We start from the raw sequence: 111,678 nt of genomic DNA on the forward strand, positions 1-111,678 counted from the left end.
CCAAGGGAAGTCGAGTACCGAAGCAGATCGGGTACCCGCACAGGTTCGATCATGCGCGGGACTGTACCGCCGGACCCGCTCACTCCGGATTGGTGACGCGCGCCAGCACGATGCCCCCGAGAATCAGCGACAGCGCCAGCAGTCGTCCGGCGCTCATCGGATCCTTGTTGATCACGACACCGAGGCTGATCGCGCCGACCGCGCCGATTCCGGTGAAGACCGCATAGGCCGTACCGACCGGCAATGTCTGCATGGCACGCGACAGCAGGTACACCGCGACCGCGCCGAGTACGAAGCAGATGACGGTCGGGACGAGACGGGTGAAGTTCTCGGTCGGCTTGATGCTCTGCGACCAGATGATCTCCACCAGTCCCGCGATGCCGAGGATGATCCAGTTCATCAGTATTCCGATCCTTTCGGGCGACTGCGGGCAGTTGTCAGCGGCCGGCCGAATTGCGCGCGGATTCCAGTGCGGCCGAATAGGACTCGTCATGCTTGCCGCGCAGATGCGCGAGTGCCGGGTCCTGCCGCGAATTGGCGAGTTCCGCATTGACGAAGACGGTGTCGGTGACGGCGAAATGGCCCGCGAAGAAATCGCGCAGATAGCGCTCTTGATAGTCGAAGGCGGCCTTTGGGGCGCCGGGTGCGTACGACCCGCCGCGTGCGGAGACGACCACGAATCGCCTTTCGCCCAGAGACATTCGCGGAAAGGTCACCTGATCGAGCCAGGCCTTGAGCGCTGCCGGGATCGAGTAGTTGTACATCGGGGTGCCGATCAGAATCACATCGGCGGCCAGCAGCTCGGTCAGCAGCGGCTCCACTATCGCCCAGGCGGCGGCCTGTTCCGGTGTGCGGACCAGTTCGGCGAGGCGGTTCAGATCAGTGCTGGGTTGGGCGAGGACGGCATCGCATAGTTCCGTCCATGCCCCGTCGATGAAGGGCACCGGCTCGGCCGCCAGGTCGCGATAGATGTAGCCGCCCTCCGGATTCTCGGCGCGCCATGCCTCGGCGAATGCCGAACTCAGTTCCCGGCTGATGGAACGACGCCGTGCGCTGGCATCGAGGTGCAACAACGTGCTCATGATCTCTCCGATGAATCTAACTGGACACTATGTCCGTTTGAACGGTACAGATAACTGGACGCTCTGTCCACTTGCTTGGAAAGTCGAGTACAGTCGGGGCGATGAACAGCGATATGGACCTGCTCGGCGGGCATTCGGAACCCGCAGTGCCGACCGAGCGCGCGGACGCGGCCCGCAACCGGGCCAAGGTGCTCGCCGCGGCCGCCGAACTGTTCGCAATGCGGGATCCGCGCACCGTCACGATGGACGACATCGCCAAAGCGGCGGGGGTCGGTCGCGGCACGCTCTATCGCCGCTACCCGGATAAGAATTCGATCGCCGTCGCACTGCTCGACGAACACGAACGCGCACTGCAGGAGCAGTTGTTGCGCGGCGAACCACCGCTCGGTCCCGGCGCGCCACCAGGCGAACGGCTCGCCGCCTTCTATGCCGCCATGGTCGAATTATTGGACGGGCACGCGGATTTGGTGCTCGGTGCGGAGACCGGCGGCGCGCGGTTCGCCACCGGTGCGTACGGCTTCTGGTTCCTGCACGTCCGGTCGCTGTTGGTGGCCGGTGGCGTCGGGGAACCGGACGCCATGGCCGATTCGCTGCTCGCACCATTGGCCGCCGAGGTCTACCGGCATCAGCGGGCGCGCGGTCTCACTTCCGCGCAGATCGCGGCGGCGCTGGCCGAACTGGCCCATTCCGTGCTGTCCGAGCCCTGAATGCATCGAACCGCTGACGAACTGTTGTCCGCCAACGGTTTTCGGTGCCTGCGAGATCAGGCCATGTCGCGCCGCCGCACCAGCCACATCGTGCCCGCCGCGAAGAGCGCCACGTACGCCACCAGCGCGATGAGCGACTGAGTCCGCGACAGGATGTCGAGCACCCCCGGCGTCGACGACCCTTCGACGGTCCGCATCGCCCCGGCCATCGAACCCGCTGCCGTACCGGGCAGATGATCGGTGAGCACCTTGATCGGGCTGAAGATCGCCGCGACACCGCGCAGCAGATTCTCCACCACCAGTACCCATACCAGTCCGAGCCCAACGGCGAGTGCGGGACCGCGCGCGATCGCCCCGATCAGTGCGCCCGCCAGCGTCCACATCCCGAGAATCGTTGTGCCGGTGATGATTCCGTTCACCGCCTGGCCGAGGCCTGGCAGTGCGAGCGACTGTGATCGGGTTGTCGCGATAATCGAGGCGACCCCGATATCCGCCACGAACGCGACGCACACCAGCCCGATAACCGTGACCGCAAGGCTGATCAGCGCACCGCCGATGGCATTGGACCGCGACGGACCCTGGGTGAGCACGGTCTTCCAAGTGCCCCAGCCATATCCGCTACCGATGGTCAATGCGCCCAGAATCAGCATCAGCGCACCACCGAACATCGCCATGCCCTGGGTGAACACCTCTGGCACTGCGGCGGGCAACATCTGGTGCAGCAGAACGTCTTTGGGCACGCCGTTCGACATCGTCTTCATATCGCCGGAGGAGTAGGCGAGATAGTTGAACAGGTAGGAGAAGGTGAGATTCAGCAGAATCCAGGTGCCCAGGATGATCCAGAATGCGGGCCACTTACGCAGTCGCAGCATTTCCGCTCGCGTGCTCGCCATCAGGTCTTTCACCGTCGCGTTCATTTCACCGGCTCCAATTGGGTCATTTCGAAGAACACTTCTTCCAGGGACTTTTCATCGGTCCGCAGCTCCAGCAGATCCGCGCCGGATTCGACGACCGCTCGCGCGACCACCGGCGCGCTCTCCGCGCCGGCCTCGATCCGAATACCACCCGCGGTCAACATGGCCGAGCGCTCGCCGACCGCCCGGCGCACCGCCGGAAATGCCACCTCCAGCGGTTCGGCGCGCAGCAAAAGCGAAGACGCGCCGCGCAATTCGGTGACGGTGGATTCGGTGAGCAGTTGCCCGCCCGAGATCACCCCGACGCGATCGCAGATCTGCTGTACCTCGCTGAGCATGTGGCTGGACAACAGCACGGTATGACCGTCACCGGCGAGAGTTGTGATGAGCTCCCGCATTTCGGCCATCCCCTGCGGGTCGAGGCCATTGGTCGGCTCGTCCAGGATCAGCAGATCGGGACGGCCGAGCAGGGCCGCGCCGACGCCGAGGCGCTGCTTCATGCCGAGGGAGTAGGTGCGGAATTTGTCGTCGGCGCGACTGACGAGGCCGACGCGGTCGAGTGCGTCCTCCACGTCGGCTCGCGCTAGGCCGCGGTATTTCGCGAGTACCCGCAAGTTGTCGCGGCCACTGAGGTAGGGGTAGAAGCCCGGGCCCTCGATGAGGACGCCGATGCGGCGGACCACGGCCGGATCGCCCGGAGTATGTCCGAGCACGGTGGCGCAGCCCTCCGTCGGACGGATCAACCCGACCAGCATTCGCAGCGTGGTCGTCTTGCCCGCGCCGTTCGGACCGAGGAAGCCGTAGATCTCGCCGGGTGTGACATGCATATGCACGCGGTCGACGGCGGCGTGGGTGCCATAGCGTTTGGTCAGCCCTGCGGTGACCACGATGGAATCTGTCATGCCCCGAGAATCCGCCCCGACCAGGGATGGCACATCCGTCACACGGCGATGCTCGACGTACGTACCGCGGCCTACGAAGACCGTGACAGCGGACGGGACGACTGATTTCGCAAGCACGTGGGTGATCGCCCACTCCTGGCTGTCACCTCGACCGACGGCCCGCGACGCGACCGTCGAGGCACCCACGACCGGCAAATATTCGCGGGGCGGGCGAGCATACGTAGCGCGGCGGACGCCGTGGCCCGTCCGGGCTAATAGGCTGCAAGTGTGACAGCGCCAGGGGAATCGAAACGTGGCCCGGTCGTTCAGGACTGGGTGCTCGCGCTCGTCGTCGCGGCGATCCAGCTCGTCGGGGGACGCAATGCCAACCTGCGCCAGACCGGAGTGCACGCACTCGACGCATTCGGCTATGTGCTGTTGCTGATCGGACCGGTGGCGTTATTGCTACGCCGTTCCTACCCGCTGCCCGCGCTGCTCGTGACGATCGCGTCCTGCGCGGTGTACCTGCTGCGCGGCTATGGCTACGGCCCGATCTTCGTCTCGCTGGTGATCGCTTTCATCAGCGCCGCGATCGTCGGATCGCGCTGGTGGACATATCCACTCGCGCCGATCGGCTATCTCGCGCTGCTCTGGCCGCTGCCCGCGCTGGTCGGGCATCCGGCCGACCCGTGGCTGGCCTTCGGCATGATCGCCTGGCTGGGTGTGCTGGTCGCGATCGCGGAGGGGATCCGCCAGCGCCAGGCGGTGCTGGTGGCACGCAGGCAGCGGGCCGAGGCGGCACGCCGCGATGAGGAGGCGCAGCGCGAACGGCGGGCCAGCGAGGAACGGCTCGCGATCGCGCGCGAGCTGCACGATGTACTGGCACATAGTCTTTCGCTGATCAATGTGCAGTCCTCGGTGGCGCTGGAGCTCTTCGCCAAGAAGCCGGAACAGGCCGAATCGGCGCTCGCGGCAATCAAAACGGCGAGTAAGGATGCGTTGGCCGAGGTCCATACGTTGCTGCACTCGATCCGCAGTGGCAGCGCGGCCGAAGTGCGCGACTCGGAGGTCGAGCCGGAATTCGCGCGTGCACGTCCCGATTCCGAACGGGACCGAGATAATTCGGCTGCCCGCAGCGTCGAAGCCCCGCCGCCGGCTCCGCGGAGCCCGGCCCCGAGCATCGAGGACTTGGACGCACTGCTGCAGCGCACCCGTGCCGCCGGTCTCACGGTCGACACCCGCGTTATCGGCACCGCGCACAAACTGCCCAGCGTCGTCGATGTGGCGGCGGCCCGCATCATCCAGGAATCGCTGACCAATGTGGTCCGCCACGCGCCCGGCGCACCGGCCGCGGTGACCATCCGCTATGCCGCCGATTCGGTCGAGATCACCATCGACAACGCTCGCGCCACCGGCACACAATCGAAGTCCGGAGCCAGCGGCGGCAACGGCATTCTCGGCATGCGTGAGCGGGCACACGCCCTCGGCGGCCAGCTCATCGCGGGTCCGCGGCCCAGTGGCGGATTCCGCGTGGTGGCCCGGCTGCCGTCCCAGGTGGGGGCTCAGGAGGAGGTGCGATGAACGGCGGCGATTCGAGGGACGCGGGTGGGCCTGTCCGGGTATTGGTTGCCGACGACCAAGCCCTTGTGCGCGGCGGTTTCGTCGCTCTGCTCGATGCGCAGGACGGCATCGAGGTGGTGGGGGAGGCCGACAACGGCGAACAGGCCGTCCGCATGACCCGCAGCCTGACCCCCGACGTGGTCCTGATGGATATCAGAATGCCGGTCCTGGACGGCCTTGCCGCCACCAGGATGATCGCCGAGGATCCGAAACTCGCCGAGGTGAAGGTGGTCGTGCTGACCACCTTCGAACTCGACGAATACGTTTTCGAAGCAATGCGCGCCGGGGCAACGGGGTTCCTGGTCAAACACACCGAACCCGCCGATCTCGTCCGCGCCGTCCGAGTCGTCGCCGTGGGCGACGCCCTGCTCTCACCCGGCGTCACCCGCCGCCTCATCGCCGAATTCTCCGCCCATGCCAAACAACCCCCACCCGCCGCCTTCACCGAACTCACCGACCGCGAGCGCGAGGTCATGACCCTGGTAGCCGAGGGCCTCACCAATGCCGAAATCGGCGAACGCCTCTTCATGAGCCCCGCCACCGCCCGCACCCACGTCAGCCGCATCCTCATGAAACTGGACGCCCGAGACCGCACCCAACTCGTGGTCATGGCATACGAATCCGGCCTGGTCCGGCCCCGGTGGCAGTGAGTCTGTCGCTGTGCGAGATAGCCACTGGGTATGCGAGGCCACTAGCTGCGCCGGAAGTGGGGGCGCGCGGTCGGGTGGTACATGGCGGGGATGGCGACCAGGACGGCCAGGATGTGCCCGGTGCGGAAGGTTCCGGTGATCACCGCGGATGCGTTGAGGTTGTGGAACAGGTCGCCGATTTGCTCGGCGGACAACGTGGCTGCCAATGGTTCGATGATCAGCGAGGCCAGGCCGATGCCGCCGATGCCGAAGGTGAGCACCAGTCTGGCCCAGCGGGCACCGCGCGCCATTTGGCAGGCAACACCGAGAACCACCAGGTAGATGCCGCCGCGAATGGCCAGACCTGTTGCGAGCGAGCCGATATCGGCATTCGGGCGGTCCAATTGCACGGCGGTGTAGGTGATGGCCTCGCCGACGCCGCAGAGCAGCGCGACGACGAGGCCGGTGAATGCCACGGAAACCGAGCGCGGTGGGTCGGTTCGCGGCCGTACGGAAAAGGCAGTGCCGGTCATGCGACCGACACTGCCCTTCGCGGTCCGAACTCCGGATCAGCCTGCGGTAGCGGCTGTTTCTCGTACCGGAGTGCTATCGCGCGTGGCGAATTCGGTGAGCGCCGCGAAACCGAGGCCGAGGCAGGCCCACAGGGTGGCCGTTTCGCCGAGCGATGTCGCACGGAACTGCCACAGCAGGACGGCCGGGAAGTCGTCCTTCACCTCGTTCACACCGGGCAACAGGACGTACCCGAGTACGACGATGAGGACGAATGCCGCGACCGCGGCGATCAGCCGGACCGTACCGAGTTGCGCGGCAAGCAGTTTGTAGACGTAGAGCCCGATACCCACGGCAGCCAGTCCGAGTAGCACCGCCGCCAACCACAGCAGGGTGCGCTGGTTGATGGTGTCCGGTTCACCCACGGCGGGTGGGTTGGCCGGGTACTTGAAGAACGGCACCGCCACGATCGCGGTCCAGCCGGCCGATGCCAATCCCAGCGCGAGTTTCGGCCCCGACGAGATGGTGTACCGGCGTGCGAAATGCGCGACCGAAGCGAAGATCGCCCCGAGCGCGAGCCCGGCGAGTCCGAGCGCAAGGAACTGCCCGAACTTCTGTCCGGACCGACTGACCAGCGGCTCTTCCTCGTCACCGTGCGTATGCCCGGCTGGTTCCTCGGCGTGCTCGGCGGCCTGCTCCTTGGCGGTATTGGCCTCTTCGATGGAGATGGCGGCGTCGATCTTGGGTTCGCCGACGAAGTAGCCCACTGTCGCGGCCAGCAGACCGGCGATGAGGCCGGCCAGCAGGCCACGGAGCAGCAGGGTCTTGAGGGATCCGCCCAGGGGGACGGCAGCCGACGGGGTCGGGGTACTCAGTGGCACGGCACACCGAGCAGGTGACGTCCGTCGTGCATGAGCTCATGCAGGTACATCCCGCTGCGCGAGATGACGCCCTGGTCGAAGCCGACCAGGTACAGCGTGAGCAATGCGAGAAGAACGACGCCCACTGCGATGAGCAGCGTGCCGAGTGAATCAGTTGCCCGACTCGGTGAATGCGCGATAGCCATTCGAGTCCTCCTAGGGATGCGCGTCCCGTGAGTTGTTCTGTGCAAGGGCGCCGGTGTCTGGCTTTCCGGCACCAAGGACTCGGTGCAAGAACACAGTGGCGCGACCGCTCCGGATTTTCACCGAATTACCGCGTCACCCTCGCGTTTGTCATTTCGAACTGTGACATCTGTGCACGCCCGCCGTCAACACGGCGGGTAACTTGCCCAGGCCGGGCTGGGCGCGTCGCGCGTCGCGTCTGTCCAGCGTTTTCAGGAAGCGGACTTGGCCGCGACGTCCAGTACGACCTCGAATTCCAGCAGCGAGGCACCCGTCGAAACCGGCTTCTGCCGCTCGCCGGCGTGCGCCTCGCGCGCGGGTCCGTCCCGCCACGCCGCGAACGACTCCTCCGAATCCCACTGGGTGACAACGAAGTACCGGTTCTCCCCGGCCACCGGCCGCAGCAACTGGAAGCCGAGGAAGCCCGGCGAGCCCTCGACCGCGTGCGCGCGATGGGCGAATCGCTTCTCCAACTCGGGGCCCGCGCCCTCCGGAACCTCGATCGCATTGATCTTCACAACAGCCATGCGCTCGACAATACGTTCGCCGATGAACCCGGCTACCACGGAGCGGGTCTTACGAACACTCAGCGCGCAGGCGCTGCAAAATGTCACGGTGTTGTATGACCAAGGTGGAGCAGGGGTGCCGATCCTGCTGCTGCACGGACTGATGGGTAGTGCCCGCACCTGGCGCGATCACCTCGACTGGCTGCGCAAGTTCGGCCATGTCTACACCTTCGACGCCGCCGGTCACGGTCGTCCCGCGCCCGTGGAACTGACCACCGAGGCCTTCATCGACGACCTCGCCGCGGCCACCGCCGAAATTTCCGAACCCATGGTGGTCATCGGACATTCGATGGGCGGTCTGCACGGCTGGGTTTTCGCCGCGGGATATCCGGAGCGGGTGCGCGCGCTGGTGGTCGAGGATATCGCCCCCGACTTCCGTGGCCGCACCGCCGCGAACTGGGCGGCCATGATCGAGTCCTGGCCGCAGCCGTTTCCGGATGCGGATGCGGTGCTGGACTACTTCGGCCCGGTCGCCGGTCGCTACTTCCTCGACTCCTTCGAGCACGGCCCCGACGGCTACCGTCTGCACGGTTCGGTCGCCACCTTCCGCGATATCTCCGAGGAGTGGGGAACCCGCGACTTCTGGGCGCAATGGCGCGCGGTCGAAGCGCCCGTTCTCTTGATCGAGGGCGAATTCACCATCACCCCCGAGGGCCAGATGCGGCAGATGGCCGATGTCCACCCGGACGCTGGCTACGTCCGCATCCCGGGCGCGGGCCATCTGGTGCACGACGACCAACCCGAGCGCTACCGCACCGAGGTCGAGGCCTTTCTCCGGAAGGTCTTGAATCTTCCCGCATGAGGCTGTGTTCCGCCCCTCGGCGGTCAGGGCGAACGGCCCGTCGGTTTTATTCGACAAGGCCCTCGATGACGTCGCATGAGGCTGTTCCAGCTTCGCCGGCCAGCGCGAGCAGTCCGTAGTGGAGCGTCCGATCGGGGGCTTGTTCGATAAGGACTCGAAAACCCCGATTGTCTAGCCCTCGCCGGCCAGCGCGAACAACCCGTCGGAGGTTTGTTCGATGAGGCCGTCGAGCAGCAGCGAGTCCAAAGCGCGGTCGCGCTGGCCGGGATCGCGAGTCCAGGCCAGATCCAACCGGATTCGCTCGACCGGCCCGCTCGCGTCGCGTAACACGTCGAGCAGCCGACCGCGCGCCTGACGATCGGTGCCCTCGTACTTCTGCGTCTTCCGAACCACATCCGAGACCGGCCTGCCCGCCGAAACCCACGCGCATTGCGGCAGCGGGCAACGCGAGCAGTCGGGCGTGCGCGCCGTGCACACCGTCGCGCCGAGTTCCATCAGCGCGGCGGAAAATATTGCGGCATGGTCGATTCGGCGCGGCAGCAGGGCTTCGGTCTCGGGCAGATCGCGCGACGACGGATTACCGGCCTCCGCGCGCCCGTGCACCGCGCGCGCCACCACCCGGCGAACATTGGTGTCCACCACCGGAACTCGCTGTCCGTAGGCGAAACAGGCCACCGCCCGCGCGGTATACGCGCCGATACCCGGCAAACCGAGCAGCACATCCACATCGGTCGGCACCTCGTCGCCGTGTTCCTCGGCCAGCACCTTCGCGCATTCGTGCAGCCGCAACGCCCGCCGCGGATATCCGAGCTTGCCCCAGGCACGCAGCACCTCGGCCTGCGACGAGGCCGCCATGGCGGAGGGGACCGGCCAGCGCGCGACCCACTCCCGCCAGATCGGTTCGACCCGGACCACCGGCGTCTGCTGCAGCATGATCTCGCTCATCAGGATCTGCCAGGCGGTGACGTTTTTGCGTCGCCACGGCAGATCCCGCGCGGTCTCCCGGTACCAGTCCAGCAACGATTCGGCATCCACCCGGTTGGTACCCGTCGTGATCTTGGGTTTTCCGCCTGCATGCTGTTGCGCTGCGCCGCCCTTCGACACTGCCCTCACCGTTCCTATTGTCCCGCGGCCGGTCGATATTTGCCGAGCCGTAACGAACCGGACTCGCTGGTAACCATTGCGATGTGCACAATGGTCGGTATGCCGGATTCCAACCCGATCAGTGCCTGGAAATCCCTTCGCGAGGGCAATGCACGCTTCGTGAACGGCAACCTGCTGCATCCTAGTCAGGGCGCGGCCGACCGGGCCAAGCTCGTCAGTGGCCAGCACCCGCACGCAATCCTCTTCGGCTGCGGCGACTCCCGCGTGGCGGCCGAGCTGATTTTCGACCAGGGCCTCGGCGATATGTTCGTCGTGCGCACCGCGGGCCATGTCGTGGACAGCTCGGTGCTCGGCTCGATCGAGTACGGCGTGCAGGTCTTGAACGTGCCGCTGATTGTGGTGCTCGGGCACGACAGCTGCGGCGCGGTGAAGGCCACCATCGACGCGCTGGACGGTGGCGAAGTGCCCGGCGGATTCATCCGCAGTGTGGTCGAGCGGGTCACGCCGTCGATTCTGATCGGGCGCCGGGAAGGGCTGTCCACCGTCGACGAGATGGAGGCCAGGCATGTGGTGGAGACCAGCCGGCTGCTCATGCAGCGCTCGATGATCATTTCGCAGCGCGTTGCCACGGGTGAATGCGCGATCGCCTGCGTCACATACAAACTGGCCGAGGGCGAAGTCAAGTTGCAGCGGGTCGTCGGCAATATCGGTGAGCTGGTCTGATCCGGCCGAATCGAGACATCCAACGGTGGGAGCGGAATTTACCTGCCGTGCGCGGGTTTTCCGATCCGACACGCCGGGGTCCTGAGTCGCTGTACCGGATCGTGCCCTTACCGTTGACTCCGTGCTGGAACCGAATGGACCGCTGCCTCCGGAGATCTATTGGCGACGCCGCGCGCTCGCCGTAGGTGTCCTGGTCGTGGCGCTCGCACTGGTGATCTGGTTGGTATTGACGGTCACGCGCGGCGGCGATTCGCCCGGTACGACAAAAGCGGCCGCGACCAGTTCCGCGTCGGCGACGAATAAGCCCGCGGGCGCGTCCTCCTCGACGCCGCCGCCGACCACCGGCGAATCCAGCGCGAAGCCCACCGGCACTACCGCTGCGGCCGCGAGCGCCAGCCAGGTCGCCGCGGGTATCTGCCCGGATCAGTCGCTCGCGGTGAAGGTGACCGTCGAACAGCCGACCTACAAGACCGGTGAGAATCCGGTATTCGGCGTCGTGATCACCAATATCTCGTCCACGGCCTGTTCGCGCGATGTCGGCTCCGGACTGCAGCAGGTCTCGGTGACCAGCCTCGACGGCCAGCGCCGCCTATGGTCGAGCACCGACTGCTACCCGGACGGCGCCCCCGACGTCCGCACCCTGAACCGCGGCGAGCAGGCGGCCTTCATGGTCACCTGGTCGGGCTCGACCTCCCAACCCAACTGTGCGGGCGACCGCGTCCAGGTTCCACCCGGCGCGTACGCCGTTGTCGCCCAACTGGGCTCACTCCGCAGCGCCGCCGAACCCTTCAACATCGCCTGACAGGCTCAGAAGTCGGGGGCGGTTTCGGTGGCTGCGGTGCGCTGTTTACGGAGTCCGGCTAGGCGGATGGCCGACTTGACGTCGGTCACCTCGTGGATCTTCATGCCGCTCTTGGTGCGTGCCAAACCGGGTGGCACCAGCGCGGTGGTGAAACCGAGGCGTTCGGCCTCGGCGAGTCTGCGTTCCAGTCCGGTGACCCGGCGCACCTCGCCCGCCAGCCCGACCTCACCGAGGATGATCCAGCCGACCGGCAGCGCATGATCGCGCTCGGCACTCGCAATGGCAAGTGCCACAGCGAGATCCGCGGCCGGCTCCAGCAGGCGCATACCGCCGACGGTCGCGGCGTACACGTCGTGCTTGCCGAGGAACACCCGCCCCCGGCTCTGCAGTACGGCGAGCACCATGGCGACCCGGTTGTAGTCCAGCCCGCTCACCGCCCGCCGCGGATTCGGGATCTCGGTGTGCACGGTCAGACCCTGTACCTCGGCGACCAGCGGCCGTTTACCGTCCATCGCGACCGTGATCGCCGTACCCGACACCGAATCGGTGCGATGGTGCAGAAACAGCCCGGACGGATCGGTGACGCAGGAGATGCCGTCGTCGTGCAATTCGAAACAACCGACCTCGTCGGAGCTGCCGAAGCGGTTCTTGATGCCGCGCACCATGCGCAGTGTGGAGTTCTTGTCGCCCTCGAACTGCAGCACCACATCCACCAGATGTTCGAGCGTGCGCGGGCCCGCGACATTGCCGTCCTTTGTGACATGTCCGACCAGCAGCACCGCGATGCCGCTCGCCTTGGCCAGTGACGTGAGCGCCGCCGCGACCGCGCGCACCTGGGTGACGCCGCCGATGGTGCCGTCCACCTCCGGGACGAGCATGGTCTGCACCGAGTCGACCACCAGCAGTGTCGGACGCACCTGTTCGACATGGCCGAGCACGATCGACAGATCCGATTCCGCTGCGAGATATACCCTTTCGTGCACCGCATTGGTCCGGTCGGCGCGCAGCCGAACCTGTCCGGCCGATTCCTCGGCGGTGACATACAGCGACTTCTCGTCGCGCTGAGTGGCCCAACGATGGGCGACCTCCAACAGCAGCGTCGACTTGCCGACGCCGGGCTCACCCGAGAGCAGTACGACCGATCCGGGCACGATGCCCCCGCCCAGCACCCGGTCGAGTTCCTCGACCCCGGTCGGCCTGGCCTTGGTGACCTTCGAATCGATATGCGAGATGGGCGCGGCGGCGGTGCTCGGCAGCATGGCCTTGCGCCCGACCGGTGATGCCGCGGTGGCCGCCGATCCGGCTACCTCGTCGACGGTGCCCCAGGCGCCGCAGTCCGGGCATTTGCCCACCCACTTGGCGACCTCGTACCGGCATTCGGAGCATCGGAAGATCGACTTGGTCTTGGCCACAGGCGAACCCTACGTATCACCCCCGACAAGCGGGCTCGACAGATACGAAAACGGCTGCCGCGCGAATGCGCGACAGCCGTACGTTGCCCAAGGGGAGTCAGCGGATCAGTGTCCGCCCTTGTGCTCGCCCTCGGTCGCGGTGGTCTGGCCCTCGTGCCGTTCGGCGTCCGCACCGGCGTCGACCGGGACCTGCACGGTCACGGTGCCGTTCTGCTTGAAGTTGAACGTCACCGGGTAGGTGAGGCCGGGGATGATGTCCTTGGACAGCCCGGTGATCTCGATCAGACCCGGCTTCTTCTCCGGATCGACGGCGGTGGTCTTCTCGCCGGCCCCGGGCGTGGCGCTGGTGGTCGGCGCGGCGGAGCTGCTCGGCGTCGCACCGTGCTCGTCGGACTTGGCGGCGGTTGCGGTGGTGGGCGAGGTCGCCGCGACGACGGTCTGCTGCGGGGCGATCCGGAAGGCCGAGGCGCCTGCGGGCGGGGTGATCTTCACCGTGCCGAGGTCGGTGGTGATGCTGGTCAGCTCGTCGGTGACGGTCTCACCGTTGTTGACGACCGACAGCGCGATGATCGCCTTGCCGCCCTTGGTGTTGGTGTAGTCGGTGCCCGTGGCCGGGAAGACGATATGCACATTGCGCAGCGAGATCCGGTCGATGTCGGCGTGATTGCCGTTGACCGCGGCGACCTGGGTCGCGGTCTGCGAGATCTGGCCTGCACTACAGCCGGACAGCACGAGCGCTGCTCCGGCGGCGAGCACGGCAACCGAAACCATGCGACGACGCGCCCCTGTCGAGGCGGTCACAGCTTTCAGGGCAGTCACGGGTTGTCCCTCCATGTCGACCGGGCTCACTCCGCTAGGGAGAGTAATAACTAGGCAGCGTAGTAGTAGCCTCCGCAGCGCGGGCGTCGGGGCTGTGTCTAATTGCCGCGCCTGCGCCGCGAACTCCTCGCTCGCAAGACTCGCTCCGTTGTGGGTCCCCAGGGCTGGATGGTTCGGACACCCCATTGCTCGGCATCCGTTGGGTAACGGTTTTGCGCGGCGGCGGCGTAATGCCCGACACGCTGCTGGGTTCGCGGACCGTCCGGTGTGCTATCCGCGCCGGTCGATAACCTGTTCTGGCACAACGCAATGCACACCGCACCGGTTCTGTCAACCCCCGCGGTTGGCTCGTTGTGGCCCTGACCTGCACAGTTGATCGCGCCGTTACCGAGTCGCATGTTAAACTGTGAACATCGAAAGGGGCACGGGACACATGATTTTTAAGGTCGGAGACACCGTCGTTTACCCCCACCACGGAGCGGCGCTGATCGAAGCTATCGAGACTCGCACCATCAAGGGTGAGCAAAAAGAGTATCTGGTCCTGAAGGTCGCCCAAGGTGACCTGACTGTTCGCGTTCCCGCAGAGAACGCCGAATATGTCGGCGTGCGCGACGTCGTCGGCCAGGAGGGTCTCGACCGAGTCTTCCAGGTGCTGCGTGCGCCGCACACCGAAGAACCGACTAACTGGTCTCGCCGCTACAAGGCCAACCTGGAGAAGCTCGCCTCCGGCGATGTGAACAAGGTGGCCGAGGTCGTTCGCGACCTGTGGCGTCGGGAGCAGGACCGCGGTCTGTCTGCGGGTGAGAAGCGGATGTTGGCCAAGGCCCGTCAGATCCTCGTCGGTGAGCTCGCGCTCGCCGAGGGGACCGATGACGGCAAGGCCGAGACGCTCCTCGATGAGGTTCTCGCCGCGGCTTCCTGACCGTGAACGTTTCTAACAGCGACGGATCCGTCGTTGCGTTGGTGCCTGCCGCCGGCCGTGGCGTTCGTCTGGGTGAATCGACACCCAAGGCGTTCGTCACGGTCGGCGGCACACCTATGGTCCGGCTGGCCGTCGACGGCCTGATCACCTCCGGGGCGGTCGACCGGATCATCGTGATGGTCCCCACCGAACTCGTCGAGAGCGCCGTTGCCCTGCTGCCGCCCTCGGAGTCGGTGCGCGTGGTCATCGGCGGCGCCGAGCGCACCGATTCGGTGCGCTGCGGTATCGCCGCCGCCCCCGATGCCGCCCACTTCCTCGTGCACGACGCCGCCCGCGCATTGACCCCGCCCGAGCTGATCGCCCGGGTCGTCGCGGAACTGCGCGCCGGCGCCGAAGCCGTGGTGCCCGCATTGCCGGTGGTCGACACCATCAAATCCGTCGACGCGCGCGGCGAGGTCACCGGTACGCCCGACCGCGCCGGTCTGCGCGCCATTCAGACTCCGCAGGGTTTCGCCGCCGACTTGCTGCGCGCGGCCTACGCCGATGCGCGCCTGCAGGCCACCGACGACGCGGGTCTGGTCGAATTGCTCGGCACCCGGGTGCGCACCATTCCGGGCGACCCCATGGCTTTCAAGATCACCACCCGGCTCGACCTGCTGCTGGCAAATGCCGTGCTCGACGGTGCCCGGACGGTGGGTCTGTCATGAGTATGCGCGTCGGCATCGGCAGCGATGTCCATCCCATCGAAGCGGGCAGGCCGTGCTGGATGGCGGGTCTGCTCTTCGACGGCGACGACGGCTGCGCCGGACATTCCGACGGCGATGTCGCCGCGCACGCCCTGTGCGATGCGCTGCTTTCCGCCGCCGGACTCGGCGATGTCGGCGCGGTCTTCGGCACCGGACGGCCGGAATGGGCAGGCGTTTCCGGCGCGGCCATGCTCAAAGAAGTGCGAAGGCTCCTTGACGAGGCGGACTTCGAAATCGTCAACGCGGCGGTCCAGGTGATCGGCAATCGGCCGAAGATCGGACCGCGTCGCGCCGAGGCCCAAGAGGTGCTCGGCGAGCTGCTCGGCGCCCCGGTCTCGGTGTCGGGCACCACAACCGACGGCCTCGGGTTGACCGGTCGCGGCGAGGGCATTGCGGCAGTGGCTACCGCCCTGCTACAAGAGTGTCGCTGATCCAGCCTTCGCCGACCTGAGCCGCTCCGTGAACGGCCTTATCTACCAGCTAGGATCGACTTCCGTGACTCTGCGCCTTTTTGACACCGACACGCGGACCATGCGCGATTTCGCGCCACTGGTCCCCGGCCGTGCCTCGGTGTACCTCTGTGGCGCCACCGTGCAGGGGGAACCACATATCGGCCATGTGCGCAGCGGAGTCGCATTCGACGTACTACGGCGCTGGCTGCTCGCCCACGACTACGACGTGTGGTTCATCCGCAATGTCACCGATATCGAGGACAAGATCCTGACCAAGGCCGCCGAAGCGGGTCGGCCCTGGTGGGAGTGGGCGTCCACCTACGAGCGCGCCTTCGACAACGCCTACCAAACCCTCGGCGTACTGCCGCCCTCGGTGGAGCCACGCGCGACCGGCCACATCACCCAGATGATCGATCTGATGCAGCGGTTGATCGAGCGCGGGCACGCCTACGCCTCGGAGGGCAACGTCTACTTCGACGTGGTCAGCTATCCGGAATACGGCAGCCTGTCCGGACACCGACTCGATGACGTGCACCAGGGCGAGAGCGCCGGCGCGGGCAAGCGCGATCCGCGCGACTTCACACTGTGGAAGGCCGCCAAACCCGGCGAGCCGACCTGGCCGTCGCCGTGGGGTCCCGGTCGGCCCGGCTGGCATCTGGAATGCTCCGCGATGGCCGAGTTCTACCTTGGCTCCGAATTCGATATCCATTGCGGCGGAATGGATCTGGTCTTCCCGCACCACGAGAACGAGATCGCCCAGTCCAAGGCGGCCGGTGCCGGTTTCGCGCAGTACTGGCTGCACAACGGCTGGGTGACCATGGGCGGCGAGAAGATGTCCAAGTCGCTCGGCAATGTGTTGTCGGTGCCGAATGTGCTGAAAAAGGTTCGGGCCGTTGAACTTCGGTTCTACCTGGGCAGCGCGCACTACCGTTCGATGCTGGAGTACTCGGATAAGGCGCTCTACGATGCGGCGGCCTCATATCAGCGCATCGAGGCATTCGTGCATCGGGTGGCCGAGCGGGCCGGTGAGATCGCGGTCGGCAAGTGGACCGATGCGTTCGCCGAGGCGCTCGACGACGATCTTGCTATTCCGCGGGCCTTGGCCGAGGTGCACCGTGTTGTGCACGAGGGCAATAAGGCGCTGGAATCGGGTGCGATCGATGAGGCGGTCGAACTGGCCGGGCAGGTCCGGGCCATGCTGAATATCCTCGGCGTCTGCCCGTTCGACCCGCAGTGGTACAGCCCACAGGACAATTCCGTCGCGCTCGATGCCCTGGACGTCTTGGTGCGCGCCGAACTCGACCGCCGCCAGCAGGCGCGCGCCGCGAAGGACTGGGCCAGCGCCGACGCGGCGCGGGACCGGTTGCAGGCCGCCGGAATCGAAGTGACCGATACCGCACAGGGTCCGGAATGGTCGCTGGGTGCGGCACAGCATTCGCCGGGCGCGGTGCAGCGTGGAAAGGCGGAATGATGGCAGGTAATTCGCAGCGTCGAGGCGCGATTCGCAAGGGCGGCAGCAAAAAGGGCGCCGTCGTCGGCTCGGGTGGACAGCGTCGGCGCGGTCTGGAACCGCGCGGTGCGACCCCGCCCGCCGAGGCGCGCACCAAACATCCCGCCGCCAAGCGGGCGGCCGCCAAGGCGAAGGCCGCGGCTCAAGGTAGGCCGGGTCCGCGCGGTGGCGCTCGCCCGGCCGGACGCAAGAGCGACGACGGTCCGGAGATGGTGCTCGGCCGCAATCCGGTCATCGAATGTCTGCGCGCGGGTGTGCCCGCGACCGCGCTGTACGTCGCGGTGGGCACCGAGAACGACGACCGGCTCACCGAAAGTGTGAAGATTGCCGCAGATGCGGGCATTTCGATCCTCGAGGTGCCGCGCACCGATCTGGATCGGTTGAGTGCCAACGGACTGCATCAGGGTGTTGCGCTGCAGGTGCCGCCGTATCGGTACGCCCATCCGGATGATCTGGTTGCGCGGGTCCAGGATTCGGCCGAACCCGCGCTGCTGGTCGCGCTGGACAATATTTCCGATCCGCGCAATCTCGGTGCCGTGATCCGTTCGGTGGCCGCCTTCGGCGGCCAGGGTGTGCTGATTCCGCAGCGACGCAGCGCGAGCGTTACCGCGGTGGCCTGGCGGACCAGTGCCGGTGCCGCGGCCCGGCTTCCGGTCGCCCGCGCGACGAATCTCACTCGCACACTGAAGGATTGGGCTGGGCAGGGGTTCCAGATCGTCGGACTCGACGCGGGCGGTGACACCATCCTCGATGATTTCGACGGCAGCATTCCCACCGTGGTCGTGGTCGGCTCAGAGGGGAAGGGCCTGTCCCGGCTGGTTCGCGAGACCTGTGACTCGATCCTCGGCATCCCGATGGCGGGTCCGGTGGAATCGTTGAACGCTTCCGTGGCGGCGGGTGTCGTACTCTCCGAGATCGCGCGTCAGCGCCGGGCCTGAGCACCGGAAGTCGGTCGCTCGGGCAAATCGGCAGCCGGGGTTGAACCGCAAATCGACTCCGGCCCCGTAGAATTCGACTCGTGGTCATCCCGAACCAGGCTCCCCAGGAGACGATCGAGCATCCGCACGCGACGGCGGTGCTCGCGCTCGGTGCGGCGAGTCTGTTCTGCTGCGGTGTGCTGGGACCGGTGGCCTGGGCGCTCGGCAGACGCGCGCTCGACCAGATCGAGGAGTCCCACGGCGGTTACGGCGGCCGCGCCCAGGTGCTGGTCGGTTACATCCTCGGCGTTATCGGCACGATCCTCATGGTCTGCATGGCGATCGTTTTCCTGCTCATCTTGGCCGGCGGCCGCGCGTAACCCGAGCGGGTCAATCCAGGCTGGGCCGTTGCTTGTCGCCCTTGCTGTCCCAGGCCGGCCATTCCTCGCTGATGCTGCCGGTCCAATTGGGCTGGCGGCGATCCCGGAATGCCGCCATCGCTTCACCGCCGTCGATGCTCTTGCCGACGTGCTCGTTCAGATCGGTCTCCAGCTGACCGACCATGGCCGGGCTCATGCCGAGGCTCTCCCATAGCAGCCGCTTCGACAGGGCCACCGGCAGCGGCGCCGCACCGCTCGCGATGTCATGGGCGATGGCGAGTGCCGTCGGCAGCACCTCGCCCGCGGGCAGGCAACCATTGGCCAGGCCCATGGCCTTGGCCTCGTCGCCGTCGAAGGTGCGCCCGGTCAGCATGATGTCGGCGGCATTGGCCATGCCGACCAGCCGAGGCAGCGTCCAGTGCGCGTAGCCGTCCGCGAGCACCCCGCGCCGCACCTGATTGAGTCCGTAGACGGCGTCCTGTGCCATGTACCGCAAATCGCATTGCAGTGCGAGCGCGAGTCCGATGCCGACCGCATGCCCGTTAACCGCCGCGATCACCGGTTTGCGCACCCGCCACGGCGCCGGTTCGATGGTCGCGCTGACATCGCCGACCCGGTTGGACAGATCCGCACCCGCGCAGAACGCGGGTGCGGTACCGGTAATGACGACGGCGCGAATCGCATCCTCGACATCGCAACGCTGCAGTGCCGCACTCAATTCGGCGGCCATGGCCGGAGTGACGGCGTTCTGCTGTGCGGGTCTGTTGAGCGTGAGGACGGCGATGCCCGCTGAGACATCGACGAGCAGTTCCGAACTCATGTCACTGGATGGTAGTCGTGTTGTTGGCCGCGCGGGCGCGCCGCGAACGGGTCGCTCGTAAGACTCGCTCCGTGGTGGTCAGGGTCGCTGTGCGTGCCTGTTCGATTGCCATGTGCGCCCTCAGGCCCGCAACACGTGGCGGCCGATGGCGTACTTGTGCACCTCGGTCGGGCCGTCGTAAAGACGGAAGGCGCGCATGTCGCGGAAGATCATTTCGACGACCGTCTCATCGCTGATGCCGATGCCGCCGAGCACCTGTACGCAGCGGTCGGCGACCTTGAACAGCTCCTCGGAGACGTAGGCCTTCGCGATCGAGCTCTCGTGCCTGGCCTTCTCGCCCTGGTCCATCAGCCAGCATGCGTGCCAGATGGTGAGGCGGCACTGGTGCAGGGCGATCTCGTTATCGGCCAGCATGAACGAAACGCCCTCGTGGTCGCCGATCGGCTTGCCGAAGGCGGTGCGGGTCCTGGCGTATTCGACGGCGATGGACTGTGCGCGTTCGGCCGCGCCGAGCCAGCGCATGCAGTGCGTGAGCCGGGCCGGGGCCAGCCGCAGCTGGGCGTAGCGCAGCGCCTGACCGGACTCGCCGAGCAGCGCGTCCTTGGGCAGCACCAGATTCTCGAAGCGCACCACGCCGTGACCGCCGACGTAATTGCGGTCCATGGTGTTCATGGTTCGTTCGATGACGATGCCGGGCTGGTCGCCCTCGGTCAGGAACAGCGTCGGGCCCTCGGGCACATGCGGGTTCGGTGCGACGCGCGCCATGATGATCCAGGTCTTCGCGCCGTCCGCGCCGGTGATGAGCCATTTGCGCCCATTGATGGTGAAGTTCTCGCCGTCGAAGACGGCCTCGGTGGCCAGCTGATTCGGGTCCGAACCCGCGCCGTCCGGTTCGGTCATCGCGAAGACGGTGCGGCGGTGTCCGGCGACCGCGGGTGCGAGGTGACGCTCGACCTGTTCCGGGTTGGCGATCTTGGAGAGCAGGAACATGTTGCCCTCGTCGGGCGCGGCGCAGTTCATGGCGACCGGGCCGAGGGTGGACCAGCCCGCTGCCTCGTAGATCACGGCCTGCTCGATATGGGTGAGGCCGCGACCGCCGAGGGCTTCCGGGGCCTGCACGGTCAGCAGTTTTTCCGCGCGGGCCAGCTCGACGAGTTCCTGGCGCAGTTCGTCGGTGGGGCCGTGCGAGGTGAGTCGCGGATCGCGCTCGAAGGGGATGATCTTGTCGATGACGAACTGGCGGACCCGGTCGCGTTCGGCGGCGAGTTCGGCGGGAATCGTGAAGTCGATCATTGGTCACCATTCGTTCGATGGGGCGCGTGGGTCGAGCATACGAAACCGGGGCCATCCGACTGAAGGCGACTGCCATCAAAAGCAGTCTGTGGCTGGCTACAGCCTTGCTGACCTGCACTGATATCCGATATCACCGCGAGCCGACCAGGTGTCAGCGCGCTGTCAGCGCGGCGGGGGACCGTTCGGTCATTCGAGGAGCCACTCGACGAAAAACCGATGAGGAGAACCGCCATGATGACTGCCGCAGCCGTCGCCCAACTGCTGATCGCTCTCGCTTTCGTCAGCATTCCGCTGGTGCGCCACCGCTACGGAGCCGCCGCCCAAGCTGCCGCCGATGCCGAGCTGGCCCGTCAGGGTGTGCGCCCCGGCGTCCTCGCGGAGAACGGTATGCGGTTCGACGCAGGTGGCCACGAGACCTGGGCCCCCGTCGGGATCGCACTGGTGATGACCGCGCTGGCCGTGCTGAATCTCGCGGGCAACGATTGGAGCCGGACACTGTCGTGGGTCTTCCAGGTGCTGGTGCTGCTCGGCAATGTCGCGATCCTGTACAGCAACCTGACCGCCGCCAAGAGCGTCCAGGCCGCTTTCGCCCGCAAGGGTGACCCGGAACTGACCCGCATCGACGTCCAGCGCTTCCTCGACGTAGCCGAAGCCGCCTTTCCTCGCTGGGTGACCCCGTACCTGCAGAACCTGCGCCACGTCATCGTCTTCGGCGGTTCGATCGTGGTTCTGATCGCCCTGTGCACGGTCTGATCCGCCGCCAACCGGCCAGGTGCTCGCCAAGTGCGGGCACCTGGTTCGCGCGTTGCCATCCGCACTTTCCGCGTGCGCTATGCCCGGTAGTCCGTGCGCGCCACGCATGGCTGGCGGTTATTCCGTGCGTGGCGAGCAGCAAAAGCGCGGCACCGGCTCGGGGCAGTGTGCGGGAGTCAGCGGGCGCGGGCCGCCTGACGGCGTCGGGGACCGAGAAGACGACAGATCAGGTAGATCAGGAACGAGATAGTGGTGACGAAGGTGGAGACCGGAACGCCGGGCGCGAGCGACAAAATGATGCCGCCCACCGCCGCCGTTTCCGCGAACAACACTGCCAGCACTGTGGCGCGCACCGGATTCGCGGTCAGCTGCGCCGCCGCGGCCGCAGGCGTGATGAGCAGGGCGAGCACCAGCAGCGCGCCGACGATCTGCACACCGAAGGCCGCGGTAATGCCGAGCATGACCGCGAACACCACCGAAAGCGCCCGCACCGGAACCCCGCGGGCGAGTGCGACTTCGGGATCCGAACTCGCGAAAAGCAGCGGCCGGTACACCACCGCGAGTACGGTGAGCACCAAAACGGTGCAGGTCAGCAACAGTGCCAGCCCGTTGTAGCCGACGCTGACCACCTGACCGGTCAGCAGCGAGAATTTCGATCCGGCGCGTTCGGGACCGAGCCACAGGAACAGCACCGAGAGCCCGAGTCCGAATGACAGCACCACCGCGATCACCGAATCGCGTTCTCTGGCTTTGGTACCGAGCAGACCGAACAGCACCGCCGCCACCACCGAGCCGACGATCGCGCCCAGCCCGACCCCGATTCCGGCGAGCAGCGCGGCAGCCGCACCGGTCAGCGAGAGTTCGCTGGTGCCGTGTACCGCGAACGACATCTGCCTGCTGATGATCAGTGGACCGATCACACCGGCAAGCAGTCCGAGCAGCGCGGCCGCGAATACCGCCTGCTGCACGAAGGAATACGAGAGCAGGTCCGCCGTGGTGGTGAAGTCGAACATCTTCGAGACGACATCGGAGAGCTTGTCGTTCACGAACGGACCCCGGCCGATTCGGGCAGTTCATCGGAAAGCGTTGCGCAGTGCTGGGCACCGGCCGCACCGAGCGCGTCCATGGTGTCGCCGGTGCCGACGACGACCAGCCGCCCGCGCACCCGCAGCACATCGACCTCGGTCTGGTACAGCTCCGAGAGCACCGCCGAGGTCATCACCTCGTCCGGAGTGCCGATCCGGAACTTCCCGTCGACCAGATACAGCACCCGATCCACCAGCGGCAGAATGGGATTGATCTCGTGCGTCACGAAAAGCACTGCGGTGTCGTGGGTTCGCCTGCGTCGATCGATCAGTTCCGAAACCAACCGCTGATTCGCCAGATCGAGGCTCAGCAGCGGTTCATCGCAGAGCAGCACCTTGGGATCGCCGACCAACGCCTGTGCGACCCGCAGCCGCTGCTGTTCGCCGCCGGACATGGATTCCAGTGGCGCATAAGCGAATTTCTCCGCGCCCACATCGGCGATGGCCGCACGGACCTTGCGCTTGCGCTCGGCACGGCGCCGCAGTCCGAGGCCCCAGCGGTGCCCGTCGACGCCTAGTCCGACCAGATCGACCCCGCGCAGCTGCACACCGGCATCGATCGTCTTCTGTTGCGGCACATAGCCGATATCGGGATTGCCTGCCCGTGCGGGCCCACCCGCGATATCGGCGGTGCCGGAGCTGAGCGCGAGCTGACCGAGCAGCACCTTCAGCAGCGAGGTCTTCCCGGATCCGTTCGGCCCGAGAACCGCGACGAATTCACCAGGCGCGATCTCGAGATCCAACCCGTGCCAAAGCTTGCGTTCGCCGAATGACAAGCTGGCGGAATCGAGTTTTACGGCGGCTGAGCGGGTATCGGGCCGCCGCTCCACCTTGTCGGTGTCTTCGGTGGTCAGCGTGGCTCCCATAGGCCCACCTGTCACCCGGTCACTACCCCTCATCGGATCGCTGCGCGATGCTGTCATAATCTCGATCAGGCCAGCGCCGCGGCCAGGGCCTGGGCGTTCTTGGTCTGCCACTGAATGAAATCCACACCGTCGGGCAGCGTTTCGGTCACCTCGACAATGGGTAGGCCATTCGACTGCGCGAGCGCCCGCAAATCCTTGGTGATCTTGTCCTCGGTCTGAATGTTGTAGATCAGCGCGCGAACCTTCTTACCGGTCAGCAGATCCTGGGTGGCGGCGACGGCGGCGGGCGCCGGATCGGTCTCCTGCTCGATCGCCTCCTGGAATTCGTGCGGGGTCAGATCCTGGGTTCCGGCGGCGACCAGCAGGTAGTGCGCCAGCGGTTCGGTCTGCAGCACCGGGGTCTTCGGGTGCTCGCCCGCGATCTTGGTGGCGACGGCGGTGATCGCGGTGAGCTGGCTCTTGAATGCGGCGGCGCGGTCGGCGTACGCGGCGGCGTGGGCGGAGTCGATCTCGCCGAGGGTGCTCGCGATCTGGTCGGCGACCGTGCTCACCGTGCCGATGTCGTAGAAGACGTGCTCGTTCTCGTCGCTCTTGTCGGTGCGGGATTCGAATGCGTCGACGGTGCGCTTGTCCTTGCCCTGGATCGCCTTCTCGATGAACTCGTCGTAGCCGCCGCCATTGAACACGACCAGATCCGCATCGCTGATCTTGGCCGATTCGACGGCCGAGGTCTCGTGCGAATGCGGATCGGCGGCGGGGTCGGTGATCAGCGCGGTCACCGCGGCATCCGGGCCCGCGATGGTTGCCGCGATATTGCCCCAGACATTGGTGGACGCGACGACGCTCGGCTTATCCGAATCCTTCGAACTCCCGCATGCGGTGAGCGCCACAGCAGTGGCTACCCCCACGGCGATACCGGCGAATCTGATGGCAATCCGTGTGTTCACGCGCGGGGTACTCCTGGTAATGCGGCGGATCTGAGCGAGCTCTAGATCATAATGGAAATCGTTACCATTTGAACTGTAGCAGTAGGCCCGGTTCGGCACGAGTCGATGTTCGCCGCGTCACTTCGACGCCGGATACCGGCCGGGCCCGCGAACCGATCGGTTCGCGGGCCCGGAACTGGGTGGCGGTCGGCTCAGACGAACGCTTCCACCGGCTTACCCAACAGCTGTGCACAACGCAGCAGGCCGAGATGGCTGTATGCCTGTGGATGGTTGCCGAGTGAGCGTTCGGCGACCGGGTCGTACTCCTCGCTGAGCAGACCAGTCGGTCCGGCGACATCGACCAACTGCGCGAACAGCGCCTCGGCATCCGAGCGCTTACCGATCAGCAGATACGCCTCGACCAACCAGGCCGCGCACAGGTGGAAGCCGCCCTCTCCGCCGGGCAGGCCGTCGTCGTGGTGGTACCGGTACACCGTCGAGCCGCTGCGCAGCTCCGCCTCGGTGGCGACGACCGTCGCCGCGAAACGCGGATCCGACGGGTCGATCAGTCCGCTGAGGCCGATGTGCAGGGTGGCCGCGTCCAGATCGGTGCCGTCGTAGGCGGCGGTGTAGGACTGGACGTCGTCGTTCCAGCCCTTGGACTTCACCTCGTCGGCGATGGTGTCGCGCAACGTGATCCAGAGCGGATCGATCTGACGCTGGAACCGCTGTGCGAGGGTGATCGCCCGGTCCACGGTCAGCCAGCCCATCACCTTCGAGTACACGTGGTGGCGCGGGTTGCCGCGGATCTCCCAGATGCCGTGGTCGGGTTCCTGCCAGCGCCGCTGCACCGCGGAGACCATGGCGTGCACCAGTTCCCAGTCGGCGTCCGGCAGCGACTTGCCCGGGTCGGTCAGCCCCTTCGCCTCGCGACCGTGCGCCAGCGATGCGATGAGATCGACGATCGGACCGAAAACATCCAGCTGCACTTGCATATTCGCGGCGTTGCCGACGCGGACCGGACGTGAACCCGCATAGCCGGGCAGCTGATCGATCGATGCCTCGGGCGGCAGGGTTTCGCCGTAGAGCGTGTACAGCGGGTGCAGGCGTTCCGGACCGGGCAGCGTCTCCAGGACCCGGTGCACCCAGCCGAGGAACTCCTCGGCCTCGGTCAGCGAGCCGAGTGAAACCAGCGCCTGTGCGGTCAGTGAGGCATCGCGCAGCCAGCAGTAGCGGTAGTCCCAGTTGCGTACGCCGCCAATGTCTTCCGGCAGCGAAGTAGTGGCGGCGGCCAGGATCGAACCCGACGGCGCGTGCACCAGTCCGCGCAGCGTGAGAGCCGAACGCTTCATCAGATCCGGTTTCAACGGCGGCAGTTGCAATTTGGCCGCCCACTTGGACCAGTAGTCCTCGGCGTCCCTGCGCCGCTCCGGTTCGCTGACCATGGCGGGCGCGAGATCCTGCGTGCCGCAGCGCATTTCCAGCACGATCGGGCCGCGGGACGGATCGACGACGGCGCGCGCGGAGCTGTGCATACCGTCGGAATGGATCTGCCAGTGCACACCGGGGGAGCGCAGCACCATCGGATCATTGGTGCCGACTACGCGCAGTCCGTTCGATTCGATTTCGATGCTGACCGGTACCTGGCCGAATTCCGGTCGGGGCGCGAAGGTTACGACGGCCTTCGCATCGCCGGTGATCACCCGGGTCAGGTCGGTGCGGGTGGGGGCCACATCGTGCGGCAGGTAGTCCACCACTTGCAGCTTGGCCCAGCGGGTTTCGACGGTCATGGTGCCGTCGATGTAGCGCTGCGACAGCGGCAGGCCGGGACGTTCCGGCTCGATGGTGAAATGTCCGGCCTGCGGTCCGCCGAGCAGATGGGCGAAGACCGCGGCCGAATCGGGCTCGGGGTGGCAGAACCAGGTGACGGTGGCGTCGGGTGTGAGCAGCGCCACCGAGCGCGGACTGGCCAGCATGCTCAGCCGCTCGATGCGCGGCGCGCTCGCCCCCGCCAACCAGGTGCGCCGTTCCTCGAGCAGGAAGGCCAGCGCCCAGGACACCGCCTCGGTGGTATCCACGCGGTATTTGGCCAGGCTCTCGCCGTCGCCGACCTTGATGCCGACATCCGGTCCGGACAGCATGCGGAAGGCCTTCTCGTCGGTGACATCGTCGCCGAAGAACACCGCGGCCGACGCGCCCTCCTGATGCCGGACGGTATCGAGCGCGACGCCCTTATCCGTCTGGATCACCGCGAGCTCGATAACCGATTTACCCTCGGTCACCTGCACGCCGACCCAGCAGGCCGCACCCTGGCGCACCGCCTTGAGTGCGCGCAGCCCGATTTCCGGACTCGCATTGCGCACATGCAGTGCGACGCTGGCCGGTTTGATCTCGACGCTGGCGCCGGGATTTTCCGCGGCGATCTGCGTCAGACTGGTCTGGACTTCGACCAGCAGTTGTTTGGCGTCATTGTCGATGGCGTGCACGAAACCCACATCGAATTCCGAACCATGACTACCGATAAGTTGCACCTCGACCGGAAGTCGCGACAATGCCGCGAGATCTCGCAGGGCACGGCCGGAGATCACGGCGGCGGTCGTTCCGGTGAGACCGGCAAGCGCTCGTAGCGCGCTTACCGATTCCCGATGTGGAAAAGCTTTCGCCGGGTCGGACACGATGGGTGCGATCGTCCCGTCGTAGTCCGATGCGACCAAAAGCCGTGGCACGCGCGCGACCGTCGACAGTGCACGGCGAAGTTCCAGTGGCAGATCCTGTGCGCTCACGCATCCAACCTAGTGATCGGAGGAGTTTTTTCCGGGGCACGCGTGACAATACTGTGTTGAATTTGCCGCACCGAAGCGCGCCGCGTGGCGTGCGCAGCGCTGGATTTGCAGCGCCTGCGGCGCTGCGTGTTCGCGGCCCCCTGGCGGCTTGCAGGATGTGAGCGAAATTACGGCGTACCGCGAACCTTCCGTCGCCAAATTTGCGCGGTATGTGCTGGTTGTCGGCTGGTTGGATGGCCAGCTGCTGATCTTGTCGAGCGGCCCGCGCGCAATCGCTAGCTGTTGCCGCCGTTGTCGCCGAGCAGCAGATCCACGGTGAGTTCCAGTCGCTCGGTCACATCGGTGGCCGAGGCGCGTCTGGTCAGCCAGGCGACCAGATTCGACAACCAGACATCGCTGATGACCCGCGCGATCGCCAACTGGCGTTCGGTGGGCTCGCCGTCATTCATGGCCCTGGCGAATACCCGGTCCATCACCTTGCCGACCCGGTCGACCTCCGCGGCGGCCGAGGCGTCGGCGAACATGAACGCGCGCGTCATCGCCTCGGTGAGCAAGGGGTCGCGCTGCATCATTCGGGTGATCTGGGTCAGCAGCAGGTGCATGCGCTCGTTCGGCGTCTGGCCGGCAAGTGGTTTGCGTTTGCCCTCGATCTGCTCGAATTCCCGCGACAGCGCGGAAACGAGCAGATGCACCTTGGACGGGAAATACCGGTACAGCGTGCCGACCGCGACATCGGCGCGTTCGGCCACCGCACGCATCTGCACCGCGTCGTAACCACCCTTGGAGGCCAGTGCGAGCGTCGCGTCCAGAATTCGCTTACGCCGTTCCCGCTGCGCGGCCGAGCTGAGCTCGTCCTCGCTCAGCGTCGTGACCGTCGCGGTGGCCGATGCTTGCCCGGCCGCATTCGAATCGGCTGGCTGCGATCGGGAGGGACTGGCCATTGATGAGAGTCCTTTCCTGCATTCCGGCAACGGGCATCGGTCGTCTCTTGACTTCCGCCCAGCTAGGATATTAGAACATGTTCTAGGTGTGGGAGTCACGCCGGAAAGGCGGTACGGACTGTGACCATCGCCACCACTGACGAGCATAAAGCCGTTCAGGAGTCGATGCGTGGATGGGCCGGATCGGTACGTCCTATTGCAACAATGCGGGACGAGCCGACGGACTTCTGGCGCGCATATTGGCCGGGGTTGGCGGACTTCGGAATTTTCCGGGTTGCCATTGCCGAAGCCGCAGGCGGCCACGGTGGATCGGTCGCCGACCTGGCGGTATTGGTCGAGCAGGCGGCGCACGATCTGGTCGGTGGGCCGGTGCTGTCCACCGCATTGGCGAACCTGGTCACCGCGGGCGCGCTCGCCGAGGATATGCCGTGCGGTGTTGCGCTCGACTTCGTTGTCGAGGGGGACGTGGTCAGCGTACCGGTCGCATCCGATGAGTTGTTGCTCACGGGTATCTGGGAATCGGTGCTCGGCGCTGCATCGGGTACTTCGGTGCTGTTGCCGGTGCAGACGCCGGATGGGTTGCGCTGGTGCATGATCGGGCCCGATGCCGAGGGGCTGCGCATCGAGGCGCTGGCACCCGCTGACCCGAGTACGCCACTGGCGCGTGTGTACTGCGCCGAGGTGCGAGTGCCTGCGGACCGGGTGTTCGAGTCGCCGCATGCGGTGGAAGATCTTCTCGCGGTACTGGTTTCGGCCGAGCTCGCCGGTGTGGCGGGCTGGTGCCTGGAGACCGCCGTCGAATACGCCAAGGTGCGTGAGCAATTCGGGCGCAAGATCGGCTCTTTCCAAGCGCTCAAACACATTTGCGCGTGGATGCTCTGCCGGGCGGAGCTGATCCGTTCCGTCGCGGCCGATGCCGCGGCCGCGGTCGACGAGGGCGGTGCGGAACTGCCCATCGCGGCCGCCATCGCCGCCGCGATATCGCTGGACGCCGCGGTCGAGACCGCCAAGGACTGCATTCAGGTGCTCGGTGGCATCGGTTTCACCTGGGAGCACGACGCGCACTTCTACCTGCGCCGGGCCACCGCACTGCGGCAGTTGCTCGGCGGATCGGCGCGCTGGCGGGCCAGGGTCACCGAGCTGACCCGGGCTGGGCAGCGACGGACCACCGGTGCGGACCGGGTCTTCGCCGCCGATGGGGTGGAGGTCGATGACAGCAATCTGAACGAGCTGGCCGCCGAGGTGGCCGCGATCGCCGCGCTGCCTGCCGATCAACGGCGCAATGCGCTGGTCGACGCCGGGCTCGCCATGCCGCACTGGCCCGCACCGTACGGGCGCGGCGCGAATCCCATGACGGGCCTGGTGATTTCGGAGGAGCTGCGGCGCGCGGGCCTGGAGTCGCCGGATCTGACGATCGGCGGCTGGGCCATTCCGACCCTGCTGCAGCACGGCACCCAGGAGCAGATCGACCGCTTCGCGTGGCCGACGCTGCGCGGCGAGGTGGTCTGGTGTCAGCTGTTCAGTGAGCCGGAGGCCGGTTCGGATCTGGCCGCGCTGCGCACCACCGCCAAGAAGGTCGACGGCGGTTGGGTGCTGCGCGGACAGAAGGTGTGGACGTCGCTGGGTGATCGGGCGAACTGGGCGATCTGCCTGGCCCGCACCGATCCGGACGCACCGAAGCACCGCGGTATCAGCTACTTCCTCGTCGATATGCGCAGCGCTGGGCTCGAGGTGCGTCCGCTGGTGCAGATCACCGGGGAGGCACGGTTCAGCGAGGTCTTCCTCGACGATGTGTTCGTGCCCGACGACGGTCTGGTCGGCGCGCTGAACAACGGCTGGAAGATCGCTCGCTCGACCCTGTCGACCGAACGAGTCGCCATGGGCGGCAGCGGGATCGGGCCGGTGCTGGAGGAGCTCATCGCCAAACTGCCGGCCACCGGGCCGGGGGCGGAGCTATTGAACGATCGGCTCGGCGGCTTCGTCGCCGATGCGATCGCTGGACTGTTGCTGGAACAGCGTGCCGCGGTTCGGATGCTGGCGGGCGGTGATCCGGGAGCGCAGAGCAGTGTGCGCAAGCTCGTCGGTGTCCGGCACCGCCAGGCAGTGGCCGAATTTGCGGTGGAAACGGCAGGTCCAACCGGTGCGCAGGACTCAGAGGTGGTAAAAGAGTTCCTGCTCACGCGCTGTTTGTCGATTGCTGGTGGGACCGAGCAGATTCTGTTGACCGTGGCCGGTGAGCGAATCCTCGGACTGCCTCGCGACACCGACAGCTAGTCGACCAACCAACTGGGAGTAAAGCGTGGACTTCACCCGGGACGAGGGCCAGGATGCCGTGGCCGAGGTCGTCGTGAGTTTGCTGGAGCGTGAACCGGCACGCGATATCGAGCTGTGGCCGAGTCTGATCGAGACCGGACTGCTCTCGCTCGCGCTGCCGGAGCGGTTCGGTGGTGACGGTATGGGCTTGGCGGAGGTCTCGGTCCTGTTGACCGAACTGGCCGCCGAGGCGGTGGCCGTGCCCGCCCTGCCGACCCTCGGCTTCGGCCTGCTGCCGCTGCTGGCCGGATTGCCGGACAGCGTCGCCGAGCGGGTCTATTCGGAGGTCGCCGAGGGCGCGGTGCTCACCGCCGCGCTCAGCGAGCGCGCGAATCCGTTCGTGGTCAAGCCGGAGACCACCGCGGTTTCCGATGGGGACACCGTGCGCATCACCGGTCACAAGGTGGCGGTGCCGTATGCGGAGCAGGCGCGCTGGCTCTTGATTCCGACGAATTCCGGTATCGCACTGGTTGATTCGGATTCGGCGGGGCTCACCCTGACGCCGTCACCGGCTTCCGGCGGGATTCCGGAATGTTCGGTGCGCCTGGACCAGGTCGAGATTCCGGCCGAGCAACTGCTGCCCGGCGGTATCGGTGAACTGCACCGGTTGGCCATCGCCTCGATCGGTGCGACGGCGGACGGACTGCTCAAAGGTGCACTCCTGCTCACCGCCGAGCACCTGCGAACCCGGCGGCAGTTCAATCGGCCGCTCGCCGAATTCCAGGCCGTCGCACAGCAGATCGCCGATGTTTACGTCGTCTCGCGGACCTTGCACGCCGCCGCCGTTTCGGCGAACTGGGCGCTGGCACAGTCTGATTCGACACGGCCGCATCAGGAGCGCATCGATGACGACCTCGATGTGCTCGCCTACACCGTGGCCGCCGAACTGCCCGCCGCCATGCAGAAATGTCATCACCTGCACGGTGGCCTCGGGGTCGATGTGACCCACCCGATGCACCGCTACTTCTCGCAGGCCAAGGACATCGCCCGCTGGCTCGGCGGCGAATCGTTCCGACTCGATCGATTGGGGGCCAGATGTTCATCGATCTGACCGCGGAGCAGCGCAAGCTGCGCGATGAATTGCGGGCGTACTTCGCCGATCTCGTGACTCCCGAGGAGGAGGCCGAGATGGCGATCAACCGCCACGGTGACGCCTACCGTGCGGTGGTGCGCCGGATGGGTGCGGACGGTTGGCTCGGTGTCGGTTGGCCGAAGGAGTTCGGCGGCCAGGGTTTCGGGCCGATGGAACAGCAGATCTTCTTCAATGAGGCGGTGCGCGCGGATGTTCCGCTGCCGCTGGTCACCTTGTTGACGGTCGGGCCGACGCTGCAGAGTTTCGGCACCGACGCGCAGAAGGCGAAGTTCCTGCCCGGAATCCTTTCCGGCGATATCCATTTCGCGATCGGCTACTCCGAACCGGAGGCGGGCACCGACCTCGCCGCGCTGCGCACGAGTGCGGTGCGCGAGGGATCCGGCGATTGGATCGTCAACGGGCAGAAGATCTTCACCACCGGTGCGCATGAGGCGGACTATGTCTGGCTGGCCTGCCGCACCGGCTCGGTCGAGTCACGGCACCGTGGCATCACGATCCTGATCGTGGATACCACCGATCCCGGCTACTCCTGGACGCCGATCATCACCTGCGATGGCGCGCACCACACCAACGCCACGTATTTCGACAATGTCCGGGTGCCCGCCGACATGCTGGTGGGCGAGGAGAACAAGGGGTGGCGACTGATCACCACCCAGCTCAACCACGAGCGCGTGAGCCTCGGCCCGTCCGGCAAGATCGAACAGCTCTACGACCGGGCGCGCGAATGGGCCCAGTCGCGCGGTGTGCTCGCCGAGGCGGATGTGCGCCGTTCGCTCGGTCGCATCCACGCCATGGCGCGGCTCAACGAACTGTTGAACTGGCAGGTCGCCGCGACCGTCGACGGTGACCAGGCCACCGTCATCGCCGATGCCTCGGCAACCAAGGTGTATTCCACCGAATCGCTGCAGGAGGCGGGCCGGTTGGCCGAGGAGATCGTCGGGCATTACGGCGATCCGGCCGATCCGGACACCGCCGAACTGCTGACCTGGCTGGACCGCAGAACCAAACAGAATCTGGTGGTGACCTTCGGCGGCGGCGTCAACGAGGTGATGCGCGAACTGGTCGCCTCCTCCGGGCTGAAACTGCCTCGGGTACCTCGATGAATCCGCGCCGATGCGCGGTACGCCACGACGACAAGGAGCCGCGCGTGCCGGAAACCATGACTCCGGAAGCGATTACCGAAGCCGCCGAGAAGATCATCGCGGCGGGTGATTGCGCGCCACGCCTCGGGCGTGACCCGGTGAACCAGCCGATGATCAACAACTGGGTGGAGGCGCTCGGGGATCGGAACCCGATCTACGTCGACGAGGAAGCCGCGCGCGCCGCCGGACATCCCGGCACGGTGGCGCCGCCCGCCATGATCCAGGTCTGGACCATGCTCGGGCTCAATGGTTCCCGCGCGGCGGACGATCCTACGAACCAGGTCATCGAGCTGCTGGACAGCGCGGGCTTCACCTCGGTGGTCGCGACCGACTGCCAGCAGACCTACCACCGATACCTGAATGTCGGTGAGCAAGTGGCGGTGACCAGCAGGCTGTGCGATATCCGCGGCCCGAAGCGGACCGCGCTCGGTGCGGGGTGGTTCATCACCTTCCAGATCAGCTGGCAGGTGGGCGACGAGGTGGTCGCCGAAATGCTCTGGCGGCTGCTGAAATTCGCGCCCGGCAGTGTTGTTTCGAACGACCTGCAAGCGGTCGCCAGCACCGGTACTGCACCGAAAGCGCCCGCGGGCGAACGGGTCAAACCGCTGGTCTCCTGGGATACCGAATTCTTCTGGGAGGGCACCAAGGCCGGGGAGCTGCGGATCCAGCGGCTGCCGGACGGCACGCTGCGGCATCCGCCGATTCCGGCACTGTGGCAGGACAAGTCGGAGCAGACCGACTATGTCGTCGCCTCCGGGCGCGGTGCGGTGTTCAGTTATGTCGTGCATCACGCGCCGAAAGTGCCCGGGCGGCAATTGCCTTTCGTGGTCGCGCTGGTCGAATTGGAGGAGGGTGTGCGGATGCTCGGTGAGCTGCGCGGCGTTGATCCGGCCGATGTCAAGATCGGCCTGCCGGTGCAGGTGGAGTTCGAGAAACTCGACGACGAGGCCGTGCTGCCGGTTTGGCGGGTGATCGCATGACCTACGTCGAGCCGGCCACGATCGAGGTCGGCACCGCGCTGCCCGAGTTGGTCATTACCGCCGATCCGACATTCGTAATCAGTACGGCCCTGGCCACCAGGGACTTTCAGGATGTGCACCACGACAGGGACAAGGCCGTCGCCCGTGGTTCCAAGGACATTTTCGTCAATATCCTCACCGATACCGGGCTGGTGCAGCGCTTCGTCACCGACTGGGCCGGACCGCGCGCCATCGTCAAATCGGTCGCGCTGCGCCTGGGGGTACCGCTGTACGCCGGTGACACCCTGACACTTTCCGGCACCGTCTCCGCGATCCACGGCGAAGACATCCATATCGATGTCGTCGGCCGCGACAGCCTCGGTGACCACATCACGGCGAAAGCCGTTATCGCACTGCGGAGGCCATGATGACCGCTGACAGCACCACCGGGATTTCCGGCCGCGCCGCCATTGTCGGCATCGGCGCCACCGACTTCTCGAAGGACTCCGGCCGCAGCGAATTGCGTTTGGCCGCCGAGGCGGTCACGGCGGCGCTCGCCGACGCGGGCCTCACCCCCGCCGATGTGGACGGCCTGACCACCTTCACCATGGATACCAACACCCAGGCGGCCGTGGCACGTGCAGTCGGTATCCCGCAGCTGAAGTTCTTCAGCCACATCGGATATGGCGGCGGTGCGGCCTGCGCCACCATTCAGCAGGCCGCCATGGCGGTCGCCACCGGCGTCGCCGATGTGGTTGTCGCCTACCGTGCCTTCAACGAGCGTTCGGTATCGCGCTTCGGCCAGTTCTCCACCGCGCTGGCCACCGCGCCGACTTCCTCGGGCATCGATGCGGGCTGGTCCTATCCACAGGGGTTGGGGACACCGGCCGCGCAGGTGGCCATGGTCGCCCGCAGGTATATGCACGTCTACGGCGCGACGAGCGCGGACTTCGGCCGCGTCGCCGTCGCCGACCGCAAACACGCCGCGGTGAACCCGGCCGCCTTCTTCTACGGCAAGCCGATCACCCTGGACGAGCACCAGAATTCGCGCTGGATCGCCGAACCGCTGCATCTGCTCGACTGCTGCCAGGAGTCCGACGGTGGTGTCGCGATCGTGGTCACCAGCGTCGAGCGGGCCCGGGATCTGCCGCAGCGTCCGGCCGTAATCGCCGCTGCCGCACAGGGTTCCGGTGCCGACCAATATGTCATGACCAGCTACTACCGTGACGCCCTCACGGGCCTGCCGGAGATGGGTCTGGTCGGCGATCAGCTCTGGGAGCAGAGTGGTTTGCGTCCGGAGGATATGCAGGCAGCCATCCTCTACGACCACTTCACTCCGTTCGTCCTCATGCAACTGGAGGAACTCGGCTTCTGCGGACGCGGCGAGGCAAAGGATTTCATTGCCGACGGCGCCATCGAAGTCGGTGGCCGCCTGCCGCTCAATACCCACGGCGGACAGCTGGGCGAGGCCTATATCCACGGCATGAACGGGATTGCCGAGGCGGTGCGACAGATCCGCGGCACCTCCGTCAACCCGGTGGCGAACCTGGAGAACATCCTGGTTACCGCAGGCACGGGAGTCCCGACCTCAGGGCTGGTGCTCAGCGCGAACTGACGACTTCGGCATTCGCCGAGATCCGTCCGCCGCATGCCCTGGTTGGTTATGTGGAGCGGTGCAGCACGGGAGGAGTCTGATGACCGAGCGTCATCTTGTCGACGTGCATATTCTGCTCGTCCGCGACGGTGAGCTGTTGCTCAGCAGGCGGCGCAGTGCGGACGAGTTCGATGGGCTGTGGCATCTACCCGCGGGGAAGTTGGAGTCCGGCGAGTCCGCGACCGCTGCTGCCGCGCGTGAGGCGGGGGAGGAGATCGGGGTTGTCATCGACCCGGCGGATCTGCGGCTGATTCATACCGCGCACGTGATCGGCTCCGGGCGGGAAGCCCGGCTCGGGCTGTTCTTCCATGCGCTGCGCTGGGCGGGTGCGCCGGTGAATCGGGAGCCGGATAAAAGCTATGGGTTGCAATGGTTTTCGCTCGACGCACTGCCGGAAGAGTCACTGATCCGCTATTCCGCTGCCGGAATCCGCGGGTTCACGACGGGCACGCCTTATAGCGAGTGGGGCTGGGTGAGATAGCGGGACAGCACGGCCGCGAGTTGGTCGATGCTGTCCCGGGTACCTGCCGGAAGATGCGCCCGCGCGCCCGCGAATCTATCGAAGACCGCGCCTTCGACCACCGCGATGAAGTCGGCGGCGGCGCCATCGGGATCGGGAAAACCCAAGGTGTGGAATAGTTCTCGCGCCCGCTCGGTCGAGAACAGGCTGTGTGTCAGCCGTTGGTGCAATTCCGGGTCGCCGAGCAGATCGATGATCAGCGCATGCCGGACGATCAGGTGATTGCGGCGGTCGAGGAGTAGCCGGTCGAGCCAGCCGGCAATGGCCTTCGCGATGTTATCGGGCTCGAGCGATGGCGGCGGAGCGAGCTCGGCGAAGTCGTCGCGGGAGCGGGTGGTGATCCGGTCCGCGATCGCCTCGATGAGCGCGCGTTTGGTGCGGAAGTAATAGGAGGCCGACCCGCCGGGCAGCTCGAGAGCGGTATCGAGGGCGCGGTGGGTGAGCGCTCGAATGCCCTGGGTGGCTATCACATCGATGGCGGCATCGACGAGTGCCGCGCGTCGGTCGGTTGTGGACATCATCACCTTCGCTGGCGGCCGCGTCTCCTGATCCTCTACAACTGTAGAGGATCAGGAGGGTCTCATGGAAGACAACATCACACTGGATGCCGACCAACTCCGGGCGCGCGCGTGCTTGCTCGGGCTGCTCGACCGGCACGGCAGGCCGATGAAGCGGCACCGCGGCAGCTACCTGCACGGCAGACCCGGTCGCGGCAAAACCATGTTGATGGACGACTTCTTCGCAGGCATAACCTCGAACCGCAAGCGCCGCTTCCACTTCCACAACTTCTTCGCCCAATTGCACACCGCGGCACACGAATCGGGCGCCATCGACAAGGCCATCGACAACCTGCTCGGTCATGCCGAACTGGTTTGCTTCGACGAATTCCACGTGCACGATATCGGCGACGCCATGCTGATCGCCCGCATGCTCGACGCTCTATTCGCCCGCCACATCGTCTTGGTGGTGACCTCGAATTACCCGCCGGAGCAGCTGCTGCCCAACCCGTTGTTCCACGACCGCTTCCTGCCGACCATCGCGCGCATCCGCGCGCATCTGGATGTCGTCTCGGTCGACGGCCCACTCGACTACCGAACCCGCGCCGCGCACAGCGGTATGGGCTTCGCCTCCGGCTGTTACCGCATCGACGATGCGAGAGAAGCCGGCACCGCAGAGGTTGTTGTCGCGGGTGCCCGCGAGATCCACGCCGACGCCATCGATGGCTCCGCCATCACTTTCGATTTCGCCGCCCTGTGCGGCACCGCCACTGCCGCCTCGGACTACGTCGAACTGGCACACCGCTTTCGCCGATGGACCTTGCGCAACGTCCCACCCTTGCGCGAGGCCCCGCCCGACTGGGCGATGCGCTTCGTCAATCTGGTCGACGTGCTCTACGACGCCGATCTCGAACTCACCCTCGAGGCGCGCACCGCACTATCCGACCTGGTGGCCGACGTTCCCGCCGTCCCTGATCTGGCACGGACCGCAAGCCGCCTGAGTGAACTCCGTCAGCCCGATCCGTCGTGCTCCGCTAGCTGCGTACCCACGTGAATGCACTGCCGGTTACGGATAAAAAGGAGCCGATCCTAAGTATTCGATTCACTCCCGAGCGGACCACTCGGCATGTAACTATGTGCCTGTTCAGAGCTGTACTCAGATGTGGTGGTAGCAAGTGGCCAGGGCGGGAGCGCCGATATCGCGCGTGATCGTGCTGATCACGCTACTGGCGTGTGCCGCGATCGCATTGCGCGGCCACATTCCCGGGGCCCATGATTCCGGCGATCACCGCACGGTGCCATCGGCTATTTCAGTGGTATTGATGCCGGTACTGCTCACGGTATCGGTGGTGATCCTGATCGCCGGGGTGATAGCCAGCCAGCATCGACTGCCGCTGGCCATGCCGGAGGTGGATCGTGATTCCGAGCGCGGACATGGACTGCTCGGCCGTACCGGCCTACTGGTGCTGGCCGCGCTGGCGGTCGTTTCCTTGATCGTCGCGGCGGCGTCGGCGGTCTTCTTCGTCGGATTCGGCCGCGAGGGCGAGCCGACGCCGTCATCGGGGCCGCGCGGTACCGCCACCCACACCCCGCAGGAGGCGGTCACCGCCCCCGCGACCCCCGACAGCGCGCCCACCCAGCACCTCACGGGGACCGCACTACTGGTGGCCATGGTCGCTGCCGCCGTGCTGGTCGGCGGGGCATTGATCGGGCTGATCGTGGTCGCGGTGGCGGGGCAGCGTAAGCCGCCTGTGGCGCCGGTCCCGGTACCCCCGGCCGCGCCGACGGTCGCGGGTTCGCTCGCCAGGGCGGCCGAGATGGGTCTGGCCGCCATGAATGTGCCCGGTCAGGATCCGCGCGAGGCCATCATCGCCTGTTACGTCGCAATGGAACGCGGGCTGTCCTTCGATCGCGCGGCCGCGCCGCTGGCTTCGGATACCCCGATGGAGGTGCTGGCCCGCGCATTCGAGCGCGGCGCACTACACGACGCGTCGGCAAGGGAATTGGTCGCGCTCTTCGAGGAGGCCAGGTTCAGTCCGCATTCGATGCTGGAGTGGCAGCGGATGCGGGCCGAACAACTGCTGCGTATCGTGCTGGCCGATCTGCAAGGGGAGATGGTATGAACCGCGCGATCGTGATCGGTGCGCTGATCCTCATCGTGCTGATCGAGCTGATCACCCTCGGCAAGGCCCGCGGCGCGTTGCTCATTGCCGCCGGAGTTCCGGTGGCGCTGGCCATGATTCAGCTCATCTGGTCGTTGACCGGCCGTTCGGCCATCAAAACCGATGCCGGATCCGACGATATCGACAACGGTCCCGCCGAAATGCTGCGGCACTGGCATGCCAGAGCGGAGATGCTCGCCGACCGCGCGGAGGGCACCAGGGCCGACTGGGATCGGCATCTGCGTCCGCTGCTGGCCAAGGAATTCGAGTTGTCCACCGGTTTGCGGGTCGCCAAGAACCGCAAGGCGACCGAGGCCGCCGGAATCTTGCAATTCGGCCCGGAGCTGTGGCGCTGGGTCGATCCGGCCAACTCGGCACTGCGGGATCAGACGACTCCCGCACCGGGGCGGGCCGCGCTGGACGAAATCCTGCGCTGCCTGCAAAAGATGTAACCGACCCGGCATGAGCGGTCAGGCCCGGAGGAGGCAGCTTGCGTAACCATGTAGGGCCCCGGTCATGCCAAATTCAATACAGCATGAGCGGTCAGGCCCGGAGGAGGCAGCTTGCGTAACCATGTAGGGCCCCGGTCATGCCAAATCGAATACCGCCGTAGGAGAATGGGTTTGAGGCAAGTGCGAGTAGACATATGACGATGCCGATGGACACGACCATCCAGCGCAGCGAGGCGGTGCTCCGGGAACTTTCCCGGGTGATCGTCGGCAAGCGGGATGAGTTGCAGCTGATCATGATCGCCGTACTTGCCGGCGGTCACATCCTGATCGAGGATCTGCCCGGCCTCGGCAAGACGCTCATCGCCAGGTCCTTCGCCGCCGCGCTCGGCCTGGACTTCACCCGCGTGCAATTCACGCCCGATCTGCTCCCCGCCGACCTGCTCGGCTCCACCATCTACGACATGTCGACGGGCCGGTTCAATTTCCGGCGCGGACCGGTCTTCACCAATGTGCTGCTGGCCGACGAGATCAACCGCACCCCACCGAAGACCCAGGCCGCGCTGCTGGAGGCGATGGCCGAGGGCCAGGTCAGCATCGACGGCGAAACCTTCCAGCTGCCCCAGCCTTTCATCGTGCTCGCCACCGATAACCCGATCGAGTACGAGGGCACCTATCCGCTGCCGGAGGCGCAGCTGGACCGATTCGCCATGCAGCTGCGACTGGGCTATCTGTCGGAGAACGACGAACGCCAGATGATCCGCCGCCGCTTGGAGCGCGGTTCGGCGACACCACAGGTGGTGCAGGTGGTGGATGCGAACGGCCTGTTGGAGATGCGCCAGTCCGTCGAATTCGTCACGGTGCATCCGGATGTGGTCAGCTATGTGGTCGCGCTGGCCGGTGCGACGCGTGCGCATCCGCAGGTCGAGGTGGGTGCGAGTCCGCGCGCCGAACTCGATCTGGTGCAGATGTCGCGGGCCCGTGCGCTGCTGCTCGGGCGCGACTATGTGATTCCGGAAGACGTCAAGGCGCTCGCCGTTCCGGCCATGGCGCACCGGATCACCTTGCGTCCCGAGATGTGGGTGCGCCGGATCCGTGGCGAGGACGTGATCACCGAATTGCTGCGCCGTCTGCCGGTTCCGCGCGCGTCGGTGACATGATCCGGCGGGAAAGGGCATGACCCAGCCGGATTCCACCGCCCCCGTCATCCAAGGGATCGCGGCGGCCAATGCCGCGGCGGCGCGACCGCCGACCAGGGACGAGCCGATGGCGGGCGGGGCGCGGCATCGGGATATGACTGCCGCCGTCGAGGCCGAATTGCGCTGGCGTCCAGCGCCGTTGGTATTCATGCTGGCGGTGAGCGCGGCGGTGGCGCTGCTACTCGCGGTGGTGCTCGGTCGCTGGCAACTGGTTGTCTTCGCGGCTCCGCTGCTCGGTGTGCTGGCCACCGCGCCGTGGCAGCAGTCCAGGACTCGGATCCAGGTGGATGGCGGCGGCACGCTGCGGTGTTTCGAGACCGAGGAGATCGTGACGCCGATCGGCGCCTTCGTAGAATCGGGTCACGCCTTGCTTCGGTTGAAACCGGAGAAGTTCGCGGGACTCGGGATCGACATCGAGGAGGCGATCGATTCCGGGACGGCGCCCGCCGGGCTGCGGTTGGCTCTGACGGCGGACCGCTGGGGTCGCTATCCGCTGTCGGTGCGGGTAACCGCGCTGAGCCCGGCGGGACTGTCCGTGGCCTCCGCGGTGCTGCCCGCGGGGCAACTGTTCGTCTACCCGATCACCGACCCACAGCGGATGAAGTTGCCGCGCACCGAACTTCCCGAACGGCTCGGCACTCACCTGACCCGCAAGCACGGTCCCGGTGTGGAGTACGCCGATATCCGCGCGTACGCGCCCGGCGATCAGCTCCGCATCGTGAACTGGCCGGTGAGTGCGCGGCGCGGGCGACTATATGTCACCGAGCGGCTGACCAACCGATCCGCGGATGTGGTTGTGCTGGTGGATACTTCGCAGCAGGCTCCGGGCCCGGCCACCGATTCGCTCGAGCTGTCGGTGCGCGGTGCGGCGCAGGTGGTGCAATCGACGCTGCAGGCCGGTGATCGCACCGCGGTGGTCTGCCTCGGCCAGTCCCCGCGCTGGCTGCGCCCGGATATCGGGCGGCGGCAGTTCTATCGGATCGTGGATACCGTGCTCGATGTCGGCGATGAGCACATTCCGACCACGGGCACCTTGGCCCCGCATGCGGCCGTGCCACTCGGCGCGATCATCGTCGCTTTCACCACACTGCTGGACACCCAGTTCGCGCTCGCGCTGATCGATCTGCGCAAGCGTGGACATGTGGTGGTGGTCGTGGATGTCCTGCGCGGCACACCTTTTCACGAACATCTCGATCCGACGCTGGCGCGGATGTGGAATCTGGAGCGCGCCTCGATGTATCGGGATATGGGAACCGTCGGCGTCGATATCGTGGCCTGGACCGAAGACGCCCGGCTGGATCAGGTCATGCGACTGATCCCGGACCATCGCCGAACCGTAAGGGTGCGCCGATGATTCGATTCCTCGCCATTCTGTCCGGGGTCCTGCTGGTGACCTCGGTGACCTTGATGACGCCATGGGCCGGTATTCCGGCGGCGGCGCTGGTGGTGGCGGGCTGGTGGTTCCGGCTGCCCGCGGTCGGCGCGGTGCTCCTCGCGATCGGGGTGCTCGCCGTGGCTGATACGGGTGTATTGGCCGCCGCCGCAGCGGGTTTGGTGGCTACGACTTATCTGCTGAATACCGCGACGGTGTCCGCGCCGGTCGGCGTCGTCCCGACCACGGTTCCGTCCGTCACCGGCGCGGTGGCATTCGCCACTGTTGCTGTCGGCGCGGCGCTGCTCCCGTTGCGCTTGGCCTGGGTCCCGATCGCCGCCCCGATCCTGGTGATCCTGCTGTACGCCTTGGTCATTCAGGGCGTCGCAATCAAACGGGCACGCAACGACGAGACCGCGACCGCGCCCAGTTGACGCCCAGGCCTCCCTTTTGTCCCGAAAATGTACTGGTGGAGGTGTGCTCTCGGCGTTTGCCTCCACTAGTACATCGTGATCAGACGTCCAGTGCTCAGGTGAAGCGCAGGATTACGTCGGCGAGGACGGGGGCGTCGGCGCGGTCGGCGACGGTGGCGCTGATGATGAGTTCGGCGTCGGTGCGCCAGATTCGGGTGCGGATGGTTTCGCCTGGGTAGAGGACGCCGGCGAAGCGGGCGCGGAAGCCGGTGACGCGGCTCGCGTCCGAATCGAGCACGGTGTCGGTGGCGGTTTTGCAGACGATGCCGTAGGTGCACAGTCCGTGCAGGATCGGGGCGGGGAAGCCTGCGGCGCGGGCGAATTCGGGATCGGAATGCAGGGGGTTGCGGTCGCCGCACATGCGGTAGAGCAGGGCCTGCTGGGGGAGGGTCGCGGTGGTGACGTCGAAATCCGGGGCGCGGTCGGGGAGTTCGGCCTTGGTGCTGGGGCCGCGTTCGCCGCCGAAGCCGCCCTCACCCTTGGCGAAGATGGATGAGCGTGCGGTCCACAGCGGTGCGCCGTCGGAACCGGTGATCGTATGCTCTTGCACCACGACGGCGGCGGAGCCTTTGTCCCAGAGTTCGGTGATGCGCCTGGTGATCGTCGCCTTGCCCGCGGCCGGAATCGGGCGGTGCACTTCGATCTCCTGGTGGCCGTGCACGACGTTCGCCAGATCGATATCGATGCCGGGGAACTGCACCTTCGGTGGCTCGGTCTCGTGGAAGGTAGGTGCCACGGTCGCGAAGGTCGGCAGCACCTGCGGGTCGCGGTCGTCGACGTAGCGCAGTTCGGCGGGATCCGTCCAGCGTGCGCCAGCCCCGAGGCCCAGGTGGTACAGCTGCACTTCGGATGGCGTCCAAGTGAACTCCCCGCTCGGAAGTTCCGCGCCGAGCGCGATTTTCGGGTCGATGGGCATCGAGTTCTCCTTGTGAATGCTTGTGGACAGATCGCCCGCGCCATGCAGGCGACCTGTCCTGGGCGTATCCCAGCGATCCGAGGCCCCATGTGGCAATTGCCTCGGATCGATCGTGCGGCGGCCGGGCCGCGGCGGGCAAGGTGGCGTCCGCTCCGTGAGACGCCACGGCCGCCTACGCCTCGGCGACGGCCTCGGCCGACTGCTGCTTCTTGCGCTCGGCGATATCCAATACCGCCAGGTAGCCGAAAGTGATCGCGGGGCCGATGGTCGCGCCGGGGCCGGCGTACGTGTGACCCATCACGGGGGTCGCGCTATTGCCGGAGGCGTACAGGCCCTCGATCACCGTGCCGTCCTCGCGCAGGACCCGCCCGGCGGTGTCGGCGACCAGCCCGCCCTTGGTGCCGAGGTCGCCCGGCACGATCTTGGCCGCGTAGAACGGACCCTGCACGAGCCCGGCCAGGCATGGGTTCGGCTTCACGGTCGGATCGCCGTAGTACCGGTCGTAGTGGCTGTTGCCGCGACCGAAATCCTCGTCCTCACCGGTCTCGGCGAATTTGTTGAACCGCTCGACGGTCGAGGTCAGATTCTCGGCGGGCACGCCGATCTCGGTGGCCAACTCCGCGAGGCTGTCGGCCTTGACAATCAGGTCGTTTTCCATCCAGCGGGACGGAAACCGCTGACCAGGCTGCAGTCCGGCGAAGATGTAGCGGTTCCGGTAGCGCTGGTCGAACACCAGCCATGCGGGGATGTTCTCGCCCGGACCCTCACCCTGCCCGTATTCGCCGCCGTACATGGTGTGCACAGCCTCGACGTAAGGAGCGGACTCATTTCCGAATCGCTTACCGTCGGCGTTGACCATGATGGTGCCGGGCAGATTCCGCTCGGCCAGCGCGAACCACGGCTTTCCGCCCTTGAAGATGGTCGGCCCCCACCAGGAATCCTCCATGAAGTCGACCGCGCCGCCGGCTTCCATGCCCGCATTGATGCCGTCGCCGGTATTGGCGGCCGCGCCCGTGGTCCACTCGGTGGTGATGGGCTGGCGCTGGTACTTGGTGCGCATTTCGGCGTTGTGCTCGAATCCGCCGCTGCCGAGTACCACACCGTATTTGGCGGTGAACCGCACGGTCTCGCCGTTGTGCTCGGCCTCGACGCCGGTGACCACGCCGTTCTCCACGACAAGTTTGGTCAGCGCGGTGTTCAGCAGCAGCGGCACATTCGCGTCGATGAGTCCTTTGCGCATGGCGGCGATGATCGCCTGCCCCATGCCGAGGATGTGCTTGCCGGTCCACTTGGCGAAGTAGGTGCGGGCGCCGACCCGCATGGCCCGCATGATGCCCTTGGGATGGCGACGGATCAGGTTGAGCCGGACGAAGTCGGCCTGCATGACGACGACATTGAGTGGGGCCTTGGCATACGGCGGCTCGAGGTTGAACCGCTCGTCACCGAGGATCTTGGCGTTGAACGGCGCGGGCTCGCACGAGCGGCCCTGGCCCAGGCCGCCCGGGGCCTCCGGGTAGTAGTCGGAGTAGCCGGGCACCCACTTCATCTTCAGCGGGGTGTGGTCGAGGACGAAGTCGAAGGCCTCCGCACCGCGGTCGATGTAGGTGTCGATCCGGTCCTTGGGCACCACGTCGCCGATGATGCTGTGCAGGTAGGTGCGGGCGTCCTCGCGATCATCGGGACGTCCGGAGGCCTTCAGTGCCTTGTTGCCTGGGATCCACACGCCACCGCCGGAGCGTGCGGTCGACCCGCCGTAGTGCGCGGCTTTCTCAATGATCACCGCGCTGAGCCCGTGGTGGGCAGCTGCGAGGGCGGCGGTCATTCCGGCAGCACCGCTGCCGACCACCACCACATCGTAGCTGTGCGGATCATCAACCGGATCAGTCATGTAGAACACGTTATAGAATGGGACCGCATTTGGTCTATGTTGAGTGGCAGAAGACGCGCTCGACGTTCCATTCGTCGAGAAAACTTGTTTCAGTTTCTGACCGGAGTGATGTACATGGGCGGTGTTGTTTCGAGCGACCTGCAAGCAGTCGCTAGCGGCGAATGGGACCTGACCGCCGACGTCGTCGTCGTCGGCTACGGCGCGGCCGGGGCCGCGGCCGCGTTGGAAGCGACCGAGGCGGGTGCACAGGTGCTGGTGCTGGAACGTTTCGCCGGTGGCGGGGCGTCGGCGTTGTCGGGCGGCATCATCTACGCGGGCGGTGGCACCTCGGTGCAGCACGAGGCCGGGGTGCGCGATACGCCGGAGCAGATGCTGGCCTATCTCGAGCGTGAGGTCGGCACGGCGGTCACGCCCGAGACACTGCGGCGGTTCGTGGACGAGAGTCCGGAGCTGATCGAATGGCTGAAGGGGCACGGTGTGCCGTTCGAGGCATCGCTGTGTCCGTACAAGACGTCGTATCCGAATGACAGCTACTACCTCTACTACTCCGGTAGTGAGGTTTCCGGTTACGGCCGCGAGGTCGCGACGCCCGCGCAGCGCGGACACCGGGTCAAGGGCAAGGGCACGTCCGGGAAGAAGCTCACCGGCCCGCTGGCCGCCTCGGCGTCGCGACGCGGGGTTCGGGTGGAAACCCTCACGCAGGCAACGCGATTGATCACCGATGACAACGGCACCGTGATCGGCGTCGAATGCGAGTCACTGCGCGACGCCCCCGGGCAGGTCCGGGATCGCTACACCCGAATGGCGAAAATCGCCGCTAAGCCGGGTATTTACTATCCGCCGCTGCGCAAGGCGATGGAGCGTCAGCTCGCGAAGCTCGATCGCAGGTACCGCACGAGAATTCGGATTCGGGCCCGTCGCGGTGTGGTACTCAGCGCGGGCGGATTCATCGCGAATCGGGAGATGCTGCGCGAGTACGGGCCGCAATACCGCGGCGGACTCGCGCTCGGCACCAGCGGTGACGACGGCAGCGGAATCCGGATGGCCGAGCAGGTCGGTGCGGCGACGGATCGGATGGGCAATATCTCCGCGTGGCGATTCATCTTGCCGCCCAGTGCATTTACCGGTTCGGTGCTGGTCGATGCGGAAGGACGCCGGGTCATCGATGAGACTCGCTACGGTGCCGCGGTCGGCCACGCACTGATCACCGAACACGGCGGTAAGGGTTGGCTGCTCGCCGACGACGGACTCATGCGCACCGCGATCGCACAGATTCGGACGCAGTCGGCCTGGTTCCAGCGCGGACAGTTCGAGGCCATGCGACGCAATGCCGTGCGCGGCGCGACTCTGGATGCCGTTGCGGCGAAGGCCGGTATCAATGCGGACGGGTTGCGCGCCACCGTCGCCGAGCACAATGCCGCGATCGCGAACGGTGCGCCCGATCCGGTCGGCAAGCCCGCCGAATTCACCAAGACGGTGGGGGCCGGGCCGTTCTGGTTGTTGGATGTGGGGATCAAACCGAGCGTCGTCAATCCGTGCCCGATGCTCACCCTCGGCGGAGTCGTCGTCGACGAGGACACCGGTGCGGTGAAATCCACTGCCGGAACCGATATTCCCGGCCTGTACGCGGCCGGCCGGACCGCGGTCGGTATCTGCTCGGACTCCTACGTCAGTGGATTGTCCCTGGCCGACTGCATTTTCTCCGGTCGGCGTGCGGGCCGATTCGCGGCAGGTGCCGAAGTGCTTTCGCGGGCAGCGGTGCCCGAAGCGACAACAGTGGAAGGAAACTAGCGTGCTGTCCGACGCGGTACGAATCGAATTGGCCGATGAACTCGAGGCCGCCGAACGCGATCGGGTCGGCATCGACCCGCTCATCGCCAGGCATCCCGATATCGATGTCGTCGACGCCTACGAGATCCAGCTGATCAATATCCGGCGCAAACTCGACAACGGGGCGAAGGTGGTCGGGCACAAGGTCGGACTTTCGTCGCTGGCCATGCAGCAGATGATGGGTGTGGACGAACCCGATTACGGTCATCTGCTCGCGGATATGGAGGTCTTCGAGGATGTTCCGGTCGAGACCTCGCGCTATCTGATTCCGCGAGTCGAGGTCGAGGTCGGATTCGTGCTCGGCGCGGATCTGCCCGGCGAAGAATGCACCGAGGCCGATGTGCTCGCCACGACGGTCGCCTACGCGCCGTCCATAGAGCTGATCGATTCGCGGATCAAGGACTGGAAGATCGGGCTGGCCGACACCATTTCCGATAACGCGTCCTCGGCCGGTTTCGTACTCGGTGCGGCACGGGTTGCGCCGAAAGACCTGGATATCAAGGCCATTGACGCCGTGCTCACCCGAAATGGTGAGGTGGTCGCGCAGGGGCGCAGCGATGCGGTGCTCGGCGATCCGGTGATCGCGGTGGCCTGGCTGGCGCGCAAGGTCGCCAGTTTCGGCGTGCGGTTGAAGGCGGGCGACATTGTGCTGCCCGGTTCTTGCACCCGTGCCATCGATGCCCGCGTGGGCGATTCGTTCCACGCCGAGTTCGCCGGACTCGGTTCTGTCCGTTTGCAATTCAAATAGGAGGCTTGCCGTGTCCGAAACGGGGACCGTCACCGCCGCGATCGTCGGATCCGGCAATATCAGCACCGATCTGCTGTACAAACTGCTTCGCTCCACCACGGTGGAACCGAAGTGGATGATCGGAATCGACCCGGACAGCGAGGGTTTGAAGCGCGCCCGCGGGCTCGGGCTGGAAACCTCGCACGAGGGCGTGGACTGGTTGCTCGCGCAGTCGGAACTGCCGGATCTGGTATTCGAGGCGACCTCGGCATATGTGCATCGGGCGGCCGCTCCGAAATACGCCGAGGCCGGAATTCGCGCGATAGACCTCACGCCGGCCGCGGTCGGGCCCGCCGTGGTGCCGCCGGTGAATCTGGTCGGCGCGAATCTCGACGCGCCGAACGTCAACATGATCACCTGCGGTGGTCAGGCCACCATTCCGATCGTCGCGGCGGTATCGCGGGTGGTGCCGGTGGCCTACGCCGAAATCGTCGCCTCGGTGTCGTCGGTGTCCGCCGGACCGGGCACCCGCGCCAATATCGATGAGTTCACCAAGACCACCTCGCGTGGTGTGGAGACCATCGGCGGTGCGCAGCGCGGCAAGGCCATCATCATTCTGAACCCGGCCGAACCGCCGATGATCATGCGCGACACCATTTTCTGTGCGATTCCCGAGGATGCCGATACCGATGCGATCGCGGATTCCATCCACCGGATGGTCGCCGATATCCAGAAGTACGTGCCCGGTTACCGACTGCTGAACGAGCCGCAATTCGACCCGCCCTCGGTGGTTTCCGGTGGGATGGCGAAGGTTTCGGTGTTCGTAGAGGTCGAGGGCGCGGGCGATTTCCTGCCGCCCTACGCGGGCAACCTCGACATCATGACCGCGGCCGCCACCCAGGTCGGCGAGGTCATGGCGTCCCAGATTCTGTCGGCCCGGGTGTAAAGGAGCTCAACCATGGCATATTCCGCAGAACTCGACATCCGCGTCACCGACACGTCACTGCGTGACGGTTCGCACCACAAGCGCCATCAGTTCACCGCCGACGATGTGCGCAATATCGTGACCGCGCTGGACAGCGCCGGTGTGCCGGTCATCGAGGTGACGCACGGCGACGGCCTCGGCGGCTCGTCGTTCAACTACGGCTTCTCGCACACCCCCGAGCAGGAGCTGGTCAAGATTGCCGCGGAGACGGCGAAGCAGGCCAAGATCGCGGTGCTCATGCTGCCCGGCGTCGGCGTCAAAGAGGACATCAAGATCTCCCAGGACAACGGTGCGTCGATCTGCCGCATCGCCACGCACTGCACCGAGGCGGACGTATCGATCCAGCACTTCGGTCTCGCGCGGGAGCTGGGACTGGAAACCGTCGGCTTCCTGATGATGTCGCACACCCAGCCGCCGGAGGCGCTGGCCAAGCAGGCGCGCATCATGGCCGATGCCGGATGCCAGTGCGTCTACGTGGTGGACTCCGCGGGTGCGCTTGTGCTCGAACAGGTTTCGGACCGAGTGGCGGCGCTGGTCGCCGAACTCGGTGACGACGCCCAGGTCGGCTTCCACGGGCACGAGAATCTGGATCTGGCGGTTGCCAACTCGATCTATGCGGTTCGTGCGGGTGCGAAGCAAATCGACGGCAGCGCACGGCGATTCGGCGCGGGTGCGGGCAATACGCCCGTCGAGGCGTTCGTCGGTGTCTGCGACAAGCTCGGTATCAAGACCGGCATCGATTTCTTCGCGATCGCCGATGCGGCCGAAGATGTGGTGCGGCCCGTCATGCCGCAGGAATGCCTGCTGGACCGCCAGTCTCTGATGATGGGCTATGCGGGTGTGTACTCCAGCTTCCTGAAGCATGCCGAGCGTCAGGCCGAGCGCTATGGCGTTTCGGCGGCCGAAATGCTGGTGCGTGCGGGTAAGCGCAAGTTGGTCGGTGGACAGGAAGACCAGCTGATCGACATCGCGCTGGAGCTCCAGCGTGAGGCCTCCGTCTCCGCCTGACCCCTGGACCGCAAGGCCGCGTACCACCCAGGTGCGCGGCCTTTGCACGACGGTGTCGCAGAGCTGGTGAGCGCCTCGCATAGGTCGCAGCTTGTGTGCGGCGCCCACCGGATGTGCGCGAGCCACCGGCCGCGGTGAATCCGGAACAGGGCAGCCGCGAAATGGCGGTGCCGCGGGGGTGTCGCGTACGCAATGTGCACCTCGCACAGGCTTTTGACGTGGGTGCGGTGCCCAATGGATATGCGCGAGCCACCGGCAGGTGAATATTGGAGTTCGGGGGTCGCGGATAGTGGGGGCATCGGCGATCATGAATTGTGATCTGTCCGCATTGCAATGCGAACCTGTTGCGCAAGGAGCGCGGCGGTCGGCGCTGTTCGACGTGTAAGCGGGAATTCGCGCTCGAACCGAAGGAAAGTCCGCTCGGGCTGCACGACATCCGGTTGCGCAAGCTGGCCGAGCGGCTCGGCGACGGGCGTGGGCTGCGGTACACGTCATTGCAACTCTGGTACGCGGCCGGGCGCAAGAAGGTTTCGGACCCACTGCGCGCGTTCCAGCGGGCGCGCTTCGGACTCGGGTCGGCCATAGTGATGCTCGCCATCTTCCTGATGGTGCTGCGCGTGGCATCGCCGGCGGTGGTGATCCCCTTCGGCGTATTGATTTTGGTGCTGGCCACCGTCGGAATCGGCGCGGCAAAGCCCTGGTTCCTGAGCCGCGCCACAGTTCGAATGCCGGGCTTGTACAGCAACTTTCGTCGCGATGTGGTCGGTCGGTGGATATCGGTTTACGGCGGCCCGCCGCCGGGATCGGTCGACGAGGGGCAGGTGTGGCCACCGGCTTTGGCCCGGCCGCGCTTCGCGGTGCTGTGCCCGGATCGCAGCGTGCTCGCCTGCCTTGCCGCCAACAATGTGTCGCAGACCTGGTCCATGGCGTTGTCCGACCGCATCGATCAGATACCGCCTGATGTGCCGGTGATCGTGCTGCACGATGCCAGCATGCCGGGGATTGCGATGGCAGGGAAGGCCCGCGTCGCACTCGGGAGCCGGGCCGTGGTTGTCGGCCTTTCGCCGCGCGCGGTATTGGCCAATGCGTCGACGCTGCGTTTGCGGGATCCGCGCCCGCAACCGCAGGACACCGAATTCCTACATGGGGAACCGTTGTCGGCCGCGGAGATCGAATGGCTCTGCGAGGGGTGGTGGTCGCCGATCGCCGCGATTCCACCCGCGAAGCTGCTCATGGTGCTGGAACGGGCGGTCGAGCGGATCGAGGATGCGTCCGATCCGGATCGCCGCGCCGCCCGCGAGGTAGGTTTCCTCACGTGGCCGACCCGGTGAAGCAGCACATGCTCGATCGGCTGCTCCGCATCGCGGCCGCCCGCGCGGCCGCCCCGAGCGGCATCCGATTCACCGAGCGTCAGCTCTATTACGAGCTCTGCCGCGTACTCACGCCGACGCATCGAGCGCCGCGCCGGTTCGCCTGCACGGTCCCAGCGCCGCTGAGCTACCACACATTCCGCGCCGCTCTCGACCGCCTGGAGATGCCGGGGCTACTGACACTCGCCCCACCCCGAACCAACCGCGCCGGACTCCACACCCCCGAGCCCGACCTCTTCGACTACGGCCTCCCGCGGCTGCTCGTCTGTGAATCGGACGCAATCGCACAAATGCTGCGCGCCAACGGATTACCGATGGAATCCGCTTGCCCGGTACTCAGCGCATCCGAACTACCCCTCGACCCGGGCATCGCCGAAATGCTCTCCCGAGTCGACGGCACCATCTATCTCCTGCACGACGCGAGCCCGCACGGCCTCACCTTCCCGACACGGTTGGCGGACCTGACCGAGATCCCGGACAGCGTGCGAGTCGTCCCCTTGGGCTTGCGTCCGCGGCAAGCAGGCGCACTGCACCTGACCCACCTTCGCGGCCCGGTGCCGCGTGCTCAGGTCGCGCAGCTGGACCCGTGGGAATGCGCGTGGCTGCGGCGCGGCCGGTTCGTCGAGGTCGAAGCGGTGCGCCCGGCATCACTGCTACGCACCGTGCACCGTCTGGTCCGCGAGGTTCGCCCGACCCGCACCGGCCTGCCCGCGCTGCGCCGCGCCCGGACCACGGGCTTTCTGACCTGGCCCGCCGCATGAGGTCGCTCGGTGCCGTGTGGCAGCCGCGTGGATCGAGCCGTGCTGTGCCCGGAATACGGGCTCGGCCCGCTGCATGAAAGGGAATTGCTGTGCCGGAGCATCGGCAGATTACGTATACCGATGAGTTGCTTGCTGACGGGTCGGTGCATCGGCGGTATGCCGATGGGCGTCAGGAGTGGCGGACCCGTGGTGCACAGGGAGTGGTCTCCTGGCGCGATGATCGGGGTAACTCGGGGACCGATGAGGGGCTCGGGCCGAAGATCGTGAAGCGCACGTACCACAACGGATCCGTGGTTTATGGCCGGGAGGCGGGGTTCGGGCGGACGCTCTGGGGTGATGGAGCACTGACTGTCAATCGGTCTTCGTTCGGTGGTCGGCTCGGCGGCATTCTGGCTGCGGTGGCGGGCGGTGCGCTGCTCGGCGCGCTGGTCATGCCGCCGAGTGCGATGAGTGCCGAGGAAGAGGAGGAGTTGCGCCGCCAGGCGGCCGCGCAGTCGTCCGGTTCCAGCGACGGGGGCGGCGACTACGGCGGTTGGGACGATGACGGCGGAGATGACGGCGGCGATTTCGGCTGAGGATGACTATGGCTCGTTGGTGTGCTTTCTCGACGCCGGAGGACCCGGCCGGTCAGGTACGGTCGGTCGGCGGCAACCCGGTGTCGGTGACCGGTTGTCATGCATTGGGATTGCTCGATGGCCCAGGCTTCGCGGCGGGCCCTTTCGAGATGCCGGGCGATGCCGCTCGGCCGTCGGACCGTGTGCTGACTGCGGTCGGTGAGGTCACGCTGTTCAACGCGGTTCAATTGCGCGCGCGACTCGGTGCGGACGCGCCGCCGCCGGACTGCGCCGACGGTGAGCTGCTGCTGCACTGCTACGCCCGCTTCGGACTCGACGGTATCGCCGCCGCCGACGGCATGTTCGCACTCGCCATCGTCGACGGGGACGATCTGGTGTTGATCCGCGATCACGTCGGCACCCGCACACTCTTCTACGCACGTGCGGACAATGGCTGGGCCGCATCCACATCGCTACGCGCGGTGCACCGGTGGCCCGCACTGCGAACCGGTTTACATCTACCCGCGGTCCGCTCCTTCCTGACCTTCGCCTACCTGCCGGGACGCGAGACACTGCTGCGTGGCATCAACGAGGTTCTGCCGGGCCGCTGTGTGCGTCTGCACCGTGACGGCTCGATGACCGAGAAAACCTATTGGGAGCCAATAGAAGTCGAGGACAGTCGAGCGGCGGCCGACCACGCACTCGAACTCCGCGAACTGCTCGAGGACGCGGTCGCCCGGCGACTGCCCGCCGGGGAACCGGTCGGGGTGCTGCTCTCCGGCGGCATCGACAGCAGTCTGGTCACCGCCCTCGCCGCCAAACTGCACGATCAGCGCGTGCACTCGTATTCCATCAGCTTCGGCGGGACCACCCCGAACGAACTCGCCTACTCCGGACTCGTCGCCACCCACTGCAATACCGAGCATCGGGTGCTCACGGTGCCCGGTGAAACGGTCGCGTCGCGACTGGCCGAGACGGTATCGCTGCTCGACTGCCCGGTCGGCGATCCACTCACCGTGCCCAACCTGATGCTCGCGGAAGCCGTTGCCGCAGAGGGTATTCGGGTGGTTCTCAACGGCGAGGGCGGTGATCCGGTCTTCGGTGGCCCCAAGAATCTGCCGATGCTGATCTTCGAATTGTCCCGCGACGACCCGTCTTCGGACGCGAGAGCGCTCGCCTATCTGGACAGCTACCGCAAGTGCTACAGCGACCTGCCGGTGCTACTGACCCCCGATGCCCTGGCCGCGCTGGCAGACGCGCCACCGCTGACCGATCTGATCGCGCCCTATCTGCGCCAGGACCGGATGACCGGCCTGCTCAACCAATTGTTGCACACCAACTTGCGCACCAAGGGCGCGCACCACATCCTCACGAAGGTCGAACGACTCACCGCAGCAAGCGGTTTGGAGGGTCGCGCGCCGTTGTTCGATCGCGCGGTCATCGACCACGCCTTCCGCGTACCAGGCCGATACAAGCTCGCCGGTACCAGCGAAAAGTGGATCCTCAAACAGGCTGTGCGCGATCTACTTCCGGCGACGATCGTGGACCGCCCGAAGAGCGGTATGCGAGTCCCGGTGCAGCAGTGGCTGTCCGGACCACTGCGCGAGCTCGGACACGATCTGCTGCTCGGCTCGTCCGCACGTGCGCGCGGCCTGTTCCGCGAGGACACCATCCGCTCGTGGCTGCGCGGCGACGGTGCCCTGTTGCCGCGGCAGGGCGGCAAGTTGTGGCTGGTGCTGTCGTTGGAGCTGTGGTTGCGGTCCTTCGAAGTCGGGCCGTGAGCGAGTGACCCGAAGAAACAGCGCGTCCGCGGCGGACCCGAGCGCGGCGTGAGCAGCATTCGTACGTTCGAGCAGCACCGAGGAGCCGCATGACCGATCCCCGAATCAAGCAGCACGCGGACGATGAGAACGAGATCCACGACCTGGCCGAATTCGTCGACACGGGAAGCAATGTCGTTACGCCCGTCGCGCAATTTCCGCCGGAGGTCGCCGCGGTGGTCGTCCAGGCCTTCGCCCAGATAGTCCGGAACGCGAAGGCAAGCCGCGCCGCGACCGTACCCGACGCGGATGGCATCACCCGGTCCCAGACCTTCGAAGAGGGCGACGTCTACATGATCGAGTCGCCCTTCGACGGCTTCTTCGCCGACCGCTACATCATGGATTTCTACAATGCCGAGGAGCGCGGGATCTGCTCGCGCATGCATCTGCACACCGGCCTGCGCTTCGTCCGCATGATGACCGGTCCGGACACGCACATCCGGGTGAGCAGCCTCTCGCCGTTCCGCGTCACCGCCGTCGAAGGCGTTACGCCCTTCGCGCCCAACCAATTCGAGGACGATCTACCCGACACCCCGCCCGGTCTGCACCGCACCAGATACAACCTGATCGTCCCGCCGTGCTCCTTCGTCGATATGCAGATCCCGCGCGGCGTGAGCCATCAGTTCAATGCCATCGGCCCACACGCCGTCATCGACTCGGTCCATCCGGAAGAGTCCATCGAAGTCTTCCGCGAACAGATGTCCGGCTTCAAGATGATGGCCCAGACCGTCTTCCTGGCAGAGCAATTGCCGGACGCGGCTTCCTGTACGCCGCTCACGTAACGACTCAGCGCCGGGCGACTCCGGTTGGTCCCGCAGAAACGCGCACAGTGAAGCCGGCCGTTGCCGGATGCCCTCATGTGAACGGCGCAGGGCACGTTCGATGGCGTTACAGATGGACACCTCATGCGGCGCTCGCATATCCAGCGGTCACCGCACATAGGGCGCAACCTATGTGCCGTGGCCATTCGATGTGCGACAGCCAATTCGGGCGGGAAACGCCGTTTTAATTCGGTTGCGGTCGCGTGGGGGCGCGGATAGCTTGGCCCCACCGCGGCGCAGTTGCTCTGGTGGTATGGGCAACCTGACTTTCATTCAGGGACCACGTCGGTTCGATTCCGATCTGCGTCACACCCGTTTGGCTCAATGGTGGAGAGCGCCTCTCTGATACAGAGGAGATGGGAGTTCAATTCTCTCAACGGGTATCGCTCTGATTCTCGATCAGAACAACGCGGGTTCGATTCCCGTCGAGGTCGCGATGCGCCTGTAGCTCAGCTGGTAGAGCTGCGGACTTTTAATCCGAAGGTCGTAGGTTCGAGCGCACGCCCGGAAAGTCATGCGGACCGGCGTCCGTCACCGTCTTGAAAACGGCTGGTCCCATGCGAATGGGATGGGGATCGACACCTCGGCTTTCCACTACCCGCTCAGTTCCGCGCGCGCATACCGTCCATCGTCACGTCGAGCATGTGATCGGCGGCCTCGGGGACCGTCTCGCAGGCGACTCCGATGCCGTGGCCGAACCTGAGCAGATCGCGTGGTTCGATATCGCGACGGATATCGCCGGAATCCTGTGCCGCATGCAGCAGCGCCGCCGCCGCATCGGTGATCATCGACCGACATAGGGTGAAGGTCGGTGAGCCCTTGTCCATACCGGCCTTCATGGTGGTCGCGAGGCTGCGATTGTCCATCACCCACTGCACCTGCTCGCGCAACCATGTTTCGAAAGCCTCGGCAGCCGAATGGGTTTCGAGCAGTTCGTGAGCGCGGGCGCTCAATTGTTCGATGCTGGAACGGTATACAGCTTCGATCAGTACCTCGCGGCTCGGAAAGTGCCGGTAGAGCGTGCCGATGCCGACCCCGGCGCGGCGGGCGATCTCTTCCAGCGGGGCGTCGGGGCCCTGTTCGGCGAATGCCTCCTGAGCGGACGTGATGATCCGCTCGTAGTTGCGCCGGGCATCCGCGCGCATCGGCCGTCCCGTCGACGGTGCTGCCATATTCCCTCCACTGGAAAACGGAAGGACCCTCCAGATAGGCTTGCGTAACTGGAGGAACCCTCCATATGATAGCTCTATCGGAAGCGGAGGCTCCCTCCGCTTGAGTCCCATTCGATGGAGCGTTCTTTGTCCACCACCATGTCCGCGGACACCCGTGTGCCCGCAATCTCCAGTGCCGGTCGGCTCGGATCCGGCATTGTGCTGGTCACGCTGCTGACCTGCCAATTGATGATCATCCTCGACATCACCGTGATGAATGTCGCGCTGCCGCGCATCCGCACCGACCTGCACTTCAGCGCGACCAACCTGTCCTGGGTGATGAACGCCTACACCCTGGTCTTCGGCGGTCTACTGCTGCTCGGCGGCCGCGCCGGTGATCTGTTCGGCCGTCGCAACCTGTTCATCGCCGGTACCGCACTGTTCACCCTGGCCTCACTGGCTGGCGGGCTGGCGCCATCGGCCACCTGGTTGCTCGTCGCCCGTGTCGTGCAGGGCATCGGCGGGGCCATGGCCGGTCCAAGCACCCTCGCGCTGCTGACCACCACATTCAGTGAACCCAAGGCCCGGATGCGGGTGCTCGCATTGTTTTCCGGCATGTCCAGTGCGGGCTTCGCGATCGGTCTGATCGTCGGCGGCCTGCTGACCGAATGGCTGACCTGGCGCTCCGCGCTGTTCATCAATGTGCCCTTCGGAATGGCCGTGGTAGCACTCGCGCTGCGGTATCTGCCGGATGGCGCGCGCCAGCCTGCCCGCCTCGACCTGCCCGGTGCGGTCACCGCGACCGGCGGCGTCGCCGCGCTGGTCTACGGCTTCATCAGCGCCGCATCGCACGGCTGGAGCGATGCGGGCACCGATATCTGGTTGGCTGTCGGCGCAGTATTGATCGCCGCCTTCCTGGCCATCGAGGCGCGCACGGCCCAGCCCCTGCTGCCGCTGCGACTGTTCGTCGATCGCAATCGCGCCGCGGCATACGCAAATATGTTCCTCGGGCCGATGGCCGGTATGTCGATGTTCTTCTTCCTCACCCAGTACCTGCAGGAAGTGCGCGGATTGAGCGCGCTGGCAACGGGTTTCGCCTTCATGCCGACCGCGCTGATGATGTTCACCATGATCCGGCTGATCCCGCGGCTGCTACCGCGCTTCGGTCCGAAACCGGTGACGGTAATCGGCACGCTGCTGATGGCGGCCGGTTTGGTGCTGCTGACCCGGCTGACGGTCGACACCGCCTACTTCCCGATGCTGTTCATCGCCATGATCCTGATGGGAAGCGGTATCGGCCTCGCCTTTTCACCGCTCAATGTGATCATCATGTCGAGCGTTGCGCCGACCGAAGCCGGTGCCGCGGGCGGCGCGCTGCAGACCCTGCAGCAGACCGGCGCCTCCCTCGGCCTCGCCATTCTGGTCACCATCTTCGGCACCGCCGCCCGCGATGCCGGAGGCTCGGCACACCACGCCCTGGTCAGCGGCATCACCACCGCCTTCGCCGGCGCCGTGGTCATCGCCGCGCTGACCTTCGTCGTCGCTCTCACCTTCCGCAGCACGCGTCCTGCGGAGTGAATATGGCCCCGCCCAGGTGATTCCGGGCGGGGCCAATTCTCAGAGCCAGGTGTCCAGCGTTGTCGTGGTGAGGAAATGCTCCAGATCGTGCCGCCAGGGGGCCGGCACGGTCTTGTCCGGTTCGATGGCGGTGTACTGGCCGCGGTAGAACAACAGCGGCCTGCCGGAGCTGGTCGATTCCGACAGGGCCAGCACCCGGCCGATCACGATGTAGTGATCGCCGCCGTCGACGACGCTGTCCACCTTGCACTGGATGGTGGCCAAGGCGTCGTCCAGGAGCGGGAGCTCCAGTTCCGAGGTATGCCACTTGGTTTCGGCGAACTTATCGGGTTCGCGGGAACCGAAGCGGGCACACAGTTGCTGCTGTTCCTCGGCGAGGACGTTCACACAGAAGCCGCCGGACTGTTCGATGGCCGCCCAGGACCGGGAGGTCTTGGTCGGGCAGAACAGCACGAGGGGCGGGTCCAGTGACAGGGCGGCGAAGGATTGGCAGGCGAACCCGATCGGGGCGCCGTCGGCATCGAAGGTGGTGATCACCGTGATGCCGGTGCAGAACTGCCCCAATACATTTCGGAACTGTCGCCCGTCGATCGCCGGATACTCGTCGGTCGTCATCGTCTCCCCGCTCGCCCTGTCGATCATTACTGCTGCCGCTGTCCAACCGTGAAGTCGTGACCCCACAGGCTGACCGCGGTGGATTCGCGTGCGATCCAGTCGGCGTCGTCGACTTCCAAACCTTCACAACCGAATTCGACGTCGAAGCCGCCCGGTGTCTTCATATAGAACGACAGCATCTTGTCGTTGACGTGCCGGCCCAGCGTCGCCGACATCTTCACCTTCTTGCGCAGTGCGCGATCCAGGCAGAGCCCGACATCGTCGGAGCCCTCCACCTCGAGCATCAGATGCACGATGCCGCTCGGGGTCGGCATGGGCAGGAAGGCCAGCGAGTGGTGGCGCGGGTTGCAGCCGAAGAAGCGCAGCCAGGCCGGTTCGCCATCGGCGGGCCGCCCGACCATCTGCGGAGGCAGCCGCATCGAATCGCGCAGCCGGAAGCCGAGCACATCGCGGTAGAAGGTCAGCGCGGCCGCATCGTCGGAGGTGCTGAGCACCACATGGCCGAGTCCCTGTTCGCCCGTGACGAATCGGTGTCCGTAGGGGCTGACCACGCGCCGATGTTCCAGTGCCGCACCGTGAAACGCCTCGAGGGTATTGCCCGAGGGATCCTCGAACGAGATCAGCTCGTAGACCCGGCGATCGGCCTTCTCCTGCGCGGTGCCCTCCTTGAACGGCACCCCGGCCGCATCCAGCCGGCCCCGAATATCCTGCAGCTCAGCGGCATTGGCGGTCTCCCAGCCGGAGACCTGCAGCTGATCCTTCTCGCCCGGCGAGATGACGAGCCGAGCCGGGAAGTCGTCCATGCGCAGATACAGCGCCTCGGGGTTGCTGCCCTTGCCCTCGACCATGCCGAGCACCTTGAGCCCGTATTCGCGCCAGGCCGCCATATCGGTGGCCTCGATGCGCAGATACGCCAGTGATCGAATGCCCATCACTTCTCCTTCACACCGGCAAGGAAATCCGTTGCCAGCCGGTTGAATTCGTCGAACTTCTCCAGCTGGGCCCAGTGCCCGCAACCGCCGAAGACGTGCAGCTGCACCCGTGGAATCATCTTCGTCGCGACCAGCGCGCCGTCGAGTGGATTCACCCGATCTTCCCGGCCCCAGATGAGCAGCACCGGCTGGCGCAGCTTATAGGCGTCGCGCCAGATCATGCCCTGCTCGAAATCGGCTCCGGCGAAGGACTTTCCCATCGCCCTGGTCGCGGCCAGCGCCTCGGGCGTGCTCGCCGAGGCGAAGCGCTCATCGATCAGCTCGTCGGTGATCAGCGACTGATCGAAGACCATGATCCGCAGGAATGCCTCCAGGTTTTCCCTGGTCGGCTCGTAAATGAACTTCGCGAGGTTCTTCACGCCCTCGGTCGGATCCGGTGCGAACAGGTTGACGCTCAACCCGCCCGGACCCATCAGCACCAGCTTGCCCGCCCGATCCGGGTAGTCCAGCGCGAATCGCACCGCGGTACCACCGCCGAGTGAATTGCCCAGCAGATGCACGCGTCCGGTGATCTCCAGCGCGTCGAGCAGATCCTTCAGCGCGGAGGCGCTGTGGGCGAAGTACTGCGGGTGCTCGGTCGGCTTGTCCGAGAGCCCGAATCCCGGCTGATCCACCGCGAGCACGTGGAACTCGCGGGCCAGGACCGGGATGTTGCGGGCGAAGTTCGACCACGACGAGGCGCCGGGCCCGCCGCCGTGCAACAGCACGATCGTCGGGCCGTTGCCGACTCCGGCCTCGTGATAGTGCAGGCGCAGATCGGGCCGCGCCTGCGCGTATCGCGAGGTCGATTCGAAGGTGAGTTCGGTTGTCGCCGTCACGGCTAGACCATGCCGTCGGTAACCGGAAGCCCGAATTCGTGCGTGCCGTACATGACATAGGCGCGTTCGGGATCATTGGCGGCGTGCACCCGACCGGCGTGCGCATCGCGCCAGAAGCGTTGCAGTGGTGTGCCGTTCGCGAGTGCGGTGGCGCCGGAGGCTTCGAAGAGCTTGTCGATGGAGGCAATCGCCCGGCCGGTCGCGCGCACCTGGTCGCGGCGTGCTCGCACTCGCAGATCGAACGGAATCTCCTTGCCCGCCACCAGCAGTGCGTATTCGTCGGCGACGTTGCCCGACAGTTGACGCCATGCGGCATCGATATCGCTGGAGGCCTCGGCGACCCGCACCTTGGTGAACGGATCTTCCTTGGCCTTCTCGCCTGCATAGGCCGCGCGCACCCGCTTGCCCTGGTGCTCGACGTGGGCGGCATACGCGCCGTACGCCATACCGACGATCGGTGCGGAGATGGTCGTTGGATGGATTGTGCCCCAGGGCATCCTGTACACCGGATCGGTGTTCTGCGCCAGGCCGGGGGACTTCAGCTCACTCATCGCGCGGAAGCTCAGGAACCGATGCTTCGGCACGAAAACATCCTCCACCACAACGGTATTGGAGCCGGTGCCGCGCAAGCCGACCACATTCCACACATCATCGATGCGATAGTCGGTGCGCGGGATCAGGAAGCTGCCGAAGTCGACCGGTTTGCCGTCCTTGATCACCGGACCGCCGAGTACCGCCCAGGTGGCGTGATCCGAGCCCGAGGACCAGGCCCACGCGCCGTTGACGATGTAGCCGCCGTCGACGACCGTGCCCGCGCCCATCGGGGCGTACGACGAGGAGATCCGGACCTCGTTGTCCTCGCCCCACACATCTTCCTGCGCCTGCTGGTCGAACAATGCGAGGTGCCAGTTGTGCACGCCGACGATGCCCGCCACCCAGCCGGTGGAGCCGCATGCGCTGGCGAGCTTGCGAACCGTGTCGTAGAACACGACCGGATCTGCCGCATGGCCGCCCCACTGCTTGGGCTGCAGCAGGCGGAAGAAGCCGGTCTCCTGCAGTGCCTTCATCGATTCGTCGGGGATGCGCCGCAGGTCCTCGGCTTCCTGTGCGCGCTCGCGCAGCGTCGGCAACAGTGCCTCGACCCGTTCGGTCACTTCTTGCGTCATCGCGGGACCCGCTCCTGCCTGGTCGGATTGGTAACCGGTACTCATTTGCCTCTGAGACTAGAACAGGTTCTTATTTCTGTCGAGAACGGGTGACCATAAGGGGCATTCGTCACCGATTCGCAGGTGGTCGACGGAATCGCTGGCGTGGAACGCGACATTTTTGTAACGTGTTCTAGTACAAAAGGAGGAGGAATCGCGATGGCAGTTACCCCACCGCCGCCGAGCGACGGGCCCGGAGGTGGCAGCGTGCGTACCCCCGGAGGGACCCGGGAGGCGGCAAATCCGACACCGCGCAGCGGTGCGAAGGGAAGGGGGACGGTAGGAGGCGCAGCCGACGGGGTGGGTAAGCCCCGTGAGCTCGATGTGGGCTCCGCGCCCACCCGATACGCGCGGGGATGGCATTGCCTCGGGCTGGCGAAGTCGTTCCGCGACGGCAAGCCGCACGCGGTCGAGGTGTTCGGAACCAAGCTCGTCGTCTGGGTCGACAGCAATGACGAACTCCGGGTGCTGGACGCCTACTGCAGGCATATGGGTGGCGACCTGACCATGGGCGAGGTCAAGGACGGTGATATCGCCTGCCCGTTCCACGACTGGCGCTGGTCCGGCACGAGTGGCAAATGCACCGCGATTCCCTATGCGCGGCGCGTGCCGCCGCTGGCGCGGACCCGCAAGTGGACCACGCTCGAGCGCAATGGTCAGCTGTTCGTCTGGCACGACGTCGAGGGCAGCCAGCCGCCGCCGGAGGTGACCATTCCGCATATCGTCGGGCCCTATACCGACGCGGATGGCAATCCGAGCGAAGAGCTCGACAGCGGGTGGACCGAATGGACCTGGAACTCGCTGCTGATCGAGGGCGCGAACTGCCGCGAGATCATCGACAACGTGGTGGATATGGCCCACTTCTTCTATATCCACTTCGCCTTCCCGACGTACTTCAAGAATGTCTTCGAGGGGCATATCGCCACCCAGTTCCTGGAGACCAAGGGGCGTCCCGACATCGGCATGGCCTCCAAGTACGGCGGCGACACCCTGCTCAAGTCGGAGGCGTCGTACTTCGGGCCCTCTTACATGATCAACCCGCTGGTCAATATCTACAGCGGATACGAGGTCAAGAGCGTCCTGATCAACTGCCACTACCCGGTGACGCAGGATTCGTTCGTGCTGCAGTGGGGCGTCTCGCTGGAGAAGCCGAAGGGCGTCGACGGTGAGATGGCCGACAAGCTGGCCGCGAAGATGACCGAGGGCATCAGCGTCGGGTTCCTGCAGGATGTCGAGATCTGGAAGCACAAGTCCAAGGTCGAGAATCCGCTGCTCTGCGAGGAGGACGGTCCGGTCTACCAGTTGCGCCGGTGGTACGACCAGTTCTATGTGGATCTGGCCGATGTCACCGACAAGATGACCCAGCGCTTCGAATTCGAGGTGGATACCACCAAGGCGAACGAGGCGTGGGAGGCCGAGGTCGCCGAGAACCTGCGGCGCAAGCGAGAAACGGAAGCGGAAGCAGGCGTCTGATGGCGGCAACCTGGGCGAAAGCACCCGACTTCGCCGACGAACCGGCGCGGCGGGCCGCGGTGCAGGCCCAGACCGTGGTCGACAAGCAGCGCTATCTGGAAGAGGGGCTGACGCCGCTGCGGTGTCAGTCATGCCAGAGCGAGGTGCTGGTGCGCAAGAGTTCGTCGCACCAGACCTCGGTGCAGTGGACCGAGAATCCGGCCGCGCGCTGCCCGGTTTTCGCCAGGCTCAGCGCACAGGGCTACGGGCCGGGACGTCCGGAAACCTGTGCGCAACTGGAGAAGACGATCAAATGGGCCGTCGACGAGGGTGTGCTCGTGGTTCACGAGTAGCACCGAATCGCGGGTGTGCCGCCGGCCGGATCAGTCGAGGCGGAAATCCGCGAAGTCGAACCCCGGCGCGACTATGCAGCTGACCAGCACATACTCATCATCCGCGGGTCGCGCGGCCTGACTGACCCCGCCGGGCACCACCGCCTGCAACACCTGCCCGTGCTCGACATCGGGTCCGAGGACAACCTCCTCGCCCCCGATGTCGAGCGCCAGCGCCCCACCCCGATGCCACAACCACACCTCATCCGATCGCACCGTATGCGGCGCCGACTTCTCACCGGGCAGCAACAAGAAGTAGATCGCGGTAGCGCTCGCTCGCGGCCCCGGATACCCCTCCGGCGTGAATTCCACCGCACTACGCCAGGTTTGCCGATACCACCCACCCTCCGGATGCGGCTCCAAATCCAGTGCGACAGCCAGCGCCGGTCGGTCATTACTCATGCCCCGACTATGCCCGATCGACGGTTTTCTGGGGGCCCAGCCACTGATGCGGCTGACCGGTCACTGCGTAGGCCCGATCATCGACGGGTTCCCAGCCGAACAGCACCCATATGTCGTCGACGGTCTCAGAAGAGGGTGGGTTCGCCGAAGCCGGGGGTGCGTTCGATTTCCAGGAGGCGTTGTTTGGTGGTGATGCCGCCGGGGGCGGAAAAGCCGGTGAGGGCATGGTCGGCGGCCAGGACTCGGTGGCAGGGGATGATCAGGGGGATCGGGTTGCGGCCGAGGGCCTGTCCGACGGCTTGGGCCGCGCCGGGCGCGCCGATACGGTCGGCGACCTGGCCGTAGCTGAGGGTGTGGCCGGGATCGATGGCACGGGTCACTTCGTAGACGGCGCGGTGGAATTCCGGAATTCCACTGGTGCTCACGGGAATCCAGCGCAGATCGTCGAGTTCGCCGACGAGGTGGGCCTGGATGCGGGCAATGGCTTCGGCGATCGGGCCGGTGGGGTTCGCCTCCGGAATTTCCTCGGCGTCCGGAATTCGGCTGCTGCGACGCGTGATCCGGGTCCGCGTCGCAGCGGGGCTCGCCTCGGGCAGTCCGAATCGGAATACGCGGTCGTCGGCCCAGGCGATCGCGCAGGTGCCGATCGCGGTTTCGAACAGCGCCGACCCGGTGACCGGGCGAGCGGAAGCACTCATACGCTCAGTGTGCACGCCGGGTCCGACATCTTCGGGCAGACCAGTCCAGTTCTCAGAAACTGGCCTGGATGCCACCGACGGTCGGCTTCACCGCTGCGCAACTCGGGTTCGAGATCCGGCGCTGCGCGGTCCGCTGGGTATGTGTGAGGGCCGAAGCGTCCGGATCCGGCACGTCGTTGCGGCCGTAGATTGCGGTGAGATCCGCGTATTGGCGCTGGTTTTCGTAGTAGGAAGGCGACCAGTCGGTCAATGGTCCCGGCGCGTGGAACCGTTCGAGGCGGAAAACCTCGCTCGGGCGCCGCGGGGCGAACCGGTGCACGAGATAGGCGAAGGCGGCGATGACGAGCAGGGTGGCGAGGGCGGTCATAGAAGCAAGAATGCGCGCACTGGCCTTGTCATTGAATATCCACTTCGCTAATACTGGACTTTATGTCGACGAGAGTTATCGGTGCCGCCAGCCTTGCCCGTGATCTGGGGAGTTGGCGCAGTGCGGACGAGAACGGCGAACCAGGGGAGCGCCGGTCGACGCGCCCGGCCTATCTGGCTCTCGCCGAGGGCATCCGCCTGCTCATCCACGACGGCCGCGCACCGCTCGGCGTCGCACTGCCCAGTGAGCGCGACCTCGCCACCACGCTCGGCGTCAGTCGCACGACCATCACCTCCACCTACAGCCTGCTGCGCGAACACGGCTACCTGATCAGTCGGCAGGGTTCGCGCAGTACCGTCGCCCTGCCGCGCGACGTGCAGCACGACGGCACCAAACCGGCCCGCAGCATCCTGGCGATGATGGCGCAACCGGAACTGCCGACCATCGATATGACCTACGCCGCGATGGCCGCGCCCATGGAGATGCAGGAGGCGTACTCAGTTGCGCTGCAAGGCCTTCCGGCCTACCTCGGCACGCACGGTATGGATCCGGTCGGTGTGCTCGCGCTGCGCGAGGCACTGGCCCGCCGCTACACCGAACGCGGCTTGCCCACCGAACCGGACCAGATCCTGGTCACCCTGGGCGCCCAGCACGGCCTGCGCCTGCTGCTCAATGTGCTCACCGCGCCGGCGGCCCGGGTGCTCATCGACCACCCGACCTATCCGAATGCCATCGAGGCGATCCGCGATGTCGGCGCCCGCCCCGTGCCGGTGCCGCTGCGCCCCGAAACCCCGGAATCCGGCTGGGATCTCGACGGAATCCGCAGTGCCGCAAGGCAAACCGCGGCCACCCTGGCCTACCTGGTGCCGGACTTCAACAACCCGACCGGCCTGCTGCTCGACGCCGACGGTCGCGCCGAACTGACCGCCATCGCCCGCGAGACCCGGATGACCGTGGTGATCGACGAGTCGATGGTGGACCTGAGCCTGACCGACCGGACCGCGCCCCCGCCGGTCGCGGCCTTCGCCAAGGGCAGCGAGATCATCACCATCGGCTCGGCCTCGAAATCCTTCTGGGGTGGTCTGCGCGTCGGCTGGATCCGCACCAACCAGTCGCTGATCACCAAACTGCTCGGCATCCGCTCCACCGTCGACCTCGGCACGCCCGTCATGGACCAGTTGGCAACCATCCACCTGCTGGAGAATGCCGAGACCATCCTCACTCGCCGTCGCGATCAACTCCGCGCCCAGCGTGCGGCCCTGCTCGCCACGCTCGGCGAGGAGCTTCCGGACTGGCGCACGATCGTCGGCGACGGCGGCATGTCGGTCTGGGCGCAGCTACCGGCGCCGGTCTCGACGGCACTGGCCGCCACCGCCCCCAACCACGGTGTATTGCTCGCCGCCGGACCGAGATTCGGTGTTCAGGGCGCCTTCGAACGCTTCATCCGGCTGCCCTTCACCCACCCCGAACCCGAACTCCGTTTGGCGGTGAAGTCCATCGCCACCGCCTACGAAGCCCTCACCCCCCGCGCCGCCGACCCCCTCCAACCCCTCACCTGCTACTGACCGGGTAGTGCACTATCGAGGGTATGGATCTCATTTCGGGACCGCGTGTCCCCGATAGTGTTGACGGCTTCCGTGAGTTGGCGGGCGCGCGGTTGGGCGGATTTCCGCATACGGAGGTTGCCGACGCACCGGGTCTTCGCCGGGCGGCGGTGTTGCTGTGCGTGGTGGCAATAGACGGTCCGCCGTCGGTGATGGTCATCAAACGCGCGTATCGCGGGCGCAATGCCGGGCAATGGGCGCTGCCGGGTGGGCGGGTCGACGACGGGGAAACCGTTGAGCAGGCGGCGATACGTGAATTGCGCGAGGAACTCGGACTGACCGCGAGCCCGGCCGATCTGCTCGGCAGGCTCGACGACTTTCCCGCCGCATCGGGTTTCGTCATCACGCCGATCGTGGCCGCTCTCGCCGACGTGTCCGAGTTGCGGCCCAGTCCGGACGAGGTCCACTCGGTCCATCAAGTGGATCTCGCCCGGCTGGCCGCCGACGATGTCCCGCACTGGGTGCATCCGAACGAGGCGGTGCGACAACAGGATCTGCGGCCCGATGCCCCTGCGGTCCCCTACGACGGCCCCGGTCTACTGCAGATGCGCCTCGCTGAGAACATGACCATCCACGCACCGACCGGTGCCATGCTCTGGCAGTTCCGTGAAGTCATCCTGCTCGGCCGAGACCCCGACGCCGCCCGGATCGCGCATTTCGCCCAGCCGGAATGGACGCGGAACTAGCTCAGCAGGCCATGATTATCAGTCCACCCAAACGGATTCGATCGGCGTCGCTTCGCTGGGCGGCGGGGTGGGCGTACCGGCAGGGGTGCGCGAGAAGCGCGGAGCCGGCGCGTGCTGGACGACACCGTCGATCTCGATCAACCCGGTGCGCGCGGCAATGTGTGGATTCTGTTCTGCCTCGGTGAAAGTCAGCACCGGTGTCGTGCACGCGTCGGTGCCGTCGAAGATCGCGGCCCACTCGTCCCGTGTCTTGGTCTTGAACTTCTCCGTGAACAGCTTCTTCAGCTGATCCTGACCATTCGGATCGAGCTGCATCGGCAGGCCCTCGGGGTCGATTTCCAAGCCCTGCAACAGTTCCGCGTAGAACTGCGGCTCGATCGCCCCGACGGCCATGTACTTGCCGTCCGAGGTCTCGTACGTGTCGTAGAACGACATACCGGTATCGAGCAGGTTGGTGCCGCGCTCGTCCGACCACAGGCCCATGCCGCGCATGCCCCAGATCATGTGTGAAAGGGCAAGCGCCCCATCGATCATCGCCGAATCGATGACCTGCCCCTTACCGGAATTCTGCCGCTCCACAAGGGCCGCGAGAATGCCGAATACCAGGAACATCGAGCCGCCACCGAAGTCGCCGACCATATTCAGCGGCGGCACCGGCCGCTCGCCCTTGCGGCCGATGGCGTGCAGCACACCGGTCAGCGAAATGTAGTTGATGTCGTGTCCGGCGCGCTCGGCCAGCGGACCGTCCTGACCCCAGCCGGTCATCCGGCCGTAGACCAACCGCGGATTGCGTGCGAGCACCGCATCCGGGCCGAGGCCCATGCGCTCGGTGACGCCGGGCCGGAAGCCCTCGATCAGCACATCGGCCTTCTCGGCGAGTGCGAGCACCTTCTCGATATCCGCCGGATCCTTCAGATCGGCCTCGACGATGGTGCGCCCGCGCCACTGCGGCCGCTCCATGAAACCGGGCAGCATACCGGGCCGCTGTACCCGCACCACATCGGCGCCGAGGTCGGCCAGCAGCAGCGCTGCATGCGGACCGGGGCCGATGCCGGCCAGTTCGATGACCTTGATGCCCGCGAGCGGGCCCTGTTCGGCGGTGGATGGTGTGCTCACGCCCTACCTCGGTTCGTCGTTGATCCAGCGCTCCCGGGGGCGACCCGAGGCTGTATTGACAGTATGACAATAACGCCGAAGCTATATGCGAGACGGGTTCGCGAGCCCTAGGGCGGAGTTGAGTCGATAAGCCCCGCCGCGGCCGTGGAATACCGCCATCGGCAGCGCGCCCAGCAAGGCCGCACCGATTCCCGCGTAGACATGCGATGGCAGCTCGGCCCAGTATCCGATGACGGCCGCGAGTGCGAGTCCGAATGTGCCCGCCACGGCATTGCGCAGCGGATCGTTACCCCACACATTCGGAAATTGTTCGCCGATCATGCCTTTGACGAAATGCGGGACCGCATTCGCGCCGAACAGTCCGGCCAGTGCCGACAACAGAATCGTTTGCCACATGACGAGCCACCTTCTTTTCAGTCAACGGTTGTAGACCGAAAGCTAGCACGGTGCTCTGCTTCGGTCAACGCTCGTAGACTGAGCCCATGAATTCTCGCCCTCTCAGCCGCGCCGAGCAACGGCAGAGCACACAATCCCGGATCCTGGATGCGGCCCGGCGGTTGTTCGCAGAGGCCGGCTACGACCGGGCCACGATTCGCGCGATCGCCGCCGAGGCGCAGACCGATCCCGGACTGGTGATGCGCTATTTCGGGTCGAAAGACAACCTCTTCGCCCAGGCTTCGGGTTTCGAACAGGAAGACCTGGTGACCGGTACCCCCGAAGAGGCGGCCGGCCAACTGCTCGCGGCCCTCGAAACCAAGCTCGCCCAGCAGCCCACCGACGCGCTCGCCGCGATCCGGTCCATGTTCACCCACCCCGACGCCGCCGCCGAAGTGCAACTCGCCATGGTGTCCCGGCAGCGGCAAGCCGCCGAGCACTTGGCCGACGACGATGCGGACCTGCGCGCCGGGCTCATCGGCGCGATCACTATCGGCACCGTCATCGGCCGGCATTTGCTCCAGCTCGACGGACTGCGTGACGCCCCGCCCGAGCGAATCACCGCACTGCTGCGCCGAGCCTTCCTCGACATCGCCTGCGGCCCGACGGCCTAACCCTCGAATCCGAGCTGACCAGGTCGGACACCGTGTCAGCGGACGTGTCAGGTCGGTGTCAGGTCAGTATCAGGCCGGCCGATGACAGTCGTCGCATGACAACTTCAGCGATCGCGGCTTCCGGGCTGCGAAAGGCCTACGGGGACAAGGTCGTCCTCGATGGCATTGATTTGAATATCGGTGCGGGAACGATCTTTTCGCTGCTCGGTCCGAATGGGGCGGGCAAGACGACGACAGTGAACGTCCTGACCACGCTGTTGAAGGCCGATGCGGGCACGGCGCAGGTCGCCGGGCACGATATCGCGTCCGAGACCAAGGCGGTGCGCGCGGCGATCGGGGTCACCGGCCAGTTCGCGGCGGTGGATGATCTGCTGACGGGGGAAGAGAACCTCCAGCTGATGGCGGATCTGCACCGTCTGCGGGGCCGCGAGGCCGAGCGGGCGGTCACCGAGCTGCTGGAACGATTCGATCTGGTGGAGTCGGCGCGAAAGCGGGCAGCGACCTATTCCGGCGGTATGCGCCGGAAGCTGGATCTGGCGATGACGCTGGTCACCAGGCCGGAAATCGTTTTCCTGGACGAGCCGACCACAGGGCTGGATCCGCGTAGCCGTCGCACGATGTGGGAAATCGTGCGGGATTTGACGGCCGATGGTGTGACCATCTTCCTCACCACCCAATACCTCGAGGAAGCCGATCAGCTGGCCGACCGGATCGCGGTGCTCGACCAGGGTCGGATAGTCGCCGAGGGCACTCCCGACGATCTCAAGCGCCGGGTACCGGGCAGCCACATCCGGCTCCGGTTCCGCACTGTCACGGAACTGGATGCGGCGGCGGGCATCCTGCCCGGCTCCACCCGCGACGACGAGGCTCTGACCTTGCGGGTGCCGGGCGACGGCGGCACGAAATCATTGCGCCACCTGCTGGATCGGCTCGCCGAAATCGCGATCGAGGCCGAGGAGGTCTCCGTCCACACCCCCGACCTCGATGATGTCTTCCTTTCCCTGACCGGTCACGCGACCACGGAGGCCAACGCACAATGAGCACCATTACCGCACCGCTGGCCGATTCGACGATCATGCTGCGGCGCAACTTCAAACACATCGCCCGGACCCCGGTCACGGTATTCAACGCGGCTCTGATGCCGGTCGTGATGATGTTGATCTTCGTTTACGTGTTCGGCAGTGCCTTCGACGTCGGCGAACACTACATCGATTACGCGACACCGGGCATGATCCTGCTGGCCATCAGCTACGGATTGTCGGGCACCGCGGTATCGGTGAGCTCCGACATGGCGAAGGGCATCATCAACCGGTTCAAGGTCATGGATGTCTCCCGTAGCGCCGTACTGACCGGTCACGTCGTGGCCACGATACTGACCAATGCGGTAGCCATCACGGCCGTTATCGGTGTGGCCTTCGCGCTGGGGTTCCGGCCGCCCGCGACCGCGCTCGACTGGCTCGGCGCGATCGGCATCATGGCGGCGACGTCCTTCGCGGCGTCCTGGCTCACGGTCGCGTTGGGCATGGCTGCGAAAACTCCGGAATCCGCGGGCATGGGCGTGGTGCCGCTGATCATGCTGCCCTTTGTGAGCAGCGCGGTCGTGCCTGCCGACAAGATGGGACAGGGCGTGCGGCAGTTCGCGCAGTATCAGCCCTTCACGCCGATCATCGAAGCATTGCGTGGATTTCTCGACGGTCACCCGTCGGGCGGCTACACGGCGGCGGCGCTGGCCTGGTGTGCCGGGTTCGCCATCGTCGGATACCTGTGGTCACGTGCCACGTTCAACAAGCGAGCGTAGTCGCGACCAGTTCACGCCAGTCCGCCTGTGCCCCCTCGGTCATCGCCTCGGTGAAGCGCGCTTCACCGAGGCGATGTCGTGCTGTCTGCTCGATGCGGGCCGCATCCGGTTGGGAACGATCGGGCAGTCCGCGTACTCCGGCACTCGCCGCGAGCAGGCGGGCGGCCTGCTCGATGTGGTCGGCACGCAGCGCCAGATCCGCGATTCCGACGAGTACCTGGGCGATGAGGGGCGCGTATCCCGCCTCGGACGCCGCCTCGAAGGCCGCTGCGTATTCTTCGCGGGCTTCGTCGAGACCGTCGGCGAGGTAGCCGAGCAGGTTGTGTGTCACCGCCCTGATCTGCGCCTGCTGCGCATCGCTGCCCAGCGCGGTTGTCGCGACGTCGATCTGCCGGTATGTCTGCTCGGTGTCGCCGCTCCACCGGGCCAGTTCCGCCTGCTCCAGCGCCAGAACAGCCAGTGTGTTCGGCCAGGCGGACTGATCCGCGCACCGCTGCGCCTCGGCCATGGCCGCCGCGCTCGCCTGCGTATCACCAAGTAGCCAGTGCAGCTGCGCCTGCCGCGACCGCATTCGGACGACATCGTCGATCGTGCCCACCTCGGTGACCACCGCGATCGCCTGATCGAAATACCCACAGGCAGTGGCGAATTCGCCGCGCACGGCGATTCGATCCGCCAGCTCGGTCAGCGCGAACGAAATCCCCCAGCGCTCGCCGATGGCCCGGAACTCGGCCAGCGCGGTCTCGAGATACTCGTCCGCCTCCCGCCCGTCCTGGCCGAGCACGATCCGCATCCTGCCGAGGAGCAGCCGGGCCAACGCACGCACCCAGGGGTCGTCATGGGCGAGCAGCGGTTCGAACGCGGACAGATACTGGTCCGGCCCCTGCAGCATGTGTTCCAGCGCTGCGGTGAACGCCAGCAGGGGGTAGCGGGACCGACTGCGCAGGCTGAACCGGTATGCCTTGTGGATCAATTCGTCCACCTGGCGCTCGTCATTGGGTCCGGAGGACATGAAGTGCACGATCAGCCCGTACACGATGGCCAGGGACTCATCGTCCACCTCGCCGGGCAGATCGGCGGCCGCGGTGATCAGCTCCATGCCCTCGGCCTTGTGCCCGCTGAGCCACCAATACCAGCCCGCTGCCGCCGCGAGCCGCATCGCTGCGGCCGCGTCCCCGGCCGCGAGCGCGCCACGCATCGCGACGGCGATGTTGTCGTGCTCGGCCTCGAGGGTGGCGAGCCACTCCAGTTGGTCGGCGCGGCGCAGGTGCGGCTCCGCGCTCGCGGCGAGTTCGGTGACGTACGAAAGATGTTCTCGGCGTACAAGTTCCGATTCCCCCGACGCCGCGAGCCGCTCCCGGGCGTACTGCTTGATCGTGTCGAGCATTCGATAGCGCAGCCCGCCGGGCGAGCCGGCGGGCGGAGCACTGTCCTGCACGGAGAGCAGCAGTGATTTCTCGGTCAGCGCGGTCAGCAGCTCCAGTACCTCCCACCGCTCGACCGCCGTGTTTTTCCCGCCCACCTGCCCTTCGGGCCCGCTCCCCGTGTTCTTCCCGCCCTGCCCTTCGGGCCCGCCGCCAGTGTCCGCGCAGACCTGTTCGGCCGCTTCCAAACTCGCGCCACCGGAGAACACCGCGAGCCTGCGCAGTACCATCCGTTCGGCGTCGGTGAGCAGCTCCCAGCTCCAGTCGACCACCGCTCGCAACGTCCGGTGCTGCGGGATCGCGGTACGGCTGCCGCCGGTCAGCAGGCGGAACCGGTCGTCGAGGCGGTTGGCGAGCTGATCGAGGGACATGGTGCGCAGTCTGGCCGCGGCCAGCTCGATCGCCAGCGGTATCCCGTCGAGCGCACGGCAGACGCGCGCCATGGTCGACAATGTGCGGGCATCGGCCGCGAGATCCTTGTGCACCGCACCGGCCCGGTCCCGCAACAGCTGAACGGCGGAGGAGGATTCGATTTCGCCGGGGTCCGCGTCCTCGGCGGGCAACGCCAGCGGCACGACCTGCCATAACGCCTCGCCCGTGATGCCGAGCGGTTCCCTGCTCGTCGCGAGGATCCGCAGCCGCTGACATTCCCCGAGCAGCCGGTGGGCGAATGCCGCCGCGGCGTCGATCACGTGTTCACAGTTGTCCAGGATCAACAACGTCTCGCGCTCGCGCAGCGCCGCGATGAGTCGATCCAGCGGTTCCGCATTCGGTGCGGCGCCGAGCAGCGCATCCCGCAGCCCGAGTGCGGCGATCGCCGATTGCGCGATGTTTTTCCCGCCCCCCTGCCCTTCGGGCCCGCCCCCTTTGTCACCGCTCGTGCCGACGGACGCCAGTTCGACCAGCCAGGCCCCGTCCGGCAGGTCGTCGAGCAGGGTCCGTGCGGTTTCCAGGGCCAGCCTGGTCTTCCCGGAGCCACCGGGGCCGGTCACCGTGGTGAGCCGATGTGCCGCAATGAGTTCGCGCACCGCGGCAATGTCCCCGTTCTTGCCGACGAAGCTGGTCAACTCGGCCCGCAGGTTCGTCTTGCGGTCGTTGTCCTTGGCTCCGATTTCGCCGCGCAGCAGCGCAACGTGCAGTGCGGAGAGTTCCGGTGCGGGATCCACGCCCAGCGTGTCGGCGAGTGCTTCCCTGGCATGTTGGTACACGACCAGTGCTTCGGCACCACGACCCGCGGCGACCAATGCCCGCATCAGCGCGGCGACGAGCCGTTCCCGCACCGGATGCCGGGCCACCAGCTCGGTCAGCTCGGCGACCAGCTCCGCACCCCGGCCGAGACGGATCTCCGCTTCGTACAGATCTTCCGTTGCGGCCAGGCGCAGCCCCTCGAGCCGGGTGATCACCGCGTCGGCGGCTGCACTGTCCTGCACACCGATGTCCTGCAGTAGTGGACCGCGCCACAGGTCGAGGGCCTCGCGCAGCAGCTCGGCCTGTTGCGCGTCGGCACCGCCGCGGGCCCGGTCGAGAAGCTTTTCGAACCGCACGGCGTCGACAGCGTCGGATGCCACCGCCAGCCGGTATCCGCCCGTCTGCACGTCGAGCGACCCGTCCGGCAGCACCCTCCGCAGCCGGGAGACCAGTGCCTGCAAGGCGTTCGCCGCGTCGGAGGGCGGCTGTTCACCCCAAATCCAATCGACCAGCGTGGCTTTCGGGACCGCGCGGCCGGGTTCGAGTGCAAGGGCGATCAACAGCGCCCGCAACCGGGTGCCCGGTACCTCGATCAATCCGCCGTCGTCTAGTCGGATTTCGAGCGGTCCAAGCATTCCGATCTGCACCCGGACCATTTTGCCGTGAACGAGAGATCAGCGCGGGCCGCCCCTCGGGTAACGACGCTTCGATGGCGGAACACGCTGCGGGGCAGGCGATTCGCTGCCGCCGATCGCGCGAAATGCGGCCTTGTCGCGCGTGGACCGGTGCCGGTCCGTCCCTCCTTGTCGGCTGTGACCAGGCCGAACACCGTGTCAGTGCGCATGTCAGATCGGTGTCAGGTCGATGTCAGCGGGGCTCGCGACAGTGTGCATGTCAACAAACACCGGCTGGGTCCGCTGACCCGGCCCACACACCACGCAGGAGTAACAGCCATGACTACGTTCCAGACCCCGGAACCGATCGTCGTCACCGTCGAGGTCCTCTCCGGCAACGTCACGGTCATCGCCTCCGACCGCACCGACACCATCGTCGCGGTCCGGCCGGCCGATGCGTCCAAGAAGGGTGACGTGCGCGCCGCCGAGCAGACCATGGTCGATTTCGTCGCGGGCACCCTGACCGTGAAAACGCCGAAGGATTGGCGGACCTACACACCGTTCGGCGGCAATCCGTCGATCGATGTGACCATGGAGGTACCCACCGGCTCCCGGCTCGAGGGCGCCGCCGGTGTGGGCCGATTGCTTGGCACCGGCGAACTCGGCCAGTGCGATCTGGAGATCGCCGCTGGCGACATCATCGTCGAGCGCCCGCTCGGTTCGGTGACCGCGAAGGCCGCCAAGGGCAATATCCGCATCGGCGAAGCATCGCGCGGCGTGCTCCGGCTGGAAACCGCCATGGGCGAGCTGGAGGTAGGCATCCATCCGGGCTGCGCGGCCCGGCTGGAAACCAACGCCCAGTACGGCACCGTGCAGAACCAGATGCAACCGGTCGGCCGGACGGAGCACAACGAGGACACCGTCCAGGTCTATGCGCGAAACTCGTACGGCAACATCATCATTCGGCACGCTATCACCGCCTAGTGCCCCGGCCCGGCGAAAGTGTTCATGTGAATAGTTCAGCGACTTCGGCCTCTGGACCGCGGAAGGCATACGGGGACAAGGCGATCCCCGATGGCATCGAGCCGCGCACCGACGCGCTGATCTACGGCGCGCCCTCCTTCCCGGTCACTTGGAACAAGGGATAACCAATGGAACTCGAAGTGGACCGGGAGCGCTGCATCGGCGCAGGCATGTGCGTGCTGACCGCCCCTGGAGTGTTCGACCAGGACGCCGCGGACGGCCGGGTGGTGCCGCTGGACCGCACACCCGCGCCCGAGCGGGAAGCGGCTGTCCGCGAGGCCGCCGAAGTGTGCCCATCCGGCGCGATCAGCCTCGTCTCCCGCGATTAGCGCCCCTGCTTCCCAACTTTTCTCTACTACCTGATCAGGAAAACCCAATGAGTGAAACGGTTCCCGTCCCCCACGGCCTGCCCATGGAACGCAACGCGGGCCCATTCGACCCGCCTCGCGAAATCACCCGGCTGCGCGAGGCTCGCCCGGTCAGTCCCCTCGTCTTCCCCGACGGTCACGAGGGCTGGTTGGTCACCGGCTACGAGGAGGTCCGCCAGCTCATGGCCGACACCCGATTCAGCTCCCGCCAGGACATCGGCATTGTCCACGTGCCGTACGAGACCCCCGGCATGCCGGTCGCTACCGAACCTTCCCCGCAGATTCCGGGCTTGTTCGTCGCCATGGACCCGCCGGCCCATACCCGGTTGCGGCGCAAGCTCACCGGCGCCTTCACCGTCAAGCGCATGAAGCAGCTCGAAGCGCACATCATCGACATCGTCGAGCGGCAGCTGGACGAGATGGCAGGCCTGACCCCGCCGGTCGACCTGGTCAAGGCGTTCGCGCTGCCGGTGCCCTCGCTGGTGATCTGCGAACTGCTCGGTGTTCCCTACGAGGACCGGGACACCTTCCAGGTCAACTCCGCCAAGTTCCTGGTCAAGGACCAGGCGCTCGACGAGAAGATGGCCGCGTACGGGGCGATGACCATGTACCTGGCCGGACTTGTCACGCGCAAACGCGCCGAACCCGGCGAGGACATCCTGTCGGACCTGGCCCGCGATGACGACCTCACCATCGAGGAGCTGACCGGCATCGCCTTCCTGCTGCTGCTCGCGGGGCACGAAACCACCGCCAATATGCTGGGACTCGGCACCTTCGCGCTGTTGGAGCACCCCGAGCAGCTGGCCGAACTGCGCGCCGACCCGGAGTTGGTGCCCGACGCGGTCGAGGAGCTCATGCGCTACCTGTCCGTTGCCGATATCTTCTACCGCTACGCCACGCAGGACATCGAACTCGGCGGCCGAACGATCGGCAAGGGATCGACCGTAGTTATCTCGCTGTTGGCCGCCAACCGCGACGCCCGGCGCTTCCACAACCCCGACACCCTGGACATCCACCGCAGGGCGCGCGGTCTGGTCGCCTTCGGCCACGGCATCCACCAATGCCTCGGCCAGCAGTTGGCCCGCATCGAAATGCGCGCCGGTTTCGACGGACTGCTGCGTCGTCTCCCGACCCTCGAACTCGCCATCCCCGCCGAGGAGGTGAAGCTGAGGACCGACATGAATATCTACGGCGTCCACGAACTGCCGGTCACCTGGTGACCTTGCCCCGGAAGTGGCTCGAGTCCGTCGGGGGTGTACAGACGTACCGCTCGAACCGCGGCGGCGACCGCTACCAGCGGAGGTATGCGGTGGCCGTAGCCGCCGTCCGCCGACCACGCGAGGCCGAGTCCCGAAACGGGGGGTAGGGGCCATACGGCTCGGCCGACGTGGAGCACCGCCCCGCAGTGTTGGAGGTACTCGATGGCCCGGTCGGCTTTGCTGATGCCGGTGACGAGCCGGATTTGGCGCCCGACCGGACCACCGATGGCGATGGTGGGTCCCGATAGGCCGTTGTCCTGGAAGAACAACTCCACCCCGATTCGCAGTGGGGCGGGTAGCTCGATTCCGGCCCGTTCCGCTCCGAACGTCACCACGAGCGTGTCGTCGGTGTGGCTGATCGACCAATCGAACCGGTTGGCCATGGCGGCGGGTTCGGCGGCGGCCGTGGATGTCATCGGATTCTTCGGTGGCGCAATCAGTGTGTACTCCCTTTTCGAGCATCGACAGTGTTCGGGGAACGCACATATGCCCAGACGTCGTTGGTGGGATGCCATATCGTTACGCCGGCCGATCGGTTGGGGGAGGGCATCGGGCATTCGTTTTGCCCAAGGTCTGCTGTCTGGGGTCCAGGTTTTGTTCGGGCCGATGTCGTGGACCGGAGGACCGGTTTCGGCTGGGGTCTTCGAGATCGAGCAAAAGGTAGCCACGAACCAATCGCTTGGCTTGTAGCGAATATCTAGCTATCAGACGGGCTGTTGGAGAAAATTTAATTAAGATCGATCCGGTAAATCTGTGAACAGGGCGTATCTCACGGCTAGAGTCCATGGCTATGACCGATGTGCAAGTAGACGGCGGGTATGCCTTTTCGCGTGATATGTGGGCAACTGAACGGTTATGGCTGTCACGGTCCGTGCGGACCATCCTCGTCGGACTCGCCGGCCAACTGAGCGGGCTCGGACCACAGGCCTGGACTCGCTATGAAGACGGTGAGCTGGAATTCGTGCAGGCGCGTGAGTTCCAACTGGCCCTGCTGCGAGTGCACAGTGTGCTCGCGAACGAGATCGACGCCGGGATGTTGGAAGCTGCCGCGGCCGCCCTCGACCATACGGCTGGGCTGGGCGACGTCGCCTCCGTCACGGGCCTGGACCGGGCGCATACCTATCAGCGCTGGGGCACCCTCACCGCGGTCGGTGAACGTATTGCGCTCATCATCTCGCAGCCGTGGCCGGATGCCGGGCCGTCTGCCATCCGGTCTCCCGACGCGCTGTACGAGCGAGATCGGCGATGGTGGCGGGTGAGCAGCGCCGCGAGACGCAACGCCCATTACGCCATCGTTGTCGTCGACCGACTGGTCCAGCGGGTATACGCGATCGATCCGGACGGTTGGCAACCGGATTCCACCGGAACACGGTGGGAGTTCCGAGCACTCGGTTCCGAACCGCTATCGCAGATCCACGTGGACCGTGCATACCGGAAGGGCCACCTACCGGTCCGATTGGGCGACCCGTATCCCGCCCGGCTGGATCGCGCGTGCGTCCCCAGCTACTTCTCGGATGGGCACGATGGCGACTGACGCGCCTACAGCGATGCCATCCCCCGTTTCGAGCTGATCGAGGCCTTTCCCAACCTCTTCGGTACCGAACCCAATTGGCTCGGGACCGGAATGCCCTGCAATGAAACGACGATCGGGATGCGCGGGCACATCTCGCATGCCTGATCCATGAAATAGAAAAGGACATTTCGTGATCGAAACCTCGCGCATCGCGGCGATCGGTATCGCATGCGTTGCAGCAATCGCCCCGGTAACCGCTCACGCGGAAGCATCCGCCGAACATGACATCGAGTACAAGGTCACCTCGGTGGAACGTGTCGTGACAACCACGCTATCGGGAGGGACCTTCGTACTCGACCACGATCACAGCTCGTTCACGATTCGCGATGAGAGCGGCGCACCCGTGCTGGTCGTGCCAACGCGAATCACCGTGGGCGACAAGGTGCTCACAGTCGACTCCGCACTCAGCAAAGACGCGAAGGAGCTGCGGTTGACGCCCGGTGAGCTGCGACCCGCCGCCACGCCGGTCGCATCGCCCGTCGAGAACCAGGCTGCGATGGCGGAGTTCTCGACCCGATTGGGGCTCGCCGCCACGCTCGGCACATTCGTCGGCACCGTGATCGGCCTGGTCGCCGGGGGCGTTACCGGCTGCATTGTGGGTTTGCCGCTGTTCGCGGTCGGCTGCATACCCGCCGCGATCGCCGGTGCGGGGATCGGCGGCATTCTGGGGACAATTGTTGCCGGGGGACCGGTCCTGATGCTTTCGGCCGTGGAGCTGATCAACACGCTCAACGCGCCCGACGGTACGACTAAATGGGCGCAGAACTCTTCTCTGAAACCTGCGAATTAGGTGATCAGCAATGCGGCGCGAATGAGCGCGCCGCATCCCCGATCGCGGCGGCCGGCGCCGGAAACCACCCACCGGCCAGCCGACGCCACACCGGCGTCACCACACAGCCTCATACATCTAGCTCAGCGCATGGTCCAGATCGCTCAGCAAATCCTCGACATCCTCCAGCCCAACCGAGATGCGGACGACACCGTCGGACAGGCCGATGGTGGCGCGGCCTTCGGGGCCCATGGCGCGGTGGGTTGTGGTGGCGGGGTGGGTGATGAGGGTTTTGGAATCGCCGAGGTTGTTGGAGATATCGATGATGCGCAGGCGGTTGAGGACCTCGAAGGCCCGCTTCTTGGCCTCGGCCTCCGGCGCGTTCAGTTCGAAGGTGACCACGGTGCCGCCGCCGCTCATCTGGCTGGTCGCCAGGTCGTACTGCGGATGCGATTCCAGGTACGGATAGCGCACCCACGAGACGGATTTGTTGCCCTCGAGGAAGCGGGCGATGCGCAGCGCGGATTCGGTCGAGTGACGCACGCGCAGCGGCATCGTCTCCAAACCCTTGAGCAGGGTCCATGCGTTGAACGGGCTCAGCGCCGGACCGGTATGGCGCATAAGGTTTTTCACCGGACCGTCGATGTAGTCCTGGGCGCCGAGGATCGCACCACCGAGCACCCGGCCTTGACCATCGATGTGCTTGGTGCCCGAATACACCAGCACATCCGCACCGAGTTCGAAACCGCGCTGCAGCAGCGGCGTGGCGAAGACGTTGTCCAGTACCACTTTCGCGCCCGCGGCATGCGCGAGTTCGGTCACCCGGCGCACGTCGACCAGGGTCTGCATCGGATTGGCCGGTGTCTCGAAGAACACGGCCTGGGTCGGCACCGAAAGCGCCTGCTCCCACTGATCCAGATCATCGCCGTCGACGAAGACCGTCTCCACCCCCCAGCGCGGCAGAATCTCGTTGCAGACCACGAAGCACGAGCCGAACAGGCTGCGCGCGGCGACAAGTCGATCGCCCGCGCCCAAAAGCGCACCGAGCGAGGTGAATACGGCCGACATGCCGCTCGCGGTAGCGAAACATGCTTCGGCGCCGTCGATCAGGCGCAGCCGCTCCTCGAACATGGCGACCGTGGGGTTGCCGTAGCGGGAGTAGACGAAATGCTCGATATCGCCGGTGAACGCGGCCTCGGCCGCCTCGGCGCTCTCATAGACGAAACCGGACGACAGGTACAGCGCCTCCGCGGTTTCCTCGAATCCCGAGCGGCGCAGGCCACCGCGCACGCCGAGCGTCGCGGGACCGACGCCTTCGGGCAGCGGCTTGTCGAACGAACCGCCGGTGATCATGACTGCCGCCAGGGCAGGCCGATGGCGCGCCAGCCGGAGCCACCGCGATGTCCGAGCTCATCGATCGGGCCTTCGAAGCCCTCCAGCACATTGAACGACGGGGCGATGCCGGCCCCGGTCGCGGCGACCGCCGCACCGATGGAACGCTGTCCGGAGCGACAGAGGAAAACGACGGGCGCAGCCGGATCACGACCCTCCAGCGCCTTGGTCAGCTGCTCGACGAACTCACCGTTGCGGGCGCCATTGCTGTCTACCCATTCGATCAGCACCGTCGGCCGTTCGATCGAGGTCGTATCCGGCACACCGACGAAACGCCATTCGGCCTCGGTGCGCACGTCTACCAAGACAGCTTCGGGATTGTCCTGCAGCAACTCCCACGCCTGCTGTGGGGTGATGTCACCGGCATATGTCATGTGATCCTCCTGTGAATCCACGCTTGCCGCACCTGGGTTTCGGTACACGGCCAGGTCGTCACCCGGAGCACCCCACCGCGGAGGAGGGTTGCCGACCAGCCAGCCGGGGCTTGGCGCTGGTACTCATGACCTGAAAATGAGATTGCCTGGGTAGGGGCCGCCATGTCAAACCCCATTTCGCACCGCGCACAAGGAATCAACCGCAGACGATCCACCGGTCTTGGGAGCGGGTCAGATTCCAGGTTGCCGGGGTCTCCCGGCCCTCGACCGCGATGGTCACCGTCGCCTTGGCCTTATCGCCGTCGACCATCGCATTCTCAATCTTGGTCACCTTGATCGACTTTCCGGCCGCGGCCCCGCCGAACTGACCAGCGAGCGGCGTCTTGCTCTCGTCGAAGCCCGGACAGGCCACGCCCGGCGGCGGCGTGTTGTCGGTGGTGGCGCGGGCCTCCGCGTAGCGCTGCACCGCGGCCGCGATCTTGTCCGATTCTGTGACATTTTTCTCAGCGGGCGAAAGCACCGCACCGAGCACGATCGCGACCAGCACGACAGCGGCGAAGACGGCCGCCGCGATGAACGGCGCGATGGAGCGACGATCGGTCTGATCGACCTCGATTACGGGTTCTTCATCGGTGCCCTGCTGCTCTGTCATGGGTCGATCATCCCTGGTGGACGGCGGTATCCGGCATTCGGCCCCGGAACCTGCGCCGCGCGGATTTGATAGATGTGCGCAGAGCGGGTAGTCACGGTAGGTGGGCCGGGGCAGCAAACGCCCGGTGTACGCACCGCCGCAGGGGGCGCGCTGTGCCACCGATAGAATCGCGAGACTGCGGCGTGGCTGTCATAGCCGAGATGGCCGCCTGTTCGCATCAGCAGATGCGATCGAGAGGGTGCGTCAAGTTAGCCTAAGCTAAGACTGACGCCGTTAATGTTTTCGACCATAAGGGTGCGCGTAAAAGATGACCGAACAGAGTGCTGAGTCGACTAGCGGTGCGCACGGGCCCTCCGTGGTTACGCAAGCTGCCTCCTCCAGGCCTGACGCGCACACCGCGGGGCCTCGCCCGCTTCGCATCGCGATCGTGGGCGCGGGACCGGCCGGAATCTATGCCGCCGACGCGTTGATGAAGTCCGATGCCGAGGTGAGCATCGACCTGTACGAGCGCATGCCCGCGCCGTTCGGGTTGATCCGCTACGGCGTCGCGCCGGACCATCCGCGCATCAAGGGCATCATCACCGCCCTGCACAAGGTGCTGGACAAGCCGCAGGTTCGCCTGCTCGGCAATATCGACTACGGCACCGACATCACCCTCGACGATCTGCGCACGTTCTATGACGCGGTGATCTTCTCCACCGGCGCCAACGCCGACCGCGCGCTGCCCATCCCCGGCATCGACCTGGACGGCAGCTACGGCGCCGCGGACTTCGTCTCCTGGTACGACGGCCATCCGGACGTGCCGCGCACCTGGCCGCTGGAGGCGGAGAAGGTCGCGGTCCTCGGTGTCGGCAATGTCGCACTCGACGTGGCGCGGGTGCTGGCCAAGACCGGCGACGAACTGCTGCCGACCGAGATCCCGCCGAACGTCTACAACGGTCTGCAGGCCAATAAGGCCGTCGAGGTGCACGTCTTCGGCCGCCGCGGCCCGGCGCAGGCCAAGTTCACCCCGCTCGAGCTGCGCGAACTCGATCATTCCCCGACCATCGAGGTCATCGTCGATCCCGAGGACATCGACTACGATGAGGGCTCGGAGGCCGCGCGCCGGCACTCCAAGCAGGTCGACATGATCGCCAACACCCTCGAGCAGTGGGCCATCCGCGATGTCGGTAACCGCCCGCACAAGCTGTTCCTGCACTTCTTCGAATCCCCGGCCGAAATCCTCGGCGAGGACGGCAAGGTCGCGGGCCTGCGCACCGAGCGCACCCAGCTCGACGGCACCGGCAATGTCAAGGGCACCGGCGTGTTCAAGGACTGGGACGTCCAGGCCGTCTACCGCGCCGTGGGCTACCTGTCGCAGAACCTGACCAACCTGCCGTTCGACGATCAGGCCGGTGTCGTTCCGAACGAGGCCGGACGCGTCCTGGCCGACGAGGACGCCGACGGTGCGGACCGCTATCTGCCCGCCACCTACGTCACCGGCTGGATCAAGCGCGGTCCGGTCGGCCTCATCGGCCACACCAAGGGCGACGCCAACGAGACCGTTGCCTGCCTGCTCGACGACAGCGTGAATTTCACCCCGGCCGCGAAGCCGGACCTGGATGCGGTCACCGAATTCCTGGAGAGCAAGGGCATCCCGTTCACCACCTGGCAGGGCTGGTACCGCCTCGACGCGCACGAGCGTGCCCTCGGCGAGCCGGAGGGCCGTGAGCGCGTCAAGGTCGTCGAGCGCGAGGACATGCTGCGCGCCAGCGAGCCGCACAAGGTCTAGTGCGAACGCCACAGGGGGTGACGCTCACCTCCTGTGGTTCTCGACAATCCGACACGGCTGCGGCAGCACAAAATCTGTCGGGTCTGCCGCAGCGGAAATTCCGTCTCTGAGGCATTCTGTACAAGTGTTCGATGCCCATCTCCACATCTTCGACCCGCGGTTCCCGCTGGCCGAGAACGAGGGCTACCTGCCCGACCCGTTCACCATCGCCGATTATCGAAAGCGTATGTCGCGCTTCGATGTCAGCGGCGGCGCCGTGGTCAGCGGATCCTTCCAAGGCACCGACCAGACCTATCTGAAAGCGGCGCTGGCCGAGCTCGGCGCGGGGTGGGTCGGCGTCACCGCGCTGGACCCCGACGCCACCGACGAAGAGATCATCGAACTCGACCGGATCGGCGTGCGTGCGCTGCGGTTCAACGTCAAACGCGCGGCCCCGGATATCACCGCGATGACGCTGCAGGCATTGCGCGCGCACGACCTCGTCGGCTGGCATGTCGAGGTGTATATCGACGGCAACATGCTCACCTCGATGCAGCCGGTGATCTCGAAGCTGCCGGTTTTCTCCATCGACCATCTCGGCATGTCCGAGGAGGGTCTACCCTATCTGCTGGATCTGGTGGATCGCGGGGCGCGGGTGAAGGCGACCGGCTTCGGTCGGGTGCATATGAAAGTGGCCGATACGTTGCGCCGGATCCACGCGGTCAATCCCGAGGCGCTGATGTTCGGCAGCGATCTGCCCGGCACCCGCGCGGGGCGACCGTTCCGGGATTCCGATGTCGATCTGATCTGCGATGTAGTGGGCACTGATATGTTCAAGGTGCTGGAAGACAATGCGCGGGCGTTCTATCGACTGCCCGCCCGCGAGCGGGCGATCCAGGCCGATCCGACGCCGACCCTGCCGATCCACCGCACCGAGCAGCCGACCCTGCCGCTGCGGCGCGATGAACTACCGAAACTCGAACCGGCCGATACGATTCCGTTCCACGCCATCGAGTGAGTGCGACTCAGCTCACGATGGCACCGATGACCCACACCCCGGTCGCCAGCAGCGCACCGAAGAGTTCGATGAGCATCGACAGACCCACACCCTTGAGCGCGTGAACCGTTGCCTGCCAAGCGGGTTGGTTGTCGCGGAGTCGCTGTAGCTCCGAAAGGTATACGCCCAGAACGAATCCCACGAACAACCCGACCACCGGGATGATGAAGAAGCCGACGATGCCGAAGATCGCGCCGATGAACAGCGCGCGATTGGATACGCCCGCATCCTTCATCTTCCGGCCCGGCCAGGTGTATTTGATGACGCCGGACAGCACCAAGAACGCTGTGCTGATTGCGAATACGATCCACGCCGTCGCGCCCCCGGTCATGAACGCCCACACGGCAACGGCCCCGAAGATCAAAATGACCCCCGGCAGTATCGGAACGATGATCCCGACCAGCCCGACCAGAATTACCAGGCCGACAACGACCTCACCCCAAGCTGACATTGCCGGTCCCTCCGCTTTCCGCGTTTTGTCACGCTGCCAGGATTCTGGCCTATTCGCCGGGTGGGTGCACAGTGTCGCTTCCCGGCGTTTGTGAGGCCGCTCACAGGTTGTCACAGCGCGAGCGGGCGGGTGCGTCTTAGTGGGCATGACGAACACAGAACAGACCACAGTGTTGATCACCGGAGCCAATAAGGGACTCGGTCTCGAAGCGGCGCGGCGGCTCGGGGAACAGGGGTGGACGGTCTTCCTCGGCTCGCGCGACGCGGCTCGCGGACAGGCCGCCGCGGAAAAACTCACCGCTGAGGGGGTGAACGTCGTGCTGGTGCCGCTGGATGTGACCTCGGAGGAGTCCGTGTCGGACGCGGTACGGCTGGTGCGCGAGCACACCGACCGGCTGGATGTGTTGATCAACAACGCTGGTGCGCCGGGGAATATCGTCGCGCCCGCGGACGCGACCGCGGACGAAATCCACTCCGTCTACGACACCAACGTGTACGGACCGATCAGGGTCACGCATGCGTTTCTGCCGTTGCTGCAGGCGGCGGACAATCCGCGGGTGGTGATGGTGTCGAGTGGCGGCGGTTCCTTCGCGGTCGTGACCGATCCGGAGCACCCCGTCTCGAAGATGCACGAGCTCGCCTACAGTTCGTCGAAAGCGGCGCTGAACATGATCACCGTGCGGTACGCCCAAGCGCTGCCGAAGATCAAGTTCAATGTCGCGACTCCCGGTGAAGTGGCGAATCGTAAATTCGCGGCCACCGATATGAACAATCACACCGGTCAGCTCACGGTCACCGAGGGCACCGACTCGATCCTCGAACTCGCGACGATCGACGCCGACGGGCCGAGCGGGATCTTCATCGATCGCCTCGGCCCCGTCGGCTGGTGACCAGTGCGGTGGCCTGTCCTCGGACCGAGGGCAGGCCGCTCGCGGTTTTCCGGGCTGTGCGGTGGGGGCGTTATTACGCTTGGGGTATGCGAATTTCGGTTGCGGCGGATGAGCGGGTGGGGGTGGCCGAGGAGCTGGTGGTTGAGCTCGGGCGGCGGGGGTTCGAGACATTGGTGCATGGGGCGCTGTCGGATAGTGAGCGCGACGACTGGGCTTGGGCCAGTGAGGCGGCGGCGCGGGATGTGGCCGAGGGGCGGGCGGAGCAGGGGGTGGTGTGCTGTTGGACGGGGACCGGGGCTTCTATTGCCGCCAACAAGGTGGCGGGGATCCGGGCCGCGCTGTGTGGTGATGCGGTGACGGCGGCTGGTGCGCGGAAGTGGAATGACGCGAATGTGCTTGCGCTGAGCCTGCGTTCGACTTCCCGGGCCGAGCTGACGGAGATCCTGGACGCGTGGTTCGGCGGTGAACCGAGTGCTGATGCGCAGGACCACGCCAATATCGCGCATCTGGCGAAGATCGAACGCGGACACTGAGGCATTGACAGTATGCTGTCAAATATGACAGCATACTGTCATGCCCACGAAGATGGTTCACACCGCCGTTTACGACACGCTCGCCGACTGGGAGGTCGGTGCGGCGACCGCGCATATCAATCGGCCCAGCTGGCAGAAAGCGCCCGGAACGTTCCGGGCGCAGACAGTTGGACTCACCGCCGATCCGATCATCACGACGGGCGGGATGCGGATCGTGCCGGATATGGTGCTCGCCGATCTCACGCCCGCCGCAAGCGCGATGCTGATCCTGCCCGGCGCCGATACCTGGGAGACCGGCGAACTCGTGCCCTTCGTGCACAAGGCGCGGGAGTTTCTGGATGCGGGGGTTCCGGTCGCGGCGATCTGCGGTGCCACCTTCGGATTGGCGAAGGAAGGGCTTCTCGATAACCACGCCCATACCGGTGCGGCCGCGGAATACCTTGCCTACAGCGGATATTCGGGCGGCGATCGTTATCTGGACCAGGCGGCGGTACTGGACGGCGATCTCATCACGGCGGGCCCGACCGCGCCCTTCGAATTCGCCCGTGAGGTGCTGCGCAGGCTCGATGTCTATGAACCGCATGTGCTGGACGCGTGGTACCGCTTGTACGGCCACAGCGATCCGGCGGGCTTCGCCGCACTTTCCGAGTACGAGGCGCAGCGGGTCGCCACGGTATGAGTGACACGCCCGAGCAGGAACTCTTCGCGACGGTCGCGATCACCTCGTTCCAGCTGAACGGTCAATTCCTCGCTATCGCAGAGGAATTGGCCGCTCCGGGGGGAATCACGGCGGCGTGGTGGCAGGTGCTCGGCGCGGTGCTGCGCGAACCGCTGCCGGTGGCCGGAATCGCCCGAGCCATGGGGATCACCAGGCAGAGTGTGCAACGCATCGCGGATCTGTTGGTGGACAAGGGACTTGCCGAGTATCAGCCGAATCCGGCGCACCGCCGGGCCAAACTCGTTGCGGTCACCGACGCGGGTCGCGAGGCGATCAAGCGCATCAATCCGCAGCACAGGGTCATGGCGAAACGGCTCGCCGATGAACTCGGTGCCGAGCAATTCGCGCTGACCGCTCAGGTCATGACGCGACTTTCCGCTGCGCTCGACGCCATTACCGACCAGGCCTGATGACCGGCTGACCGACTTCCGCGCGCGTCAGGCGAAGGGCTTGTCGGTTCGACCGACCAGGTCGGCAACCGAATCGACGACCAGGGTCGGGCGGTAGGGGAACTGCTCGACCGACTCGCGAGTGGAGATGCCGGTGGTGACCAGTACGGTCCGCATGCCCGCCTCGAGACCCGAGACGATATCGGTGTCCATCCGGTCGCCGATCATCACCGTCGACTGGGAATGTGCGCCGATCCGGCGCAGTGCCGAGCGCATCATCAGCGGGTTCGGCTTGCCGACGTAGTACGGCTCCCTGCCGGTCGCGCGGGTGATCAGTGCGGCCACCGAGCCGGTCGCGGGGAGCAGACCCTCGCGGGAGGGGCCGGTCGCGTCCGGGTTGGTGGCGATGAAGCGCGCACCCCGGTCGACCAGGCGGATCGCGGTGGTGATCGCTTCGAAGGAGTAGGTGCGGGTTTCGCCGAGCACCACGTAGTCCGGATTGCTATCGGTCAGCACATAGCCGATTTCGTGCAGCGCGGTGGTGAGTCCGGATTCGCCGACCACGTAGGCGGTTCCATTGGGGCGCTGGTCGTTGAGGAAGGTCGCGGTGGCCAGCGCCGAGGTCCAGATCGCCTCCTCCGGAATATCGAGTCCGGTGTGGCGCAGGCGGGCCTGCAGATCGCGCGGCGTGCGGATCGAGTTATTGGTGAGCACCAGGAACGGGATCTCATTGCCGCGCAGCTCGGCCAGGAACTTGTCGGCACCGGGCACCAGATGGTCTTCGTGCACCAGCACCCCATCCATATCGGTGAGGTAGGACAGGATCGGTTCATCTGGTGTACTCACAAGCCAATTGTCGGCTATCCGCCTATCCACCGTGCGAATACCAGTCCCGATGCGACCATCCCCACATCCGGTGGGCATCCCGCGGACGGTATGTGATGCCCGCCGGCTATGCGATGGCCCAGGTGCGACCCGGCACACCTCGTCGAATGGCGCTGACTATGGTCGAGGGGAGGCCGTGTGAGAACCGATCGCGCAGCGCTCAGGTAGGCCGATGGGCTCGGGAACTCCCGTGTCGCCCTTGCGGTTGTACCGGGATGCGGTCGCGGGATTCAGGCGGCCGACGGTGCGCGGAACCTCCCGCACGGACCGTTGAGCGAAGCGACAGGAGTGGCGCATATGGGTGATCTCAAGCTCGGATACAAGGCGTCGGCGGAACAGTTCGGACCGCGGGAATTGGTGGAAATCGCGGTGGCGGCCGAGGAACACGGCCTCGACAGCGCAACGGTGAGCGACCATTTCCAGCCGTGGCGGCACAAGGGTGGGCATGCGCCGTTCTCGCTGGCCTGGATGGCCGCGGTCGGTGAGCGCACCAAACGCATCCAACTCGGCACCTCGGTGCTCACCCCGACCTTCCGCTACAACCCCGCCGTGATCGCGCAGGCCTTCGCGACCATGGGTTGTCTGTACCCGAACCGCATCATGCTCGGTGTCGGCAGCGGTGAGGCGCTCAATGAGATCGCCACCGGCTACACCGGCGAATGGCCGGAATTCAAGGAGCGTTTCGCTCGGCTGCGCGAATCGGTCGACCTCATGCGCGCGCTGTGGACCGGTGAGCGCACCGACTTCGACGGCGAGTACTACAAGACCGTCGGTGCCTCGATCTACGACGTGCCCAAGGGCGGCATCCCGATCTACATCGCCGCGGGCGGACCGCTGGTCGCGCGCTACGCGGGCCGCGCCGGTGACGGTTTCATCTGCACCTCCGGCAAGGGCATGGACCTCTACACCGAGAAGCTGATGCCCGCCGTCGCGGAGGGCGCCGCCAAGGCCGGACGCGCCGTCGAGCAGATCGACCGGATGATCGAGATCAAGATCTCCTACGACACCGATCCCGAACTGGCACTGGAGAATACGCGCTTCTGGGCCCCGCTCTCGCTGACCGCCGAACAGAAGCACTCGATTACCGACCCGATCGAAATGGAGGCCGCCGCCGACGCCCTCCCGATCGAGCAGATCGCCAAGCGCTGGATCGTCGCCAACGATCCGGACCAGGCCGTCGAACTGATCAAGCCCTACCTCGACGCCGGCCTCAACCACCTGGTCTTCCACGCCCCCGGCCACGACCAGTCCCGCTTCCTCGACCTCTTCCAGCGCGACCTGGCCCCCCGCCTCCGCGCCCTGGGCTGAGCCGCAACCGCACCGGCCGCGTATCGACGGGCCCATCCGCCGATGCGCGGTCGGACATGGCAGTGCGGCGGTTTCGGGGCTCGAGCCGCCGTGTTCTCGGCTGTGCCGAGACTGGTCTGCGGTCGGCCAGCTCAGGCGAAATGCTCGATCGAGGCGAGTCGGATGATGGCCGCGATGAGTCCTGCAACGACCATTCGCGACTCGCCCCGGCGCGCTGAGCCGATGCCCGCAATCGGAAGGGTTGGTCAGGCGCGGGTGAGGGCGAAAATGCGGAGGTCTCGGGCGGTGCGGGTGCGGTAGACGCGGTAGGCGCTGGTGATATCGACGAAGCGGGCGAACAGGGCGTCCTTGTCGGATTCGACCAGGGTGGCGCGGACAGGGATGCGTTGGCCTGCGATGGCGACGGTGGCATTCGGGTTCGCCAGCAGGTTGGTGGTCCAGGCCGGGTGATGCTGCCGGCCGAAGTTGCTGCCGATCACATAGATGGTGTCGCCGTCGTGTAGGCAGAGCAATGGTTGGGTGCGCGGCTCACCGGATTTGCGGCCGGTGGTGGTCAGCAGTATGACCGGGGCGCCGATCGGGCCGAGGAGGGTGTACTTGGCGTCGGTGCGCTCGAGGATGGCCCGATCCAGCGGCGTGACCTTCCGAATCAGCCACGACCCGGGTTTGGTAGAAGCGAGCTTGGTCGCTAGGCGGGCAAGGAAATTGGTGTTCGAACCCCACTGCCGCTTCGGAAACTGCTCAGCCATCCCCGGACTATAGCCGTCGAAGCACACCCACGGCCGAGTGATCACGGTCTCGGCCGGACGGCTGCGAGATCCTCGTGTCAACCATGTCGGTCGCTCCGTTCAACCTGTTGCCATTGCGCCGAACTTGTCACACACCCCTGTCATGATCTATCCGCAGTAGGTCCGGATCAGGTGCTCATGGCAGCGACAAAACCGGATGGCAACATCGCGGGAGGGGGAGTGTGAAGCGCGTCGTCGTCGTTAAGCTCACTCCCACCCGGGAGCAGTATGTGGCGCTGAAAGCGACACTGAAGTTGTGCAATGCGGGGGCGAACATGGTCGCGCGGGTCGCGCACACCGCTGCTGATCGTCGCCCGTTCGCGCTGCAGAAGCAGGTGTACGCCCACCTCAAAACGTGCGGGTTGTCTGCGCAACCGGCGATCCGAGTCATCAAGAAGGTCGCGGACGCGTATGCGACCCAACAAGCGAACCTAGCCAGAGGGAATTTCGGCACGCCGGGATCGAAACGATATGCGAAAGTCGTCGGTAAGCCGATCATGTTCCGCGAGGACGCGGGCCAACCATTCGATGACCGCTGCCTGTCGTGGCAGATCGATCAATCGACGGTTTCGATCTGGAGCAGTGCGGGGCGACTGCGGGGTGTCGGATTCGTATGCGCGCCATGGCAGTTGAGCTTGCTCGCTGCCCGTAAGGGTGAGTCGGATTTGATCTTCCGCGACGGCGACTTCTACCTACACGCTACCGTCGACACTGATGCCCCGCCCGAGTTGGTCCCGGCGGATGACCCCACCGGGTGGCTTGGCGTCGATCTGGGGATTGTGAACCTGGCAGTTACCAGTGCAGATAACCCCGCCGAACTTGACTCTCGGTGGTCCGGTGGCGCGGTCACTGCACGGAGGAAGAGGAATAGATCCTTGCGGAACGCCCTGCAGAAGGTGGGGACCAAGTCCGCGAAACGAAAACTGAAGACCCGCCGCAGGAAGGAAACGCGCTACGCCACCGACATCAACCATCAACTCTCCAAAACCATTGTCGCCCAAGCGCAACGCACCGGCCAGGGAATTGCGATAGAAGATCTGTCGGGAATTCGGGACCGGGTACGGCTGGCTAGGGAGCAGCGGTACCAATTACATACCTGGGCGTTCGCGCAACTGCGTCACCAGATCATCTACAAAGCACAAACCGCAGGATTGCCCGTGCAGGTGATCGATCCGCGTAACACCAGCAAAACCTGTCACCGCTGCGGACGCTGCGAGCGCGCGAACAGACGCAGTCAAGAACTTTTCCGGTGCCGGAATTGTGGGTGGAACGGCCACGCCGACCACAACGCCGCAATCAACATCGCCGCACTCGGATACCAAAACTATCGGGCCGCCCAATCAACCGTGCCTAAAGCAGCCACCCCTCTAACAGCCAGTTAGAACGTGAGCAGCAAACCCTCGTCTTGCGGGACCGGGTAGTTGATTAAGCTCACGGACATGGCCGATACCGCTCCATCCGCTGTGTACATCGCATCTCCGGAGGGTGACACCGGAAAATCGACGGTGGCCCTCGGAATGCTCCAGATGCTGTGCGCTACCACCGCCCGGGTCGGCGTATTCCGGCCGATCACCCGCTCGACCACCGAGCCGGATTACATCCTGGAACTGCTGCTCGAGCACAGCACCGCCGATATCGACTACGCGCAGGCCATCGGCGTCACCTACGAGCAGGTGCACGCCGATCCGGATGCCGCGATCAGCGAGATCGTGATGCGGTTCCACGAGGTCGCGAAGCTGTGTGACGCGGTGGTGATCGTCGGCAGCGACTACACCGATGTGGCCAGCCCGAGCGAACTGCGCTTCAATGCCCGTATCGCGGTGAACCTCGGCGCGCCCGTACTGCTGGTCGTGCGCGGTTCCGGCCGCACTCCGGACGAGGTCGAGCAGCTGGCCGAGCTGTGCGCTCACGAGCTGTCCCTCGAACACGCGCACCTGATGGCGATCATCGCGAACCGTTGCGATCCAGTGCAATTGGACGCAGTCGGCATTGCCCTCAAAGGCTTCGACGTGCCGTCCTGGACGTTACCTGAAGTGCCGCTGCTGATTTCGCCCACAATGGCCGAGCTGTGCACCGCGATCGGCGGTGAAATGTACAGCGGCGATGTGGAATTGCTGCAGCGTGAGGCATTGCAGGTCATGGTCGGCGGCATGACGGCCGAACATATTCTGGAGCGATTGGTCGACGGTGTCGTGGTCATCGCGCCGGGCGACCGCTCCGACGTGCTGCTCAGTGTCGTGAACGCGCATGAGGCGGAAGGCTTTCCGTCGCTGTCGGGCATCATCATGAACGGCGGCATGCTGCCGCATCCGGCCATCGCCAGGCTGATGAACGGTCTCAAACCCAAACTGCCGATCCTCACCACCGAACTGGGCACCTACGACGCCGCGAGCGCCGCCTACCGCACCCGCGGCCGCATGTCGGCGGGCAGCCCGCGCAAGGTCGACACCGCGCTGGCCCTGATGGAACAGCATGTCGACGCGTCGCAGTTATTGCAGCGCATCGAAATTCCGGATACCTCCGTGGTGACACCGCAAATGTTCGAATACCAGCTGATCGAACGCGCCAGGGCGGACCGCAAGACCATTGTGCTGCCCGAGGGCGACGACGACCGCATCCTGCGCGCGGCGGGGCGGGTGCTGCAGCGCAAGATCGCGGATCTGGTCATTCTCGGCGACGAGGCTGCGGTGCGCGCCCGTGCCGCGGAACTCGGCGTCGATATCTCGGCCGCACGGGTACTCGACCCGCGCACCTCCGGTTACCTCGACGAATTCGCCGCGGAATACACCGAATTGCGCAAGCACAAGGGGATGACACTGGAGCGCGCCCGCGAAACCATGGCCGATATCTCGTATTTCGGCACCATGATGGTGCACAAGGGCATCGCCGACGGCATGGTCTCCGGCGCCGCGCACACCACGGCGCACACCATCCGGCCGTCCTTCGAGATCATCAAGACCGTGCCGGGCGTCTCCACCGTCTCCAGTGTGTTCCTCATGTGCCTGGCCGATCGGGTGCTCGCCTACGGTGACTGCGCCGTCGTGCCCGATCCGAGCTCGGAGCAGCTGGCCGATATCGCGATCTCCTCGGCGCAGACCGCGGCCCGCTTCGGCATCGACCCGCGCGTCGCGATGCTGTCCTACTCAACCGGTGAATCCGGCAGCGGCGCCGATGTGGACAAGGTGCGCGTCGCCACCAAACTGGTTCGCGAGCGCGAGCCGGAACTGCTGGTGGAGGGCCCGATCCAGTACGACGCCGCGATCGAACCCACCGTTGCCACCACCAAGCTCCCGGATTCCGAAGTGGCCGGGCGCGCGACGGTCTTCGTGTTTCCCGACCTCAACACCGGTAACAACACCTACAAGGCGGTCCAGCGCAGCGCCGGTGCGATCGCGATCGGTCCGGTGCTGCAGGGGCTGCGCAAACCGGTCAACGACCTGTCCCGCGGTGCGCTCGTCGCCGACATCGTCAATACGGTTGCTATCACTGCGATCCAGGCGCAGGAAGACTGATGTGCGGTGTGGCACACGGCGGAACAATGCGGCCGGGTTCGCGGTTGCTGACCGAGTGCGGGGGCACGCGCGTGATGCAGGAGGTGCTGGTATGCCGAATTGCCAGGTGCTGGTGATCAATTCCGGCTCGTCGTCGATCAAATACCAACTGCTGGACCCGGAGTCGGGTGTCGTCGCCGCTTCCGGCATGGTCGATCGGATCGGCGAGGAGCAGGCCGGGATCGAGCACAAGGTCGATGGCCGAACCATCGAACGTCGCGAGCCGATCGCCGATCACACGGCGGGGTTGCGGCTGGTCTTCGATGTGTTCGCCGAATCCGGCCACGATCTGGCCACCGCGGGGGTGCGTGCGGTCGGGCACCGCGTGGTGCACGGGGGCGAAGTGTTCTATCGGCCGACGCTCATCGACGACGACGTGGTCGCGGCCATATCGGACTTGTCTTCGCTTGCACCGCTGCATAATCCGGCGAATGTCGCGGGCATCGAAAGTGCGCGTGCACTGCTGCCTGGTGTACCGCAGGTCGCGGTGTTCGATACCGCGTTCTTCCATGGCCTGCCCGATGCCGCCAAGACCTACGCCGTTGACGCGAAACTCGCTGCCGCACATGGCATCCGGAAGTACGGCTTCCATGGCACGTCGCACGAGTACGTTTCGGGCCGGGTCGCTGCGCTACTCGATCGAGATCCCGCGGACCTGAATCAGATCATCTTCCACCTCGGCAACGGCGCATCGGCATCGGCCATCCGCGGCGGCCACCCGATCGACACCACCATGGGCCTCACCCCGCTGGAGGGGCTGGTGATGGGCACCAGGGGTGGCGATCTCGATCCCGGGATCTTCGCGCATCTGGTCCGTGCGGCCCACATGGATGTCGACCAGATCGATGAAATGCTGAACCGCAATGCCGGACTCAAGGGACTATCCGGCGTCAACGACTTCCGTGAGTTGCGGCGGCTGATCGATGCCGGCGACGCCGCGGCCCGCCTGGCCTACGACGTGTACATCCACCGCCTGCGCCGCTATCTCGGCGCGTATCTGATCGAGCTCGGCGGTGTCGATGCCATCACTTTCACCGCAGGCGTCGGCGAGAACAGCCCGCAGGTCCGCGCCGACGCACTAGCCGGGCTGTCCCGCTTCGGCATCCAGGTCGATCCCGACCGCAATACCGCCGAAGACCGCGCGGCCCGGCACATTTCCGCACCGGACGCGGAGGTCGCCGTGCTCGTCGTGCCGACCAATGAGGAACTGGCGATCGCACGGGCCGCACTCCGCGTTGTCGCAGTTCAGCGTGCTGATTGAGCGGCTCAAGAAAACCTCACGGAATCCTCACACTCGCTGCGCCAGTATTGGTATCGGATCAGGTTCGCGCCGGACGCCGTAACCGGGGCCGGACCTCCGCCGCTATCGGGTCCGCGATGCCCTCGCCGCTCCCGATGTGCCCGCTCCGGCTGCCCCCGGGGCGGGCCGGAAGCGCGGAACCCCGGGGATCATCGGTGTGCCGACTGCTCCGCGAATCGAGATCCGAGGCTCCCCCGCCTCCCCGGGCCTTTTGCCGGTCGTTGGGAGGTGGGGGACCGGTCCTCGCGGACCGGCGGTTGCGAGGGTGACTCTGTTTGGGGGTACCCGATGAGTCGTACGAGATCAGTCGTCCAGCTTCGAATCTAGATCCAGGTCTTGGCTCGGATGGAATTCGCCAGGTCGACCAGCGCATAGCGGTGATTGCGGCCGGGGGCGCTGCGGGCCAGGGCGCGCAGCCCGGCCTCGGTGCCCGCACGCAGCTCGCGCTCGGTGAACGGCGCGCCGAAGAGGGTCGTCCCGTCGCTCCTGGGCGTATTGCCCGATTGCAGCCAGGCCAGCGCGGCACCGAGGACGAGCACGCGCATCTGGGTCGCGCGGCTCTCCCCACTTGGCAGGCCGACGACGCGCGAGGCCGAAAGGTGCAGGGTGGATTCGGGGAGTTCGGCGATCGGGGCGGCGGTGAGCAATAGCCACACCGCGGTCATCCGGGCCGTTGTGTAGTGCCGGGAGGCGGCGGGCACCTCGTCGAGCGCGCGCACGGCCTCGTCCACCTGACCCGCCTCGGCCGACTGCCTGGCCAGGCCGAATGCGGCGCTCACCACGGCGCGATCGGTGCGCCAGACCGTGGCGTAGAACTTCTCCGCATAAGCCCGCCACTGTTCGTGGTCGTCCGAATCCCAATGCTGCAGAACGAGTTCCGCGGTCGCCGCGAGTGCGAGCTTGGGCGCGATCTCGCCGGGCAGCACGCGCAGCACCGCATCGAAGCTGTTGTAGGCCTGCTCGTAATCCAACTCGAGCAACTGGGCCTGGCCCAGATACCAGTCGATGCGCCAATCGTGATCGCCGGGCAGCGGTGACAGCATCTGGCGCACCGCCGCAGGTTCACCGAGTTCGAGCCGCAGCTTGGCCTCGGCCAGCGTCAGCTCCAGATCCCATGTCTCCTGGGTTTTTTCGGGATCGGCCACGGCGCGCTCATGTGCCTCCTGCAACGCCGCGAGCGCATCGTTCGGTTCCGGATGTGCCACGGCCGCGAGCACCGGCACCGACGCGTCCGTCGGATCGATGAGCGGAACCGGAAGCGCCGCAGCCACTTCGACGGCGCGCAGCAGATTGCTTCTGGCGATGCCGTCGGCATAGGCGTCGGTTTGGCTGATCAACTCCTCGGTGCCGAAGCTGGCGCGCTGTGGACTGAAAACTGTGGACAGCTGTGGATGTTCGGCGCCGGTCTCCATGGACAGGATCTCGCGCAGTACCCCGGCCAGCTGCGCCGACATGACGCGCGCGGAGGGGAAGCGGCGCTCGGGATCGGGATCGGTCGCGCACAGCAGCAGGCGATGGAAGAACTCGTAGTGTTCGAGCACCGGATGGTCGGCGGGGTCGGGAATGCCGTCGAGGTAGCGTCCCTGTTCCATCGGCATGCTCAGCGTCAGCACGGCCAGCGTCCGCCCGACCGTGTAGATGTCCGAGGCCACCGTCGGGCCGGTCCTGGCGATCTCGGGTGCCTGAAAACCCCTGGTGCCGTATAGGTTTCCGTAGGCATCGATGGTGGCGACGGCGCCGAGGTCGATGAGTTTGACCTGATCCTCGGTGACCATGATGTTGTCGGGTTTGAGGTCGTTGTAGGTCAACCCGATCGAATGCAGATACTCCAGCGCGGGCAGGATCTCCAGCAGATATGCGATCGCCTCGGGGACCGGCATCCGCTCCGGCCGCGGATAGGTGTCGAGCATATCGCGCAGCGAGCGGCCGCCGACGTACTCCATGACGATGTAGCCGATCGACTCGCCGTCCGGTCCGGTGTGCTCGACGAAGTTGTGGATCTTGACGATGCTGGGATGAGCCACCTCGGCCAGGAATTGGCGTTCGGCGACGGCCACCGCCTGCGCCTCGGTATCGCCCGCGTGCAGCAGGCCCTTCAGGACGACCCAGCGGTCGCTGACATTGCGGTCGATCGCGAGATAGATCCAGCCGAGTCCACCGTGCGCGATACAGCCCTGGATCTCGTACTGGCTCGACACCATATCGCCGTCGTGCAGTGACGGGCGGAAATCATAGGGCGCACCGCAGGTTTCGCAGGTGCCCGCGGTTGTCGCGGGGCGGGTCGCGGTGGCGCGGCCGACCGGATTGCCGCAGCGCCAACAGAAGCGCCTGCCCTCGGAGACGACCGGATCGGCGAGCACCGCGGTGCGTGGATCGGCGGGCGGGATATTCGGAATCGTGACCAGTCCGGCGCCGAGTTTGCGCGTAGTCGGTCGCGAGCGCGCGGTGCGGACACTGCGTCCGGAGGTGCGCATGGTCGCGGCGGAGGTCGGCTCCGGGGCGTTCCATGCGCCTACGGTGAATTCGGCGGCCATATTGTCGCCGGAGGCGGTTTGGTGGCGGATCGTCTCGGCGGAGGCGGGGTGGTCACGAGTCGTCTCGGCGAAGGCGGAGTGTTGACGAGCGGATTTGCCGGCGGTCTCCCCGGTGCCGGAAGTGGCCTCGGGACGCAGGTTTTCGGCCTCGGGGCCAGTGTCCGGTGACCATCTGATCGTTTCGACGGCCGCGGAGCCCCGTTCGGCCATATCCGGTTCGACGAACGTGGTTGCCCTGGTGCTTTCTCCGGATTCCTCGGCGGGTTCCTTCGGCTCGCCCTCGGTCGAATCGGTGGCATCGTGCGGTGCTGTCATCGCCGTCAGTCCTGATAGGTCGCGATGGGCGGCGCTGGGACCGGCCCTAGTGCGATGAGGTATTGCTGGTACAGCCGGGCCCAGGTGCCGTCATTGCGGATGCGGTCCAGCGTGCCGTTTACGAAGCGGACGAGATCGTCGTTGCCCTTGGGGATTCCGATGCCGTAGGGCTCGACGCTGATGCTGGGGCCGACCAACTCGGTGTACGACGAGTCCTGCGTGGCCAGACCCGCGAGAATGGCGTCGTCGGTGCTGATCGCGTCGACCTGACGCTGTTGCAGCACAACCAAACAGTCGGCCCAGGTCGGCACGGTGAGGATGGTCGCGCCCGGCTGCTCGCGGCGCATGTGATCCAGCGAGGTGGTGCCGGATACGATGCACACCCGCTTACCGGCCAAATCGGCCAGACTTCGGATACCGGAGTTCTTCACCGCGAGCACGCGCTGATTCGCGTGCAGGTAGACGGTCGAGAAGCTGACTTTCTGCCGCCGCTCGCAGTTGATCGTCATCGTCTTGGCGACAATATCGACGACGTGATTCTGCAGCGCGGACTCGCGCTCGGCGGACCCGAGACTGCGGTACTCGATCTGTTCCGGACTACCGAACAGATCGCGCGCGACCTCCCTGGCGATATCGGCGTCGAACCCGACAATGGTGCCGCTCACCGGATCACGGAAGCTGAAAAGGTTGCTGCCGGTATCCAAGCCGACCACCAACCGGCCGCGGGCCCGAATCGCATCGATCGTCGGGCCGCGGGCGGCCGCACCCGCCCCGGTGGGCCGCAGACTCGCGGTCGGATCGCCGCACTGCTCGTCGCGTTCGGCTGGAATCGGTGAGTCCGTCGGTATCGAAACGGCTTTGGCGGGCAGCGGCGGTTCGGTGTATTTGGTGGTCTTCGTATCGATCGTGTCCGAGCCCGCTGCGCACCCGGCGAGCAGAGCGATTGCGGCGAGCGCGGCGAGTAGCCCGCGCACGCGGTTCACCGGTACTCCCGAAGTCGCGGCCAGATACCGAGGCCGACATAGCCTGCGGCGAGTATTCCCAACACCATCGCGCCCGGTGCCAGGAAGTCCAGTGATCGGGCCGCGCCGGAGATGTTGTCGCGCAACGTATTGCGCGTCGCGTCCAGGGCCAGGCCCACTGCGTGGTCCAGTGATTCCACCTGTGCCGCGGCATCCGCCGAGCCCGGCCCGGTCGCCACGGTCGCCGCCCCGATGAAATCGCCGCGGGCGAGAGTGTCGTTCATGTGCTGATGGGCCGCTCGCCATCGGGTAAGCGCCGCACGGGCCTCCGCGATCTCATCGGCCGCGGGCGCATCGGATGGATAGCCGCTGAGCAGTTCGTTGAGCCGGGTGACGCTGGACTCGTAGGTCCGGTCGTAATCGCCGGTGGCGTCGCGGCGCACGAGCTTCAGCGTCTCCGCCGAACGCGCCTGCTGGGTCAGGATGCGGCTCTCGGTCAGCCGGGAACTCGGTACCGCGCCGTGATCTCGGCCACCGATCATCTCCGCGGCCGAGACCGATCCGGCGACCACCGTCCACGCCAACAGGATCAGCATCCCGGTGGAGGCGAGCAGCAATCCCGGATTGAGCACGCGATGCCAGCGCTTCGACAGATCGAACTGCGCCCAGACCAGCGCTGCGAGCGCCAAGATCAGCACACCGATCGCGGGCCACGGCGGCTGCACGTGATGCCGCTGGGCCGCGCTCACGGCGTCGGAGCGATGGCTCTGCAGCTGTGCGGCCATCGGCAGCAGGACGGTCTGCATCTGATTCGATGCCTCGCTCAAATACGCGGCGCCGACCGGGTACCCGTTGCGATTGTTCGCGCGGGCGGTTTCGACCAGACCAGAGTAGACCGGCAGGCCGGTTGCGATGCCCGTACGCAGTCGGGTATCCGGGTCGTCGTCGGTGGCCTGTCCGGCCGCGTGACCCGATTGCGTCACCAACTCCGCGGACGCCTCGCCCAGCGCCTGGCTGTAGCGATCGCGCACGGTCTCCGGTTCCAGGCCGCCCGCGATGAACGCGGTACTCGCCGCGGCGTCCGCGATGGACAGCGACGTGTAGAGGTGGTGGGAGGAGTTCGCATCCGGCTCGGTGTCGTCGAGCAGGATCTCCAGTGCCTGCTGGCGATCGCTCACCGTCGAGGCGGTCATCATGCCCGCGGCCAGGCACAGGCCGATGAGTAGCAGACCGATCGCGATGAGCCGACCCGGGGTCGATAGTGCGAAGGATCGTAGGTTGGCCGGGTCCAAATGGGCGCGTAGCCCGGCCTCGCGCGGCACGTCCAGCCGCTCGGGCCCGACATCGGCCGTGACCGACGGCGGCCGCGGGGCCGTCGTCGAGTCGAGCGCTGCCATCTCCACCTCCCCGGTTGGTGCGCACATGTGCTCCTGCTGGGAGCTTATTGTGGTCTTACCGGCGCCGTGGCGTGTGAAACAACCGCGCGACGGCTAGATGAGGATGGTAACCAGATGCGTGGTGACGGTGACGGTTGGTCACGCGGCCCGGACGGATTGCGGCATTGGGGCCGCTTCGGCGCCGCCGGACTTCTGCTGCGCGCCCCGCTCGCGGGCGGCGGTTCTGCGGTGTTGTTGCAGCACCGCGCGCCGTGGAGTCATCAGGGTGGCACCTGGGCGCTGCCCGGCGGCGCCCGCGACAGCCACGAGACCCCGGTGCACGCGGCGGTCCGCGAGGCATGGGAGGAAGCCGGCATCGATCCCGCCGATGTTCGAGTGCGCGGCGAGCGAATCACCGCGACGGCATTGAGCGGCTGGACGTACACCACCGTTGTCGCCGACGCGGTGATGACCCTGCCGACCAGTCGCAACCGGGAGAGCAGTGCGTTGGCGTGGGTCCCCGAGGACGAGGTCGACAGCCATCCGCTACACCCCGGCTTCGCCGCCTCCTGGCCTGCGTTGCGGGCGGCTCCGGCGCGCGTCCGCCTCGACGACATCGACGTGGACGACGCCGGTTCGGTCGCGGCCGCGCTGCCTCGTACCGTCGACCTCGCCGATCAGGGCTTCGTCTGGTTGCACGCGGATCCCGAAGGCCCCGGTGCCTACGCCCGCATCGTCGACACGGATATCGATGCGACCGATGCCGTGCGGTCGGATGCGAATTCGGAGCTCGCTCCGCCCGATTCGGTCTTTTCGCTCACCCGGGTTCAGGTGCTGTCCTGAAGTTGTCGAGCCGCGCTGCGAGTGTCAGCCGATCTGAGCGTTGTGCAGCAACGCTGTTTTCAGGTGCCGGGCCGCTGCTTCGGGGTCGCGCGCCTCGGTGATCGCGCGCACCACGACGATGCGCTCGGCTCCCGCCGCCAGCACCTCGGGCAGTCGTTCGGCATCGATGCCGCCGATCGCGAACCACGGACGGGTCGGATGGGCGTCGGCGGTGGAACGCACCAGGTCCAGGCCCGCCGCCTGACGTCCCGGCTTCGTCGGCGTGGCCCACACCGGCCCGGTGCAGAAATAGTCGACGTTCTCGTCGACCGCCGCGAGCCCGGCCTGCGCGCGGTTGGTGGTGGAGCGCCCGATCACCACATCGGGTCCGAGAATGCGTCGCGCGTACCACGGCGGCAGATCGTTCTGTCCGAGGTGCAGCACATCGGCCCCGGCGGCGAGCGCGATATCGGCACGGTCGTTCACCCCGACCAGCGCGCCGTGCCTGCGGGCCGCGGCCTTCAATTCGGCGAGTGCGCCGATCTCGGCCTTGGCCTCGAGCGGGCCGAACTTCGCCTCGCCGGGCGACCCCTTGTCCCTGAGCTGAATGATGTCGACACCGCCGGCGAACGCGGCCTCGGCGAACCTGGCCAGGTCGCCCTTCTCCCTGCGTGCGTCCGTGCAGAGATACAGCCGGGCGGTAGCCAAACGCTCCCTGGGCGGTAGGGACCGGAACTGGTGGGAGGGTTGCACGTGCTCGACCGTAGTCGCGCTACCGTGGGGATGCGAATAGTGAGGCAGGTGGATCGAATGCGGACTCTGGCCGTCGTCGGTGGCGGCGCCATCGGACTCGCCGCCGCCTGGCGGGCGGCCGAGGCGGGATGGTCGGTCACCGTATTCGATCCCGCCGTCGGCTCCGGCGCCTCCTGGGTTGCCGGGGGGATGCTCGCACCACTGTCCGAGGGCTGGCCGGGGGAGGACCTGGTCCTGGAAATCGGCGCTGCCTCGCTGGCCCGCTGGCCCGACTTCGCCGCCCGACTGGAATCGACCACCGGTGTATCGGTATTCGTCGCCGATGAAACCCTGACCGTCGCGCTGGATGGTGCGGACGCCGCCGATCTGCGTACGGTGGCCGAATGGGTCGGCGGCCGTGGCCATCAGCTCGAGGTGCTCGACCGAGCCGGTGTGCGCGCGCTGGAACCCGCGCTGGCACGCACCGTGCGCGCCGGTCTGCGCGCCGCCACCGAACCCGCCATCGACAACCGGCTGCTGCTGGAAGCGCTCCAAAAGGCTTGCGGCACAGCAGGAGTCGAGGTGCGTGCCGAGACGGTCGACGCGGTGAACGCACTGCCGCACGACCAAGTCGTGCTCGCCGCGGGCGCGGCATCGTCGCTGCTGTGGCCCGGACTCCCGGTCCGCCCGGTGAAGGGCGAGATCCTGCGCCTGCGCCATCGTCCGGGCGCGACACCCCCGCCGCAGCGCGTGATTCGCGCGCGTGTGCACGGCAGGCAGGTCTACCTGGTCCCGCGCGCGGATGGAATCGTCGTCGGCGCAACACAATACGAGGCGGGCTACGACACGACGGTGACCGTCGCCGGAGTCCGCGATCTGATCGCCGACGCCGAGGCGGTGCTGCCCGGTATCGGCGAGTACGAATTGGCCGAGGCCAGTGCCGGATCCAGGCCGGGCACCCCCGACAACCTGCCCCTGATCGGACGGCTCACCGACCGGGTCGTGGTGGCTACCGGACACGGCCGCAACGGCATGCTCGCGGTGCCGCTCACCGTCGACGCGGTGCTGAGCCTGCTCGATGGCGCACCGCTCGCTGACGCGAAAGCCGCTGACCCCCAACGTTTTTCGACGGCGTACCCGCCGTCGCTCGCTACATCTGCAGGAGGAGTTCGATGACCTCGGTCCCCATCGGTGTCACCGTGAACGGGCAGGACCACGAATTCGACGGATCCCTCACGGTGCGTGAACTGCTCGATCGTCTCGGGCTGCCGTCCCAGGGCGTCGCACTCGCGGTGGACGGTGCGGTTTTCCCGAAGTCCCGCTGGGACGAGCCGGTCGGCCGCGGCTGGGAGATCGAAGTGCTTACGGCGGTTCAGGGTGGCTGACGCATTGGAAACCCCTGACCCACTGGAGATTGCGGGCAAGCGGTTCGGCTCGCGCCTCATCATGGGCACCGGCGGCGCCGAGAATCTCGCCGTGCTCGAGGAAGCGCTCATCGCCTCGGGCACCGAGCTCACCACGGTCGCCATGCGCCGGGTCGACGCCGTCGGTGGCACCGGCGTCCTCGACCTGCTCAAACGCCTCGAGATCATGCCCCTGCCCAATACCGCGGGTTGCCGCACCGCCGCCGAGGCCGTGCTCACCGCGCAACTGGCCGCCGAGGCGCTCGACACCAACTGGGTCAAACTCGAGGTGATCGCCGACGAGCGCACCCTGCTCCCCGACCCGATCGAATTGCTCACCGCCGCAGAACAATTGGTCGACGCCGGATTCGTCGTGCTGCCCTACACCACCGACGACCCGATCCTGGCCCGCCGACTCGAGGACGCGGGCTGCGCCGCGGTCATGCCCCTCGGCGCCCCGATCGGCACCGGCCTCGGCATCGGCAATCCACACAATATCGAGATGATCGTGGCGGCTGCGGGCGTCCCGGTCATCCTCGACGCGGGCATCGGCACCGCGAGCGACGCCACGCTGGCCATGGAACTCGGCTGCTCGGCCGTATTGCTCGCCACCGCCGTGACCCGAGCGCAGCAACCCGCCCTGATGGCGGCGGCCATGCGCGCTGCGGTCGACGCAGGCCACCTGGCCCGCCGCGCGGGTCGCATCCCCAAACGCTTCTGGGCGCAAGCCTCATCACCGGAGCGCTGAGTCAGGGGCGCGCCCCGGCCCGCTCGCAGGTGTTTGCGGTTGGCTGGCGTTTTCAGTACAGCTCAGATTGCATGTCGTGCGCTGGCACGTCGAACCGCGTGGTGTGGTGCACATTCAGCTCGCCGATATCGACGTGCATCGCGTATGAGCCAGGATCCAGGCGCGGGAACGTGGCGCTCCACACCATCGATGCGAGATCTTCGGCACCGGCGATCATTGGATACGGCAAGGTGACCCCATCACGCGAGAACGTCACTGTCACCGATCGCTGCAACCGGAGAACTACGTCGACCGACAGCGGAAACGATTTCTCGTTCGGTTCGACCGCTTCGATGACGATCGCGAGATACGTTCGCGAAGGCCCCTGAACGAGTCCGCTGTGCCAGATCCGAACATCGTTGCCGACATGGACCACGTCCGGAGCAGCCAGGATGAGGGGCATCATCGAAGGCTACAGCCTACGGTCACACCGGCGATGCTCGGCTCACCAGCCGCGCAGGGCCTCGTGATAGCTCAGCAACAACTCGTCGAAGCGATGCTGCGCGATTGCCCGGCCGGACTGCGCCCTGACGTGCTGAGCCTGCACGCCGAATGGACCGGATTCGCGGGGTGTCTTGCATGGGACGCCAGCCAGTACGAGACGGCGTCGCGTCTGTATACCCTGGCGCGCGAAACCGCACACGAGGCCGAGGATGCCGACCTCGGGGCGTATATGTTGTGTCACCTTTCCCAGCTCGCCCTCTGGCAGTGTCGCCCACGCGTCGCCGTCGACTACGCAGTCGCCGCGCGGGCCTGGGTCGCGCAGAGTACGGACCGGCCACTGCGCGCATATGTTGCGATTCGCGCGGCCGAGGCCGCTGCGATGGCGGGCCAGCGGCAAGCGTGTCTCACCGCGCTGGACGAGGCGGACCGGGATATCGCAGGACTCGAACCATGCCACCCTTCGCAGTCGCGCGCTTATTTTGTCGGCGGTGCCCTTCTGGAGTCCTACCGGGGTAACTGCCTGACGATCCTGCGCGAGGCGGCTCCAGCGGCCGAGGCGACCCGGCGGGCACTCGCCCTCATCCCATCGCACTTCACGCGTGACCGGGCTATGTCGCTGCTCGAACTGGAGCGGGCGTTGATCCAGCTCGACGAGATCGGTGAGGCCGCGCGTGTCCTCGGCGACGCGGCCGACCTCACCGCCCAGAATCGTTCGCCGCGGCTCATCGGCGCTATCCGTGACGGTCGCCGCGACCTATCACCATGGGCAGGCGCACGGACGATACGGGAGCTGGACGAGCGTCTCGCCGAGCGGGATATCGTGGCCGTATGAGTGCGGACCGCGAAGCGGAGGTCAGGTTGCGGCTCGCGGATGCTCGCGCGCGCCTCCTCGCGACCGGCGAGACGTACACACGCAGCGAAGGTGGTCGTGCCCCGGAGAGGTCGGAGATTTTCCGGCAGGCTCAGAACGATATCCACGCGGCCGAGCAGGCACGTAACCGCTTGCTTGTCGAGTTGGTCGGCGATGCCGACAAGGTGCCGGTTGAGCTGGCGGAGCGCCTGGGCCTCACCAGTCGCGAAGCCGTGCATATTGTGACGACGGCGCGCACAGGTTCGAGGCGGATGAGAGCGCATGTGCTGGGGGAACAGTCGGACACCGAGGCCGCTCGCGTCTGGACCAGCGAGACGGATCCGGAGCGGTAGAAGCGGGCCGACTCATGATCGCAATGACTAAGGACGAGTAGGCGTTCGCTCATATTCGACGACAGGCCGCTCGGAACCCGGCTCGTTAACGGGGGCATCGCTCAGAGTGATTCCCCTGATGCGGCCCCAGGGCCTTGGTCATCCTCGAGGATGATTGAACTCGGCACCATTTAATGACGCGCGCGGCCGCGCAATGAGGAAAGCTGGTCACCATGATCGAGCTGAGGGGCCTGACCAAGCATTACGGGCAGACCGTCGCGGTTCAAGATCTCTCCTTCACCGTTCGACCCGGACAGGTGACGGGCTTTCTTGGGCCGAATGGCGCCGGTAAATCCACCACTATGCGGATGATCCTCGGCCTGGACAAGCCCACCGCGGGCACCGCATTGATCCAGGGCAAGCCGTACCACGAGCTGGACCATCCGCTGCGTGCCGTCGGTGCGCTGCTGGATGCCAAGTGGGTGCATCCGAACCGTTCGGCCCGTGCGCATCTGCAGTGGATGGCCGCCTCCAACGAGATCGCCATGTCCCGTGTGGACGAGGTGCTGCGGCTGGTCGGCCTGTCCGAGGTGGCGGGTAAGAATGCCGGTGGCTTCTCCCTCGGTATGTCGCAGCGGCTCGGTCTGGCCGGGGCGCTGCTCGGCGATCCGCCGGTACTGCTGTTCGATGAGCCGGTGAACGGCCTGGACCCCGAGGGCATCCTCTGGATTCGCCGCTTCATGCAGCGGCTCGCGGCAGAGGGGCGGACCGTGCTGGTATCCAGCCATCTGCTCTCCGAAATGGCCCAGACCGCAGAGCATTTGGTCGTGATCGGACGCGGTCAGTTGATTTCCGATTCGACCACCCAGGAATTCATCGAGCGTGCCTCGGAACAGTCGGTGCGCGTGCGTAGTCCGCAGCTCGAGCAGTTGCGCAGCCTGCTCACCTCCAATGGCATGACCGTCCGCGAGGACGGCACGGGCCAGGACGGCGCCGCATTGGTCGTGGCCGGGGTGACCAGCGACGCGGTCGGCAAGCTGGCCGGTTCGAACGACATCACCCTGTACGAATTGGCGCCGCAGCGGGCTTCGCTGGAGGAGGCATTCATGCGGATGACCGGCGGCGCTGTGCAGTACCACGGCGAAGGCTTCGACCCGGCGGGAGCGTCAGGCCCGGAGGCGGCAGCTCGCGTAACCACGCAGGGCCCCGCGGACGCCGCGTCCTACACAGCGATGGGAGGTGCGCTCTGATGGGCGTGCTGGCAGCGGAACGTATCAAGCTCACCTCGACCAGGTCGCCGTGGTGGTGCTCGGCGATCGTGGTGGTGCTCGCCCTCGGCCTGGCCGCGCTGTTCGCGGCGGTGGCCCGCTCGTCGTCGGGTAAGGAGAACGCGCTCGACCTGACCGTCTCCACCGCGGTCGGCGGGATCAGCGGATTCGGCGTGATGGTCCTGATGATCATGGCCACCTTGACCGTGACCAGCGAATACCGCTTCGGCATCATCCGGACCACCTACCAGGCGACACCGCATCGCGCCAAGGTGATCGCCACCAAGGCGGGTCTGGTCGGCGTGTACGGCGCGGTGCTCACCATCGTGCTGGCCTTCGCCGCCTTCGCGATCGCCAAGGCGATCGGCGGCGATGCGAGCAACAACCTGACGCTCTCCGGCGGCGATGCCTGGCGCGAGATCTACGGTATTCCGATCTATGCCCTGCTCAGCGTGATCCTGGCGGTCGGCATCGGGGTGCTGGTCCGGCAGTCGGCCGCGGCGATTTCGCTGATCGTGCTCTGGCCTCTGCTCATCGAGCCGCTGCTCGGCGCGTTCGGCAGCTTCGGGCGCAATGTGCAGCCGTTCCTGCCCTTCGCGAATGCGAGCCACTTCTACAGCGCATCGGAATCGACGGCGAACTGGCACTGGGGACCGTGGGGCGGCCTGCTCTACTTCGCGGTTTTCGTCGCAATTGTCTTCGGCGCTGCACTGGTTATGGTCAACCAACGAGATGCATGATTGAACTACCCGAGTTGCCCTCCCTCGCCGCTCGGGTGACGGGTGCCGACCTTGTCGGGAGGTCCGAGCGCCCCGCGCACTGTCCGCCACTGCCCGGCGGACTATGCGAACACCGGCCCGGTGTGTGAATCCCCTTCCACACCGGGTCGGTGTATGTATTCGGGCAATCCAGGCAGTATGTGAACATCCCGGAAACTAAGCCCGGCACCGCTTCCATCCAGAATCGATGCTGGCTACTCTCGAAGTCAGCAACCAGTGAGTTACCCATTGCGGACCCGGCGTTGTGCCCGCTCAGTCTCATCGAGGGGGCGCAGGTGGCGACAATAAGTAACCCGCCGACGGTTGGTCGGCTGAGATACGCTCGGGGCGTGACCGAAACACCTTCCGGCGGTGCTGAGCCGGGGACGGAACCGGAAGACAACGGGGGCGTTCCGTCCGAGGTGACCATACCGTTGGTACCCGCCGATGAGGGCCGATCCGCTCGTCGTCCCGGCTCGGGAATGCGACGCGGGCAGTTCTCCGCCTTGATGAATGCCGCTAACCAGCGGCCCGACATCATCGGCGTACTGCGCAAGGCGCGCGAACAGCTGCCCGGTGACCCGTCTTTCGGTGACCCACTGTCGGTTTCGGGTCCGGGCGGTGCCCGCGCGGTGGCGCGCGCCGCGGATAAGTTGGTCGGCGATACGCCGAGCGCGGCCCGGGAAATCGGGTTCGGCGCGCTGCAGGTCTGGCAGGCCATGTTGGAGCGCGTCGGCCGTGGTCGAGGTAGCGAAGAAATAACTGTGATGTTCACCGATCTGGTGGCGTTCTCCAGTTGGTCGCTCTCGGCTGGCGATGAGGCGACCCTCGAACTGTTGCGCGGGGTTGCCAAGGCCATCGAGCCGCCGATCGCCGACCGCGGCGGTCAGGTGATCAAGCGCATGGGTGACGGCGTGATGGCCGTCTTCACCTCGGCCGATCGTGCGGTGCGTGCCGCTGTGCAGGCGAAACGGAATCTGGCCGATGTCAGCGTGCGCGGTTATCGCCCGCAGATGCGGATCGGTCTGCACACCGGCTCGCCGCGCGAGATCGGCGGTGACTGGCTCGGCGTGGATGTGACGATCGCCGCTCGTGTGATGGAGGCCGGCGGCAACGGCAACACCATGCTTTCGCACGCGACATTGCAGTCCGTCGAACCGGAGACGCTCGAGGAACTCGGGCTCTCGGTCAAGCCGTATAGGCGCAGTTTCTTCGCCGCACCACTGAGCGGCGTGCCGGAGGATCTGCGGATCTTCCGGCTGAGCGCAGTCTAATTGGCCGCGCCTGCGGCGCCGGTGGCCGAGGGCGAGCGAGGTGGTCTACATCAACCAGGCGACCGCGCCTGCAGCCGCCAGTGCAGCGAGCACTACCAGCGCGATGGCGAGGGGGCGGGCGGTCTTCCAGGTGGAGTAGGCCCCGCCCAGGAGGAATCCGGCCAGCGCGAACAGGATGACGGACGACATCTGGTCATTCTGCCTCGCGTGCGCTGCCCGATTAACAAGCACGCGTGCTTGCTTTTTTCTGGACCTGGTGTGATGCTGGACTCCGGAACGCGGACTCCACCGGCGGCGCAACGCGGCGCGCCGGGACGGTTCGCCGCACAGGAGGGCCTTCCAGCTGATGAGTATGCTGGCCGCCGATCCGGAGCTGATCCGAATCGGCAACTGTTCCGGGTTCTACGGTGATCGGCTCAGCGCCATGCGGGAGATGCTCGAGGGCGGGCAGCTCGATGTGCTCACCGGGGACTATCTCGCCGAGTTGACCATGCTGATCCTCGGGCGGGACCGCATGAAGGATCCCAGCCTCGGCTATGCCAAGACCTTCGTCCGGCAGATCGAGGACTGCCTCGGACTGGCGCTGGAACGCAATGTTCAGATCGTCACCAATGCGGGCGGTCTCAACCCGGCCGGGTTGGCCGAGAAGCTACGCAAGGTTGCGGCGGATCTGGGACTGGATGCCAAGGTCGCGCACGTCGAGGGTGACGACCTGCTCAGTCGAGCGGGCGAGCTCGGCCTCGGGTCACCGTTGACCGCGAATGCGTATCTCGGTGCCTGGGGCATCGTCGAATGTTTGAATGCGGGCGCGGATATCGTGGTCACCGGCCGGGTCACCGATGCTTCGGTGATCGTCGGCCCCGCAGCCGCTCACTTCGGTTGGGGGCGAACCGATTACGACCAGCTGGCCGGTGCGGTGGTGGCCGGACATGTCATCGAGTGCAGTACACAGGCCACCGGCGGTAACTTCGCCTTCTTCACCGAGCTGGCCGATCTCGGACGGCCCGGTTTCCCGATCGCCGAAGTACGCAGAGACGGCAGCAGCGTCATCACGAAGCACCAGGGCACGGGCGGCGCGGTCACGGTGGATACCGTTGCGGCACAGCTGATGTACGAGATCCAGGGAGCGCGCTATGCGGGGCCGGATGTCACCACGCGGCTGGACACGATCGGGCTGAGCCAAGAAGGTCCGGATCGCGTGTTGATCAGTGGTGTGACCGGTGAAGCGCCGCCGCCGCAGCTAAAGGTTTCTCTGAATACTCTCGGCGGTTTCCGCAATGAGATGGAGTTCGTGCTCACCGGACTCGATATCGAGGCGAAAGCCGAACTGGCGCGACGACAACTGGAGTCCTGGCTGCCCGTGCGGCCTGCGGAGCTGACCTGGACCCTGGCGCGGCTCGACCGGCCCGATGCCGAAACCGAGGAGCAGGCGAGCGCCTTACTTCGCTGCGTGGTTCGCGATCCGGATCCGAACAAGGTCGGCCGCTCGTTCTCCAATGTCGCGGTCGAGCTGGCATTGGCCAGTTATCCGGGTACCAACTTCACCAGCCTGCCCGGCAATGGTTCGCCGTACGGCGTGTACACACCGGGATTCGTCGATGCCGCCGAGGTGCCGCATGCGGCGGTGTTGCCGCAGGGCACGCGCGTCGATATCGCACCCGCGTCGGACACGCTGGAGTTGGCGAACGTGGCCGAGCCGGAACTGCCGGAGCCATTGTCCACCAACGGAACTCGCCGAGCACCGCTGGGCACGATAGCGCTGGCCCGCAGCGGCGATAAGGGCGGCAATGCCAATATCGGCGTCTGGGTCCGCACCGATGAGCAGTGGCGCTGGCTGGCGCATACGCTGACGGTGGAACGGATCAAGGAACTGCTGCCCGAGGCCGCACCGCTGACCGTCACCCGGCACGTACTGCCGAATCTGCGTGCCGTGAACTTCATCATCGAGGGTCTGCTCGGACAGGGGGTGGCCTACCAGGCCCGCTTCGATCCGCAGGCCAAGGGGCTCGGCGAATGGCTGCGCTCGCGTCATGTCGATATCCCATTGGAGTTGCGATGAGTCCGTGGAATACACCGGAACGGCGCGAATTGCGCGCCACCGTAAGGGGTTTCGCCGAGCGCGAGGTTCTTCCGTACCTCGATGCCTGGGAGCGCGACGGCGAGATCCCGCGCGAACTGCACAAGAAGGCCGGAGCGCTCGGACTGCTCGGCATCCAATTCCCGGAATCCGCAGGCGGTTCCGGCGGTGACGGTATCGACGCCATGATCGTCTGCGAGGAAATGCATCAGGCCGGTTGTTCCGGCGGCCTGTTCGCCTCGCTGTTCACCTGCGGTATCGCGGTGCCGCACATTATCGCCTCGGGCAACGAAGACCTGATCGAGCGCTTCGCACGCCCGACACTGGCCGGGGAGAAGATCGGCTCGCTCGCCATTACCGAACCCGGCGGCGGCTCCGATGTCGGCCACCTCACCACCACCGCGCGTCGCGATGGCGACCACTACATCGTCAATGGAGCCAAGACCTACATCACCTCGGGTGTGCGCGCTGATTTCGTGGTGACCGCCGTGCGCACGGGCGGGCCCGGCTCCGGCGGCATTTCGCTGCTGGTGGTGGAGAAGGGCACGCCGGGCTTCACGGTCAGCCGCAAGCTCGACAAGATGGGCTGGCTGGCCTCCGATACCGCCGAACTGTCCTATGTGGATGTCCGGGTGCCGGTGGAGAATCTGGTCGGACCGGAGAATTCCGGCTTCTATCAGATCGCCGGTGCGTTCGTCAGTGAGCGGGTCGGGCTCGCGGTGCAGGCGTATTCGCAGGCCCAGCGCTGCCTGGACCTGACCCTGGACTGGGTGCGCAACCGCGAGACCTTCGGCCGCCCGCTGATCAGCAGGCAGGCCGTGCAGAACACGGTGACCGAAATGGCGCGCCGGATCGACGTGGCCCGCGTCTATACCCGAGATGTGGTGCAGCGCAGCGCCGATGGCGAAACCGATCTGATCGCCGAGGTGTGCTTCGCCAAGAACACCGCCGTGGAGGCGGGCGAATGGGTGGCCAATCAGGCCGT

General features: G+C 66.2%; 115 protein-coding genes, 2 tRNA genes and 2 riboswitches (1 of these 119 running past the window's edge). Of the genes, 72 read left to right on the forward strand and 45 right to left on the reverse strand.

All coding sequences use genetic code 11. The annotated features are described in order from the left end of the window. Window positions 1–79 precede the first annotated feature (79 nt). Window positions 80–400, reverse strand: a complete 321-nt coding sequence (locus ACQPYR_RS02930; protein WP_063042772.1) for a DMT family transporter — start codon at window positions 398–400, stop codon at window positions 80–82. Between the two features lie 37 nt (window positions 401–437). Further along, the gene (locus ACQPYR_RS02935; RefSeq protein WP_433627272.1) at window positions 438–1,082 is read right to left on the reverse strand and encodes an FMN-dependent NADH-azoreductase; all 645 of its coding nucleotides are present in this window, start codon (window positions 1,080–1,082) and stop codon (window positions 438–440) included. 101 nt (window positions 1,083–1,183) lie between these two features. Between ACQPYR_RS02935 and ACQPYR_RS02940 the strand changes: the two genes are divergently transcribed. Continuing rightward, window positions 1,184–1,789, forward strand: coding sequence for a TetR/AcrR family transcriptional regulator (locus ACQPYR_RS02940; protein ID WP_433627274.1), 606 nt, complete (start codon window positions 1,184–1,186; stop codon window positions 1,787–1,789). Window positions 1,790–1,845: 56 nt separating this feature from the next. Here the strand turns inward: ACQPYR_RS02940 and ACQPYR_RS02945 are convergent, their stop codons facing one another. Together ACQPYR_RS02945 and ACQPYR_RS02950 are read right to left on the reverse strand one after the other, a co-directional pair. Next, on the reverse strand, window positions 1,846–2,706 hold the full coding sequence (locus ACQPYR_RS02945) for an ABC transporter permease (RefSeq protein ID WP_433627277.1): 861 nt from the start codon (window positions 2,704–2,706) through the stop codon (window positions 1,846–1,848). Then, window positions 2,703–3,605, reverse strand: a complete 903-nt coding sequence (locus tag ACQPYR_RS02950; RefSeq protein ID WP_433627280.1) for an ABC transporter ATP-binding protein — start codon at window positions 3,603–3,605, stop codon at window positions 2,703–2,705. Before ACQPYR_RS02950 ends, ACQPYR_RS02945 begins: the two co-directional genes overlap by 4 nt. Before the next feature lie 267 nt (window positions 3,606–3,872). Between ACQPYR_RS02950 and ACQPYR_RS02955 the strand changes: the two genes are divergently transcribed. Beyond that, on the forward strand, window positions 3,873–5,165 hold the full coding sequence (locus tag ACQPYR_RS02955; RefSeq protein WP_433627282.1) for a sensor histidine kinase: 1,293 nt from the start codon (window positions 3,873–3,875) through the stop codon (window positions 5,163–5,165). Then, the gene (locus ACQPYR_RS02960) at window positions 5,162–5,854 is read left to right on the forward strand and encodes a response regulator (RefSeq protein WP_433627285.1); all 693 of its coding nucleotides are present in this window, start codon (window positions 5,162–5,164) and stop codon (window positions 5,852–5,854) included. The genes ACQPYR_RS02955 and ACQPYR_RS02960 overlap by 4 nt, the downstream gene beginning before the upstream one ends. 41 nt (window positions 5,855–5,895) lie before the next feature. Here ACQPYR_RS02960 and ACQPYR_RS02965 read toward each other — a convergent pair whose 3' ends face one another. The 4 genes from ACQPYR_RS02965 to mhuD all read right to left on the reverse strand — a co-directional run bounded on the left by ACQPYR_RS02965 (window position 5,896) and on the right by mhuD (window position 7,973). Further along, a complete protein-coding gene (locus tag ACQPYR_RS02965; protein WP_433627288.1) occupies window positions 5,896–6,366 on the reverse strand; it encodes a hypothetical protein in 471 nt (156 codons plus the stop codon). Between the two features lie 36 nt (window positions 6,367–6,402). Next, window positions 6,403–7,224, reverse strand: a complete 822-nt coding sequence (locus ACQPYR_RS02970; RefSeq protein ID WP_433627290.1) for a CbtA family protein — start codon at window positions 7,222–7,224, stop codon at window positions 6,403–6,405. Beyond that, complete coding sequence (locus ACQPYR_RS02975) at window positions 7,215–7,409, reverse strand: CbtB domain-containing protein (RefSeq protein ID WP_040686176.1); 195 nt, start codon at window positions 7,407–7,409, stop codon at window positions 7,215–7,217. The genes ACQPYR_RS02970 and ACQPYR_RS02975 overlap by 10 nt, the downstream gene beginning before the upstream one ends. A 31-nt stretch (window positions 7,410–7,440) precedes the next feature. Beyond that, a riboswitch (cobalamin riboswitch) is annotated at window positions 7,441–7,603 on the reverse strand. 55 nt (window positions 7,604–7,658) lie between these two features. After that, a complete protein-coding gene (gene mhuD, locus ACQPYR_RS02980) occupies window positions 7,659–7,973 on the reverse strand; it encodes a mycobilin-forming heme oxygenase MhuD (RefSeq protein ID WP_040686177.1) in 315 nt (104 codons plus the stop codon). A gap of 88 nt (window positions 7,974–8,061) precedes the next feature. Between mhuD and ACQPYR_RS02985 the strand changes: the two genes are divergently transcribed. Beyond that, window positions 8,062–8,814, forward strand: coding sequence for an alpha/beta fold hydrolase (locus tag ACQPYR_RS02985; RefSeq protein ID WP_433627293.1), 753 nt, complete (start codon window positions 8,062–8,064; stop codon window positions 8,812–8,814). Window positions 8,815–8,985: 171 nt separating this feature from the next. On the opposite strand, the gene ACQPYR_RS02990 is transcribed toward ACQPYR_RS02985, so the two are convergent. Continuing rightward, entirely contained in the window at window positions 8,986–9,870 is an 885-nt protein-coding gene (locus tag ACQPYR_RS02990; protein WP_433634994.1) for an A/G-specific adenine glycosylase, read from the reverse strand. A 147-nt stretch (window positions 9,871–10,017) separates the two neighbouring features. Between ACQPYR_RS02990 and ACQPYR_RS02995 the strand changes: the two genes are divergently transcribed. Next, entirely contained in the window at window positions 10,018–10,641 is a 624-nt protein-coding gene (locus ACQPYR_RS02995; protein ID WP_040686204.1) for a carbonic anhydrase, read from the forward strand. 121 nt (window positions 10,642–10,762) lie between these two features. After that, the gene (locus tag ACQPYR_RS03000) at window positions 10,763–11,443 is read left to right on the forward strand and encodes a hypothetical protein (RefSeq protein ID WP_433627297.1); all 681 of its coding nucleotides are present in this window, start codon (window positions 10,763–10,765) and stop codon (window positions 11,441–11,443) included. Window positions 11,444–11,448: 5 nt separating this feature from the next. Here ACQPYR_RS03000 and radA read toward each other — a convergent pair whose 3' ends face one another. Beyond that, the gene (gene radA / locus ACQPYR_RS03005; RefSeq protein WP_433627300.1) at window positions 11,449–12,855 is read right to left on the reverse strand and encodes a DNA repair protein RadA; all 1,407 of its coding nucleotides are present in this window, start codon (window positions 12,853–12,855) and stop codon (window positions 11,449–11,451) included. A 105-nt stretch (window positions 12,856–12,960) separates the two neighbouring features. Further along, a complete protein-coding gene (locus ACQPYR_RS03010) occupies window positions 12,961–13,674 on the reverse strand; it encodes a hypothetical protein (protein ID WP_433627303.1) in 714 nt (237 codons plus the stop codon). 433 nt (window positions 13,675–14,107) lie between these two features. Between ACQPYR_RS03010 and carD the strand changes: the two genes are divergently transcribed. The 6 genes from carD to ACQPYR_RS03040 all read left to right on the forward strand — a co-directional run bounded on the left by carD (window position 14,108) and on the right by ACQPYR_RS03040 (window position 18,601). Beyond that, window positions 14,108–14,596: an RNA polymerase-binding transcription factor CarD gene (gene carD / locus ACQPYR_RS03015; RefSeq protein ID WP_011206964.1), complete on the forward strand. Its 489-nt coding sequence runs from the start codon at window positions 14,108–14,110 to the stop codon at window positions 14,594–14,596. Window positions 14,597–14,598: 2 nt separating this feature from the next. Next, a complete protein-coding gene (gene ispD, locus ACQPYR_RS03020; protein ID WP_433627305.1) occupies window positions 14,599–15,303 on the forward strand; it encodes a 2-C-methyl-D-erythritol 4-phosphate cytidylyltransferase in 705 nt (234 codons plus the stop codon). Window positions 15,304–15,305: 2 nt separating this feature from the next. Next, entirely contained in the window at window positions 15,306–15,773 is a 468-nt protein-coding gene (gene ispF / locus ACQPYR_RS03025; RefSeq protein ID WP_062990256.1) for a 2-C-methyl-D-erythritol 2,4-cyclodiphosphate synthase, read from the forward strand. Between the two features lie 64 nt (window positions 15,774–15,837). Beyond that, complete coding sequence (gene cysS / locus ACQPYR_RS03030; RefSeq protein ID WP_433627308.1) at window positions 15,838–17,265, forward strand: cysteine--tRNA ligase; 1,428 nt, start codon at window positions 15,838–15,840, stop codon at window positions 17,263–17,265. Continuing rightward, window positions 17,265–18,242 carry a 23S rRNA (guanosine(2251)-2'-O)-methyltransferase RlmB gene (gene rlmB / locus ACQPYR_RS03035; protein WP_433634995.1) on the forward strand — a complete coding sequence of 326 codons (978 nt, stop codon included), beginning with the start codon at window positions 17,265–17,267 and terminating at the stop codon, window positions 18,240–18,242. The genes cysS and rlmB overlap by 1 nt, the downstream gene beginning before the upstream one ends. 80 nt (window positions 18,243–18,322) lie before the next feature. Beyond that, window positions 18,323–18,601, forward strand: coding sequence for a DUF4190 domain-containing protein (locus ACQPYR_RS03040; protein ID WP_433627311.1), 279 nt, complete (start codon window positions 18,323–18,325; stop codon window positions 18,599–18,601). A 10-nt stretch (window positions 18,602–18,611) separates the two neighbouring features. Here the strand turns inward: ACQPYR_RS03040 and ACQPYR_RS03045 are convergent, their stop codons facing one another. Both ACQPYR_RS03045 and ACQPYR_RS03050 read right to left on the reverse strand, forming a co-directional pair. Next, on the reverse strand, window positions 18,612–19,421 hold the full coding sequence (locus ACQPYR_RS03045) for an enoyl-CoA hydratase/isomerase family protein (RefSeq protein ID WP_433627314.1): 810 nt from the start codon (window positions 19,419–19,421) through the stop codon (window positions 18,612–18,614). 120 nt (window positions 19,422–19,541) lie between these two features. Continuing rightward, window positions 19,542–20,714, reverse strand: a complete 1,173-nt coding sequence (locus ACQPYR_RS03050) for an acyl-CoA dehydrogenase family protein (protein ID WP_433627316.1) — start codon at window positions 20,712–20,714, stop codon at window positions 19,542–19,544. A gap of 231 nt (window positions 20,715–20,945) precedes the next feature. On the opposite strand from ACQPYR_RS03050, the gene ACQPYR_RS03055 reads away from it, so the two are divergent. Beyond that, window positions 20,946–21,467 (forward strand): hypothetical protein, encoded by a 522-nt coding sequence (locus ACQPYR_RS03055; RefSeq protein ID WP_433627318.1) that lies wholly within the window; start codon window positions 20,946–20,948, stop codon window positions 21,465–21,467. Window positions 21,468–21,643: 176 nt separating this feature from the next. Here the strand turns inward: ACQPYR_RS03055 and ACQPYR_RS03060 are convergent, their stop codons facing one another. From ACQPYR_RS03060 to kstR, 5 genes are all read right to left on the reverse strand, one after another. Beyond that, entirely contained in the window at window positions 21,644–22,480 is an 837-nt protein-coding gene (locus tag ACQPYR_RS03060; RefSeq protein WP_433634996.1) for a metal ABC transporter permease, read from the reverse strand. A gap of 29 nt (window positions 22,481–22,509) precedes the next feature. Next, complete coding sequence (locus ACQPYR_RS03065; RefSeq protein WP_433627321.1) at window positions 22,510–23,418, reverse strand: metal ABC transporter ATP-binding protein; 909 nt, start codon at window positions 23,416–23,418, stop codon at window positions 22,510–22,512. Between the two features lie 65 nt (window positions 23,419–23,483). Continuing rightward, window positions 23,484–24,365: a metal ABC transporter solute-binding protein, Zn/Mn family gene (locus ACQPYR_RS03070; RefSeq protein WP_433627324.1), complete on the reverse strand. Its 882-nt coding sequence runs from the start codon at window positions 24,363–24,365 to the stop codon at window positions 23,484–23,486. 191 nt (window positions 24,366–24,556) lie between these two features. Further along, window positions 24,557–27,127, reverse strand: a complete 2,571-nt coding sequence (gene otsB, locus ACQPYR_RS03075; protein ID WP_433627326.1) for a trehalose-phosphatase — start codon at window positions 27,125–27,127, stop codon at window positions 24,557–24,559. 275 nt (window positions 27,128–27,402) lie between these two features. Then, window positions 27,403–28,068 (reverse strand): cholesterol catabolism transcriptional regulator KstR, encoded by a 666-nt coding sequence (gene kstR / locus ACQPYR_RS03080; RefSeq protein WP_433627329.1) that lies wholly within the window; start codon window positions 28,066–28,068, stop codon window positions 27,403–27,405. A 120-nt stretch (window positions 28,069–28,188) separates the two neighbouring features. On the opposite strand from kstR, the gene ACQPYR_RS03085 reads away from it, so the two are divergent. The 7 genes from ACQPYR_RS03085 (at window position 28,189) to ACQPYR_RS03115 (ending at window position 35,710) form a co-directional block, all read left to right on the forward strand. Next, window positions 28,189–30,342, forward strand: a complete 2,154-nt coding sequence (locus tag ACQPYR_RS03085) for an acyl-CoA dehydrogenase (RefSeq protein ID WP_433627331.1) — start codon at window positions 28,189–28,191, stop codon at window positions 30,340–30,342. Window positions 30,343–30,367: 25 nt separating this feature from the next. Next, the gene (locus tag ACQPYR_RS03090) at window positions 30,368–31,432 is read left to right on the forward strand and encodes an acyl-CoA dehydrogenase family protein (protein WP_433627334.1); all 1,065 of its coding nucleotides are present in this window, start codon (window positions 30,368–30,370) and stop codon (window positions 31,430–31,432) included. Beyond that, window positions 31,417–32,577, forward strand: coding sequence for an acyl-CoA dehydrogenase family protein (locus tag ACQPYR_RS03095; RefSeq protein WP_433627337.1), 1,161 nt, complete (start codon window positions 31,417–31,419; stop codon window positions 32,575–32,577). The genes ACQPYR_RS03090 and ACQPYR_RS03095 overlap by 16 nt, the downstream gene beginning before the upstream one ends. A gap of 56 nt (window positions 32,578–32,633) precedes the next feature. Further along, on the forward strand, window positions 32,634–33,596 hold the full coding sequence (locus tag ACQPYR_RS03100; protein ID WP_433634997.1) for a bifunctional MaoC family dehydratase N-terminal/OB-fold nucleic acid binding domain-containing protein: 963 nt from the start codon (window positions 32,634–32,636) through the stop codon (window positions 33,594–33,596). Continuing rightward, entirely contained in the window at window positions 33,593–34,003 is a 411-nt protein-coding gene (locus ACQPYR_RS03105) for a MaoC family dehydratase (protein WP_063042739.1), read from the forward strand. The genes ACQPYR_RS03100 and ACQPYR_RS03105 overlap by 4 nt, the downstream gene beginning before the upstream one ends. Then, window positions 34,000–35,190, forward strand: a complete 1,191-nt coding sequence (locus ACQPYR_RS03110; protein ID WP_433627340.1) for a lipid-transfer protein — start codon at window positions 34,000–34,002, stop codon at window positions 35,188–35,190. The genes ACQPYR_RS03105 and ACQPYR_RS03110 overlap by 4 nt, the downstream gene beginning before the upstream one ends. Window positions 35,191–35,269: 79 nt before the next feature. Further along, window positions 35,270–35,710, forward strand: a complete 441-nt coding sequence (locus ACQPYR_RS03115; protein ID WP_433627343.1) for an NUDIX domain-containing protein — start codon at window positions 35,270–35,272, stop codon at window positions 35,708–35,710. Here ACQPYR_RS03115 and ACQPYR_RS03120 read toward each other — a convergent pair. Further along, the gene (locus tag ACQPYR_RS03120; RefSeq protein ID WP_433627346.1) at window positions 35,683–36,270 is read right to left on the reverse strand and encodes a TetR/AcrR family transcriptional regulator; all 588 of its coding nucleotides are present in this window, start codon (window positions 36,268–36,270) and stop codon (window positions 35,683–35,685) included. The genes ACQPYR_RS03115 and ACQPYR_RS03120 overlap by 28 nt on opposite strands. A gap of 61 nt (window positions 36,271–36,331) precedes the next feature. Between ACQPYR_RS03120 and zapE the strand changes: the two genes are divergently transcribed. From zapE to ACQPYR_RS03150, 6 genes are all read left to right on the forward strand, one after another. Next, window positions 36,332–37,300, forward strand: a complete 969-nt coding sequence (zapE, locus tag ACQPYR_RS03125) for a cell division protein ZapE (protein WP_433627348.1) — start codon at window positions 36,332–36,334, stop codon at window positions 37,298–37,300. Window positions 37,301–37,421: 121 nt separating this feature from the next. After that, window positions 37,422–38,369 carry a DUF4129 domain-containing protein gene (locus ACQPYR_RS03130; protein ID WP_433627351.1) on the forward strand — a complete coding sequence of 316 codons (948 nt, stop codon included), beginning with the start codon at window positions 37,422–37,424 and terminating at the stop codon, window positions 38,367–38,369. Further along, window positions 38,366–38,860 (forward strand): hypothetical protein, encoded by a 495-nt coding sequence (locus tag ACQPYR_RS03135; RefSeq protein WP_433627354.1) that lies wholly within the window; start codon window positions 38,366–38,368, stop codon window positions 38,858–38,860. The genes ACQPYR_RS03130 and ACQPYR_RS03135 overlap by 4 nt, the downstream gene beginning before the upstream one ends. Before the next feature lie 194 nt (window positions 38,861–39,054). Then, window positions 39,055–40,017 carry an AAA family ATPase gene (locus ACQPYR_RS03140; protein WP_387294502.1) on the forward strand — a complete coding sequence of 321 codons (963 nt, stop codon included), beginning with the start codon at window positions 39,055–39,057 and terminating at the stop codon, window positions 40,015–40,017. 133 nt (window positions 40,018–40,150) lie between these two features. After that, window positions 40,151–41,410 carry a DUF58 domain-containing protein gene (locus ACQPYR_RS03145; RefSeq protein WP_433634998.1) on the forward strand — a complete coding sequence of 420 codons (1,260 nt, stop codon included), beginning with the start codon at window positions 40,151–40,153 and terminating at the stop codon, window positions 41,408–41,410. Further along, window positions 41,407–41,862 (forward strand): hypothetical protein, encoded by a 456-nt coding sequence (locus tag ACQPYR_RS03150; protein ID WP_433627357.1) that lies wholly within the window; start codon window positions 41,407–41,409, stop codon window positions 41,860–41,862. The genes ACQPYR_RS03145 and ACQPYR_RS03150 overlap by 4 nt, the downstream gene beginning before the upstream one ends. 94 nt (window positions 41,863–41,956) lie before the next feature. Here the strand turns inward: ACQPYR_RS03150 and ACQPYR_RS03155 are convergent, their stop codons facing one another. Then, a complete protein-coding gene (locus ACQPYR_RS03155) occupies window positions 41,957–42,817 on the reverse strand; it encodes a MaoC/PaaZ C-terminal domain-containing protein (protein WP_433627360.1) in 861 nt (286 codons plus the stop codon). A gap of 172 nt (window positions 42,818–42,989) precedes the next feature. Next, window positions 42,990–44,714, reverse strand: a complete 1,725-nt coding sequence (kstD, locus tag ACQPYR_RS03160) for a 3-oxosteroid 1-dehydrogenase (protein WP_433627363.1) — start codon at window positions 44,712–44,714, stop codon at window positions 42,990–42,992. 105 nt (window positions 44,715–44,819) lie between these two features. Here kstD and ACQPYR_RS03165 point away from each other — a divergent pair, with 105 nt between their 5' ends. The 11 genes from ACQPYR_RS03165 (at window position 44,820) to ACQPYR_RS03215 (ending at window position 54,964) form a co-directional block, all read left to right on the forward strand. Beyond that, window positions 44,820–46,496, forward strand: coding sequence for an FAD-binding protein (locus ACQPYR_RS03165; protein WP_433627366.1), 1,677 nt, complete (start codon window positions 44,820–44,822; stop codon window positions 46,494–46,496). Window position 46,497: 1 nt separating this feature from the next. Then, the gene (locus ACQPYR_RS03170) at window positions 46,498–47,283 is read left to right on the forward strand and encodes a 2-keto-4-pentenoate hydratase (RefSeq protein ID WP_433627369.1); all 786 of its coding nucleotides are present in this window, start codon (window positions 46,498–46,500) and stop codon (window positions 47,281–47,283) included. Between the two features lie 10 nt (window positions 47,284–47,293). After that, a complete protein-coding gene (locus ACQPYR_RS03175) occupies window positions 47,294–48,208 on the forward strand; it encodes an acetaldehyde dehydrogenase (acetylating) (RefSeq protein ID WP_433627372.1) in 915 nt (304 codons plus the stop codon). 12 nt (window positions 48,209–48,220) lie between these two features. Next, window positions 48,221–49,255 carry a 4-hydroxy-2-oxovalerate aldolase gene (dmpG, locus tag ACQPYR_RS03180; RefSeq protein WP_433627375.1) on the forward strand — a complete coding sequence of 345 codons (1,035 nt, stop codon included), beginning with the start codon at window positions 48,221–48,223 and terminating at the stop codon, window positions 49,253–49,255. A gap of 344 nt (window positions 49,256–49,599) precedes the next feature. Continuing rightward, window positions 49,600–50,586, forward strand: a complete 987-nt coding sequence (locus tag ACQPYR_RS03185) for a hypothetical protein (RefSeq protein WP_433627377.1) — start codon at window positions 49,600–49,602, stop codon at window positions 50,584–50,586. After that, on the forward strand, window positions 50,571–51,386 hold the full coding sequence (locus ACQPYR_RS03190) for a hypothetical protein (protein WP_433627380.1): 816 nt from the start codon (window positions 50,571–50,573) through the stop codon (window positions 51,384–51,386). The genes ACQPYR_RS03185 and ACQPYR_RS03190 overlap by 16 nt, the downstream gene beginning before the upstream one ends. 89 nt (window positions 51,387–51,475) lie before the next feature. Beyond that, window positions 51,476–51,961: a hypothetical protein gene (locus ACQPYR_RS03195; protein ID WP_433627382.1), complete on the forward strand. Its 486-nt coding sequence runs from the start codon at window positions 51,476–51,478 to the stop codon at window positions 51,959–51,961. 8 nt (window positions 51,962–51,969) lie between these two features. Further along, on the forward strand, window positions 51,970–53,721 hold the full coding sequence (locus tag ACQPYR_RS03200; protein ID WP_433627385.1) for an asparagine synthetase B family protein: 1,752 nt from the start codon (window positions 51,970–51,972) through the stop codon (window positions 53,719–53,721). 89 nt (window positions 53,722–53,810) lie between these two features. Continuing rightward, window positions 53,811–54,542 (forward strand): hypothetical protein, encoded by a 732-nt coding sequence (locus tag ACQPYR_RS03205; protein ID WP_433627388.1) that lies wholly within the window; start codon window positions 53,811–53,813, stop codon window positions 54,540–54,542. A 272-nt stretch (window positions 54,543–54,814) separates the two neighbouring features. Then, window positions 54,815–54,890, forward strand: a tRNA-Glu gene (locus ACQPYR_RS03210). Window position 54,891: 1 nt separating this feature from the next. Continuing rightward, window positions 54,892–54,964 (forward strand) — tRNA-Ile (locus ACQPYR_RS03215). Between the two features lie 219 nt (window positions 54,965–55,183). Here the strand turns inward: ACQPYR_RS03215 and ACQPYR_RS03220 are convergent. Further along, window positions 55,184–55,753 carry a TetR family transcriptional regulator gene (locus ACQPYR_RS03220; RefSeq protein ID WP_433627391.1) on the reverse strand — a complete coding sequence of 190 codons (570 nt, stop codon included), beginning with the start codon at window positions 55,751–55,753 and terminating at the stop codon, window positions 55,184–55,186. A gap of 126 nt (window positions 55,754–55,879) precedes the next feature. Here ACQPYR_RS03220 and ACQPYR_RS03225 point away from each other — a divergent pair, with 126 nt between their 5' ends. After that, the gene (locus tag ACQPYR_RS03225; protein WP_433627393.1) at window positions 55,880–57,310 is read left to right on the forward strand and encodes an MFS transporter; all 1,431 of its coding nucleotides are present in this window, start codon (window positions 55,880–55,882) and stop codon (window positions 57,308–57,310) included. A 39-nt stretch (window positions 57,311–57,349) separates the two neighbouring features. Here ACQPYR_RS03225 and hsaB read toward each other — a convergent pair whose 3' ends face one another. The 4 genes from hsaB to hsaA are packed head-to-tail and all read right to left on the reverse strand — an operon-like array spanning window position 57,350 to window position 60,901. Beyond that, window positions 57,350–57,925 carry a 3-hydroxy-9,10-secoandrosta-1,3,5(10)-triene-9,17-dione monooxygenase reductase subunit gene (gene hsaB / locus ACQPYR_RS03230; RefSeq protein WP_433600877.1) on the reverse strand — a complete coding sequence of 192 codons (576 nt, stop codon included), beginning with the start codon at window positions 57,923–57,925 and terminating at the stop codon, window positions 57,350–57,352. 26 nt (window positions 57,926–57,951) lie between these two features. Next, window positions 57,952–58,857: an iron-dependent extradiol dioxygenase HsaC gene (hsaC, locus tag ACQPYR_RS03235; RefSeq protein ID WP_433627395.1), complete on the reverse strand. Its 906-nt coding sequence runs from the start codon at window positions 58,855–58,857 to the stop codon at window positions 57,952–57,954. Continuing rightward, the gene (hsaD, locus tag ACQPYR_RS03240) at window positions 58,857–59,735 is read right to left on the reverse strand and encodes a 4,5:9,10-diseco-3-hydroxy-5,9,17-trioxoandrosta-1(10),2-diene-4-oate hydrolase (protein ID WP_433627398.1); all 879 of its coding nucleotides are present in this window, start codon (window positions 59,733–59,735) and stop codon (window positions 58,857–58,859) included. The genes hsaC and hsaD overlap by 1 nt, the downstream gene beginning before the upstream one ends. A 2-nt stretch (window positions 59,736–59,737) precedes the next feature. Then, on the reverse strand, window positions 59,738–60,901 hold the full coding sequence (hsaA, locus tag ACQPYR_RS03245) for a 3-hydroxy-9,10-secoandrosta-1,3,5(10)-triene-9,17-dione monooxygenase oxygenase subunit (protein WP_433627401.1): 1,164 nt from the start codon (window positions 60,899–60,901) through the stop codon (window positions 59,738–59,740). Between the two features lie 198 nt (window positions 60,902–61,099). Between hsaA and ACQPYR_RS03250 the strand changes: the two genes are divergently transcribed. Further along, on the forward strand, window positions 61,100–62,413 hold the full coding sequence (locus tag ACQPYR_RS03250) for a Rieske 2Fe-2S domain-containing protein (RefSeq protein ID WP_433627404.1): 1,314 nt from the start codon (window positions 61,100–61,102) through the stop codon (window positions 62,411–62,413). Next, window positions 62,413–62,745 (forward strand): hypothetical protein, encoded by a 333-nt coding sequence (locus tag ACQPYR_RS03255; protein WP_433627407.1) that lies wholly within the window; start codon window positions 62,413–62,415, stop codon window positions 62,743–62,745. Before ACQPYR_RS03250 ends, ACQPYR_RS03255 begins: the two co-directional genes overlap by 1 nt. 30 nt (window positions 62,746–62,775) lie before the next feature. On the opposite strand, the gene ACQPYR_RS03260 is transcribed toward ACQPYR_RS03255, so the two are convergent. The 3 genes from ACQPYR_RS03260 to ACQPYR_RS03270 all read right to left on the reverse strand — a co-directional run bounded on the left by ACQPYR_RS03260 (window position 62,776) and on the right by ACQPYR_RS03270 (window position 64,251). Further along, complete coding sequence (locus tag ACQPYR_RS03260) at window positions 62,776–63,186, reverse strand: cupin domain-containing protein (RefSeq protein WP_433627410.1); 411 nt, start codon at window positions 63,184–63,186, stop codon at window positions 62,776–62,778. A 125-nt stretch (window positions 63,187–63,311) separates the two neighbouring features. After that, window positions 63,312–63,884, reverse strand: coding sequence for a methylated-DNA--[protein]-cysteine S-methyltransferase (locus ACQPYR_RS03265; protein WP_433627413.1), 573 nt, complete (start codon window positions 63,882–63,884; stop codon window positions 63,312–63,314). A 52-nt stretch (window positions 63,885–63,936) separates the two neighbouring features. Then, window positions 63,937–64,251 (reverse strand): hypothetical protein, encoded by a 315-nt coding sequence (locus ACQPYR_RS03270; RefSeq protein ID WP_433627416.1) that lies wholly within the window; start codon window positions 64,249–64,251, stop codon window positions 63,937–63,939. 62 nt (window positions 64,252–64,313) lie between these two features. Here ACQPYR_RS03270 and ACQPYR_RS03275 point away from each other — a divergent pair, with 62 nt between their 5' ends. Together ACQPYR_RS03275 and ACQPYR_RS03280 are read left to right on the forward strand one after the other, a co-directional pair. Next, complete coding sequence (locus ACQPYR_RS03275) at window positions 64,314–65,816, forward strand: PLP-dependent aminotransferase family protein (protein WP_433627418.1); 1,503 nt, start codon at window positions 64,314–64,316, stop codon at window positions 65,814–65,816. A 23-nt stretch (window positions 65,817–65,839) separates the two neighbouring features. Continuing rightward, window positions 65,840–66,541 carry an NUDIX hydrolase gene (locus tag ACQPYR_RS03280; RefSeq protein WP_433627421.1) on the forward strand — a complete coding sequence of 234 codons (702 nt, stop codon included), beginning with the start codon at window positions 65,840–65,842 and terminating at the stop codon, window positions 66,539–66,541. 18 nt (window positions 66,542–66,559) lie between these two features. Here the strand turns inward: ACQPYR_RS03280 and ACQPYR_RS03285 are convergent, their stop codons facing one another. Then, window positions 66,560–67,657 (reverse strand): CaiB/BaiF CoA transferase family protein, encoded by a 1,098-nt coding sequence (locus ACQPYR_RS03285; RefSeq protein ID WP_433627423.1) that lies wholly within the window; start codon window positions 67,655–67,657, stop codon window positions 66,560–66,562. A gap of 81 nt (window positions 67,658–67,738) precedes the next feature. Next, window positions 67,739–68,053, reverse strand: a complete 315-nt coding sequence (locus ACQPYR_RS03290) for a hypothetical protein (protein ID WP_433627426.1) — start codon at window positions 68,051–68,053, stop codon at window positions 67,739–67,741. Between the two features lie 86 nt (window positions 68,054–68,139). Here ACQPYR_RS03290 and ACQPYR_RS03295 point away from each other — a divergent pair, with 86 nt between their 5' ends. The 3 genes from ACQPYR_RS03295 (at window position 68,140) to ACQPYR_RS03305 (ending at window position 70,504) form a co-directional block, all read left to right on the forward strand. Beyond that, entirely contained in the window at window positions 68,140–68,706 is a 567-nt protein-coding gene (locus ACQPYR_RS03295) for a TetR/AcrR family transcriptional regulator (protein ID WP_433627429.1), read from the forward strand. A 95-nt stretch (window positions 68,707–68,801) separates the two neighbouring features. Beyond that, a complete protein-coding gene (locus tag ACQPYR_RS03300) occupies window positions 68,802–69,746 on the forward strand; it encodes an ATP-binding cassette domain-containing protein (RefSeq protein WP_433627432.1) in 945 nt (314 codons plus the stop codon). Next, on the forward strand, window positions 69,743–70,504 hold the full coding sequence (locus ACQPYR_RS03305) for an ABC transporter permease (RefSeq protein ID WP_433627434.1): 762 nt from the start codon (window positions 69,743–69,745) through the stop codon (window positions 70,502–70,504). The genes ACQPYR_RS03300 and ACQPYR_RS03305 overlap by 4 nt, the downstream gene beginning before the upstream one ends. Here ACQPYR_RS03305 and ACQPYR_RS03310 read toward each other — a convergent pair. Beyond that, window positions 70,488–73,772: a BTAD domain-containing putative transcriptional regulator gene (locus ACQPYR_RS03310; RefSeq protein WP_433627436.1), complete on the reverse strand. Its 3,285-nt coding sequence runs from the start codon at window positions 73,770–73,772 to the stop codon at window positions 70,488–70,490. The two genes, ACQPYR_RS03305 and ACQPYR_RS03310, sit on opposite strands and share 17 nt — an antisense overlap. A gap of 297 nt (window positions 73,773–74,069) precedes the next feature. On the opposite strand from ACQPYR_RS03310, the gene ACQPYR_RS03315 reads away from it, so the two are divergent. Genes ACQPYR_RS03315 through ACQPYR_RS03330 form a run of 4 tightly spaced genes read left to right on the forward strand, consistent with a single transcriptional unit; the run spans window position 74,070 to window position 76,341 of the window. Further along, window positions 74,070–74,714 carry a hypothetical protein gene (locus ACQPYR_RS03315; protein WP_433627439.1) on the forward strand — a complete coding sequence of 215 codons (645 nt, stop codon included), beginning with the start codon at window positions 74,070–74,072 and terminating at the stop codon, window positions 74,712–74,714. A gap of 26 nt (window positions 74,715–74,740) precedes the next feature. Next, window positions 74,741–74,878, forward strand: a complete 138-nt coding sequence (locus ACQPYR_RS03320; RefSeq protein WP_433627441.1) for a hypothetical protein — start codon at window positions 74,741–74,743, stop codon at window positions 74,876–74,878. A 3-nt stretch (window positions 74,879–74,881) separates the two neighbouring features. Next, window positions 74,882–75,082, forward strand: coding sequence for a ferredoxin (locus ACQPYR_RS03325; protein ID WP_433627443.1), 201 nt, complete (start codon window positions 74,882–74,884; stop codon window positions 75,080–75,082). A 47-nt stretch (window positions 75,083–75,129) separates the two neighbouring features. Further along, window positions 75,130–76,341: a cytochrome P450 gene (locus ACQPYR_RS03330; RefSeq protein WP_433627445.1), complete on the forward strand. Its 1,212-nt coding sequence runs from the start codon at window positions 75,130–75,132 to the stop codon at window positions 76,339–76,341. Here the strand turns inward: ACQPYR_RS03330 and ACQPYR_RS03335 are convergent. After that, window positions 76,308–76,796, reverse strand: a complete 489-nt coding sequence (locus tag ACQPYR_RS03335; protein WP_433627448.1) for a hypothetical protein — start codon at window positions 76,794–76,796, stop codon at window positions 76,308–76,310. The genes ACQPYR_RS03330 and ACQPYR_RS03335 overlap by 34 nt on opposite strands. A gap of 374 nt (window positions 76,797–77,170) precedes the next feature. On the opposite strand from ACQPYR_RS03335, the gene ACQPYR_RS03340 reads away from it, so the two are divergent. Continuing rightward, entirely contained in the window at window positions 77,171–77,914 is a 744-nt protein-coding gene (locus tag ACQPYR_RS03340) for a hypothetical protein (protein ID WP_433627450.1), read from the forward strand. A gap of 169 nt (window positions 77,915–78,083) precedes the next feature. Then, on the forward strand, window positions 78,084–78,743 hold the full coding sequence (locus tag ACQPYR_RS03345; RefSeq protein ID WP_433627453.1) for a hypothetical protein: 660 nt from the start codon (window positions 78,084–78,086) through the stop codon (window positions 78,741–78,743). Between the two features lie 117 nt (window positions 78,744–78,860). On the opposite strand, the gene ACQPYR_RS03350 is transcribed toward ACQPYR_RS03345, so the two are convergent. From ACQPYR_RS03350 to ACQPYR_RS03360, 3 genes are all read right to left on the reverse strand, one after another. After that, window positions 78,861–80,075, reverse strand: coding sequence for an O-succinylhomoserine sulfhydrylase (locus ACQPYR_RS03350; protein WP_433627456.1), 1,215 nt, complete (start codon window positions 80,073–80,075; stop codon window positions 78,861–78,863). Next, a complete protein-coding gene (locus tag ACQPYR_RS03355) occupies window positions 80,072–80,488 on the reverse strand; it encodes a rhodanese-like domain-containing protein (RefSeq protein ID WP_040686280.1) in 417 nt (138 codons plus the stop codon). Before ACQPYR_RS03355 ends, ACQPYR_RS03350 begins: the two co-directional genes overlap by 4 nt. Before the next feature lie 14 nt (window positions 80,489–80,502). Continuing rightward, window positions 80,503–80,619: riboswitch (SAM riboswitch) on the reverse strand. A 65-nt stretch (window positions 80,620–80,684) separates the two neighbouring features. Beyond that, window positions 80,685–81,140 (reverse strand): Rv0361 family membrane protein, encoded by a 456-nt coding sequence (locus tag ACQPYR_RS03360; protein ID WP_433627459.1) that lies wholly within the window; start codon window positions 81,138–81,140, stop codon window positions 80,685–80,687. 355 nt (window positions 81,141–81,495) lie between these two features. Between ACQPYR_RS03360 and ACQPYR_RS03365 the strand changes: the two genes are divergently transcribed. Both ACQPYR_RS03365 and ACQPYR_RS03370 read left to right on the forward strand, forming a co-directional pair. Beyond that, on the forward strand, window positions 81,496–82,911 hold the full coding sequence (locus tag ACQPYR_RS03365; RefSeq protein WP_433627461.1) for an FAD-dependent oxidoreductase: 1,416 nt from the start codon (window positions 81,496–81,498) through the stop codon (window positions 82,909–82,911). A 124-nt stretch (window positions 82,912–83,035) separates the two neighbouring features. Then, the gene (locus tag ACQPYR_RS03370; RefSeq protein ID WP_433627464.1) at window positions 83,036–83,908 is read left to right on the forward strand and encodes an amidohydrolase family protein; all 873 of its coding nucleotides are present in this window, start codon (window positions 83,036–83,038) and stop codon (window positions 83,906–83,908) included. 7 nt (window positions 83,909–83,915) lie between these two features. Here the strand turns inward: ACQPYR_RS03370 and ACQPYR_RS03375 are convergent, their stop codons facing one another. Beyond that, window positions 83,916–84,398 (reverse strand): DUF456 domain-containing protein, encoded by a 483-nt coding sequence (locus ACQPYR_RS03375; protein ID WP_433627466.1) that lies wholly within the window; start codon window positions 84,396–84,398, stop codon window positions 83,916–83,918. A 145-nt stretch (window positions 84,399–84,543) separates the two neighbouring features. On the opposite strand from ACQPYR_RS03375, the gene ACQPYR_RS03380 reads away from it, so the two are divergent. The 4 genes from ACQPYR_RS03380 (at window position 84,544) to ACQPYR_RS03395 (ending at window position 86,948) form a co-directional block, all read left to right on the forward strand. Further along, a complete protein-coding gene (locus ACQPYR_RS03380) occupies window positions 84,544–85,287 on the forward strand; it encodes an SDR family NAD(P)-dependent oxidoreductase (protein WP_433627469.1) in 744 nt (247 codons plus the stop codon). 86 nt (window positions 85,288–85,373) lie between these two features. After that, entirely contained in the window at window positions 85,374–85,820 is a 447-nt protein-coding gene (locus ACQPYR_RS03385; protein ID WP_433627472.1) for an RpiB/LacA/LacB family sugar-phosphate isomerase, read from the forward strand. Between the two features lie 40 nt (window positions 85,821–85,860). Continuing rightward, entirely contained in the window at window positions 85,861–86,499 is a 639-nt protein-coding gene (locus ACQPYR_RS03390; RefSeq protein WP_433627474.1) for a DJ-1/PfpI family protein, read from the forward strand. Continuing rightward, window positions 86,496–86,948 carry a MarR family winged helix-turn-helix transcriptional regulator gene (locus ACQPYR_RS03395; RefSeq protein WP_433627477.1) on the forward strand — a complete coding sequence of 151 codons (453 nt, stop codon included), beginning with the start codon at window positions 86,496–86,498 and terminating at the stop codon, window positions 86,946–86,948. Before ACQPYR_RS03390 ends, ACQPYR_RS03395 begins: the two co-directional genes overlap by 4 nt. 27 nt (window positions 86,949–86,975) lie before the next feature. Here the strand turns inward: ACQPYR_RS03395 and ACQPYR_RS03400 are convergent, their stop codons facing one another. Beyond that, window positions 86,976–87,773, reverse strand: a complete 798-nt coding sequence (locus tag ACQPYR_RS03400; protein WP_433627480.1) for an HAD-IIA family hydrolase — start codon at window positions 87,771–87,773, stop codon at window positions 86,976–86,978. A 336-nt stretch (window positions 87,774–88,109) separates the two neighbouring features. Here ACQPYR_RS03400 and fgd point away from each other — a divergent pair, with 336 nt between their 5' ends. Further along, window positions 88,110–89,120, forward strand: coding sequence for a glucose-6-phosphate dehydrogenase (coenzyme-F420) (gene fgd, locus ACQPYR_RS03405; RefSeq protein ID WP_433627483.1), 1,011 nt, complete (start codon window positions 88,110–88,112; stop codon window positions 89,118–89,120). A gap of 245 nt (window positions 89,121–89,365) precedes the next feature. Here the strand turns inward: fgd and ACQPYR_RS03410 are convergent, their stop codons facing one another. After that, the gene (locus tag ACQPYR_RS03410) at window positions 89,366–89,869 is read right to left on the reverse strand and encodes a nitroreductase family deazaflavin-dependent oxidoreductase (RefSeq protein WP_433627486.1); all 504 of its coding nucleotides are present in this window, start codon (window positions 89,867–89,869) and stop codon (window positions 89,366–89,368) included. 221 nt (window positions 89,870–90,090) lie between these two features. On the opposite strand from ACQPYR_RS03410, the gene ACQPYR_RS03415 reads away from it, so the two are divergent. The 3 genes from ACQPYR_RS03415 (at window position 90,091) to ACQPYR_RS03425 (ending at window position 94,720) form a co-directional block, all read left to right on the forward strand. Then, window positions 90,091–91,290, forward strand: coding sequence for an RNA-guided endonuclease InsQ/TnpB family protein (locus ACQPYR_RS03415; protein WP_433627488.1), 1,200 nt, complete (start codon window positions 90,091–90,093; stop codon window positions 91,288–91,290). A gap of 57 nt (window positions 91,291–91,347) precedes the next feature. Next, window positions 91,348–93,420: a phosphate acetyltransferase gene (gene pta, locus ACQPYR_RS03420; protein WP_433627490.1), complete on the forward strand. Its 2,073-nt coding sequence runs from the start codon at window positions 91,348–91,350 to the stop codon at window positions 93,418–93,420. Window positions 93,421–93,511: 91 nt separating this feature from the next. Beyond that, complete coding sequence (locus ACQPYR_RS03425) at window positions 93,512–94,720, forward strand: acetate kinase (RefSeq protein ID WP_433627493.1); 1,209 nt, start codon at window positions 93,512–93,514, stop codon at window positions 94,718–94,720. Window positions 94,721–95,082: 362 nt separating this feature from the next. Here the strand turns inward: ACQPYR_RS03425 and ACQPYR_RS03430 are convergent, their stop codons facing one another. From ACQPYR_RS03430 to ACQPYR_RS03440, 3 genes are read right to left on the reverse strand one after another with little or no spacing between them, the layout of a single operon-like run. Then, a complete protein-coding gene (locus ACQPYR_RS03430; protein ID WP_433627495.1) occupies window positions 95,083–97,608 on the reverse strand; it encodes a tetratricopeptide repeat protein in 2,526 nt (841 codons plus the stop codon). Between the two features lie 5 nt (window positions 97,609–97,613). Beyond that, a complete protein-coding gene (locus ACQPYR_RS03435) occupies window positions 97,614–98,591 on the reverse strand; it encodes a glutamate ABC transporter substrate-binding protein (RefSeq protein WP_433627497.1) in 978 nt (325 codons plus the stop codon). Next, entirely contained in the window at window positions 98,588–99,967 is a 1,380-nt protein-coding gene (locus tag ACQPYR_RS03440) for a hypothetical protein (protein WP_433627500.1), read from the reverse strand. Before ACQPYR_RS03440 ends, ACQPYR_RS03435 begins: the two co-directional genes overlap by 4 nt. Window positions 99,968–100,081: 114 nt before the next feature. Between ACQPYR_RS03440 and ACQPYR_RS03445 the strand changes: the two genes are divergently transcribed. After that, window positions 100,082–100,789: an NUDIX hydrolase gene (locus ACQPYR_RS03445; protein ID WP_433627503.1), complete on the forward strand. Its 708-nt coding sequence runs from the start codon at window positions 100,082–100,084 to the stop codon at window positions 100,787–100,789. Between the two features lie 24 nt (window positions 100,790–100,813). Here ACQPYR_RS03445 and thiE read toward each other — a convergent pair whose 3' ends face one another. Further along, window positions 100,814–101,521, reverse strand: a complete 708-nt coding sequence (gene thiE, locus ACQPYR_RS03450; protein WP_433627506.1) for a thiamine phosphate synthase — start codon at window positions 101,519–101,521, stop codon at window positions 100,814–100,816. Window positions 101,522–101,578: 57 nt separating this feature from the next. Between thiE and thiO the strand changes: the two genes are divergently transcribed. From thiO to ACQPYR_RS03465, 3 genes are read left to right on the forward strand one after another with little or no spacing between them, the layout of a single operon-like run. Next, on the forward strand, window positions 101,579–102,676 hold the full coding sequence (thiO, locus tag ACQPYR_RS03455) for a glycine oxidase ThiO (RefSeq protein WP_433627508.1): 1,098 nt from the start codon (window positions 101,579–101,581) through the stop codon (window positions 102,674–102,676). Next, on the forward strand, window positions 102,673–102,885 hold the full coding sequence (thiS, locus tag ACQPYR_RS03460) for a sulfur carrier protein ThiS (RefSeq protein WP_387294566.1): 213 nt from the start codon (window positions 102,673–102,675) through the stop codon (window positions 102,883–102,885). Before thiO ends, thiS begins: the two co-directional genes overlap by 4 nt. Then, window positions 102,878–103,651 carry a thiazole synthase gene (locus ACQPYR_RS03465; RefSeq protein ID WP_433627510.1) on the forward strand — a complete coding sequence of 258 codons (774 nt, stop codon included), beginning with the start codon at window positions 102,878–102,880 and terminating at the stop codon, window positions 103,649–103,651. Before thiS ends, ACQPYR_RS03465 begins: the two co-directional genes overlap by 8 nt. Window positions 103,652–103,703: 52 nt before the next feature. Here the strand turns inward: ACQPYR_RS03465 and ACQPYR_RS03470 are convergent, their stop codons facing one another. Then, window positions 103,704–104,096, reverse strand: coding sequence for a hypothetical protein (locus ACQPYR_RS03470; protein ID WP_433627513.1), 393 nt, complete (start codon window positions 104,094–104,096; stop codon window positions 103,704–103,706). 30 nt (window positions 104,097–104,126) lie between these two features. On the opposite strand from ACQPYR_RS03470, the gene ACQPYR_RS03475 reads away from it, so the two are divergent. From ACQPYR_RS03475 to ACQPYR_RS03495, 5 genes are all read left to right on the forward strand, one after another. Beyond that, complete coding sequence (locus ACQPYR_RS03475) at window positions 104,127–104,966, forward strand: hypothetical protein (protein ID WP_433627516.1); 840 nt, start codon at window positions 104,127–104,129, stop codon at window positions 104,964–104,966. Further along, window positions 104,963–105,337, forward strand: a complete 375-nt coding sequence (locus ACQPYR_RS03480) for a hypothetical protein (RefSeq protein WP_433627518.1) — start codon at window positions 104,963–104,965, stop codon at window positions 105,335–105,337. The genes ACQPYR_RS03475 and ACQPYR_RS03480 overlap by 4 nt, the downstream gene beginning before the upstream one ends. Window positions 105,338–105,549: 212 nt before the next feature. Beyond that, window positions 105,550–106,566 (forward strand): ABC transporter ATP-binding protein, encoded by a 1,017-nt coding sequence (locus ACQPYR_RS03485; RefSeq protein ID WP_433627520.1) that lies wholly within the window; start codon window positions 105,550–105,552, stop codon window positions 106,564–106,566. After that, window positions 106,566–107,324 carry an ABC transporter permease gene (locus tag ACQPYR_RS03490; RefSeq protein ID WP_433627523.1) on the forward strand — a complete coding sequence of 253 codons (759 nt, stop codon included), beginning with the start codon at window positions 106,566–106,568 and terminating at the stop codon, window positions 107,322–107,324. Before ACQPYR_RS03485 ends, ACQPYR_RS03490 begins: the two co-directional genes overlap by 1 nt. 500 nt (window positions 107,325–107,824) lie before the next feature. Next, on the forward strand, window positions 107,825–108,616 hold the full coding sequence (locus ACQPYR_RS03495) for an adenylate/guanylate cyclase domain-containing protein (RefSeq protein WP_433634999.1): 792 nt from the start codon (window positions 107,825–107,827) through the stop codon (window positions 108,614–108,616). Between the two features lie 45 nt (window positions 108,617–108,661). On the opposite strand, the gene ACQPYR_RS03500 is transcribed toward ACQPYR_RS03495, so the two are convergent. Continuing rightward, window positions 108,662–108,805: a hypothetical protein gene (locus tag ACQPYR_RS03500; protein ID WP_433627525.1), complete on the reverse strand. Its 144-nt coding sequence runs from the start codon at window positions 108,803–108,805 to the stop codon at window positions 108,662–108,664. Between the two features lie 157 nt (window positions 108,806–108,962). Between ACQPYR_RS03500 and ACQPYR_RS03505 the strand changes: the two genes are divergently transcribed. Next, window positions 108,963–110,675 carry an acyclic terpene utilization AtuA family protein gene (locus tag ACQPYR_RS03505; protein ID WP_433627528.1) on the forward strand — a complete coding sequence of 571 codons (1,713 nt, stop codon included), beginning with the start codon at window positions 108,963–108,965 and terminating at the stop codon, window positions 110,673–110,675. Continuing rightward, window positions 110,672–111,678, forward strand: the 5' portion of a protein-coding gene (locus tag ACQPYR_RS03510) for an acyl-CoA dehydrogenase family protein (RefSeq protein ID WP_397050069.1). Its footprint extends 142 nt past the window's final position; the window shows 1,007 of its 1,149 coding nt (coding positions 1–1,007); it begins with the start codon at window positions 110,672–110,674; the stop codon falls past the right edge of the window. Before ACQPYR_RS03505 ends, ACQPYR_RS03510 begins: the two co-directional genes overlap by 4 nt.

The organism is Nocardia sp. CA-120079 (genome assembly GCF_050955745.1).
Lineage (GTDB): Bacteria > Actinomycetota > Actinomycetes > Mycobacteriales > Mycobacteriaceae > Nocardia.

Bases quoted from the DNA above. Each gene is read 5' to 3' on its own strand.
- ACQPYR_RS03390 (WP_433627474.1), top strand. From the start codon at position 85,861: ATGCCCACGAAGATGGTTCACACCGCCGTTTACGACACGCTCGCCGAC.
- ACQPYR_RS02975 (WP_040686176.1), bottom strand. From the start codon at position 7,409: ATGGCTATCGCGCATTCACCGAGTCGGGCAACTGATTCACTCGGCACG.
- ACQPYR_RS02960 (WP_433627285.1), top strand. From the start codon at position 5,162: ATGAACGGCGGCGATTCGAGGGACGCGGGTGGGCCTGTCCGGGTATTG.
- ACQPYR_RS02965 (WP_433627288.1), bottom strand. From the start codon at position 6,366: ATGACCGGCACTGCCTTTTCCGTACGGCCGCGAACCGACCCACCGCGC.
- ACQPYR_RS03140 (WP_387294502.1), top strand. From the start codon at position 39,055: ATGACGATGCCGATGGACACGACCATCCAGCGCAGCGAGGCGGTGCTC.
- pta (WP_433627490.1), top strand. From the start codon at position 91,348: ATGGCCGATACCGCTCCATCCGCTGTGTACATCGCATCTCCGGAGGGT.
- ACQPYR_RS02945 (WP_433627277.1), bottom strand. From the start codon at position 2,706: ATGAACGCGACGGTGAAAGACCTGATGGCGAGCACGCGAGCGGAAATG.
- ACQPYR_RS03110 (WP_433627340.1), top strand. From the start codon at position 34,000: ATGATGACCGCTGACAGCACCACCGGGATTTCCGGCCGCGCCGCCATT.
- ACQPYR_RS02940 (WP_433627274.1), top strand. From the start codon at position 1,184: ATGAACAGCGATATGGACCTGCTCGGCGGGCATTCGGAACCCGCAGTG.
- ACQPYR_RS03470 (WP_433627513.1), bottom strand. From the start codon at position 104,096: ATGATGCCCCTCATCCTGGCTGCTCCGGACGTGGTCCATGTCGGCAAC.
- ACQPYR_RS03200 (WP_433627385.1), top strand. From the start codon at position 51,970: ATGGCTCGTTGGTGTGCTTTCTCGACGCCGGAGGACCCGGCCGGTCAG.
- fgd (WP_433627483.1), top strand. From the start codon at position 88,110: ATGGGTGATCTCAAGCTCGGATACAAGGCGTCGGCGGAACAGTTCGGA.
- ACQPYR_RS02950 (WP_433627280.1), bottom strand. From the start codon at position 3,605: ATGACAGATTCCATCGTGGTCACCGCAGGGCTGACCAAACGCTATGGC.
- ACQPYR_RS03500 (WP_433627525.1), bottom strand. From the start codon at position 108,805: ATGTCGTCCGTCATCCTGTTCGCGCTGGCCGGATTCCTCCTGGGCGGG.
- ACQPYR_RS03335 (WP_433627448.1), bottom strand. From the start codon at position 76,796: ATGACATCCACGGCCGCCGCCGAACCCGCCGCCATGGCCAACCGGTTC.
- ACQPYR_RS03505 (WP_433627528.1), top strand. From the start codon at position 108,963: ATGAGTATGCTGGCCGCCGATCCGGAGCTGATCCGAATCGGCAACTGT.
- ACQPYR_RS03155 (WP_433627360.1), bottom strand. From the start codon at position 42,817: ATGCCCATCGACCCGAAAATCGCGCTCGGCGCGGAACTTCCGAGCGGG.
- ACQPYR_RS02995 (WP_040686204.1), top strand. From the start codon at position 10,018: ATGCCGGATTCCAACCCGATCAGTGCCTGGAAATCCCTTCGCGAGGGC.
- ACQPYR_RS03310 (WP_433627436.1), bottom strand. From the start codon at position 73,772: ATGGTCCGGGTGCAGATCGGAATGCTTGGACCGCTCGAAATCCGACTA.
- ACQPYR_RS03395 (WP_433627477.1), top strand. From the start codon at position 86,496: ATGAGTGACACGCCCGAGCAGGAACTCTTCGCGACGGTCGCGATCACC.
- ACQPYR_RS03105 (WP_063042739.1), top strand. From the start codon at position 33,593: ATGACCTACGTCGAGCCGGCCACGATCGAGGTCGGCACCGCGCTGCCC.
- ACQPYR_RS03440 (WP_433627500.1), bottom strand. From the start codon at position 99,967: ATGGCAGCGCTCGACTCGACGACGGCCCCGCGGCCGCCGTCGGTCACG.
- ACQPYR_RS03165 (WP_433627366.1), top strand. From the start codon at position 44,820: ATGGGCGGTGTTGTTTCGAGCGACCTGCAAGCAGTCGCTAGCGGCGAA.
- ACQPYR_RS03360 (WP_433627459.1), bottom strand. From the start codon at position 81,140: ATGACAGAGCAGCAGGGCACCGATGAAGAACCCGTAATCGAGGTCGAT.
- ACQPYR_RS03095 (WP_433627337.1), top strand. From the start codon at position 31,417: ATGTTCATCGATCTGACCGCGGAGCAGCGCAAGCTGCGCGATGAATTG.
- mhuD (WP_040686177.1), bottom strand. From the start codon at position 7,973: ATGGCTGTTGTGAAGATCAATGCGATCGAGGTTCCGGAGGGCGCGGGC.
- ACQPYR_RS03485 (WP_433627520.1), top strand. From the start codon at position 105,550: ATGATCGAGCTGAGGGGCCTGACCAAGCATTACGGGCAGACCGTCGCG.
- ACQPYR_RS03205 (WP_433627388.1), top strand. From the start codon at position 53,811: ATGACCGATCCCCGAATCAAGCAGCACGCGGACGATGAGAACGAGATC.
- ACQPYR_RS03135 (WP_433627354.1), top strand. From the start codon at position 38,366: ATGAACCGCGCGATCGTGATCGGTGCGCTGATCCTCATCGTGCTGATC.
- ACQPYR_RS03315 (WP_433627439.1), top strand. From the start codon at position 74,070: ATGACTACGTTCCAGACCCCGGAACCGATCGTCGTCACCGTCGAGGTC.
- ACQPYR_RS03430 (WP_433627495.1), bottom strand. From the start codon at position 97,608: ATGACAGCACCGCACGATGCCACCGATTCGACCGAGGGCGAGCCGAAG.
- rlmB (WP_433634995.1), top strand. From the start codon at position 17,265: ATGGCAGGTAATTCGCAGCGTCGAGGCGCGATTCGCAAGGGCGGCAGC.
- kstR (WP_433627329.1), bottom strand. From the start codon at position 28,068: ATGGCCAGTCCCTCCCGATCGCAGCCAGCCGATTCGAATGCGGCCGGG.
- ACQPYR_RS02930 (WP_063042772.1), bottom strand. From the start codon at position 400: ATGAACTGGATCATCCTCGGCATCGCGGGACTGGTGGAGATCATCTGG.
- ACQPYR_RS03265 (WP_433627413.1), bottom strand. From the start codon at position 63,884: ATGAGTGCTTCCGCTCGCCCGGTCACCGGGTCGGCGCTGTTCGAAACC.
- ACQPYR_RS02935 (WP_433627272.1), bottom strand. From the start codon at position 1,082: ATGAGCACGTTGTTGCACCTCGATGCCAGCGCACGGCGTCGTTCCATC.
- ACQPYR_RS03290 (WP_433627426.1), bottom strand. From the start codon at position 68,053: ATGTGGCAAACGATTCTGTTGTCGGCACTGGCCGGACTGTTCGGCGCG.
- ACQPYR_RS03355 (WP_040686280.1), bottom strand. From the start codon at position 80,488: ATGACATATGCCGGTGACATCACCCCACAGCAGGCGTGGGAGTTGCTG.
- ACQPYR_RS03220 (WP_433627391.1), bottom strand. From the start codon at position 55,753: ATGGCAGCACCGTCGACGGGACGGCCGATGCGCGCGGATGCCCGGCGC.
- ACQPYR_RS03410 (WP_433627486.1), bottom strand. From the start codon at position 89,869: ATGGCTGAGCAGTTTCCGAAGCGGCAGTGGGGTTCGAACACCAATTTC.
- ACQPYR_RS03385 (WP_433627472.1), top strand. From the start codon at position 85,374: ATGCGAATTTCGGTTGCGGCGGATGAGCGGGTGGGGGTGGCCGAGGAG.
- ACQPYR_RS03375 (WP_433627466.1), bottom strand. From the start codon at position 84,398: ATGTCAGCTTGGGGTGAGGTCGTTGTCGGCCTGGTAATTCTGGTCGGG.
- ACQPYR_RS03325 (WP_433627443.1), top strand. From the start codon at position 74,882: ATGGAACTCGAAGTGGACCGGGAGCGCTGCATCGGCGCAGGCATGTGC.
- thiO (WP_433627508.1), top strand. From the start codon at position 101,579: ATGCGGACTCTGGCCGTCGTCGGTGGCGGCGCCATCGGACTCGCCGCC.
- ACQPYR_RS03425 (WP_433627493.1), top strand. From the start codon at position 93,512: ATGCCGAATTGCCAGGTGCTGGTGATCAATTCCGGCTCGTCGTCGATC.
- ACQPYR_RS03275 (WP_433627418.1), top strand. From the start codon at position 64,314: ATGTCGACGAGAGTTATCGGTGCCGCCAGCCTTGCCCGTGATCTGGGG.
- ACQPYR_RS03045 (WP_433627314.1), bottom strand. From the start codon at position 19,421: ATGAGTTCGGAACTGCTCGTCGATGTCTCAGCGGGCATCGCCGTCCTC.
- hsaC (WP_433627395.1), bottom strand. From the start codon at position 58,857: ATGGGCATTCGATCACTGGCGTATCTGCGCATCGAGGCCACCGATATG.
- ACQPYR_RS03300 (WP_433627432.1), top strand. From the start codon at position 68,802: ATGACAACTTCAGCGATCGCGGCTTCCGGGCTGCGAAAGGCCTACGGG.
- ACQPYR_RS03120 (WP_433627346.1), bottom strand. From the start codon at position 36,270: ATGATGTCCACAACCGACCGACGCGCGGCACTCGTCGATGCCGCCATC.
- dmpG (WP_433627375.1), top strand. From the start codon at position 48,221: ATGGCATATTCCGCAGAACTCGACATCCGCGTCACCGACACGTCACTG.
- ACQPYR_RS03295 (WP_433627429.1), top strand. From the start codon at position 68,140: ATGAATTCTCGCCCTCTCAGCCGCGCCGAGCAACGGCAGAGCACACAA.
- ACQPYR_RS03280 (WP_433627421.1), top strand. From the start codon at position 65,840: ATGGATCTCATTTCGGGACCGCGTGTCCCCGATAGTGTTGACGGCTTC.
- ACQPYR_RS03495 (WP_433634999.1), top strand. From the start codon at position 107,825: ATGCGACGCGGGCAGTTCTCCGCCTTGATGAATGCCGCTAACCAGCGG.
- ACQPYR_RS03250 (WP_433627404.1), top strand. From the start codon at position 61,100: ATGGCAGTTACCCCACCGCCGCCGAGCGACGGGCCCGGAGGTGGCAGC.
- ACQPYR_RS03100 (WP_433634997.1), top strand. From the start codon at position 32,634: ATGACTCCGGAAGCGATTACCGAAGCCGCCGAGAAGATCATCGCGGCG.
- thiS (WP_387294566.1), top strand. From the start codon at position 102,673: ATGACCTCGGTCCCCATCGGTGTCACCGTGAACGGGCAGGACCACGAA.
- hsaA (WP_433627401.1), bottom strand. From the start codon at position 60,901: ATGACGCAAGAAGTGACCGAACGGGTCGAGGCACTGTTGCCGACGCTG.
- ACQPYR_RS03445 (WP_433627503.1), top strand. From the start codon at position 100,082: ATGCGTGGTGACGGTGACGGTTGGTCACGCGGCCCGGACGGATTGCGG.
- ACQPYR_RS03255 (WP_433627407.1), top strand. From the start codon at position 62,413: ATGGCGGCAACCTGGGCGAAAGCACCCGACTTCGCCGACGAACCGGCG.
- hsaB (WP_433600877.1), bottom strand. From the start codon at position 57,925: ATGACGACCGACGAGTATCCGGCGATCGACGGGCGACAGTTCCGAAAT.
- ACQPYR_RS03065 (WP_433627321.1), bottom strand. From the start codon at position 23,418: ATGGGAGCCACGCTGACCACCGAAGACACCGACAAGGTGGAGCGGCGG.
- zapE (WP_433627348.1), top strand. From the start codon at position 36,332: ATGGAAGACAACATCACACTGGATGCCGACCAACTCCGGGCGCGCGCG.
- ACQPYR_RS03305 (WP_433627434.1), top strand. From the start codon at position 69,743: ATGAGCACCATTACCGCACCGCTGGCCGATTCGACGATCATGCTGCGG.
- ACQPYR_RS03350 (WP_433627456.1), bottom strand. From the start codon at position 80,075: ATGATCACCGGCGGTTCGTTCGACAAGCCGCTGCCCGAAGGCGTCGGT.
- carD (WP_011206964.1), top strand. From the start codon at position 14,108: ATGATTTTTAAGGTCGGAGACACCGTCGTTTACCCCCACCACGGAGCG.
- ACQPYR_RS03055 (WP_433627318.1), top strand. From the start codon at position 20,946: ATGATGACTGCCGCAGCCGTCGCCCAACTGCTGATCGCTCTCGCTTTC.
- ACQPYR_RS03145 (WP_433634998.1), top strand. From the start codon at position 40,151: ATGACTGCCGCCGTCGAGGCCGAATTGCGCTGGCGTCCAGCGCCGTTG.
- ACQPYR_RS03490 (WP_433627523.1), top strand. From the start codon at position 106,566: ATGGGCGTGCTGGCAGCGGAACGTATCAAGCTCACCTCGACCAGGTCG.
- ispF (WP_062990256.1), top strand. From the start codon at position 15,306: ATGCGCGTCGGCATCGGCAGCGATGTCCATCCCATCGAAGCGGGCAGG.
- ACQPYR_RS03060 (WP_433634996.1), bottom strand. From the start codon at position 22,480: ATGTTCGACTTCACCACCACGGCGGACCTGCTCTCGTATTCCTTCGTG.
- ACQPYR_RS03050 (WP_433627316.1), bottom strand. From the start codon at position 20,714: ATGATCGACTTCACGATTCCCGCCGAACTCGCCGCCGAACGCGACCGG.
- ACQPYR_RS03115 (WP_433627343.1), top strand. From the start codon at position 35,270: ATGACCGAGCGTCATCTTGTCGACGTGCATATTCTGCTCGTCCGCGAC.
- ACQPYR_RS03330 (WP_433627445.1), top strand. From the start codon at position 75,130: ATGAGTGAAACGGTTCCCGTCCCCCACGGCCTGCCCATGGAACGCAAC.
- ACQPYR_RS03475 (WP_433627516.1), top strand. From the start codon at position 104,127: ATGCTCGGCTCACCAGCCGCGCAGGGCCTCGTGATAGCTCAGCAACAA.
- ACQPYR_RS03480 (WP_433627518.1), top strand. From the start codon at position 104,963: ATGAGTGCGGACCGCGAAGCGGAGGTCAGGTTGCGGCTCGCGGATGCT.
- ACQPYR_RS03150 (WP_433627357.1), top strand. From the start codon at position 41,407: ATGATTCGATTCCTCGCCATTCTGTCCGGGGTCCTGCTGGTGACCTCG.
- ACQPYR_RS03260 (WP_433627410.1), bottom strand. From the start codon at position 63,186: ATGAGTAATGACCGACCGGCGCTGGCTGTCGCACTGGATTTGGAGCCG.
- ACQPYR_RS03270 (WP_433627416.1), bottom strand. From the start codon at position 64,251: ATGACCGCCCTCGCCACCCTGCTCGTCATCGCCGCCTTCGCCTATCTC.
- ACQPYR_RS03340 (WP_433627450.1), top strand. From the start codon at position 77,171: ATGACCGATGTGCAAGTAGACGGCGGGTATGCCTTTTCGCGTGATATG.
- ACQPYR_RS03380 (WP_433627469.1), top strand. From the start codon at position 84,544: ATGACGAACACAGAACAGACCACAGTGTTGATCACCGGAGCCAATAAG.